This window comes from Methylophilus sp. Q8, assembly GCF_000800115.1.
Taxonomy (GTDB): domain Bacteria; phylum Pseudomonadota; class Gammaproteobacteria; order Burkholderiales; family Methylophilaceae; genus Methylophilus.
Genome location: NZ_JUHE01000001.1, coordinates 1092415 through 1207757, shown reverse-complemented (window position 1 = coordinate 1207757; position 115343 = coordinate 1092415). Strand labels below are relative to the sequence as shown.

Annotated in this window: 99 protein-coding genes, 5 tRNA genes and 6 rRNA genes (2 of these 110 only partly in view); 39 read left to right on the top strand and 71 right to left on the bottom strand. The window is 51.2% G+C overall.

Features of this window, described 5'->3' with window-relative positions:
• From erpA to rplM, 6 genes are all read right to left on the bottom strand, one after another.
• Positions 1-219, bottom strand: the 5' portion of a protein-coding gene (erpA, locus tag GQ52_RS05835; RefSeq protein WP_019883715.1) for an iron-sulfur cluster insertion protein ErpA. It extends 138 nt beyond the left edge of the window; only the first 219 of its 357 coding nucleotides appear in the window; the start codon lies at positions 217-219; the stop codon falls past the left edge of the window.
• A gap of 52 nt (positions 220-271) precedes the next feature.
• Entirely contained in the window at positions 272-664 is a 393-nt protein-coding gene (locus tag GQ52_RS05830) for a polymer-forming cytoskeletal protein (RefSeq protein ID WP_019883716.1), read from the bottom strand.
• A gap of 68 nt (positions 665-732) precedes the next feature.
• Positions 733-1095, bottom strand: a complete 363-nt coding sequence (locus GQ52_RS05825; protein ID WP_019883717.1) for a hypothetical protein — start codon at positions 1093-1095, stop codon at positions 733-735.
• On the bottom strand, positions 1095-2141 hold the full coding sequence (gene argC, locus GQ52_RS05820) for an N-acetyl-gamma-glutamyl-phosphate reductase (protein WP_198289758.1): 1047 nt from the start codon (positions 2139-2141) through the stop codon (positions 1095-1097). The genes GQ52_RS05825 and argC overlap by 1 nt, the downstream gene beginning before the upstream one ends.
• Positions 2142-2259: 118 nt before the next feature.
• A complete protein-coding gene (gene rpsI / locus GQ52_RS05815; protein WP_019883719.1) occupies positions 2260-2652 on the bottom strand; it encodes a 30S ribosomal protein S9 in 393 nt (130 codons plus the stop codon).
• A gap of 22 nt (positions 2653-2674) precedes the next feature.
• Complete coding sequence (rplM, locus tag GQ52_RS05810; RefSeq protein ID WP_019883720.1) at positions 2675-3103, bottom strand: 50S ribosomal protein L13; 429 nt, start codon at positions 3101-3103, stop codon at positions 2675-2677.
• A 339-nt stretch (positions 3104-3442) separates the two neighbouring features.
• On the opposite strand from rplM, the gene GQ52_RS05805 reads away from it, so the two are divergent.
• The gene (locus GQ52_RS05805; protein WP_235272998.1) at positions 3443-5095 is read left to right on the top strand and encodes a FimV family protein; all 1653 of its coding nucleotides are present in this window, start codon (positions 3443-3445) and stop codon (positions 5093-5095) included.
• On the opposite strand, the gene ubiA is transcribed toward GQ52_RS05805, so the two are convergent.
• From ubiA to thiS, 6 genes are all read right to left on the bottom strand, one after another.
• Entirely contained in the window at positions 5078-5950 is an 873-nt protein-coding gene (gene ubiA / locus GQ52_RS05800; RefSeq protein ID WP_047515832.1) for a 4-hydroxybenzoate octaprenyltransferase, read from the bottom strand. The two genes, GQ52_RS05805 and ubiA, sit on opposite strands and share 18 nt — an antisense overlap.
• Before the next feature lie 21 nt (positions 5951-5971).
• The gene (locus GQ52_RS05795; RefSeq protein ID WP_047515830.1) at positions 5972-6517 is read right to left on the bottom strand and encodes a chorismate lyase; all 546 of its coding nucleotides are present in this window, start codon (positions 6515-6517) and stop codon (positions 5972-5974) included.
• A gap of 14 nt (positions 6518-6531) precedes the next feature.
• Positions 6532-7731, bottom strand: coding sequence for a murein transglycosylase A (locus tag GQ52_RS05790; RefSeq protein ID WP_047518549.1), 1200 nt, complete (start codon positions 7729-7731; stop codon positions 6532-6534).
• A 125-nt stretch (positions 7732-7856) separates the two neighbouring features.
• Complete coding sequence (apaG, locus tag GQ52_RS05785) at positions 7857-8240, bottom strand: Co2+/Mg2+ efflux protein ApaG (protein WP_047515828.1); 384 nt, start codon at positions 8238-8240, stop codon at positions 7857-7859.
• Positions 8241-8242: 2 nt separating this feature from the next.
• On the bottom strand, positions 8243-9025 hold the full coding sequence (locus GQ52_RS05780) for a thiazole synthase (RefSeq protein WP_029512462.1): 783 nt from the start codon (positions 9023-9025) through the stop codon (positions 8243-8245).
• A gap of 58 nt (positions 9026-9083) precedes the next feature.
• Positions 9084-9287: a sulfur carrier protein ThiS gene (thiS, locus tag GQ52_RS05775; RefSeq protein WP_019883728.1), complete on the bottom strand. Its 204-nt coding sequence runs from the start codon at positions 9285-9287 to the stop codon at positions 9084-9086.
• Positions 9288-9623: 336 nt separating this feature from the next.
• Between thiS and GQ52_RS05770 the strand changes: the two genes are divergently transcribed.
• The gene (locus GQ52_RS05770; protein WP_019883729.1) at positions 9624-9812 is read left to right on the top strand and encodes a hypothetical protein; all 189 of its coding nucleotides are present in this window, start codon (positions 9624-9626) and stop codon (positions 9810-9812) included.
• 258 nt (positions 9813-10070) lie between these two features.
• On the opposite strand, the gene gndA is transcribed toward GQ52_RS05770, so the two are convergent.
• Both gndA and GQ52_RS05760 read right to left on the bottom strand, forming a co-directional pair.
• Positions 10071-11585: an NADP-dependent phosphogluconate dehydrogenase gene (gndA, locus tag GQ52_RS05765; RefSeq protein ID WP_047515826.1), complete on the bottom strand. Its 1515-nt coding sequence runs from the start codon at positions 11583-11585 to the stop codon at positions 10071-10073.
• Between the two features lie 170 nt (positions 11586-11755).
• Entirely contained in the window at positions 11756-12496 is a 741-nt protein-coding gene (locus GQ52_RS05760) for a dienelactone hydrolase family protein (RefSeq protein WP_047515824.1), read from the bottom strand.
• Positions 12497-12649: 153 nt separating this feature from the next.
• Here GQ52_RS05760 and GQ52_RS05755 point away from each other — a divergent pair, with 153 nt between their 5' ends.
• The 5 genes from GQ52_RS05755 to hemE all read left to right on the top strand — a co-directional run bounded on the left by GQ52_RS05755 (position 12650) and on the right by hemE (position 22864).
• The gene (locus GQ52_RS05755) at positions 12650-13666 is read left to right on the top strand and encodes a serine protease (RefSeq protein ID WP_047515822.1); all 1017 of its coding nucleotides are present in this window, start codon (positions 12650-12652) and stop codon (positions 13664-13666) included.
• A 100-nt stretch (positions 13667-13766) separates the two neighbouring features.
• A complete protein-coding gene (gene hemL, locus GQ52_RS05750; protein ID WP_047515820.1) occupies positions 13767-15047 on the top strand; it encodes a glutamate-1-semialdehyde 2,1-aminomutase in 1281 nt (426 codons plus the stop codon).
• 418 nt (positions 15048-15465) lie between these two features.
• Positions 15466-20115 carry a glutamate synthase large subunit gene (gltB, locus tag GQ52_RS05745; RefSeq protein ID WP_369798337.1) on the top strand — a complete coding sequence of 1550 codons (4650 nt, stop codon included), beginning with the start codon at positions 15466-15468 and terminating at the stop codon, positions 20113-20115.
• 87 nt (positions 20116-20202) lie between these two features.
• Positions 20203-21630 carry a glutamate synthase subunit beta gene (locus tag GQ52_RS05740; RefSeq protein WP_047515815.1) on the top strand — a complete coding sequence of 476 codons (1428 nt, stop codon included), beginning with the start codon at positions 20203-20205 and terminating at the stop codon, positions 21628-21630.
• Positions 21631-21799: 169 nt separating this feature from the next.
• Entirely contained in the window at positions 21800-22864 is a 1065-nt protein-coding gene (gene hemE, locus GQ52_RS05735) for a uroporphyrinogen decarboxylase (protein ID WP_047515813.1), read from the top strand.
• 35 nt (positions 22865-22899) lie between these two features.
• Here hemE and GQ52_RS05730 read toward each other — a convergent pair whose 3' ends face one another.
• A complete protein-coding gene (locus GQ52_RS05730; protein ID WP_052179028.1) occupies positions 22900-24462 on the bottom strand; it encodes a glycosyltransferase family 39 protein in 1563 nt (520 codons plus the stop codon).
• Between the two features lie 303 nt (positions 24463-24765).
• The gene (locus tag GQ52_RS05725) at positions 24766-25362 is read right to left on the bottom strand and encodes a cytochrome b (protein WP_047515811.1); all 597 of its coding nucleotides are present in this window, start codon (positions 25360-25362) and stop codon (positions 24766-24768) included.
• Positions 25363-25428: 66 nt separating this feature from the next.
• Between GQ52_RS05725 and GQ52_RS05720 the strand changes: the two genes are divergently transcribed.
• On the top strand, positions 25429-26382 hold the full coding sequence (locus GQ52_RS05720) for a quinoprotein relay system zinc metallohydrolase 2 (RefSeq protein WP_369798314.1): 954 nt from the start codon (positions 25429-25431) through the stop codon (positions 26380-26382).
• 9 nt (positions 26383-26391) lie between these two features.
• On the opposite strand, the gene GQ52_RS05715 is transcribed toward GQ52_RS05720, so the two are convergent.
• Genes GQ52_RS05715 through GQ52_RS05700 form a run of 4 tightly spaced genes read right to left on the bottom strand, consistent with a single transcriptional unit; the run spans position 26392 to position 29949 of the window.
• Positions 26392-27183 carry an SDR family oxidoreductase gene (locus GQ52_RS05715; protein WP_047515809.1) on the bottom strand — a complete coding sequence of 264 codons (792 nt, stop codon included), beginning with the start codon at positions 27181-27183 and terminating at the stop codon, positions 26392-26394.
• Positions 27184-27192: 9 nt separating this feature from the next.
• Positions 27193-27891: a TenA family transcriptional regulator gene (locus tag GQ52_RS05710; protein WP_047515807.1), complete on the bottom strand. Its 699-nt coding sequence runs from the start codon at positions 27889-27891 to the stop codon at positions 27193-27195.
• Positions 27892-29382, bottom strand: a complete 1491-nt coding sequence (locus tag GQ52_RS05705) for an AMP-binding protein (RefSeq protein ID WP_047515805.1) — start codon at positions 29380-29382, stop codon at positions 27892-27894.
• A gap of 12 nt (positions 29383-29394) precedes the next feature.
• Positions 29395-29949, bottom strand: a complete 555-nt coding sequence (locus GQ52_RS05700) for a thermostable hemolysin (protein ID WP_235272996.1) — start codon at positions 29947-29949, stop codon at positions 29395-29397.
• Between the two features lie 477 nt (positions 29950-30426).
• Here GQ52_RS05700 and GQ52_RS05695 point away from each other — a divergent pair, with 477 nt between their 5' ends.
• Together GQ52_RS05695 and GQ52_RS05690 are read left to right on the top strand one after the other, a co-directional pair.
• Positions 30427-31128, top strand: coding sequence for a phosphatase PAP2 family protein (locus tag GQ52_RS05695; protein ID WP_047515801.1), 702 nt, complete (start codon positions 30427-30429; stop codon positions 31126-31128).
• Positions 31125-32804 (top strand): phosphoethanolamine transferase, encoded by a 1680-nt coding sequence (locus GQ52_RS05690; protein ID WP_047515800.1) that lies wholly within the window; start codon positions 31125-31127, stop codon positions 32802-32804. Before GQ52_RS05695 ends, GQ52_RS05690 begins: the two co-directional genes overlap by 4 nt.
• Here GQ52_RS05690 and GQ52_RS05685 read toward each other — a convergent pair.
• Both GQ52_RS05685 and GQ52_RS05680 read right to left on the bottom strand, forming a co-directional pair.
• Positions 32801-33274, bottom strand: coding sequence for a hypothetical protein (locus GQ52_RS05685; protein ID WP_235272994.1), 474 nt, complete (start codon positions 33272-33274; stop codon positions 32801-32803). The genes GQ52_RS05690 and GQ52_RS05685 overlap by 4 nt on opposite strands.
• A 12-nt stretch (positions 33275-33286) precedes the next feature.
• Positions 33287-34309, bottom strand: a complete 1023-nt coding sequence (locus GQ52_RS05680; RefSeq protein ID WP_047515796.1) for a hypothetical protein — start codon at positions 34307-34309, stop codon at positions 33287-33289.
• 94 nt (positions 34310-34403) lie between these two features.
• Between GQ52_RS05680 and GQ52_RS05675 the strand changes: the two genes are divergently transcribed.
• Both GQ52_RS05675 and GQ52_RS05670 read left to right on the top strand, forming a co-directional pair.
• A complete protein-coding gene (locus tag GQ52_RS05675) occupies positions 34404-36032 on the top strand; it encodes a HAMP domain-containing sensor histidine kinase (protein ID WP_047515795.1) in 1629 nt (542 codons plus the stop codon).
• Between the two features lie 2 nt (positions 36033-36034).
• Positions 36035-37393, top strand: a complete 1359-nt coding sequence (locus tag GQ52_RS05670) for a sigma-54 dependent transcriptional regulator (protein ID WP_047515794.1) — start codon at positions 36035-36037, stop codon at positions 37391-37393.
• Here the strand turns inward: GQ52_RS05670 and GQ52_RS05665 are convergent.
• Positions 37390-38187, bottom strand: coding sequence for a class III extradiol ring-cleavage dioxygenase (locus GQ52_RS05665; RefSeq protein WP_047515792.1), 798 nt, complete (start codon positions 38185-38187; stop codon positions 37390-37392). The two genes, GQ52_RS05670 and GQ52_RS05665, sit on opposite strands and share 4 nt — an antisense overlap.
• A gap of 20 nt (positions 38188-38207) precedes the next feature.
• Positions 38208-38597: a DoxX family protein gene (locus tag GQ52_RS05660; RefSeq protein ID WP_024930945.1), complete on the bottom strand. Its 390-nt coding sequence runs from the start codon at positions 38595-38597 to the stop codon at positions 38208-38210.
• A 172-nt stretch (positions 38598-38769) separates the two neighbouring features.
• Between GQ52_RS05660 and GQ52_RS05655 the strand changes: the two genes are divergently transcribed.
• A complete protein-coding gene (locus GQ52_RS05655) occupies positions 38770-39651 on the top strand; it encodes a LysR family transcriptional regulator (RefSeq protein WP_235272990.1) in 882 nt (293 codons plus the stop codon).
• Between the two features lie 27 nt (positions 39652-39678).
• Here the strand turns inward: GQ52_RS05655 and GQ52_RS05650 are convergent, their stop codons facing one another.
• The gene (locus GQ52_RS05650; RefSeq protein ID WP_024930947.1) at positions 39679-40083 is read right to left on the bottom strand and encodes a DoxX family protein; all 405 of its coding nucleotides are present in this window, start codon (positions 40081-40083) and stop codon (positions 39679-39681) included.
• A 249-nt stretch (positions 40084-40332) separates the two neighbouring features.
• Between GQ52_RS05650 and GQ52_RS05645 the strand changes: the two genes are divergently transcribed.
• The 5 genes from GQ52_RS05645 to GQ52_RS05625 are packed head-to-tail and all read left to right on the top strand — an operon-like array spanning position 40333 to position 47267.
• The gene (locus GQ52_RS05645; protein ID WP_024930948.1) at positions 40333-40971 is read left to right on the top strand and encodes a TetR/AcrR family transcriptional regulator; all 639 of its coding nucleotides are present in this window, start codon (positions 40333-40335) and stop codon (positions 40969-40971) included.
• Entirely contained in the window at positions 40964-42049 is a 1086-nt protein-coding gene (locus GQ52_RS05640; protein WP_047515788.1) for an efflux RND transporter periplasmic adaptor subunit, read from the top strand. Before GQ52_RS05645 ends, GQ52_RS05640 begins: the two co-directional genes overlap by 8 nt.
• Positions 42049-45186 carry an efflux RND transporter permease subunit gene (locus GQ52_RS05635; protein ID WP_047515786.1) on the top strand — a complete coding sequence of 1046 codons (3138 nt, stop codon included), beginning with the start codon at positions 42049-42051 and terminating at the stop codon, positions 45184-45186. Before GQ52_RS05640 ends, GQ52_RS05635 begins: the two co-directional genes overlap by 1 nt.
• A 36-nt stretch (positions 45187-45222) precedes the next feature.
• Entirely contained in the window at positions 45223-45879 is a 657-nt protein-coding gene (locus tag GQ52_RS05630) for a protein-L-isoaspartate O-methyltransferase (RefSeq protein WP_047515785.1), read from the top strand.
• A gap of 29 nt (positions 45880-45908) precedes the next feature.
• On the top strand, positions 45909-47267 hold the full coding sequence (locus tag GQ52_RS05625) for a TolC family outer membrane protein (RefSeq protein WP_047515783.1): 1359 nt from the start codon (positions 45909-45911) through the stop codon (positions 47265-47267).
• A 26-nt stretch (positions 47268-47293) separates the two neighbouring features.
• Here the strand turns inward: GQ52_RS05625 and GQ52_RS05620 are convergent, their stop codons facing one another.
• Positions 47294-47920, bottom strand: a complete 627-nt coding sequence (locus tag GQ52_RS05620) for a hypothetical protein (RefSeq protein WP_047518543.1) — start codon at positions 47918-47920, stop codon at positions 47294-47296.
• Positions 47921-48095: 175 nt separating this feature from the next.
• On the opposite strand from GQ52_RS05620, the gene GQ52_RS05615 reads away from it, so the two are divergent.
• Genes GQ52_RS05615 through GQ52_RS05600 form a run of 4 tightly spaced genes read left to right on the top strand, consistent with a single transcriptional unit; the run spans position 48096 to position 50421 of the window.
• Positions 48096-48650, top strand: a complete 555-nt coding sequence (locus GQ52_RS05615) for an isochorismatase family protein (RefSeq protein WP_047515781.1) — start codon at positions 48096-48098, stop codon at positions 48648-48650.
• Positions 48651-48667: 17 nt separating this feature from the next.
• On the top strand, positions 48668-49006 hold the full coding sequence (locus tag GQ52_RS05610) for a tRNA-binding protein (RefSeq protein ID WP_047515779.1): 339 nt from the start codon (positions 48668-48670) through the stop codon (positions 49004-49006).
• A 26-nt stretch (positions 49007-49032) separates the two neighbouring features.
• Entirely contained in the window at positions 49033-49524 is a 492-nt protein-coding gene (locus GQ52_RS05605; RefSeq protein WP_047518541.1) for a GNAT family N-acetyltransferase, read from the top strand.
• Between the two features lie 60 nt (positions 49525-49584).
• Complete coding sequence (locus GQ52_RS05600) at positions 49585-50421, top strand: hypothetical protein (protein WP_047515777.1); 837 nt, start codon at positions 49585-49587, stop codon at positions 50419-50421.
• A 32-nt stretch (positions 50422-50453) separates the two neighbouring features.
• Here GQ52_RS05600 and nikR read toward each other — a convergent pair whose 3' ends face one another.
• The 5 genes from nikR to GQ52_RS05575 all read right to left on the bottom strand — a co-directional run bounded on the left by nikR (position 50454) and on the right by GQ52_RS05575 (position 56860).
• Positions 50454-50858, bottom strand: a complete 405-nt coding sequence (gene nikR / locus GQ52_RS05595) for a nickel-responsive transcriptional regulator NikR (protein WP_047515775.1) — start codon at positions 50856-50858, stop codon at positions 50454-50456.
• A 14-nt stretch (positions 50859-50872) separates the two neighbouring features.
• Positions 50873-52918 (bottom strand): TonB-dependent receptor, encoded by a 2046-nt coding sequence (locus GQ52_RS05590; protein WP_047515771.1) that lies wholly within the window; start codon positions 52916-52918, stop codon positions 50873-50875.
• 177 nt (positions 52919-53095) lie between these two features.
• A complete protein-coding gene (gene pnp / locus GQ52_RS05585; RefSeq protein WP_024930959.1) occupies positions 53096-55216 on the bottom strand; it encodes a polyribonucleotide nucleotidyltransferase in 2121 nt (706 codons plus the stop codon).
• A 301-nt stretch (positions 55217-55517) separates the two neighbouring features.
• Positions 55518-55787 carry a 30S ribosomal protein S15 gene (gene rpsO, locus GQ52_RS05580; RefSeq protein WP_019883778.1) on the bottom strand — a complete coding sequence of 90 codons (270 nt, stop codon included), beginning with the start codon at positions 55785-55787 and terminating at the stop codon, positions 55518-55520.
• 182 nt (positions 55788-55969) lie between these two features.
• Positions 55970-56860: a PfkB family carbohydrate kinase gene (locus tag GQ52_RS05575; RefSeq protein WP_047515769.1), complete on the bottom strand. Its 891-nt coding sequence runs from the start codon at positions 56858-56860 to the stop codon at positions 55970-55972.
• 249 nt (positions 56861-57109) lie between these two features.
• Between GQ52_RS05575 and GQ52_RS05570 the strand changes: the two genes are divergently transcribed.
• From GQ52_RS05570 to GQ52_RS05560, 3 genes are all read left to right on the top strand, one after another.
• Positions 57110-57185, top strand: a tRNA-Phe gene (locus tag GQ52_RS05570).
• A gap of 45 nt (positions 57186-57230) precedes the next feature.
• A complete protein-coding gene (locus GQ52_RS05565) occupies positions 57231-57548 on the top strand; it encodes a rhodanese-like domain-containing protein (RefSeq protein ID WP_033425686.1) in 318 nt (105 codons plus the stop codon).
• A 19-nt stretch (positions 57549-57567) separates the two neighbouring features.
• Complete coding sequence (locus GQ52_RS05560; RefSeq protein ID WP_047515768.1) at positions 57568-57801, top strand: sulfurtransferase TusA family protein; 234 nt, start codon at positions 57568-57570, stop codon at positions 57799-57801.
• 78 nt (positions 57802-57879) lie between these two features.
• Here the strand turns inward: GQ52_RS05560 and GQ52_RS05555 are convergent, their stop codons facing one another.
• The gene (locus GQ52_RS05555) at positions 57880-58986 is read right to left on the bottom strand and encodes a glutaminyl-peptide cyclotransferase (protein ID WP_047515766.1); all 1107 of its coding nucleotides are present in this window, start codon (positions 58984-58986) and stop codon (positions 57880-57882) included.
• A 161-nt stretch (positions 58987-59147) separates the two neighbouring features.
• The gene (gene ilvA / locus GQ52_RS05550; RefSeq protein ID WP_047515764.1) at positions 59148-60659 is read right to left on the bottom strand and encodes a threonine ammonia-lyase, biosynthetic; all 1512 of its coding nucleotides are present in this window, start codon (positions 60657-60659) and stop codon (positions 59148-59150) included.
• Between the two features lie 95 nt (positions 60660-60754).
• On the opposite strand from ilvA, the gene rpiA reads away from it, so the two are divergent.
• Both rpiA and phoU read left to right on the top strand, forming a co-directional pair.
• Positions 60755-61417, top strand: a complete 663-nt coding sequence (rpiA, locus tag GQ52_RS05545; RefSeq protein ID WP_019883783.1) for a ribose-5-phosphate isomerase RpiA — start codon at positions 60755-60757, stop codon at positions 61415-61417.
• A gap of 72 nt (positions 61418-61489) precedes the next feature.
• The gene (gene phoU / locus GQ52_RS05540; protein WP_019883784.1) at positions 61490-62194 is read left to right on the top strand and encodes a phosphate signaling complex protein PhoU; all 705 of its coding nucleotides are present in this window, start codon (positions 61490-61492) and stop codon (positions 62192-62194) included.
• Between the two features lie 67 nt (positions 62195-62261).
• On the opposite strand, the gene GQ52_RS05535 is transcribed toward phoU, so the two are convergent.
• The gene (locus GQ52_RS05535; protein WP_019883785.1) at positions 62262-62534 is read right to left on the bottom strand and encodes an oxidative damage protection protein; all 273 of its coding nucleotides are present in this window, start codon (positions 62532-62534) and stop codon (positions 62262-62264) included.
• A gap of 77 nt (positions 62535-62611) precedes the next feature.
• On the opposite strand from GQ52_RS05535, the gene GQ52_RS05530 reads away from it, so the two are divergent.
• Entirely contained in the window at positions 62612-63007 is a 396-nt protein-coding gene (locus GQ52_RS05530; protein ID WP_019883786.1) for a diacylglycerol kinase, read from the top strand.
• A 75-nt stretch (positions 63008-63082) separates the two neighbouring features.
• Here GQ52_RS05530 and GQ52_RS05525 read toward each other — a convergent pair whose 3' ends face one another.
• The 19 genes from GQ52_RS05525 to GQ52_RS05435 form a co-directional block, all read right to left on the bottom strand.
• The gene (locus GQ52_RS05525; RefSeq protein WP_047515761.1) at positions 63083-65116 is read right to left on the bottom strand and encodes a TonB-dependent receptor; all 2034 of its coding nucleotides are present in this window, start codon (positions 65114-65116) and stop codon (positions 63083-63085) included.
• Between the two features lie 99 nt (positions 65117-65215).
• Positions 65216-65530 carry a hypothetical protein gene (locus GQ52_RS05520; protein ID WP_047515759.1) on the bottom strand — a complete coding sequence of 105 codons (315 nt, stop codon included), beginning with the start codon at positions 65528-65530 and terminating at the stop codon, positions 65216-65218.
• 48 nt (positions 65531-65578) lie between these two features.
• Positions 65579-66580 carry a histone deacetylase gene (locus GQ52_RS05515; protein WP_235272989.1) on the bottom strand — a complete coding sequence of 334 codons (1002 nt, stop codon included), beginning with the start codon at positions 66578-66580 and terminating at the stop codon, positions 65579-65581.
• A gap of 120 nt (positions 66581-66700) precedes the next feature.
• On the bottom strand, positions 66701-67600 hold the full coding sequence (gene truB, locus GQ52_RS05510) for a tRNA pseudouridine(55) synthase TruB (RefSeq protein WP_047515755.1): 900 nt from the start codon (positions 67598-67600) through the stop codon (positions 66701-66703).
• An 18-nt stretch (positions 67601-67618) separates the two neighbouring features.
• Positions 67619-67975 (bottom strand): 30S ribosome-binding factor RbfA, encoded by a 357-nt coding sequence (gene rbfA / locus GQ52_RS05505; protein ID WP_019883791.1) that lies wholly within the window; start codon positions 67973-67975, stop codon positions 67619-67621.
• A complete protein-coding gene (gene infB, locus GQ52_RS05500; RefSeq protein ID WP_047515753.1) occupies positions 67975-70671 on the bottom strand; it encodes a translation initiation factor IF-2 in 2697 nt (898 codons plus the stop codon). Before infB ends, rbfA begins: the two co-directional genes overlap by 1 nt.
• Before the next feature lie 67 nt (positions 70672-70738).
• Positions 70739-72205, bottom strand: a complete 1467-nt coding sequence (gene nusA / locus GQ52_RS05495) for a transcription termination factor NusA (RefSeq protein ID WP_019883793.1) — start codon at positions 72203-72205, stop codon at positions 70739-70741.
• A 39-nt stretch (positions 72206-72244) separates the two neighbouring features.
• Entirely contained in the window at positions 72245-72733 is a 489-nt protein-coding gene (gene rimP, locus GQ52_RS05490) for a ribosome maturation factor RimP (RefSeq protein WP_047515750.1), read from the bottom strand.
• A gap of 517 nt (positions 72734-73250) precedes the next feature.
• A 5S ribosomal RNA gene (gene rrf / locus GQ52_RS05485) occupies positions 73251-73364 on the bottom strand.
• A gap of 207 nt (positions 73365-73571) precedes the next feature.
• Positions 73572-76456 (bottom strand): 23S ribosomal RNA (locus GQ52_RS05480).
• A 393-nt stretch (positions 76457-76849) separates the two neighbouring features.
• Positions 76850-76925 (bottom strand) — tRNA-Ala (locus GQ52_RS05475).
• Between the two features lie 9 nt (positions 76926-76934).
• Positions 76935-77011: transfer RNA gene (locus GQ52_RS05470), tRNA-Ile, on the bottom strand.
• Between the two features lie 86 nt (positions 77012-77097).
• Positions 77098-78636: ribosomal RNA gene (locus GQ52_RS05465) — 16S ribosomal RNA — on the bottom strand.
• 509 nt (positions 78637-79145) lie between these two features.
• A 5S ribosomal RNA gene (rrf, locus tag GQ52_RS05460) occupies positions 79146-79259 on the bottom strand.
• Positions 79260-79466: 207 nt separating this feature from the next.
• Positions 79467-82351: ribosomal RNA gene (locus GQ52_RS05455) — 23S ribosomal RNA — on the bottom strand.
• 393 nt (positions 82352-82744) lie between these two features.
• Positions 82745-82820 (bottom strand) — tRNA-Ala (locus tag GQ52_RS05450).
• Between the two features lie 9 nt (positions 82821-82829).
• Positions 82830-82906 (bottom strand) — tRNA-Ile (locus GQ52_RS05445).
• An 86-nt stretch (positions 82907-82992) separates the two neighbouring features.
• Positions 82993-84531 (bottom strand): 16S ribosomal RNA (locus tag GQ52_RS05440).
• Together the 16S, 23S and 5S rRNA genes with 4 tRNA genes alongside form the textbook arrangement of a ribosomal RNA operon.
• A gap of 460 nt (positions 84532-84991) precedes the next feature.
• Positions 84992-85315, bottom strand: coding sequence for a cupin domain-containing protein (locus GQ52_RS05435; protein WP_047515749.1), 324 nt, complete (start codon positions 85313-85315; stop codon positions 84992-84994).
• A 100-nt stretch (positions 85316-85415) separates the two neighbouring features.
• Here GQ52_RS05435 and GQ52_RS05430 point away from each other — a divergent pair, with 100 nt between their 5' ends.
• Together GQ52_RS05430 and GQ52_RS05425 are read left to right on the top strand one after the other, a co-directional pair.
• The gene (locus tag GQ52_RS05430; RefSeq protein ID WP_047515747.1) at positions 85416-86372 is read left to right on the top strand and encodes an L-threonylcarbamoyladenylate synthase; all 957 of its coding nucleotides are present in this window, start codon (positions 85416-85418) and stop codon (positions 86370-86372) included.
• Positions 86373-86444: 72 nt separating this feature from the next.
• On the top strand, positions 86445-86807 hold the full coding sequence (locus tag GQ52_RS05425) for a hypothetical protein (protein WP_019880599.1): 363 nt from the start codon (positions 86445-86447) through the stop codon (positions 86805-86807).
• A 68-nt stretch (positions 86808-86875) separates the two neighbouring features.
• Here GQ52_RS05425 and GQ52_RS05420 read toward each other — a convergent pair whose 3' ends face one another.
• The 4 genes from GQ52_RS05420 to GQ52_RS05405 form a co-directional block, all read right to left on the bottom strand.
• Positions 86876-87109, bottom strand: coding sequence for a hypothetical protein (locus tag GQ52_RS05420; RefSeq protein ID WP_024930103.1), 234 nt, complete (start codon positions 87107-87109; stop codon positions 86876-86878).
• A gap of 195 nt (positions 87110-87304) precedes the next feature.
• Positions 87305-88771: a TolC family protein gene (locus GQ52_RS05415; RefSeq protein ID WP_047515745.1), complete on the bottom strand. Its 1467-nt coding sequence runs from the start codon at positions 88769-88771 to the stop codon at positions 87305-87307.
• Positions 88768-90891: a peptidase domain-containing ABC transporter gene (locus tag GQ52_RS05410; protein ID WP_047515743.1), complete on the bottom strand. Its 2124-nt coding sequence runs from the start codon at positions 90889-90891 to the stop codon at positions 88768-88770. Before GQ52_RS05410 ends, GQ52_RS05415 begins: the two co-directional genes overlap by 4 nt.
• A gap of 21 nt (positions 90892-90912) precedes the next feature.
• On the bottom strand, positions 90913-92181 hold the full coding sequence (locus GQ52_RS05405; RefSeq protein WP_047515741.1) for an HlyD family secretion protein: 1269 nt from the start codon (positions 92179-92181) through the stop codon (positions 90913-90915).
• A gap of 350 nt (positions 92182-92531) precedes the next feature.
• Here GQ52_RS05405 and GQ52_RS05400 point away from each other — a divergent pair, with 350 nt between their 5' ends.
• A complete protein-coding gene (locus GQ52_RS05400) occupies positions 92532-93635 on the top strand; it encodes a porin (RefSeq protein ID WP_024930107.1) in 1104 nt (367 codons plus the stop codon).
• 60 nt (positions 93636-93695) lie between these two features.
• Here GQ52_RS05400 and GQ52_RS05395 read toward each other — a convergent pair whose 3' ends face one another.
• From GQ52_RS05395 to msuE, 9 genes are all read right to left on the bottom strand, one after another.
• A complete protein-coding gene (locus GQ52_RS05395) occupies positions 93696-94262 on the bottom strand; it encodes a PEP-CTERM sorting domain-containing protein (protein ID WP_052179025.1) in 567 nt (188 codons plus the stop codon).
• 149 nt (positions 94263-94411) lie between these two features.
• Entirely contained in the window at positions 94412-95185 is a 774-nt protein-coding gene (locus tag GQ52_RS05390) for an ABC transporter ATP-binding protein (protein WP_047515740.1), read from the bottom strand.
• A 116-nt stretch (positions 95186-95301) separates the two neighbouring features.
• On the bottom strand, positions 95302-96648 hold the full coding sequence (locus GQ52_RS05385; protein WP_047515738.1) for an ABC transporter substrate-binding protein: 1347 nt from the start codon (positions 96646-96648) through the stop codon (positions 95302-95304).
• A 112-nt stretch (positions 96649-96760) separates the two neighbouring features.
• Entirely contained in the window at positions 96761-97828 is a 1068-nt protein-coding gene (locus tag GQ52_RS05380; protein ID WP_047515736.1) for a branched-chain amino acid ABC transporter permease, read from the bottom strand.
• Positions 97829-97850: 22 nt separating this feature from the next.
• A complete protein-coding gene (locus GQ52_RS05375) occupies positions 97851-98732 on the bottom strand; it encodes a branched-chain amino acid ABC transporter permease (RefSeq protein ID WP_019880611.1) in 882 nt (293 codons plus the stop codon).
• A gap of 9 nt (positions 98733-98741) precedes the next feature.
• A complete protein-coding gene (locus GQ52_RS05370) occupies positions 98742-99530 on the bottom strand; it encodes an ABC transporter ATP-binding protein (protein WP_047515734.1) in 789 nt (262 codons plus the stop codon).
• A complete protein-coding gene (locus GQ52_RS05365) occupies positions 99527-100681 on the bottom strand; it encodes an AMP-binding protein (protein WP_047515733.1) in 1155 nt (384 codons plus the stop codon). The genes GQ52_RS05370 and GQ52_RS05365 overlap by 4 nt, the downstream gene beginning before the upstream one ends.
• Before the next feature lie 24 nt (positions 100682-100705).
• Positions 100706-101794: a dimethylsulfone monooxygenase SfnG gene (gene sfnG, locus GQ52_RS05360; protein WP_047515731.1), complete on the bottom strand. Its 1089-nt coding sequence runs from the start codon at positions 101792-101794 to the stop codon at positions 100706-100708.
• Positions 101795-101834: 40 nt separating this feature from the next.
• Positions 101835-102410, bottom strand: a complete 576-nt coding sequence (gene msuE, locus GQ52_RS05355) for an FMN reductase (protein ID WP_235272977.1) — start codon at positions 102408-102410, stop codon at positions 101835-101837.
• Positions 102411-102856: 446 nt separating this feature from the next.
• Here msuE and GQ52_RS05350 point away from each other — a divergent pair, with 446 nt between their 5' ends.
• On the top strand, positions 102857-104089 hold the full coding sequence (locus GQ52_RS05350) for an SfnB family sulfur acquisition oxidoreductase (protein ID WP_047515724.1): 1233 nt from the start codon (positions 102857-102859) through the stop codon (positions 104087-104089).
• Positions 104090-104164: 75 nt separating this feature from the next.
• On the opposite strand, the gene ribB is transcribed toward GQ52_RS05350, so the two are convergent.
• From ribB to ssuD, 4 genes are read right to left on the bottom strand one after another with little or no spacing between them, the layout of a single operon-like run.
• Positions 104165-104872: a 3,4-dihydroxy-2-butanone-4-phosphate synthase gene (gene ribB / locus GQ52_RS05345; protein WP_052179023.1), complete on the bottom strand. Its 708-nt coding sequence runs from the start codon at positions 104870-104872 to the stop codon at positions 104165-104167.
• Between the two features lie 20 nt (positions 104873-104892).
• Complete coding sequence (locus GQ52_RS05340) at positions 104893-105747, bottom strand: amidohydrolase family protein (protein WP_047515722.1); 855 nt, start codon at positions 105745-105747, stop codon at positions 104893-104895.
• A 19-nt stretch (positions 105748-105766) separates the two neighbouring features.
• Complete coding sequence (locus GQ52_RS05335; RefSeq protein WP_047515720.1) at positions 105767-106987, bottom strand: acyl-CoA dehydrogenase family protein; 1221 nt, start codon at positions 106985-106987, stop codon at positions 105767-105769.
• Between the two features lie 8 nt (positions 106988-106995).
• Positions 106996-108129: an FMNH2-dependent alkanesulfonate monooxygenase gene (gene ssuD, locus GQ52_RS05330; RefSeq protein WP_047515718.1), complete on the bottom strand. Its 1134-nt coding sequence runs from the start codon at positions 108127-108129 to the stop codon at positions 106996-106998.
• A gap of 381 nt (positions 108130-108510) precedes the next feature.
• On the opposite strand from ssuD, the gene GQ52_RS05325 reads away from it, so the two are divergent.
• The 3 genes from GQ52_RS05325 to ribA are packed head-to-tail and all read left to right on the top strand — an operon-like array spanning position 108511 to position 111492.
• Positions 108511-109719: an acyl-CoA dehydrogenase family protein gene (locus GQ52_RS05325; protein ID WP_019880623.1), complete on the top strand. Its 1209-nt coding sequence runs from the start codon at positions 108511-108513 to the stop codon at positions 109717-109719.
• A 5-nt stretch (positions 109720-109724) separates the two neighbouring features.
• A complete protein-coding gene (locus GQ52_RS05320; protein WP_047518535.1) occupies positions 109725-110840 on the top strand; it encodes a sigma-54-dependent Fis family transcriptional regulator in 1116 nt (371 codons plus the stop codon).
• Positions 110827-111492: a GTP cyclohydrolase II gene (ribA, locus tag GQ52_RS05315; protein WP_047515715.1), complete on the top strand. Its 666-nt coding sequence runs from the start codon at positions 110827-110829 to the stop codon at positions 111490-111492. The genes GQ52_RS05320 and ribA overlap by 14 nt, the downstream gene beginning before the upstream one ends.
• Positions 111493-111508: 16 nt before the next feature.
• Here ribA and GQ52_RS05310 read toward each other — a convergent pair whose 3' ends face one another.
• On the bottom strand, positions 111509-112267 hold the full coding sequence (locus GQ52_RS05310) for a GntR family transcriptional regulator (protein ID WP_200884045.1): 759 nt from the start codon (positions 112265-112267) through the stop codon (positions 111509-111511).
• A gap of 179 nt (positions 112268-112446) precedes the next feature.
• On the opposite strand from GQ52_RS05310, the gene GQ52_RS05305 reads away from it, so the two are divergent.
• The 4 genes in view from GQ52_RS05305 to GQ52_RS05290 are tightly spaced (at most 16 nt apart) and all read left to right on the top strand, a layout consistent with a single transcriptional unit that may run on beyond the window.
• Entirely contained in the window at positions 112447-113289 is an 843-nt protein-coding gene (locus GQ52_RS05305) for an ABC transporter ATP-binding protein (protein ID WP_052179021.1), read from the top strand.
• Between the two features lie 16 nt (positions 113290-113305).
• Positions 113306-114316 carry an ABC transporter substrate-binding protein gene (locus GQ52_RS05300; protein WP_047515711.1) on the top strand — a complete coding sequence of 337 codons (1011 nt, stop codon included), beginning with the start codon at positions 113306-113308 and terminating at the stop codon, positions 114314-114316.
• A gap of 6 nt (positions 114317-114322) precedes the next feature.
• Entirely contained in the window at positions 114323-115075 is a 753-nt protein-coding gene (locus tag GQ52_RS05295) for an ABC transporter permease (RefSeq protein ID WP_047515709.1), read from the top strand.
• A gap of 11 nt (positions 115076-115086) precedes the next feature.
• Positions 115087-115343: the beginning of a hypothetical protein gene (locus GQ52_RS05290; RefSeq protein ID WP_047515707.1), read on the top strand. Its footprint extends 2110 nt past the window's final position; 257 of the gene's 2367 nt are visible here — the first part of the coding sequence; its start codon is at positions 115087-115089; its stop codon lies off the right edge, out of view.

Below are 115343 nucleotides of genomic sequence, written 5' to 3'. Positions count from 1 at the left end.
CAACGTGACGCCATCTTTATCGACTTGCGTATCATCATCGTTTACTTCTTCTTCAAACGTAAAGCCGTATTGGAAACCGGAGCAGCCACCACCGCTGACGAATACACGCAGTTTCAGGTCTGGCGTGCCTTCTTCATCAATCAGTTCTTTCACTTTTTTGGCGGCATTGTCGGTAAACACCAACGGTACGGGCATTTCAAGGGTAGCTTCTGCGGTCATCATAGACTCCTGTCAAATTCTCAATAACAATATGGCGACGAAAGTTTTAATTTCAAGTCGCTTCCGGGACGGCAGCCTCAGATGGCTCCCCCAGGTAAATCAGTTTTCCTTCAATCACCGCGCCGGTGTGCATTTCAAGTGATTTATAGTACAAGTCACCCACGATTCTGGCCTTGCTTTGTAACTCAATAAACACTGAAGAGCGCACCGGGCCGCGTATCATGCCATTCAAAACAATTTTAGAAGCCTCGACGGCGCCTGTCACGGCCCCATTTTCACTGATAATCAGTGTGCTGGGATGCTCACGTTTTTCAATCACATTCCCGGCAATCAAGCCATCGACTCTTAACCCGCCCGCAAATTGCATATTGCCATTAATCTGTGTTTCATGGCCGATCAAGGTATCAATATGACTGTCGATTTGAACGCTTTTTTTGAAAAACATGCTACTTCCTGTTCCGAATTAACTTAAATGGCGATGGCCATTGAGCATCAGCCATATCATGCAGGTGGCTAACGCTTGGTCATATTCTTGTAAAACACCAATTCTTCTTTCAGTTTGATGCTTTCATCCTGCTGCGCCGTCAGGGTTTTGGCCAGGTTGTTACTGGTAGCCAGCTCCACTTGCAACTCCCGCTGCGAAGCAATCAGTTTTTTCTGTAATTCAATATTTTCGGTGGTCACTTGCCGCAAACGCTGACGTATATGCTCACCATCATCATCATGCACCACCCAGTAGGCCAAGGCAAAGCCGATCACGACATAAGTCACCGCCAGCATGCTTTGAAAATACCAGGGCCGATGTGAGCGTACTGCCACCTGCTTGGCGGTCAGGCCAAAATGGTTTCTCAGTCTTCTGCGTATCGGCCTGATCATTATGGCAACAATGGCAGCACTTGCAAACCAGCATCCGGCGCCAGGTTAAACATCAAATTCATATTCTGCACGGCCTGACCAGATGCGCCTTTGACCAGATTGTCCTGCACGACAACGATTGTGACATAATCGCCTGCCTGTGGGTATAGCGCCATCCGCAAAACATTGGCACCACGTACGGAGCGGGTTTCAGGCAGAGAGCCTGCAGGCATCACATCCACAAAAGTGGCGCCCTGGTAACGCTGCTCATAGACTTGCTGCAACACTTGCTGCTTGCCCTGTGCGTTGAGTTTTACATGCAAAGTGGTCAGCATGCCACGAATCATGGGAATCAAATGCGGCACGAATATAAGGTTGACCGCGTCGTTACCTGACAGTTTCTTTAACTGGGCCAGAATCTCAGGATGGTGCCTGTGCCCGGCCACGCCGTAGGCTTTCAGGTTATCACTGGACTCAGAGAACAAGGTGCCCACTTCGGCTTTTCTACCAGCACCGGAGACACCAGACTTGGCATCCGCAATGATAGGTACGGAGAAATCAATCCAGCCCTGCTCCAGTAGCGGCGCCAAACCAAGCAATACCGTGGTCGGGTAGCAACCAGGATTACCGATGACGTCTGCCTGCTGCACGTCAGCGGCATACAACTCAGGCAAGCCATAGACAGCATCTTTCAGTACGTCAGTACAGCTATGCGGCAATTTGTACCACTTTTCGAATTCAGCAGCATCCTGCAGACGAAAGTCAGCAGCCAGATCGATGACCTTCACCCCAGCTGCCACCAGCGCAGGCGTTTGTGCCATGGCAACGCCATGCGGCGTGGCAAAAAAGACGACATTACATTGCGTCAGATCGACCGTGGCCGGATCGCTAAACTTAAGATCAACCACGCCACGCAAGCTGGGAAACATATCGGCGACCGGCAGACCTGCCTCGCCCCTGGAGGTAATCACTTGCAATTGCACATCAGGATGTCTTGCTAACAAACGCAGCAACTCAACACCGGTATAACCCGTTCCACCTACAATGCCAACTTTGATTTTTTCCATATCTTTAAACCAGATGCGCGTTCGATGACGACCCATGCATAAAAAGTAAAACAATATAAATGAAAAAGGCCGCCAATGCGACCTTTTTGCACAACAGGTTTGTAACAAACGTTGGAAATTAACGTTTGGAGAACTGCTTACGACGACGCGCTTTACGCAGGCCGACTTTCTTACGTTCAACTTCACGTGCATCACGTGTTACGAAACCAGCGTGAGACAATGCGCTCTTCAAAGCTGCATCATAGTCAATCAACGCACGGGTAATGCCATGACGTACTGCACCCGCTTGACCGGATTCACCACCACCATGCACATTGACCAGAATGTCAAAGCTTGCTGTGTTGTTAGTCAATTCCAGCGGTTGACGCAAAATCATGCGAGAAGTTTCGCGTGAAAAGTATGTGTCAACGGGCTTATCGTTGACCACGATGTTGCCACTGCCGGACTTCAGGAACACACGTGCCACTGAACTTTTGCGGCGGCCTGTGCCGTAGTTGTATTTACCGATCATGTTTTATCCTAATCGTCTTAAATTAGATGGTTAATGGTTGCGGTTGCTGCGCAATGTGCTCGTGCTTGTCGCCCGCATACACTTTCATTTTTTTGATCATGGCATAGCCCAAAGGACCTTTTGGCAACATGCCTTTCACAGCTTTCTCCAACGCACGACCTGGGAAACGGTCTTGCATTTTTGAGAATGAAGTCGTAGTGATACCGCCTGGGTAACCGGAGTGGCGGTGATACAGCTTGTCACCCGCTTTGTTACCAGTTACTTTAATTTTGTCCGCATTGACTACAATGATGTAGTCGCCTGTATCCACGTGTGGTGTGTAAATAGCTTTATGCTTACCACGCAGGCGATGAGCGATTGCGCTGGCCAAACGACCCAATACCAAGTCTGTGGCGTCAATCACGAACCAGTCACGTTGTACTTCATGCGATTTTGCTGAAAAAGTTTTCATTTTATAACTACCGAGTTATAGCGTATAAATTAAGAGGGCGGATTATATGCCAGCATAAGAAAGCTTGTCAACGAAATATTCTAAAATAATCGTAACCAGCCTGATGGAATCAGGTTGCTGACTGAGGCAAGCTATTTTGTGGCTTTTTTGCCATCAATTAGGCAAATTACTTGATATAAAACGTGCTTTTATCACAAACAAGCCTTGTTTTTTCAAGGATAATTGCAATCGGATGCTATATTAGCTCAAGTTTTGACTTTCTGCATCCGTTTACTTCAGATTGATTTAAACCACAGTCACTTAATTAAACAGCAGCAACACTACTAAAAATAATTTTAGATGCTTTCAGGCATATACCAGGTTAAATCACTCCGTTTTCGCGCTGCCACTGGCTGGCGAGGGCTTTGTGCTTCCGTGCTGTTTGCGTTTACATCGTTGCTACAAGCCGCTGAATTTGGCGCACTCACGATTGAATCTGCGCCAGGCCAGCCATTATTGGCCCAGCTACCGCTGAGTCATGTTCAGGCAGACACAGATATCAGTTGCTTCAGCCTGAGCCAATCTTCCAAACAACCAGCGCCAGAAACCAGCCCTGTTCACCTCGAATACACGACCCTGGGTAGCCAGCAGGGCGTATTGATGCTGTGGTCTGACGCTGCCATTGCCAGCCCGCTGACACTGACCTTGACTGATCGCTGCCAGCACACGCGGCAGACTGTGACCATTCAGCCCGACAATACGGTTTCAATCGCTATTGCAGCTGCGCCACCCATCAGCAACACGACTCCTGAGCCCATTGCAGTGATTTCACCAGAAGTGGTTGAAACACCGCCCGCGCCGCCTGCCATCCCAGTAGAAGCTTATACGGCACTGCAGGCGCAAATTAACGATTTGCAGCAAAACTTCAAACAATTACAGACGAAATCTGATGTCCTGTATGCCAGCAACCTGGCGCAGGCGGACATCCTGGCGACACTAAAAACCCAGCTTACTCACCTGCAAAACGAGAATCATCTATTACGTACACTGGTCATTGCCTTGGGGCTCGCGCTGATTGCCAGCGGTTTTTTCTTTGCTGACTGGCTACGCCGCCACGCCGCCGTGCCAAAGGTGATTAAGTCACGCCGTACAGCTAAACAAAGTGACGCTGCATCTATACCTACCGATGGCACATCGGGACCGGCGACGCGTCCACTGAGTGGCAAACCTTTTTCAGCCACCGTCTTACCGACTCAGCAGGCAAGCGACACACATGGCTTGAATACGCCAACACAGCCGCCTGCAACGACCAAAACAAGCAGCCGCTTAAAATCAGTGCCCATGCATGCCAACGATGATACGGTGATGCCACACGGCGTGCCTCTGAAGGTGAGCTCGCAGCAAAGTACACAGGCGGTGATGCAAGATGCCTCGCGATTATTCACACATGGCCGGGTCAATCAGGCGATTGATCATTTGCAGCAGCATTTGGCCAAGCATCCGAAATCATCTCCCTGGATGTGGCTATATTTGCTGGATCTGCTGTCAAAAGAAGGCAAGCAGCAAGAATTTGATATTGTTGCCGGCGAATGCCGCAAGCATTTCAACCTCAACGTAGAGCACGCGCCGGACTTGAAGCAACAAGGCATTGAGTCCTTCCCGCGCGTCATGAAAGCCTTGCAACAAGCCTGGGGCACACCGCAGGTGATTGCCTTGATTGACGACCTGGTTTACAACACGCGACTGGTGCCACGCATGGGTTTTGAGCGCAGCGTCTTTGAAGACCTGATGTTGTTGAAAGAAATTGCCTGCCAGACACAGAACCTGCCAGCGGTGCCGCCTGCGCCAAAAGCGGCTGACCATGAAGAACCGATCAATGGCAACTTGCGTGAGTTGCAGCAGCTGTCAGAAGATCTTTATATTCTGGCGCCGGTTGAACACACGCCCTTCCAATACTGGACAGACTTCACCTTTGAGTTGGACGAACCTTCAACATTACGCAAGTCCGCCTAAACCGTAACTGACTGCCAGCCCGGCGGTCAATGCCGCACCAATCCAGAAATTCTCCAGAAACGCCTTGAAGCAATCGCTAGGCTGCCGGTGACGAATCAACCTGTATTGCCGCCACAGCTGCGCAGCCGCCACTCCCCAGCCAAGCCAGAATGGCCAGCCTAGCGCCAGCACTTGCGCCACATAGCCCACAATCAGCAGCATGGCAACAAAGCAGCCCATAATCGCCAGCACATCAAAACGCCCGAAAGTGATGGCGGAAGAGCGGATGCCGATTTTGAGGTCATCTTCGCGGTCAACCATGGCATAGGCCGTGTCATAAGCCACCGACCAGAAAACATTCGCCAACAATAGCCACCAGGCGACTGCAGGCACCTGACCCTGCAAGGCAACAAAGGTCATCGGGATGCCAAAACCGAAGGCAATGCCCAGATAGGCTTGTGGAATGGCGAAAAAGCGTTTGGTATAAGGATAACTGACGGCGAGAAACAATGCAGGCACAGACCACAACACGACTTGCCAGCCCAGTGTACAAACCAGCGCAAACGCCAGTAACGACAATCCGATGGCGACCAGGTAAGCCTCTTTGACGGAGATTTCACCGGTCGCCAGCGGCCGCTTGTTTGTGCGTGCGACCGCGCCATCCCAATGCCGGTCGGCAATATCATTTAATGCACAGCCTGCCGACCGCATCAACACTGTCCCCAGCACAAATACACAGGCAACCCACCACTGTGGCTGCCCCTGCCCCGCAAGCAGTAGCCCCCACAGCGTAGGCCACAATAACAGCCAGATACCGATAGGCTTATCCAGCCGCGTCAGCCGGTAATAAGCATGCCATTTGGCGAGAAGTTGCATAAAAAGGATTCCTGATAAGGATTAACGACCAGGCGGCTGGGCGCAGGACGGTAAAAACACTTCAGTCACCAGCAAACGATAATGCCGCAGGCAAAACAACGAGCGCCTGGCCCATAGCACCTGCCGCGTTTGCTCAGGAAAATGACGGTAAAAAGCTTTGTACAGCGGGTGCGCAGACGACAGTTTTCGGTAGTGTAAACGACCACGCTGCACACTGGCATTGGCAAACAGTGCCGCACCCAACGGCACACGCCCGATGTGGCGCAATTGGCACCATGCCCCTCGCAAGTCCTTACGGGCAATAACGCTGTGTGCAAATACCTGCGGCTGCCCCTGCCCCATCAGCATGACTTCGCGCACCCAGGCATGGGTGGCCGCAGGCAATCGTAACACTGCCTGCTCATCGACGTTAGGCTTGCGCCAGCCTTGAGACAATACCTTGACTGAGAAATCCGGATATTGACGCTTTAATCGAGCGGTTAACGAGCCACGTTCCTGCAACCAGGGCCGCAACGGTAGCCGACCAACCACATGTGCTTGCCAGCCATAATCTTGCCTGTCATGCATGCGGTGCATAGCAGCTAGTGTGGTAGCGGAAATGTTTTAGGCAACCACACCCACAACTGCCCTTGCTGGCGCATCGCGCCTGCCAGCTTGCCCGCAGACTCGCCCTCACCCCAATAGACATCTGCACGTACGCCACCTTTGATAGCGCCACCAGTATCTTGCGCCTGCATCAGCTGCTGCAAAGGCGCCTCCGAATTTGGGTAAGTCGTGGCCAGGTAGACTGGCGCCCCCAGTGGAATATAAAACGGGTCAACCGCGATACTACGGGCGGCACTTAACGGGACGCCCAGCGCACCTAGCGGACCAGACAAACCTGCAGGCAATAATTTAAAAAACACATAGCTAGGATTCGCATCCAGCAATGCGCGCAATTGGTCAGGATGTTGTTGCCCCCAGGTTTTAATCCCTTGCATGGAGGCTTCACTTGCCACCATCTCGCCACGCTCGACTAACAGCTTGCCGATGGATTGATATGGATGCCCGTTTTGATCAGCGTAGCCCACCGGCAATCGCTCGCCGTTTTCAAGCTCGACAATGCCTGAACCTTGCACCTGCAGGAAAAACGCTTCAACAGCATCATTGACCCATAACAGTTCATTGCCCGCCAGTGGCGATTGCGTTTGCTCAATATCTGCCCGAGTGTAATAAGGGATGAGTGACGGCCCTTGCAAGCGGCCTCGCACGCGCTTGTATTTGAGCTCAGGAAACAGCCCGGACAAGTTCACTGTAATCAGGTCAGCAGGTGTTTTATAAAGTGGCACCGGGTAGCGAGCGCTGGCAGTGCGGGCACCTTTTAATACCGGCTGGTAATAGCCGGTCATCAAACCTTGCGGCGCACCTTCTGGCTGCTGTGTCTGATACACATTAAAATATTGCTGCCAATAAGCCTGGATAGCGACGGCATCATCGGCCTTAACCAACAAAGCCACGGCACAGACGGCTTGCCAGTCAGCTTTGTTTTTGAGCCCCTGGCAGCCTTGCATCCAGGCTCGCCAGCTGGTGACCCAATCCTCTTTGGCCAGCCCAGGCAAATCAGTCCAACTGGCTGCCTTTAACAAAGCATAAGGTTGCGTCGGCACATTGGTCGCCGCCGGTTTTTCAGGCGCAGGTGCCACAGCGGGCTTGCCTGGCGTAGTTGGCTTAATGACTGGCGGCTTGGTCGCGGGCGGTACACTTTGACAACCCGCCAGAAAAAATAGGGAGGCCAGCAAAATGGCCTGGCAGAATTTAAAAGTATGGTTGGTGGCTATCACTGTTTAGCTTTTTGCAACGTTTATATTTGGCAATTTCGACATTTGACGCATGCATGCGCCGTATTAAGCGAGTGGTATCAATACAGTTAGTGCAAACCGGCCGCCTGATGTAACCAAAAGGTCGGGATGTCCACTTCAAACCAGTGACCATCTACCGCAACCATTTGATACGTGCCAAACATTTCACCGCTAGGCGTGCTGAACATGACACTACTGGTATAGCTATACTCAGCCTCAGGTGCCAGTAGCGGCTGGTCGCCCACCACACCCAGGCCTTTCACTTCGCGCACTTGCTGCATGGCATCAGTAATGACCCAATGGCGGCTAATGAGTTGCACCGGCGTCTTGCCGGTATTGCGGATGGTGATGGTGTAGGCATACACATATTGCCCCGCCTCGGGTGATGATTGCGCAGTCAAATACTCGGTCACCACCGAGACTTCGCATGCATATAAGCCAGTATCCGTCATGATTAACCTATCATGCCCGTGGTTGGTGAGCTCGGGCTGGCAGAGTACAGCTTTTTCGCCATACGACCAGCCAGGAATGACTCGCGACCGGCTTCAACCGCTTTTTTCATGGCGCTGGCCATCAGCACCGGGTCACGCGCCGCAGCAATCGCAGTATTCATCAGCACCCCGGCACAGCCCAGCTCCATGGCAATCGCCGCATCAGAGGCACAACCGACACCGGCATCGACCAGCACCGGGATCTTGGCGCTCTCAATAATGATCTGCAAGTTCCACGGGTTTAAAATCCCCATGCCGGAACCAATCAGCGAGGCCAGCGGCATCACCGCCACACAGCCGATATCTTCCAGTTGCTTGGCAATAATCGGGTCATCCGAGGTATACACCATCACCTCAAAACCTTCTTTCACCAAGGTTTTGGCAGCGGCAATCGTTTCGGTCACGTTGGGATACAAGGTATTCGGGTCACCCAGCACCTCCAGCTTGACCAGTCTATGGTCATCCAGCAACTCGCGCGCCAGGCGCAATGTACGTACTGCATCATCAGCGCTATAGCAGCCAGCCGTATTCGGCAAATAGGTAAACTCACTGGGCGGCAAATAATCCAGCAAAGAGGGTTCGTTAGCATTTTGGCCAATATTGGTCCGGCGGATGGCCACGGTGACAATTTCTGCACCACTGGCATCAATGGCTGCACGCGTCTGCGTGAAATCCTTATATTTGCCGGTGCCCACCAACAGGCGGGACTGATAAGACTTACCGGCGATTACCAAAGCGTCATTCATATTCAAAAACTCTCTATTCAATGCGTTCAACTCAATCATTTATATCAGCAGTCGGCGACTAGCCGCCGCCAACAGCGCCCACGATTTCCAGTTTATCGTCCGCCTGCAATTGCACCTCGGCAAATTGGCTACGCGGCACAATATCGCCATTGCGCTCGATGGCAATGCGCTTGCCAGTAAGCTGCATATGCTCTACCAGCGCCAGCACACTCATGGCTTCTGCAGGCAGTGGCGTAGCCTTACCGTTGACAAAAATTTGCATGCTGCTCTTCATTTTTGATTGATCAAGCCGATATTTTACGAAAAATCAGCACATTTGGCTTTCAGTTTTTCATGTGCGATCTTTTTTTCAGGCGCCATTCAAGCCCTGTCATCCTAACAGGATTGGTATGCGTTAAGGTCATTAAACATGGCACCATGTTTGCTTGTATGTTGTAGCAATACAAATATGTCGTAAGAAATTGACAAGTTTGGTCATCACGGCGGATATCACATTGCTGTACAAGGAACTTTTTGTTAATTTTGGCGCCACATGCACGACGAACACAATTCGTCGTTTTGTGCCCCGAATATTGGAAATCCCAAAAGGAATATTGAAATGCAAATCGCACAGTCACACCAGGCAAGTCCGTCCAAAATTTTTTTAGTGGACGAAATTTATGCACCAAGCTTGAATACCTCCGCCGCCAATCTGGCAGATGCAAAAGCGGCCATTGAAGCACAGCAACACACGAAAGCAATTAACGAGTTACACCGCTTTCTGGAATCCAGCTGCGACTGCGTTTAATCACGCATCTTTAGCTGGCGCAAGACCCGGTAGCGGGTCACGATTTCTGGCTCAATGCAGAAACTGCATTGAGTGTCATACACTGATCTTATTCAGCCTGTAGCGGCCCTTGCTCCCTCCAAACCTCAGACTTCAGGCAAGGCGACAAATATTAAAGATAGAAAACAAAAAAGATGGCGACCAGCGCCATCTTTTTGTTTATGCATCCGACTTATCTATGCATGCTACGGGCACCACGACTGGCGCCCGGCAAAGCACCTACTCAATCGCCAGTTGCGGACGACCAGCTTCTGGCCAATCCAGGTGGAAGAACTGACCACGCGGCTGGTCTTTACGCTCATAAGTATGTGCGCCAAAGTAGTCACGCTGACCTTGCAACAGGTTTGCTGGCAAATCTGCACTTCTGTAACCATCATAATAAGCCAACGCGGCCGCAAAGCCTTGCGCCGGGATACCATTGGTCACCGCCAGCGCAATCACTTTACGCCAGCCAGCCTGGCCTTCATTCATCGCATTGGTGAAGTATGGATCCAGCATCAGGTTTTTCAGGCGTGAGTTCAATGCATAGGCATCAGTGATTTTTTGCAGGAAACGCGCGCGGATGATACAACCGCCACGCCAGATCTGGGCAATTTCACCGAAGTTGAGTTTCCAGTTGTAAGCCACTTGTGCCTTGTCGATGAGCTGGAAGCCTTGTGCATAGGCGCAAATTTTGGAGCAATACAAGGCATTCTTGATCGCCTCAATAATGGCTGCTTTGTCTTTCTCTTGCACAATCGCCGGGCCCTTGAGGATCTTGCTCGCTTCTACGCGCTCTTCTTTCAGGCTGGACAAGGCGCGCGCATATACCGCAGCGGCAATCGCATTCGCAGGCGCACCCAATTCCAGTGCGTTGGCGGCGGTCCATTGACCAGTGCCTTTCTGGCCTGCCGTATCCAGGATCTGGTCAACCAGGAAGCCTTTACCGGCAGGATCTTTTTGTTGCAGGATATCAGCGGTGATTTCAATCAGGAAGCTGGACAATTCCCCTTTGTTCCACTCGGCAAACACTTTACCGATTTCGTCTGCTGGCATGCCCAGCAAGTTCTTCATCAACCAGTAGGCTTCGCAAATCAACTGCATATCGATGTATTCAATGCCGTTGTGCACCATTTTCACATAATGGCCAGCACCGTCCGGGCCGATATACTCGGCACAAGAGAAACCACCCTCTACCGGCTTGCCTGGTGTGCCACCTTCTAAAGGTGCACCGGTCGCAGGGTCGACTTTAGCAGCGATATCGCGCCAGATCGGCTCCAGGCTAGACCAGGCCTTGCGTGTGCCGGATGGCATCAGGGAAGGACCAAAACGGGCGCCGGTTTCACCACCGGAAACACCAGAACCAATAAACTCGATACCCTTGGCAGCCAGCTCTTTTTCACGACGGATAGTATCCGTCCACAAGGCATTACCGCCATCAATAATAATGTCACCCTGCTCCAGGAAAGGCAGCAAAGCGTTAATCGTTACGTCCGTCGCACTACCGGCTTTCACCAGCAGCACAATTTTACGAGGACGCTTGATGCTTAATACAAAAGAAGCCAGATCGGCATGTCCTACCACGCGCTCGTGCGAAGGCTCATTCTTTTTGCATTCCTCGATGAAGTTCAGCATTTTTTTGGGGTCACGGTTATAGACCGCAATGGTATAGCCGTGATCCGCAATGTTAAGTGCCAGGTTTTGGCCCATCACTGCCAAGCCCACCAATCCAATATCCGCATTTTTTATAGTCATAGTTATCTCTAATAAATGGTTAATTTAGTTGAAAAAAAAGCACAGGCTTTTGACCTGTGCTTGGACTAGGGTATGTATTGAATACCGCATGCTCGTTGTTTTGAAATTCGCAACTGGCATGACATATTCAGCACCATAGTTTTCTTTCACTCAAGTTTGCTAGCAATCACTTACTTGAGTACGTTTCCGAACATTTGCAAGGTCAACTGATACCCGAGGTTGACCAGTTGCGCATCGTAACGTTCCCCTTCATCGCGCATAAAGGCATGTTGGCCATTAAACTCATGCCAGGTGTAATGCAAACCAGGCAAGGCCGCAAAGCGGTTATAGAGTTCGGCGCGCTTGTCGCCCGGAATGTGTGGATCCTGCTTGCCCCAGATCATCAGCAGCTCCCCTTTGATCTCGCTGACGCGCTCCATGCTGTGCTGGCCTGGTTTGTTTGGAATAATATTGGTATGCAAGTCGGTGGCATAGAAACAGGCGGTGGCTTTGACTTCTGGCTGCAGAGCGGCACGGAAAGCCAGGTGGCCACCGATACAGAAACCAGCAGCACCCAAATTGCCGTCATACCAGGCTTGTGCATTCAGGTAATCAATCATGGCACGGTTGTCAGTGTCATAGGCTTGTACGTCTTTAGCCATCTTGTCCGCATTGCCTTTATCGCGGCCGGCGTCGTCATAACCCAGCACGGTGCCAATCGGATTTAATTCATGGAACACTTCTGGGACTAGCACGGCATAACCATGGCCAGCTAAAAAGCGTGCAGCACGCTCAATCGGGCCGGTTTGCTGAAAGATTTCGGAGTAAAACAAAACCGCAGGCACCTTGCCATCGTGTTTTGGACGATGCACATAAGTACGCATCACTCCGGTTGGAGTGTTCAAATCGACGATTTCGCTTGTAATCAGCATGGTAAATCCTTAAGACAATCAAAAATATCGGCTATTCTAGCGCTGTTTGCACGGCTTTTCACTGGGTTTATGGGCCGGAATGAGAATTTTTTGCATTTTTGAATCAAAAACAGATTGTAATCACGACCCGTCATCCTAATACCGGGAGTTCATATGCGCTTATTGCCTTACCTCTGTATCTTAACGACCTGCTGGCTGCTGGCACAGACAGCGCATGCCCAGCCTGACCTGGACCTGGTTTACCACCTGAAAGCCTCAGTGGTGAAAGTGCACGCCTTGACCAATAGCGGTGGCCATGGCGTCGGCAGTGGCGTCGTGGTTGATAAAGATACGGTCGCCACCAACTGCCATGTGGTCGCGAATAGCAACGGCATTAGCATTTCGAAGTTTGGCGACAGTATGAGTCCGGTCGAGATGATTGCCGACTGGCGACATGATATTTGCCTGCTGAAATTCAAATATCTTGAATTACCAGCAGTCAAACTCGCTTCAGCCGCCTCGCTGCATTATGGGGATGACGTGTTTTCGATTGGCTTTCCAGGCGGCCCACCAAAACCACAAACCATCGCAGGCAAGGTGCGTGCCTTATACCCTTACGACGGCAGCCTCATTGTACGCACGGATGCTGCTTTTATTATGGGCTCCAGTGGCAGCCCAACCTTCAACCAGGCAGGCGAGCTGGTATCTCTGAGCACGTTCAAAAGCCCGGGTAAGGATGCTTATTTTTACAGTGTGCCTGTAGAGTGGATAAAAAACCTGATGCAACAGCGCGCCGCAACCACCACCGTGCCGGATGCCACCGCCTTTTGGGATTTGCCTGCGGATGCACGCCCTTATTTGATGCAAGTGGTACAGCCTTATCAAACCGGGGATTGGCAAGCATTAGAAGGCATTGCGCGCGCATGGCTGGCCCAGGAGCCGCAATCGGCAGAAGCCAGTTTTTACCTGGGCAGTGCACTGCATGGCCAAGGCCAGGCTGCCGCTGCGCAACAAGCCTATGAACGTGCGGTTAGCTTGCAGCCAGCGCATCTTGATGCCTGGAGCGGTCTGGCTATCCTGGCGCAACAAACGCAACAACCCACACTACTAAGCAATGCCGAGCAGCATATCCAGCAACTGGACAGCCAGGCCTGGCCGGACATTCAACAGCGCCTGCAACAGCTGCACTAATGATTTGCAGCGATTTGCACTAGCGATCTACACCAGCATGATCAAGCCTGCCCGCTCTGATAGAATACGTTTTTTTGATGTTTACCAGATTGCATAATCCATGACCTCTCGCAACCAGCAATTGTTTGAAAAATCCCAGCAACTGATTCCAGGCGGCGTCAACTCGCCAGTACGCGCGTTTCGCAGCGTTGGCGGCACGCCCATCTTTTTTAAAAAAGGCCTGGGCTCCAAACTGTGGGATGTCGATGGCAAGGAATATATCGACTACATCAACTCCTGGGGCCCCATGATCCTGGGGCATGCGCATCCTGAAGTCATCGCCGCCGTGCAGCAAGCGGCTGCCAACAGCCTGAGCTTCGGCGCACCCACCGGCCTTGAACTGGAAATGGCCGAGCTGCTCAACGCGCTGGTGCCTAGCATGGAACAAGTACGCCTGGTCAGCAGCGGCACCGAAGCCACCATGAGTGCCATCCGCGTTGCACGCGGTTTTACCAAACGCAGCAAAATCATCAAATTTGAAGGCTGTTATCACGGCCACGCCGATGCTTTATTAGTAAAAGCAGGCTCTGGCTTGCTGACCTTTGGCGAACCCAGCTCGGCTGGCGTACCCGCAGAAGTGGCTGCCCACACCTTGACGCTGGATTACAACAACACGCAAATGCTGAAAGACACCTTCGCCAGCATCGGCGATGAAATCGCCTGCGTGATTCTGGAGCCCGTTGTTGGCAACATGAACCTGATCGTGCCACATCAGGAATTCTTGCAAACCCTGCGTGAACTGTGCACCCAGCACGGCACCGTGTTGATTTTTGACGAAGTGATGACCGGTTTTCGCGTGGCCCTGGGCGGCGCACAAGCCTTGTATGGCATCACACCCGACATGACAACACTGGGCAAAGTCATCGGCGGCGGCTTGCCAGTCGGCGCTTTTGGTGGCCGCAAAGACATTATGGGTGTATTAGCGCCATTAGGCCCGGTCTATCAGGCGGGCACGCTCTCAGGCAATCCGGTGGCGGTCACTGCCGGCCTGACCACTTTAAAACTGGTTCAAGCCCCTGGTTTTTATGAAAAACTGACCGCACAAACAACCAAGCTCACCGCAGGCCTGACCCAGGCAGCGCAGGCCGCTGGCGTGACATTTAGCGCACAGAGTGTCGGCGGTATGTTTGGCCTGTACTTCAGTGCCAGCCACCCAAGCAGCTATGCAGAGATGATGCAGGCAGACAAAAACGCCTTTAACAAATTCTTTCACAGCATGCTGGACAGCGGCATTTACCTCGGCCCATCGGCCTTTGAAGCTGGTTTTGTTTCAGCAGCGCATACCGATGCAGATATCGCGCAAACAGTACAGGCGGCGGCGATCGCTTTCGCAAGCCTGTAATCCCTCCTGATCATGCGGCACGCTCATCCGCCGGTGTGCCGCGTGATGCAAATAAAACCAGCTGACCACACAAAAGAACAAGCCCCACATTGGGCACTTAAATAAGACACCTCAAATGCGCGCCTTATTTCACGGCGCCAATCCGCAAAAACCCACTTTCCTCAATTAAAACAGCGCACATCTCATACACGGCGTGCGCAACTGCCGCCGTAAAAACCGCCAAACTTCTGTCTCTGCTGCCATTTTTCACAGGTAAATAAAAACCATTCTCAATTAAGATAAAAAAATAGATTTATCCGTTATTTAACGCAGGCTAAACAATTGAAATTGCTAAACTTTAACGGTATCATTGAAGGTTCCTCCAAATGTTTTGTAAGTGAAGAATCTGGCAATGGACATGCAGTCTGACAACAACGTGATGAGTGCTTCTCAAGATACCGCAACCGCTCTGGACGACCAGTTTGGTTTAGCTCCCCAATCTCAGGGTTTATACGACAGACGCCACGAAAAGGATAGCTGTGGCGTGGGCTTTGTTGCCCATATCAAAGGGCAGAAAAGCCACGATATCGTCGCCAAGGGCCTACAACTGCTGGACAACCTGACGCACCGCGGCGCGACCGGTTACGACCCGAAACTGGGTGACGGCGCTGGTTTGCTGATGCAAATGCCTGACACCTTCATGCGTGAAGAAGCCGCCAAATTGGGCATGACCCTGCCAGCCACAGGCCAATACGCCGTGGGCCAGGCTTTCTTGCCACAAAATGCAGATAACCGCGCCAAGTGCGAAGCCATTTTTGCGCAAATCATCGCTGAAGAAAACCAAACACTGCTGGGCTGGCGCGATGTGCCTGTCGACAACAGCAATATCGCTGATGCAGCGCGCGCCGTTGAGCCGGTGATGCGTCAGGTATTTATTGCCAGCACGACCACTGACAGCACCGTCTTTGAACGCAAATGTTTTGTCATCCGCAAGCGTATTGAGCATGCAATTCGCGCACTCAACCTGCAAGACAAAGCACAGTTTTACATGCCGTCTTTCTCTTCCCGCACCATTGTCTATAAAGGCATGTTGCTGGCAAACGAAGTGGGTATCTACTATACCGACCTGAAAGATGCACGCGTGGTCTCGGCTTTGGCCCTGGTACACCAGCGCTTCTCTACCAACACGTTCCCAGCCTGGGATTTGGCCCACCCATTCCGCATGATTGCGCACAACGGTGAAATCAATACCGTACAAGGCAACGTTAACTGGATGGCGGCACGCCACGAAACCATGAAATCCGCCGTATTGGGCGAAGATCTGGAAAAACTGTGGCCACTGATTGCCGAAGGCCAGTCTGACTCCGCCTGTTTTGACAACTGTCTGGAGTTGCTGGTCGCCGGTGGTTACAGCCTGCCGCATGCCATGATGATGCTGATCCCGGAAGCCTGGGCTGGCAATCCATTGATGGATGAAGACCGTCGAGCCTTCTACGAATACCACGCTGCGCTGATGGAGCCATGGGATGGCCCGGCTGCCGTGGCGTTCACCGATGGCAAAATGATTGGTGCGACCCTGGATCGTAACGGTTTGCGTCCGGCACGCTACTTGGTCACTGAAGACGACATCGTGATGATGGCGTCTGAAATGGGCGTGATCACTTTCCCGCAAGAAAAAATCGTTAAAAAATGGCGCTTGCAGCCGGGCAAAATGTTGCTCATCGACATGGAGCAAGGTCGCATCATTGACGACGAAGAAGTGAAAACTGAATTGGCGCAAGCCAAGCCTTACCGTCAATGGATTGAGCAAACGCGCTTCCACCTGACCGAGCTGCCGAATGTAGGTAGCGGAGAAGTCAGCCTGAACTCTGACTTGCTGGATACACAACAGGCGTTTGGTTACTCACAGGAAGACCTGAAGTTTGTGCTGCAACCTATGCTGGACAACGGTGAAGAGGGCTCAGGCTCCATGGGTAACGACGCGGCGCTGCCAGTGTTGTCCAACAAAGCCAAAACCTTGTACAACTACTTCAAGCAGTTGTTTGCACAAGTGACCAACCCGCCAATTGACCCGATTCGTGAAGAATTGGTGATGTCGCTGGTGACATTTATCGGCCCTAAACCGAACCTGTTGGCGGTTGACGAAACCAACCCACCATTGCGCCTGGAAAGTGGCCAACCGGTATTGAGCCTGGACGGCCTGGAAAAACTCAAACAGATCGAGTCCCTGACCAAAGGCCAGTTCAAGTCCATCGTACTGGACCTGACTTATGATGCAGCCCTTAGTAAAGCAGGCATGAAACAGGCCCTGGACATCTTGCATGACCAGGCCGAAAAAGCCGTGCATGACGGCTACAACGTACTGATCCTGTCTGACCGCAGTGTGTCTGCCAGCCGTATCGCCATTCCAGCCTTGCTGGCCTGTTCTGCAACGCATGAATTCCTGGTTAAAGCGGGCTTGCGCACTAGCACTGGCTTAGTGATCGACACTGGTTCTGCACGTGAAGTACACCACTTTGCCCTGTTGGCAGGTTACGGCGCCGAAGCAGTGTGCCCATGGCTGGTATATGAAACCATGAAGACCATGACCAGTGATGTTGAAAAAGCGGGCAAGAACTTCGTGAAGGCAATCGGTAAAGGCTTGTACAAAGTGATGTCCAAAATGGGCATCTCGACCTACCAGTCTTATTGTGGCGCACAGATTTTCGAAGCGATTGGCTTGAACAGCCAGTTCGTTAACGACTACTTCACCGGCACCGTCAGCCAGATTGAAGGTATCGGCCTGGAACAGGTTGCCGAAGAAACCGTACGCTTGCATAGCCAGGCCTTTGGTAGCGACCCGGTATTGTCCAACGCCCTGGAAGCCGGCGGCGAATATGCCTTCCGTGTGCGTGGCGAAGAGCACTTGTGGACACCGCAATCCATCAGCAAGCTGCAAAATGCTACCCGCACCGGCCAATACGACACCTATAAAGAGTATGCTGCACTGATTAACGACCAGACCCGCCGTCACATGACCTTGCGCGGCCTGTTTGAAATCAAATCAGCTGGTAAAGCGATTCCATTAGATCAGGTTGAACCTGCCAAAGACATCGTCAAACGCTTTGCGACTGGCGCCATGTCACTGGGCTCAATCTCTACCGAAGCACATGCCACACTGGCAGTGGCGATGAATCGTATTGGCGGTAAGTCCAACACCGGCGAAGGTGGTGAAGACGTTAAACGCTTTATTCCAGTACAAATAGATTCCAGCATTGCTAAAGTGCTGGGTAGTGACCTGATTGAAGCCGATGTGGCCTTGAAAGCGGGCGACTCCATGCGCTCACGCATCAAGCAAGTGGCTTCTGGCCGTTTTGGCGTGACTGCTGAATACCTGAGCAGCGCCGACCAGATTCAGATCAAGATGGCACAAGGTGCCAAACCAGGTGAAGGTGGTCAACTACCAGGCCATAAAGTATCGCCGTACATTGCGAAACTGCGTTTCTCAGTACCTGGCGTAGGCTTAATTTCCCCACCGCCTCACCACGATATTTATTCGATTGAAGATTTGGCGCAGCTGATTCACGACCTGAAAAACGCCAATCCTAAAGCGTCTATCTCTGTGAAACTGGTGTCTGAAACAGGTATCGGTACCGTGGCGGCCGGTGTAGCCAAAGCCAAGTCCGACCACATTGTGGTCGCAGGCCATGACGGTGGTACCGGTGCTTCCCCTATTTCATCAATCAAACATGCTGGTACACCATGGGAACTCGGCCTGGCCGAAACCCAGCAGACTCTGGTATTGAACCAGTTGCGTGGCCGTGTCGTGCTGCAAGTCGATGGCCAGATGAAAACCGGCCGTGACGTACTGATCGGCGCCTTGCTGGGTGCAGATGAGTTTGGTTTTGCTACCGCACCACTGGTGGTTGAAGGCTGTATCATGATGCGTAAGTGTCACCTGAATACTTGCCCAGTTGGCGTGGCGACACAAGACCCTGAACTGCGTAAGAAATTTACCGGTCAACCAGAACACGTGGTGAACTACTTTTTCTTCGTTGCAGAAGAGTTACGTGAGCTGATGGCCAGCATCGGTATTGCCAAGTTTGAAGACCTGATTGGCCGTGCTGACTTACTGGACATGAAAGCCGGGATTGAGCACTGGAAAATCAACGGTCTGGACTTCAGCAAGGTATTCCACTTGCCAGAAATGCCAGCCAGCGTGTCACGCAAAAACAATGACGTGCAAGATCACGGCCTGGTCAAAGCCCTGGACAATCAACTGATTGAACTGGCAAAACCAGCATTGGAAAAAGGCGAAAAAGTCAACATTGCGTTGCCTATCGTCAACACCAACCGTACCGTGGGCACCATGCTGTCACACGAAGTCGCCAGCCGTTATGGTCATGCAGGCTTGCCTGACGACACCATCAGCGTCAAATTCACCGGCACCTCCGGCCAGAGTTTTGCGGCGTTTCTGGCCCAGGGCATTACGTTTGAATTGACCGGCGAAGGCAACGACTACGTGGGTAAAGGTTTGTGTGGTGGTCGCATCATCATCAAGCCACCAGCGACTTTCCGCGGTTTGTCTTACGAGAACATTATTGTCGGTAATACCGTCATGTACGGTGCAACCACCGGCCAAAGCTTCTTGAGCGGCGTCGCAGGCGAGCGCTTCTGCGTCCGTAACTCCGGCGCAACGGCAGTGGTTGAGGGCGTGGGTAACCACGGCTGTGAATACATGACTGGCGGTACTGTGCTGGTCCTGGGTCCAACCGGCCAGAACTTTGCAGCGGGGATGAGCGGCGGTATTGCCTATGTTTACGACATTGATGGCAAATTTGCCCAACGTTGCAATATGAGCATGGTGTCATTGGACAAAGTGGAAGCCGCTGAAGCCGATGTCGGTAAAGTGCAGCACCTGGGCCAGCCTGATGAAGTGATTCTGAAAGGCTTGATCGAGCAGCACCTGGCGCTGACCGGTAGTCCGCGGGCAAAAGAACTTCTGGCTGACTGGCCAGCCTCACGTGCGAAATTCGTCAAAGTATTCCCTAACGAATACAAACGCGCACTGACCGAGATGGCTGCAGCTTCTGCCAAACAAGCCGCTTAATCGTTTTTGTTAATTGTATGCCCCGCCTCGCGCGGGGCCTTGTTAAGGTTGCGTCTGTACAAAGCAACAGGGAAGAGATGATTTCACATGGGTAAAGTCACAGGTTTCATGGAATTTGACCGCCTGGCAGAAGAGAATCTGCCGGTCAAAGATCGCGTCAAAAACTATAAAGAGTTCGTCCTGCATTTGACAGACGACCAGGCCAAACAGCAGGGTGCGCGCTGCATGGATTGCGGCATTCCTTTCTGTACCACCGGCTGTCCAATCAACAACATCATTCCAGACTGGAATGACCTGGTGTATCACCAGGACTGGCGTAGTGCGATTGATGTATTGCACTCCACCAACAACTTCCCTGATTTTACAGGCCGTATTTGTCCGGCACCTTGTGAAGCAGCCTGTACCTTAAACATCAATAATGACGCCGTAGGCATTAAATCTATCGAGCACGCGATTATTGATAAAGCCTGGGAAAACGGCTGGGTCACACCGCAAATCAACCCCAACAAAACCGGCAAAACAATTGCTGTGGTAGGTTCAGGCCCTGCAGGCCTGGCAGCAGCACAGCAACTGGCTCGTGCGGGCCACAGCGTGACCGTGCTTGAGAAAAACGACCGTATCGGCGGCTTGCTGCGTTACGGCATCCCAGACTTCAAACTGGACAAATCGAATATTGACCGTCGCGTTGCACAAATGGAAGCCGAAGGCGTGACCTTCAAAGTGAACCAGAACGTAGGCGAGAACGTCAGCGCAGCGGACCTCGAACGTGACTTCGACGCCGTGATCCTGGCCGGTGGCGCAGAGTTGCCACGTGACCTGCCAGTACCAGGCCGCGAACTGGATGGCGTGCATTTCGCCATGGACTTTTTGACACCGAACAACAAAATGGTCGCCGGTGATACCGTGCCTAACCAGATCAAAGCCACCGGTAAACATGTCATCGTCATCGGCGGCGGTGATACCGGCTCCGACTGCGTAGGTACCTCCAACCGTCATGGTGCCGCCAGCGTCACACAATTCGAGTTGATGCCACAGCCACCAGAAAAAGAAAACAAATCACTGGTGTGGCCAAACTGGCCACTCAAAATGCGCACCTCCAGTTCACACGAAGAAGGCGCAGACCGCGACTGGTCTATCACCACCAAAGAACTGATTGGTGAAAATGGTAAACTGACCGCGCTCAAAGGCGCACGCGTAGAGTGGAAAGACGGCAAAATGGTCGACGTACCAGGTTCTGAATTCACCATTCCAGCGGACTTGGTATTTTTGGCCATGGGCTTTGTCTCACCAGTACAAAAAGTACTGGACGCCTTTGGTGTCGAAAAAGACAATCGTGGTAATGCCAAAGCCACCACCGATGGCGAAGGCTGTTACAAAACCAGCAAAGCCAAAGTGTTTGCTGCTGGCGATATCCGTCGCGGCCAATCTCTGGTGGTATGGGCGATCCGCGAAGGCCGTCAGTGCGCACGCGAAGTCGATGCTTTCTTGATGGGTAGCTCGACGTTGCCACGTTAATTCAGCAAAATGGCCCCCTCAAAAACGCCGATGAATGTCATCGGCGTTTTTTATTTGTCATATCGCAAAAAAACACCATTCTTTCGGGTGAAATAGCAGCTTGGCCTTTATAATCATGCTTTTACATATTGTTGACCTGCCTCATCACAGATAAGGCAATTGCTATCCAATGACTCAACTCCAAAACGATACTTTTTTACGCGCACTGATGCGCCAACCCACAGAATACACGCCGGTCTGGATGATGCGTCAGGCCGGGCGCTATTTGCCGGAGTACCGTGAGAGCCGGAAAACCGCAGGCAGCTTTATGCAGTTATGCCAAAGCCCGGCATTTGCCACTGAAGTCACACTGCAACCGCTGGATCGCTACCCGCAATTAGATGCGGCCATCCTGTTTAGTGACATCCTGACCGTACCGGATGCCATGGGATTGGGCTTGTATTTTGAAGAGGGTGAAGGCCCGAAATTTGAGCGCACTTTACAAGCGGAGGAAGATATCCTCAAGCTTGAAGTGCCGGATATGGCCAAACTGCAATATGTGTTTGACGCGGTCAGCAGCATCCGCAAAGCACTCAATGGCCGCGTTCCGCTGATCGGCTTTTCCGGCAGCCCTTGGACCCTGGCGACTTATATGGTCGAAGGCAAAGGCGGTACCGACTTCCTCAATACCAAAAAGATGGGTTATGCCAGACCGGAGCTGTTGCATCGCATTCTGGAAATCACGGCACAAACCGTGATCCAGTACCTGAATGCCCAAATTGCCGCAGGCGCTCAAGCCGTGATGATTTTTGACTCCTGGGGCGGCGCACTGTCACATGACGCTTATATCGAATTTTCGCTTAACTATATGCAGAAAATCGTCGCTGGACTGACCAAAACCGCGGAAGGTAAAACCGTGCCCAGTATCGTCTTTACCAAAGGCGGCGGTTTGTGGCTGGAGCAACAAGCGGCCATTGGTGCAGATGTGTTAGGCCTGGACTGGACCGTCGATCTCGCGCAAGCACGCCAACGTGTTGGTAACCAGGTTGCGCTACAAGGCAATATGGATCCAGCCATTCTGCTGAGCTCAACAGCCGCGATTGAAAAAGAAGTCGCCCGCATTCTGGCCAGCTATGGCAATGGTCATGGCCACATTTTCAACCTGGGCCATGGCATTACACAGTGGACGCCACCTGAACATGCCGCATGCATGCTGGAAACCCTGCGCAAGCTCAGCCCGCAATACCATCTTTAATACAACTAAGGGCTGCGTCATGCAGCCCTTAATGCTTACATCTGAGCGCAAGCACTAGCGATCTGTGCCGGGCTGATGCGCCATAAATAATGATCGCGTACTTTGGCTTGCGGCGCGACCTTTGCCAATAAGGCCAGATGTGCCGCGCTCCCCGGATCACCCGCGACCCAAAGTGACTGATTCGCCTGCAAACGGCATATTTGCTGCGCCAACTGCTGCTCGTTCAACAGATTTTCTGCCGCGACCTGAGGATTAAAACGCTTGGCTTCAAGCAATTCTTTTTCCCAGCTGTCATCCAACACCTCCTGCGCAGCCGCCTGCCAATTAGTCACAACCCAGGCCGATTTGGATAAATGCAAATAAAACGGCAAATCGAACTGATATTTACCCAGCATCACTAACTGATCGCCTGCATGGGTGAGTGATTGCACTTGCATTGCCAATTGATAAGAAGCCACCTTTTTTGCGTGCTGAATCACCGTCATAATCGCAATGACACAGGCCACAATGGCCACAGCCAGCGTCAGCCACAAACTACGGCGCTTGAATACAGAGTCCTGACAGGCCTGTACCATCAATAGCGCAGTAAGGGTCGCCAGCGCTGGCAATACCGGCATGATATAACCCAACGGCTTGGAGACCGGAATAGAAAAGAACAACAGAATAAAGCCCAGCCAGCACAGCATCAGCAAGCCCACGTCACGTTGCACAGGTGTCCACATCCGTAAGGCCGGTTTACGGAATCTGAGCAACCATAATGACGAAGGCAATGTGAGCAACAAGAGTGCCGGTAAATAAAACCAGAACGGCTCCTGATTGTTAAAATTTGATCCGGCAAAACGCTGAAAATGATGATGAATGAAAAAGTAATCCAGAAAGCCTTTGAATTGAGATTCCATCAACAAAAACCAGGGGCTGACCAGTAATAAAAACACCGCGACTGCTGGCCACCAGAAGAAATGCTTGATGTAAGCTAAGCGCCTGCTTGCCAGCAACCAGCAAAAAACAACGGCTGCAGGCAATACAACGCCGATCAAGCCTTTGGCGAGAATCCCACCTACCGCAAAAAACATGGTCAGCATTAAATGGTGCTCTGCTGGCCGCTCTCTATCTATGCTCCAAACAAACTCCGCTGCAGACAGGATGGTGAGCGAAATCATACAAGCGACCAGCATATCCAGATTGGCAAACTGCGCACTGGCAAAAAAGAATGGTTGTGTGACCAGCACCACAAAAGCCATCACCGCCGTTCTTTTATTTAAATACAGGAACAAGAACCTGAATAATGCAATGGCCATCACAATGGATGACAGCAGCGGCGCTACACGGCTACAGAGGAGGTGAGGGCCGCAGATGTTGAGGCTAGCAGCAGTGAGCCAGTAAAATAGCGGCGGTTTATGAAAATAAGGTAACCCATCCAGATGCGGCACTAACCAGTCACCGGATGTCAGCATTTCCCAGGCAATGCCTACATAGCGTCCTTCATCCGGCAACGCCAGCGGCCTGAACACGGCGGCGACACCTAACCAAAGAATTGTAACTCCCAACCAGACCAGGTGACTGGAACTGACCCACTGCTTTAACCGACCTTGCGACATGCCCACCCGCTTTTTTTAATAGATTGATCCCTGTATTGCTGACGGATAAAGCGCTCCCTATTCGTTGGAAGTCATTAGCATTTAAGTCAACAATAGCAACCATTTAGCAAACAGCATGCCGACAATATAGTTATTAATAATCAAACAGTTATATCAAACCAAATAAGAATCCCTGCATCTTTTGCAGACCACTAATGCCTTTAATCAGTGGCCAATGCATTTTTTGCAGAACTTGCGAGGTATTCGCAAATAGCAGAGACAAAAAAAGCCTGCAATCGCAGGCTTTTTAATGAACAGGCAGATTTACTTTAAAGACATGCGCGACATGGTCTCATCTTTATCAATAAATTTATGTTTAAGCGCGCCAACTACATGCACGATAAACACAACCAGTAGGATATTGGCGAATAGCTCGTGAGACTCTTTGAACGCATCGCGCAAGTCTGCATTATCCAAACCACCAAATACCTCTAGCCCAAACCACTTCAAGCCAAATTTACTGTAAAGCGTCATTAACACACCACTCAACGGCAGGCCTACCATCAACAGATACAGCAAATGGTGCGCACCTGTTGCCACTTTGCGCTCCAGCGCAGAATAGCTGGCCAGCATTGCTGGAGGCGTGTGGCTGATACGCCAGTAGACCCGGAACAGGATCAGCCACAGCAAGGTAAACCCTAGCGATTTGTGCAAATTGAAATACAAGGTTCTGGCGCTGGCGGGTTCGTCCATCTGCCAGGTGTAAATGCCAAGATCAAACAAGTCAAAAGCGGTTTGCTTGGGGCCATCCTTGGGCAACTCACCCATGTACCAGCCGAGGGCGAACATAGCGATGATCGCCAACCCGATCAGCCAATGCAAAATAACGGCAACTTTGGTATATCGTTGCGTGGAACTCATGTTTTCTCCTTGAAATTACGTGTGACAGCAGTCACTTTGTCATCATGAATGATTTGATTATGATGTATGAAACATTCATGGGCAGTCGTCATGTTATCAAAAATCAAGCTATTGTGTGCCGGTGTTACATTCGGTTTTGTAACGTTTTGTAGTCATGTGCAGGCAGACACATTTGAGTTGCAAAAAGTTGCCGAAGGCGTGTATGTCCATCATGGTCAACATCTGGATATCGACGACGGCTACCAGGGCGACATTTGTAACCTGGGCGTCGTGGTTGGTCGCGATGCCATTGCTGTGATTGATAGCGGTGGCAGCAAACACACTGGCGAGCAATTACTGCAAGCCATCAAAACCATCAGCCCGCTGCCGATACGTTATGTCATCAACACGCACGTGCACCCTGATCACACCTACGGCAATGCCGCTTTTCAAAACGGCGCTACCCACTTTGTCGGCCATGAAAAACTGGCGAATACTATGCTGTTACGTAAGGAACAGTATGAAAAACTCAATGCACGGCTGCTCGGTGAGGCAGGCAAAGCCAGCGCAACCATCACACCAGATACCGCCGTGCATGATCAACTCACGCTGGATTTAGGTGGCCGCAGTTTGCAACTGCAAGCACAAAAAGTTGCCCACACCCACACTGACTTAACCGTACTCGATACGAAAACCAACACCTTGTTTACTGGCGACTTGCTATTCGCGCAACGCACCCCTGTCGTTGAAGGGGATATCAAAGGCCTGATTGCGGCCCTTGAACATGTGAACCAGTCGCATTATGCACTGATTGTCCCCGGGCATGGTCTGGAAAGCGCAGATCAACCAACCATTATTGGCAACGAGCTACGCTACCTCAACTTGCTGCTGGCTGACGTCCGCAACAGCATTAAAAAAGGCATCAGCATGGAACAAACCATGGATTCCGCAGCGGCCGCTGAACACGACAAATGGCAATTGTTCGATATTGCCAACCGGCGCAATGTGAATGTGATCTACCCGCAGCTGGAGTGGGAGTAGGCTAGCTGGTTACAAATACTTCTTCGCCAGCGCGACCTGTTGTTTGAGGCCCAGACTCACCAGCCTGGGGGCCAGTCCATTCAGCCAGGCAAACAAGCTTTGCGGTTGGCCGATAAAGAGCTCCTGCTTATCTTTCTGCAATGCCTGCACAATTTTATCTGCTACGTCTTGCGGGCTATCCACGGCCTGGCCAGAGGCCTGCCACATGGCGTTGGTGCGGTCATCATTCATGGGAGTGGCAATGGCGCGCGGTGCAATGTAAGTGATGCCAATATTGGTATCCACCAACTCACGGCGCAATGCCTGACTAAACCCATGAATGGCAAATTTGCTCGCGCAATAGGTAGCAAAATGCGGGAAGCCCAGCGAGCCAAAAATAGAACCAACAAACGCCAAATGGCCTCGGCCACGTTTTAAAAAATAAGCAACAAACTCACGACTTAAAACCAGGGTCGCCGTGACATTGGTATGCACCATATTATCGATGCTAACCTCGGTTTGCTCGGCAAACTCGGTGAATTCGATAATCCCGGCATTGTTAATCAGCAAATCCACATGCCCCATCTCGCGCAAAGACTGTTTTAATACTTGGCTGGCCATATTGGGTTGAGCCAGATCGGTGACAATAATATGTGACTTGCCACCCTGTGCCGCGACTCTTTTTTGCAGCGCATGCAACTTGACCGGATCCCGCCCGACCAGTCCGACGACAGCACCTTGCGCAGCAAGTGCGAGGGCGAGCTTGGTCCCGAGGCCACCAGTTGCGCCAGTCAACACCACATGCAGATTACGTAACTCCATCGCCGACTCCTAAGCTGCTGCCACCAGCGGTTGACTGGCTGCCGCCTGTGCCGCCACATGCTTGAAAATCTCACCATACAAACGGTAAAAGCGTTTCGCCGCATGAATAATGATTTGCTGATCCTCAGGCTTGGTCACCCGGTTCATCAGCCCCTCATAAAAGGTCACGTGGCTGAGATCTAGCGAGCCATGTGAAAGCAGGTAGCTAAAGGCTTTTTTCGGCAGATTGAGGGCCTGCATGATTTCTTCACCGGCTTGTGTAGCCACGGCGGTGCTGGTGCCTTCCAGCACCAATACCATGCCAAAAAAGCCTAAGGGATTCACGCGATTGATCATGTCATAAGCATAAGCCACCATCATCTCTGTTTCATGACTGGCGGCATCGGCAGCCGTCGCGCTATGGCGCACAGACTCTTTATCACCGCCGCAAGCAGCAATATCATTGAGCACCCACTCCTGATGCCCCATTTCTTCTTCGATATATTCGCCAATCGCTGTACGCAACCACTCGTATTCTCCACTAAGTCGGCCACCACAGGCCATGAGCAATGGGGTCGTATGTTTGACATGGTGATAAGCCTGGGTGAGGAAGGCACGGTAGATGTCCAGAGTGATATTACCTTGCGCACCTTGCACAATCAGCGGCAACGTCATCAAGGTGTTACGCTCCTGCTCGGTCGCGCTTAATAATTGCTGATAAAAAGTCATTTAAATTCCTTCGTAAATCGCATGGATTTCAGCAGCATAAGCAGCGGCAATCGCATCGCGTTTCAAGCGGCCATTGGCCGTGAGCTGTCCGTTATGCGGGCTAAATGGCTGGTGAGCAAACACCACATCTCCCACCTGTGCATAGTCAGGCAGCTGTTGATTCGCCTCTGCAATCGCCTGCGCCACTTGCTCTGTGGTGAACGGCGGCTGCGGCACCACAATCGCCACATTAAACGGCCGCGCTTCTCCAAATACACACACCTGCTGCAATGCTGGCTGGTGTATTAATGTGCTCTCCACCCACTCAGGCGAAACATTGCGCCCAAACGAGGTAATAAACATATTCTTTTTGCGGCCTGACAGATACACATAACCCTCAGCATCCTGATAAGCCAGATCGCCAGTGGCCAGATAACCTTCCTCGTCCAGCATCGGCGCGGCAATACCACCCTCGGGCCGGGTGTAGCCATCATACAAAGCGCCTTTCACCCAAAGCTCGCCTGTCAGATCCACCCGTAGCTGCACATGTGGCAAGGGCTTGCCTATACTGCCTGGCTTGTGTGATTGTGGCGTATTGAGTGCAACAACCGACGCACACTCTGACAAGCCATAGCCTTCAAACACCGGCAATCCTAACGCGTGGGCTTGCAGGATCAACGCCGGCACCACCTTGGCGCCACCGACTGCGACAAATCGCAACGATGCCAGCGGCGCCTGGCCTGATTGCACATACATCACCAGCGCACGCAGCAACTCAGGAATCAGGATCGCAGTCGTCGCCCGGCTATCTTGCAGGCCTTGATACAAGCGGCTGATGTCAAACTGACTACCAGTAAAGCCAACTGCGTGGCACGGATATACCACCACCGTTGCGCCAGAAATCAGGCTGGCATAGACGCCCGCCACGTTTTCCAGCAACGTGGCCAGCGGCAACACGCAGAAATGGCGATCAGCTGCGCCCGGCACGATCAGACTGGCAATAGCACTGGCGACCTGCCCCATCGTCTGTGCAGACAGGCAAACCCCTTTAGGCGCACCGGTTGTACCAGAGGTATAGGTGATTTTATCGGCAGCGGCGGCGCGATCATGGGCATGAATACGCAAGACTGTCACCGCTTTACCTGCCACCTGCCATTCAGCGACCACAACACTGTCAGGGTATAGTTGCTGCCAGGAAGCTGGCATATCAGTCAAGATCAGGCTAACACCAGCATCCTTAATCGCATGCTGTTTTTGTGTCGCAGAAAAGAACGCCGGCAGTGGCACGTTGCTCCAGCTAGCAGCCAACACCGCTAAATCCAATACAATCCAGGCCGGACTATTATCCAGCGCCAGCGCCACAGTGGCACGGTTGGTCAGCGCGCGCAAGGCGCCCGACACGCGCGCCATCTCCGCCGCCAGTTCACTATAAGTCAGCTGCGCAGACGGCCCTTCTAGGGCGATCCGGTTCGGATTTTGTGTTGCCTGGGCATAAATCTGTTGCAATATCATGATGATTTGCGCTTATAAAGGATCAGCCACGCCACGAATCGCCACAATCTGCGGTGTATGCTTGTAATAACTGCCCCATTTTGCGCACTCCTCTGCGCTCAATCGTTCAGGGCTCGCCATAGCCAGCGGAAACAAATCGACACCGCCTTTAATCAGGCCATTTTGCAGGCTATGATGCGCGGTCGCCACGCCCCACGGCAAATTCATGCTCAAACTATGTTGAATCACATGCGCAATCAGCACACCGGCATTGCGCGGATTCGCCACCGCCAGATTGCCTATGCAGGTAATTTCTTCGCGGCGTATATTTCTGCCGAGTTGGCGCGACATCAATTGCTCAATCGGCTCATCCAGATATTGCTCCAGAAACAAACGCTCTTGTGCCGCATTACGCAAACCAAACGCGGCCATTAAAACACCGTTGGCATCACGCAAGGCCACCAGTTGTGGCATAAAGTGACTCACCTGCGCGCCGTACACCTGCTTAAATACCGCCGCAATAAAGGCTTCCACCTCCTGGCGGCACGGCGCACCCCGCTCAACCAAATGACCTGTAATCTCATTCACTTGATACCTTTTCGCTTGGGCAAAGTTCCTCAATTCATAAGCAGATGATGCATGGTAAAACGGTGTATTTGACTCTGAATGCAGCATGCCATTTCTTTCACTGACAACAATCTTGTCAAGCTAATTGCAAACACCATGCCAGAGACAATTATTCATAATAATCATGAAGTTATAAATATGCACTTCTGCCACACTCTGCACTTTTTGCAGATAGATTGCCATACATTTAATTCATACCCTGCATTTTTTGCAGACACCTTAAAATGAAATCATTTTCATTACCGTTGGAAAATAGAAATTTTCCAAACAAAATCAGCAGGTTAACTCATAACACATCAGGCTGATTATAAAGTGGCACATCAATTGCATTTATGGTCGGAGATTTTGAAAAGATGGTGTACCCTCACAATTGTCCGGCTATCAACTATTTTCAAAAAATAACAACCCGTTGCATTTGGCAATCAACACAAAATAGACATGATAAAAAGTCCCTGGTTACCTCAGCCAACTCTGGCGGCACTGTGGTGCGTTTGGATCGCATTAGCGATTGCCATCGTCTGGCTGGCGAATGCAACCGCTCTAGATCTGGCGCTGGCTGACCAGCAATTTGACTTTACACAGCACAGTTTCACTCAAAAGCATGCGTTTTTTTATGAAACAGTGATGCATGTGTATGCAAAACATCTGTTTACCGTGATCTGGTTAGCCCTGTTATTGCTGGCCTGGCTGCCTAAGCGCCTGTTAGGCCATCGCCTTTCGACAGACACCCGTTACAAACTACGCTGGATCGTCTTGCTGGCTTTGCTCAATGCGATTGTCGTCTCCTGCCTCAAACACCAAATGCCGCATGCCTGCCCCTGGGATATCGTACGCTACGGCGGCAGCGCGCCATGGGTGCCTACTTTCACCAGTCATCCGGCGCTAGAAGCTGGTCATTGCTTTCCGGCAGGACACACGACCAGCGGCGTATGGCTGTCTGCACTCGGCCTGCTATGGTTACCGCAAGCCCCTCGCAAAGCCTTATTGGTGACTATTGCCGGGCTTGCGGTCGGCTTCGCCTTGGGCTGGGCGCAACAAATCCGCGGCGCCCACTTTTTATCGCACACCCTGACCTCGCTTTGGCTCATGTGCGGCTGGTTATTAATGGTATTCACTTTTTCCAAGAGTCGTATTGAATGAAAATATTCGCAATGTTTACCCGCACGCTACGCGCGCTGTTCACCCCGCAAATCTGCCTGATCTGGGGCGCGAGCCTGTGGCTGATGCTCACCAGCAACCATGCCTTATTCGAACATCTGCTCAACCTCTATCCATGGAACGCGCATAACGCTGGCTTTATCATCAGCATCAGTCTGTTTTTTACCTTTAGCATTACCTTATGGCTGATGCTGCTTAGTCATGGCAAGTCAGCACGCTGGGTGTTGTCCATCATCCTGCTGTCTGCCGCCTGGGCCGCTTATTACATGGATGAGTTTGGTGTCATTATTGACCACGTCATGCTGGACAATGCAGCGAAAACCGACACCCAGGAAGTCATGGGGCTGTTGTCATGGGGATTTTTAATCAAGATATTGCTGCTAGGCGTGATCCCCGCATTTATCCTGATCAAAAAAGTGCCAGCCCGTTTTTTCCAGCGCGATCCGATCAGCGTCCGCCTCAAGCAGATTGCCCTGCTACTGTTAGGCATGATCCTGGTGGTGATTCCATGCAGCGCCGATTACGCCACGTTTGTACGTGAGCATAAAATGGTGCGCATGTATGCCAACCCAACATTCTTCCACTACTCAGTGGTGAAATGGACCTCGAAAAAACTGTTTACGCGCAGCATCACCGGCCTGCAAAAGACCGCGGCTGATGTGGTCAATGTGGAAGCGGACCAGCACCATGAACTGATCATTATGGTGGTAGGTGAAACTGCCCGCTTCGACCGTTTTTCTCTCAATGGGTATGCCCGTGAAACCAACCCCAGACTCAGCAAAGAAGCCGTGGTGAGTTTTAAACAAGTCTCCTCGTGTGGCACATCTACCGGCGTCTCTGTGCCGTGCATGTTTTCAATGCTGACCAGAAAGCAGTATGACGAAGACAAGGCCTTGCATATGGAGAACGCGTTGGATGTGTTAAACCGTGAAGGCGTCAAGGTGTTATGGCGTGATAATAACTCCGACTCCAAAGGCGTCGCCTTGCGCGTGCCTTACGAGGATTTTCGCTCACCCGCCCATAACCCGGTGTGTGACGACAATGAATGCCGTGATATCGGCATGCTGAGCGGATTGGACAAATTTGTTGAAAAAAACAAAGATCATGACATCCTGATCGTATTACACCAGATGGGCAATCATGGTCCCGAATACTACCGCCGCTATCCGGATGAATTCAAAAAATTCACGCCCATTTGCAAAACTGGCCGTTTGTCAGAGTGCTCGCAACAAGAGATTGATAACTCGTACGACAACGCGATTTTGTATACCGATTACTTCTTGTCAGAAGTTATTCAGTTTCTGAAGAAATATGACAGTAATCGTGAGACCGCCATGCTGTATGTTGCAGATCATGGTGAATCCCTGGGTGAGCATGGCATATACCTGCACGCAGCACCCTATATGATTGCACCCAAAGAACAAACCCACGTACCGGCAATTTTATGGGTGGGCCAGCATTTCGACTATCAACTGCCGCAAATCACGCCCTACGCTGAGTATCCCCTCAGCCATGACGATGTGTTTTGCACCTTGCTCACAGCCTATGAACTGAAGTCCGAAATATGCCACGCCGAGTTTGGCTGGCTGGCACAAAACCGCGAGCTACAAGAGGAACAGCGCAAACACTTGCACCAAATCAAAGCAAGCACTCACTAATTACCACTATCACAGCGCAGGCTTGGTGGCTCACTCTGGATTTTATTGGCAGTGAGCCACACCACAGCGCGTACACGCTCATCCAATTTACAGGCCTCAATATAGCCAACAGCACTCTCGGTATAGGCCACATAGCGAATCATGGCCTCTTGTGACTCCACGGTATAAGGCGGCTGAACACCCTGAAAATACAGCCCGTTCCAGTAACCAAGCTGGGCCTTGGGGCTACTATGTAACACCTGCTGAGAAAAGCGCTGACGTAACGGATGCTCAGTAGACAAATTAGCTGGGTGCAAGGGCTTACCCTGATTGCCATACAGTTTTTTGCGCCAGTAAATAGACGCAAGATCATTGACCGTTATGGGTACGCTATAGTTAGGCTGTGCCGACACAATCACCGCAATGACCGGCTCCTCTGCCATCACCAACGACGGCAGGAAACCAGCCAAGAATATCCAGTACCTCAACATGTAAAACTGCATTTAATACATCATCGCAAATGAAGCCGCGAACCCACGCGGCACATCGTTATATTCACCACTACCGCCAATGACTTCAAATTTTAGCAATTGATTGGGCTTGAGGCGTTTAGTGAGCCCAAGCATCCAACGCTCAGCATTCTGGGCAGTGGGTTGACGTAAACTCTCCAGACGGGTAATCCAGTACCAATCATCCTTAATCAAAAAAGCACTTTGTAAATACGCTCCACTGCCCGCGCTCTGGCCACGCTCTGCTTTGCGAGTGTAGGCTTCACCACTCAGCTCCCAGCGATCAATTTCCAGTAAAAAATCCAGGCCAACGATTCGATATCTTGATCCACCAGATTTCTCATCGCGATACCCTGAATAATTCAAGCCTATGGTATTGAGGCCAGCATTCTCGTCGGTAAAATTAAAAACATTATTGATCGAAACTCTGGCGCCATGCGCATCGCGATACTGTGCTGCACCACGGCTTTCTGGTTGTGCATTCATGAGTGCGGTATACACTTGATAGTCTAGTGAACGCTCTTTAAATGCAATGTTCCCAAAGAACTGTGCACCGCTGGTAAAGCTTGGAAATAACTCAGTGGTTGCAAGCGGCCTGCTGGCTGTCCAGACCAAAGGAGAGGCGTGCAGTTGATTCCAGCGACCTAACGGTGTCAAGAAACGACCAATCCGCACATTGCTGTTTTCGTTCAAATTGACATCGAAATACAGACGTTCCGGATTGATATAGGCATCACGAAAATCCACCCCCTGCGAGTGTGTATAACTTGCGGGATCTTCCAGGTCCAGTTCGCCAAAAAACTTGATCCTGGTATTCTTGTCCCAAGTCACGATCATGCTCAGTTCATTCCAGGTCAGCCGTGTAGATTCTGTACGTGGAATACGCAAGTCAGCACTGGTATAACCACCCACGCGGAACCCTTGCCAGAAAGAGGATTCCTCCTCTGCCAGTAACGGCTTGCACAACATGCAGAGGCTGATTACACTGACTGCACAACGCAGTAAAATAGTGAACATAAACACTTTCCGATCAAGCAAGTACAACGCCGATAATTAAGTCCGTATTTTCTCATACTCCATGCCTAAACATGCGCCTTTAACCATTCGTAAAATGCTGCTTATCGCATTTTTACTGGCAGGATTACTACCTGCATTATTGGTTAGCGTGCTGAGTTTCTATCAAGCGCGCACGGCATTGCGCACTGAAATCAAACACGATCTGCAAACGACCGGGCAAGCTGTGGGTGAACACATCGACAGGGTACTTTTCGAGCGTGTACAAAACGTGCGTAGCTGGAGTCAGCTGGCCATCATGCAAGACATGCAAATCGGTGATATCGACAAGCGTTTGTCCATTTTCCTCGAAGAAACACGCAATAGTTATGCAACACAATACATTTCAATAGACGTCGTCGACCTGCAATCAAGTATCGTCGCTTCCAGCAATCCCCGCCGGATCAGTCAGCGATTATCCAGTCCCCCCATTTGGTTTTCGTTTAAGGACACGACACAACCAATGACGATCTATCGGTTACAGAATGACCAACTGATGATTTCTACCCCAGTCATTTCCAATGTCACGTTGCAGCCAATTGGCCATTTGATTGCTACATTTAACTGGGCAGTGATTCATGACTTGCTTAATCATGCGGCGCAACACTCAACAGAGTTGGCTTTAGCAGATGAAAACAAGCACTTACTGGCGCAATCCAGCAACTGGTCGCAACTACGACACAGCCTGCATGCCCACATTGCGATACAAAGCACACTACCCATCTATGGCTGGGAGGTGCAATTGAATAAAGCGCATGATGTAGCTGTGGCTCCCGTGCATCGACTGGGTGTGACCTTTTTAATCCTCTTGATCCTGGTGCTAGTATTTTCACTGATTCTGGTCACGCCTATTACAAAAAGTTTTACACAACCCTTGGATGAATTGCTACGTTTTATCAAGCAATTACGCCTACCTGATGCCGCACCTCCCAAGCTCAGTGGCCCGGCAGAAGTACAGGCATTAAACCAGGCATTTACAAAAATGGCAGCTGACCTGCAATCTTCTGAACAACAACTGACGCGTGCCGCCAAACTGGCCGTCGTCGGTGAAATGGCCGCGGCCATGAGTCATGAAGTAAGAACACCATTGGGCATCATGCGCTCGTCGGCTGATGTGCTGCTTAGGGAAGCGCAACTGAGTGAAGATGGTCGCGAGGTACTCGGGTTTATTATTTCAGAAACCGAACGCCTGAATAAACTGGTCAGCGCCCTGATTGACGCTGCCCGCCCACGGCTGCCGAATAAAATCCCGCTGGACCTGCAAGTGCATTTACAACATGTCGTTGCCATGCTGCAAAAACCGGCGCAGGCAAAGCAAATTACCCTCACACTACAAGCCGCGCAGCCGGTCATCATTGAGGCAGATCAGGATCAGATGACACAAGTGCTGGTCAACTTGCTCATGAATGCGATTCAGATTTTGCCGGACGGTGGAAACATTCAGCTGCAACTATCAGCAGATGCAAAGTGTGCCCATATTGCGGTGGCAGATGATGGCCCTGGTGTCCCGCCTGCACAGCAAGGGCATTTATTTGAAGCCTTTTTTACCCAACGCGCTGGCGGCGTTGGCCTCGGGCTAGCCGTGGTGAAGCAAATCATCGAAGCGCACGATGGTACAATCAACTACAGCACCAGTCCCTGGCAAGGGGCCCAATTTAACTTATCACTTCCGTTAGCGACTGTATAACCATGTCCACCCCGCAACACACTATTTTGGCTGTCGATGACGAACCGCATATGCGCAGACTGCTGGAAATCAGCCTGCGCCAGGCGGGCTACCGGGCGCTGTCTGCGGGCAATGGCCGCGAAGCGCTGGAACTCATACAGCAACAGCAAATTGACCTGGTGGTGAGCGACCTGCATATGCCTGGCATGAGTGGTTTGCAATTGCTGAGTGCCATCCGCAAACAATATGAACAGTTGCCATTTATCATGGTGACGGCGCAAGGTGAAATCAAAACGGCTGTTGAAGCCATGAAACTGGGCGCCAGCGATTATATTCTGCGGCCGTTTGAACTAGAAACCCTGGAAATCGCTATCCAGAAAGCGCTGGCGGTGAATCGTATCCAGATCGAAAACACGTTTCTAAAGGAAAGCAGCCAACCGCCTGTCACCGGCCTCATCGGCAACAGTCCGCCCATGCAATCGCTCAAGCAAATGATTCAGCAAGTGGCGCCAGAACGGGCGACGGTATTTATTGTCGGTGAAACCGGCACCGGTAAAGAGCTGGTGGCCAAAGCATTGCACGACGCCTCCTCGCGCAAATCAGAATTATTCGTGGCGGTGAACTGTGCGGCGATCCCGGTCGATATTCTGGAATCTGAATTGTTCGGGCACGAGAAAGGCGCATTTACCGGCGCAGTAAAAGAGCGGGTCGGTAAATTCGAACTGGCCAATGGCGGCACCCTGTTCCTGGATGAAATCACAGAAATGCCTATCCAGTTACAGTCGAAACTTTTGCGCGTGCTACAGGAAAACGTCGTCGAAAAACTGGGTGGTAACCGGCAGATTGCGCTGGACGTGCGCGTCGTCGCCGCCACCAACCGTGACCCCTTGCAAGCGGTCAAGGAAGGCAAGCTACGCGAAGATGTCTATTACCGTCTGAATGTGATTCAACTGCAGATTCCGCCGCTGCGTGAGCGTGGCGAAGATGTCAGCCTGCTGGCTGACTATTTTCTAGGCAAACGCCAAAGCCAGCTTAGCGAAAGTGCGCGCTTGAGCTTGCAGCAATATCGATGGCCAGGCAATGTGCGCGAACTGGAAAATATTCTGGAACGTGCCGCGATTCTGGCTGGCAGCCAGACGATACAACAGCAACATTTTCCCGCCGATATTGCACAACAGCTGATACCGGTAAACACAGAGTCCAGTGCATTGGCCGCCGACAATAATAACCTGTCTATTCCACGCGCGACAGAGGCGATTGAACGTCGCCTGATCCTGCAAGCCCTTGATGATTGCCAGGGCAACAAAACCAAGGCAGCCAAGCTATTAGAGATCAGCGAGCGCTCACTCTGGAATAAATTAAACCAATACGGTTTACGCTAGCGGCTTAGCGATAGCGACCCCGTTGTCGTCGCCCAAAGATAAGCATCCATGGCCAAAATACCATAAGTGTTTTCTGGCGTAAAACGTATGGCCTCACCAATGGCGCTGCCCGCCGCGACAAACAATGGCATCAAGTGGTCTTCACTCGGATGCGCCTGACTCCCTTGTGGACACTCAGCACGGTAATTGAACATGTGTTGCCATTGTTGCGTTTGAATACGTTCAGCCATCCAGTCGGTAAAAGGCAACACATAGGGCAAAGGGGCGGCATTTCTGTCAGCCGTAAAAAAGTCTGACAAATTATGCGTGATGGCGCCTGAGGCCAGAATCAGCACATTTTGCTCATGCAGGCCTTGTAACGCACGCCCAAGCGCAAACTGTTCAGCTGGCGTGCTACGACTTTGAATCGACAACTGCGTCACCGGAATATCTGCCGCCGGGTACATCAGCATCAGCGGCACCCATGCCCCATGATCCAGCCCGCGCTGTGGATGTGCTTGCACCGCAATATCCTGTGCTTGCAACAATGCCGCTACCTGTTGTGCCAATGCTGGTGCGCCCGGTGCCGGGTATTGCTTTGCATACAACGCTGGCGGAAAGCCGGCAAAATCATGAATGGTTTCCGGCTGGCTCGCCAGGCTGACTGTCGGTACGCGCGTATCCCAGTGGGCGGAGACGACCAGGATGGCATCCGGCCTAGGCAAGGCGGCGGCCACCTCGGCCAGCATCTCGCCGGTGTTACCCGGTTCGATCGCCAGCGTTGGTGCACCATGTGACACAAACAAGGTCGTCATATGAATACACTCCGCCTATATTAACGGCGACGGTTATCCAGGCTAAACGCACCCGCGCCAAATGCCACCACCATCAGTAAGCCACCAACAATGGTCAGGTTTTTCAGGAACATGATCTGCTGCATTTGATCGGCCAGGTTATTGTGGAACATAAATGCCGTGGCGACAGTAAACACGGCAATGCCGGCCGCGGCCAAACGCGTCTTGTAACCCACCAGCAAAGCAATACCAAGCACCAGCTCTACAAACAAGGCAATCGCATACGCTACCTCAGGCAATGGCGCGCCTACACTTTGAATATAGCCAATAGTGCCAGCCGGATTCGCTGCCTTACTCAAGCCACTGATAATAAAAATCTGTGATAACAAAATACGACCAGCCACACTGGCTGCGGATTGGATTGCGTTCATGTTGTACTCCTTGTTGTGGTTGTGCGATGCGATGATCAGCCGCACATCGCACATTTCCCTGAGAAAATGTGTACTGCCGTTATTTGGCTGATGAATGGCATTGTATTCCTGAAACAAAAAAATGATAATCCCACGCATAATAGTAAAACTGTCTCACATAGGTTGACAATCAATGGCTTCATTAGAGGAAATGCACTTTTTTGTGGAGGTGGTCAAACACGGCAATTTCACCAGTGCGGCGCACGCGCTTGGCATCTCCAAGCAGCTGGTGAGCCGCCGCATCATCGCGCTGGAGGCCAGATTAGGCGTGCGCTTGTTGTTGCGCACGACCCGCAAACTGTCGCCAACAGAAACCGGCAAAGTGTTTTTCCAGCGCGCGCAACAAATCCTGCAAGCTATTCACGATGCTGAACTAGAAATCAGTAATCGCTCAGACGAGTTGCGTGGACTGCTTAAAATTTCTGTGCCGCTGTCTTATGCCAACTTGCGGCTGGCGCCTGCCCTCACTGCGTTTATGCAACAACATCCCCTGGTGGATGTCTGGCTGGATGCAGATAACCGGCATGTGGATATGATTAGCGAAGGCTATGATATGGTGATACGCGTCACCGACCAGCCCGAAGAGGGCATGGTGGCACGTAAACTGGAAGATGCGGCAATGCGCTATTGCTGCAGCCCGGACTACATCGCACGCTATGGCGTACCCACTTCGCCGCAGTCGCTCTCCAAGCATGCCTGCTTAACGCACCGGGCCAGCGAGTGGCTGTTTAGCGAAAACGACCAGATACACCGTATCCCGATTCAGGCGCGCTTAAAATCAAACCACGGAGAAGTATTGCGTGATGCCGCCGTCGCCGGACTTGGCATTACCGGCTTACCGGCCTTTTATGTACTGGAAGATTTACAACAGGGGCGCCTGGTTGAGGTATTAGCAGAATATCGCATGCAGCGCGCGGGCATTTATGCCATGTATCCCTATCACAAGCAGGTGTCAGCTAATGCACTGGCCTTGATCGAGCATTTGCGCCACTGGTTTCAAGCAACGGCTGCCTGAGTCGCTGGCAGCCGCAATGACAAAACCTTATTCCATTAACACCACGTGCTTGCCGCCATCCACACTATAGCCACCAGGGCCAAATGCGATGATCACCAACAAACCGCCAATAATCGTGGTGTTTTTCAGAAACATAATGACCTGCACCGGATCAGCCATATTGCTGTGAAACATCAATGCGGTGATAAAGGTAAAAATGGCAATCCCTGCTGCGGCCAATTGCGCTTTAAAGCCAACCAGTAAAGCAATGCCCAAGCCTAACTCGACTATCAGTGCCACCACATAAGCCACTTGCGGTAAGGGCAGGTGCGCACTTTCTATATAAGCAATAGTGCCTGCCGGATCCATGATCTTGGCAATGCCACTAATAATAAAAATCAGAGACAACAAAACCCGCCCTGCAAAACTGACCCAACGCTGCCGTACATTCATACTGATCGCTCCTTATCATGTTTGAACGCGTTGCCTATCGCCCGATGGACGCTACAGGCATCGGTATGATGCATGCCGGTGACAAACTGCTGCCGCATTGATTTACCCAGCGACTCAGCCCCGCTTCTGACTACCGGTGTATCACATATGTTACTCTGCACCATTCTGCGCAGAAACACCAGCATGATTTGACATTTAAAAATAACAGTGTTAAGTTAACGATGTTATTTTTATAAACAAAACCGCTGAATGCCTCCCAAGGTTAAAACTGACGCTGAAAAACAGACCGTGCGCATCGCCATTATGGATGCGGCGAGAGAGCTGTTTATTCACCAGGGTGTAGAAGCCGTCACCATGCGTGCCGTGGCACAACGCGTGGGCTATTCAGCCACCAGCCTTTACCTTTATTTTAGCGATAAAGAGCAGCTACTAAGAGCGGTGGTGGATGCGGATGTGATCAAACTGGCGCAGGCCTTAAAATCCACGCTCAGCATCAGCGATCCGCTACAGCGCTTTGTGCAATTCGGGCAACATTATGTGCAATTTGCACTGACCAACCCCAACCATTACCGCATGATGATGATGACCCAGCATCCTCCTTGCGACCCGGCATTTTCCAGTATTGAACAAAACAACCCTGAGCAGGATGCGTATTCACAACTGATAGGCGTGGTGACCAGCGCCTGGCATGCAGGTGTGTTCAAGCCCACCCTGACCGACCCGGCACTGATCGCACAAACGGTATGGGCAGCCATGCATGGCTTATGTGCACTACAAATCAACCTGGCAGATGATGCCTGGATCAATTGGCGCCCCCTTGAGTCCCGTATGCAAGCCATGTTGGAGATGTGCCTGCATGGACTAATGAAAGAATCTCCGCATGCATAAATCATTCATTATTGTCAGCAGCACCAGCCTTGCCTTACTGGTAAGCGCCTGCCACCAGGCACCTGAAGAAGCCGCAGCACCGCGCCCGGTCTGGGTCATGTCCGTCGGCAACAGCGACACGCACGCTGCAGCCAGTTATACCGGCGAAGTCAAGTCACGCTACGAGTCCAATATCGGCTTTCGCATTGCAGGCAAGATTACTGCCCGTGCAGTCAACGTCGGAGAGCTGGTAAAAAAAGGCCAGCTGATCGCGCAGCTAGACCCGAATGACTCCCGTTTAAATGCACAGGCGGCCAATGCCGAAGTGCAGACCGCTCAGGCCAACCTGGCATTGGCACAAGCTGAACTGGCACGGCGTCAGCAGTTATATAGCCAAACCTTTATTTCAAAATCTGCACTGGATAGTTACGAAACCCAGGTGAAGACAGCCCAGGCACGCCTGGCACAAACCCAGTCGCAAGCCGCAGTCAGCCAGCACCAGACTGGCTACACGCAACTGCTAGCCGACCGTTCCGGCGTCATCGGCATGATTCAGGCCGAGCCAGGCCAAGTAGTGGCGGCCGGACAAACCATTGCGCAAATTTATGATTTGCAGACGCTGGAAATTCTGATTGCAGTGCCTGAAACACTGATAGATAGCCTGCATGTGGGCGATAGCGCGCGCGTCAGCCTGAATGATGTGCCGCAAACGTACCAAGGGCGCATCCGTGAAATCTCCCCTGCGGCCAATAGCCAAACCCACGCGTTTGACCTGCGTATTCAATTGCTCAATAGCGATCAGCGCATCAAACTGGGCATGACGGCACAAGTGCGCTTTGAGCAAGCCACGACAGCGCAAACCTTAATCGTTCCCAGCACCGCCGTCACTCGCCATGGCGAGCAGGCCAGTGTGTGGGTGATTGACGCCAAGCACCAGGCTCATCTGCGCCAGGTGACTACAGGCACACTCACAGAAAGCGGCATCGAGATTACCAGCGGCCTGCAGGCACAGGAGACCATCGCCACCATCGGCATCCATACGTTGACCGAAGGCATGCTGGTGCAACCTGTCACGCCCGGCCAAGAGGTATTGCGCTAATGAGCACGCCACACCACAGTGACGAAGCACAAGCCACGCAAGACTTTAACCTGTCGACCTGGGCGCTTAAAAACCAGGCACTGGTGCTATATTTTATTGTACTGACCTTGTTAGGCGGTATTTTCGCCTACACACACCTGGGCCAGTCCGAAGACCCACCGTTTACCTTTAAAGTCATGCTGATTCGCAGCAGCTGGCCTGGCGCCTCAGCCCAGGAAGTCGAGCAGCAAGTCACGGACAAAATCGAGAAAAAGCTGCAAGAAATCCCGTCTATCGACTACACCAGCAGCTACTCCCGGCCCGGCGAATCAGTGGTGTTTATCGTCATTCGCGACAATACGTTTTCGGAGAAAATCCCGGACCTGTGGTATCAGGTACGCAAGAAAATCGGTGATATCCGCCACACTTTCCCCAGCGACCTGCAAAGCCTGACCTTTAATGACGAATTCAGCGACGTCTACGGCACCATGTACGCCATCACCGCTGACGGCCTCAATCCACAACAATTAAAACGACAAGCTGAATGGGTACGCGCGCGCCTGCTCAAATTACCCGACGTGGAGAAAGTCGATTTATTTGGCGAACAGCCACAAAAAATCATCATTGAAATTTCCAACCAGAAACTGACCTCCCTGGGCATCAGTCCGGCGCAATTAGCGCAACTACTGCAACAGCAAAACGCAGTCACAGGCGCAGGTACCTTCGACACAGGTCCGGAAAGAATCCGGCTGGATGTAAGTGGCCGCTTACAAACCCTGGAAGACCTGCGAAAATTCCCGATTCGCGCAGGCAACCAGAACCTGACCCTGGGAGATATCGCCACCATCAGACATGGTTATGCCAATCCGCCTGCGCAGCGTATCCACTTTAACGGCACTTCCGCCTTGCTGATTGGCGTCAGCATGCAACAGGGCGGTGATGTGATTGCCCTGGGCAAAGCCATGCAGCAAACCATCACCAGCGTACAAAAGCAGTTACCCATCGGTGTGCAATTACAACTGGTCACCTCGCAACCAGACATCGTGCAACACTCGGTACATGACTTTGTACGCTCGCTCAGCGAAGCGCTGATTATCGTGCTGGCCGTGAGCCTGCTCTCGCTAGGCTGGCGCACCGGCATTGTAGTCGCAGTGGCGATTCCCATTGTGCTGGCAGGCACTTTCCTGCTCATGGATTGGCTGGACATCGGCCTACACAAAATCTCGCTGGGCGCGCTGATTCTGGCACTTGGCCTGCTAGTGGATGACGCGATTATCGCGGTCGAAATGATGGCCGCCAAAATGGAGCAAGGCTGGGACCGCATGCAAGCGGCATCGTTTGCCTACACCTCCACCGCCATGCCCATGCTGACCGGCACACTGGTCACGGTAGCGGGCTTCTTGCCGATTGCCACCGCCGTATCGTCAACGGGCGAATACACACGTTCTATTTTCCAGGTCTCGGCTATTGCACTGACACTGTCCTGGATCGCCGCGGTGATTGTGATTCCCTTTTTGGGCTATCACTTGCTACCCAAGGCCAAGCACGCCGCCAGCGAAGCAAGTGCTCACCATCCGGCATCGCTCTATGAAACAAGGTTTTATCTGCGACTGCAAAGCATCGTCGCCTGGTGCGTGCAGCACAAGGGCAGCGTCATTCTGGTCACCATTGCCCTGTTTGTGGTGGCCATGTTGAGCTTCGGCAAGGTGCAGCAACAGTTCTTCCCGGACTCCACCCGGCTTGAGGTTGTGGTTGATTTACGCCTGGCCGAAAACGCCAGCGACCAGTCTACTGATGCTGCCGTCAGCCAACTGGAACAATGGCTGCAAAACTGGCAGAAACAGCATGGCGCACTGCAAAACGTGGTGTCTTATGTGGGCTCAGGCGCCCCACGCTACTACCTGCCGCTGGATGTACAGTTGCCACATCGCGCCTTTGCCCAGCTAGTGATTCTGACCAATAGCCTGGCGCAGCGCGAAGCCCTGCGCAATGACCTGCTGGCACTGTTTGAACACGATTTTCCGCAATTACGCGGCTCTGTGCTACGCCTGGAAAATGGTCCGCCGGTGGGCTTCCCGGTACAGTTCCGGGTGGATGGGCAAAACCTGCCAGCCATCCGCGACGTTGCACACAAGATTGCCGATGCCATGCGCGCCAACCCGCATTTGCGTAACGTGCAACTGGGCTGGGAAGAGCCGAGCAAAGTGATTCATGTCGATATCGACCAGCACAAAGCCAGGTTGCTGGGCGTGAATTCGACAGACATTGCGCAATTGCTGAATACGCAATACTTCGAGCAAGTGGTCAGCGAGTTCAGGGAAGGCAACGAGCGCATAGACCTGGTCATGCGCAGCAGCAATGAACAGCATGCCCAGCTATCACAACTGGCGCAATTAACGGTGTTAAGCCAGCGTGGCGAGCGCGTACCACTGGCACAGGTGGGCAATATCCACCATGGTTTTGAAGAGGGCGTGATCTGGCGGCGCAACCGTGTGCCTTCGCTCACCGTACGTGCGCATTTACGCGGCAATATGCAGGCGCCGGTGGTGTCTACTCAAATTCAACAAGCGATTGCGCCCATTTTGGAAAAGCTTCCTCCCGGGGTCACGGTTGAAACTGGTGGTGCGATTGAAGAGGCGGCCAAGGGCGCCACATCGGTGGCCAAGGGCGCACCGCTGTTTTTGGCCGTGGTGTTTACCTTGCTCATGTTGCAGTTACGCAGCATTTCCAATGTCATCTTGGTGGTGCTCACTGCGCCGCTGGGCATGATAGGCATCACCTTTGCCCTGCTCATTTTCAATATGCCGTTTGGCTTTGTCGCTATGCTGGGCAGCATTGCGTTGTCAGGCATGATCATGCGCAACTCGGTGATCCTGGTCGACCAGATCAAGCAAGATATTGCCGAAGGCGCCTCGCTGGAACAAGCGGTAGTGCAATCCACCGTGCGTCGCTTCCGGCCGATTGTACTGACGGCAGCCGCGGCTATCCTGGCCATGATTCCGCTCACACGCAGCGTGTTTTTTGGCCCGATGGCGGTAGCGATTATGGGCGGGCTGGCAGCAGCGACCATCCTGACCATTTTGTTTGTGCCCGCACTGTATACATTCTGGGCTGGATTCACGGCAAGAACCATGCAATCACGGCGCAATAAACTATAATACGGCTATCAATTATCGACCATTGGGATTCAAGACATGACAGATCAGGCAACCGCACGTTTTAACATGATTGAGCAACAGATTCGCACCTGGGAGGTGCTGGACCCGCAAGTATTGGCGACGTTAAACAATATGCCACGCGAAGCCTTTGTCCCGGAAGCCTATCGCGGACTGGCGTTTGCCGATATCGAGATCCCATTGGCACATGGTCAGCAAATGCTCAGCCCTAAAGTGGAAGGCCGTTTTTTGCAGGCGCTGCAACTGCAAGCCAAAGATAAAGTGTTGCTGGTAGGCGCAGGCAGTGGCTACCTGGCAGCACTGATGGCACAGCATTGCGCACAAGTGACTGCGCTGGAAATCTTCCCCGAGTTATGCGCACAAGCGACGCAATCGCTGACCAAACAAGGTATTCAAAACGTGCAGGTGATTGAGTTAGACGGCCACAACGGTTACGAATCACAAGCCCCTTACGACGCGATTGTGTTTACTGCGTCCAGCCCGGTTGAGCCAGAAGGTGTGCGCTACCAGCTCAGCATCGGCGGCCGCTTGTTGATCGTATTGGGTCAGGCGCCAGTGATGCAAGCCACCCTGATTCAACGCTTGGCAGAGCATAGTTACAAACAGGATGTACTGTTTGAAACCAGCCTGGCAGAAATGCAAAATGCGCCACAGGCACAGGCATTCAGCTTTTAAACCTCTCAGCCATTACACCCAAGACGCCGATGACCTTCAGCCGCCCTGCTCACTGGATATTGCTCCTAAGCAGCCTTTGGCTGGGGCCATGGGCAGCAGCAGCCCCGCAAAGCCTGTTTGATGTTTATCTGCAAGCCAAGCAAAACGACCCGCAACTGGCTGCGGCTGGTCATGGCAACCTGGCGGCACAAGAGCTGATTGAGCAAGCCAAGGCAGGCTACCGCCCCAACGTGGCGCTCAGTGCCAGCACCACTGCCAATCACACCGACCTAAAGTACAACACTGCCAATGTACCGCTGCCAGCAGGCGTCAACCGTTTTGAAGGCTATGCCGCCAAAGTGGAAGCGCGGCAGCCCATCTACCGCAAAGAAAATCTTGAGCGCATAGACTTAAGCAAGGTGCAGGTCAGCGTCACCGACAAGCAGCTACACCTGACCCAGCAACAACTGATGCTGCGCACCACACAGGCCTATTTTGATGTGCTGCAGGCACAAGACCGCATCGAATTGCTGGCCGCGCAAAAACAGGCCATCCAGCAACAGCTGCAACAGGCCAAAGCCAGCTTTGAGGCCGGGATCACGACTGTCACCGACTTACACGAAGCGCAGGCGCGCTACGACCTGATCGTGGCCCAGGAAATTGCGGCAGAAAATGAGCAAGCTGTGGCGCAGCATAGCCTGCAAGCCATCATAGGCAACCCGCCACAAACGCTGGCAAAAGTGCGTGACGACCTGCAAATCACACCTGCCCTCAAGCCCATGCAAGACTGGCAAACTGTGACTGCCGCCAGCAACCTGAATATTCAGATCCAGCAGGCACAGATTGAAATCAGTGACCGCAATATCAGCATCGCCCAATCCGGACACTATCCGACCCTGGATGCGGTCGCCAGCTACACCGACAGCCACTACAACGGTAGCCAAAACCGCTTTGGGACAGACCTGCAAAATGCGGTGATAGGCGTAGAACTCAACGTGCCGATTTATCTGGGTGGCGCGGTAGACTCTCGCATCAGGCAGGCGGCGTATAACAAGCAGAAGGCACAGGATGACCTCGAAAACGTCCACCGCCAGACCATGTTGGAAACACAACGTGCTTACCTGGGATTGAGTAGCAGCATTGCACAAATCAAGGCACTGGAACAGGCCTTGCAAAGCAGCCAAAGCCAGTTAGACGCCACCAAGCTCGGCTATGAAGTCGGCATCCGCACCAGCGTAGACCTGCTTAATGCCAGACAACAACACTTTAGCGCTAAACGTGATTTATTACAGGCCCGCTACAACTACCTGGTCAGCATCATCCGCCTAAAAACAGCGAGTGGCATCGTTTCTGAAGCCGACTTACAAGATATTGACCAGCAACTGATAAAAAATAACTTAGATAATTAATCTCTAAAAATCACATTTTCTCGAAATTAAAAGCTATTTTTTGCCGGGACATGTGCCATTAAATATTTAAATCGTTGACCATCTACATCAGAGAAATCACACCAATTAGCTGTGTATGATCCCTGGATATTAATTGCATCCTTCCTACCTTTAGTTGTACCCTCTTTTGCACTTTCATGCCATGAAAGCTCGCCAGTGATTAACCGCCCTTCATTAACCCTATAATCCGCATCTACAGTATGGTTTCTTTTAGTTGCGTTCCAGTAAGTGGGGTCATTCGTAAGCAAGATCGCGTACCCTTCTGCTCCTGGATTAGATGCTACGTAACTCTCAATGCGTGAAATATCCTTAAGAAAATCATATCGCCCAAGATCCTGAGCACAATGGTTTCTTAAGCTAAAAACCTCCTCACCAACTTTAATACCAGCACCTCTTGTTTTGTACTTGAGCTCGATAGCAATGTGCTTTTCTGCATCCAGCACAAGAAGATCCAAATGGACCCTACGATCATTCGCCACTTGCTTTTCAAGGCGAATAGATGCCTTATGATTTTGGAGCTTGATCTCCCAAGCTAGCGCGTGCTGGAAGTCTGCCTCGGAGTGAAAGATTGGACGACCTTTAGACAAAGACTCAAGAACTTCTTTAACATCCATAATCTCACCTATATATTTGAAGTTGGATATTAAATTACTTGATATCATAAATCGAGTAGTGCGCTGCTGAGCTGCTCTTCAATTTTGACAATCAATCAGCGATAAACATCAAGTTCCAGTCCTTTTTGTTGCTGGGCTTAAATTTCTTTAATTGGATAGATCAAGGGCTAAGCGAATGCAAACACCTACCGCCAACAACAATGCCATTTGGATGCTCATTGATGTGCAAACGCGGCTGTGTTCCGTGATGCCAGAAGCCGCCATGGCAACGGTGATCAAGAATATTCAACGCTTGCTGCAAGGGGCACAATTACTGAATATCCCGTTCTGGGTCACCGAGCAATACCCGGAAAAGCTTGGCGAGACCTTGCCAGATCTGCAATCATTACTGCCTGAATACACACCTCGCACAGCCAAACTCGCCTTCTCCGCCTGGCATGAACCCGCCTTGCAGGAATCCTCCATCAGCGTTGCGCCACAAGTCGTGCTCTTCGGGCTAGAAACCCATATCTGCGTGTTGCAGACAGCACTCGATGCACTCGCCGCAGGCAAGCAAGTATTTATTGTAGAAGACGCCGTGATTTCGCGCGATGAAGCCAATCGCAACAATGCCATCGAACGCCTGCGCGCGGCAGGTTGCATCATCACCAATACCGAATCCATGCTGTTTGAACCCATGCAGAGCGCCACACATGCACAATTCAAAGCGATCTCTGCGCTGATTCGTTAATACTGCCGGTACTTCATATGACTCAAATCGAATGGAATGACTTTACCAAAGTGGAGTTAAGAGTGGGGCGCGTGATTGCCGCCGAAGTGTTTGCCGAAGCACACAAACCTGCTTATAAACTGCAGATAGACTTTGGCCCAGAGATTGGCGTACGCAAATCCAGTGCTCAAATCACAGCGCTTTACAGTCCGGAAAGTTTAATCGGCAAACAAGTGGTCGCCGTGGTGAATTTCCCGCCCAAACAAATCGGGCCCTTGATGTCAGAGTGCCTGGTGACAGGTTTTCATGATACCGAAGGGCGCGTCACGTTATGCGTACCCGAGCATGATGTACCCCTAGGTACAAAACTATTGTGACCGCTGCCATCAAGGAAAAAGTTACCATGCATATCCGTGAAGCCACCCTTGCTGACTTTGACCATATCTGGCCGATCTTTCAGGAAATTGTCGCGGCAGGCGACACCTACGCCTACCCGCGCGAGACCACGCGCGAGCAAGCCATTAATCTGTGGCTGGAAACGCCCAGAAAAACCTTTGTTGCTGAGGAGAATAATGAGATTCTCGGCACCTACTACATCAAAACCAACCAGCAAGGCCCTGGTGATCATGTGTGTAATTGTGGCTATATGGTTTCGTCCAAAGCGCGTGGCCGCGGCCTGGCCACCACCATGTGTGAACATTCGCAACAGGTTGCGAAATCACTGGGCTATTTCGCCATGCAATTTAATTTTGTCGCCTCAACCAATGAAGGTGCCGTAAGGTTATGGAGCAAATTAGGATTTGAAACAGTAGGCAGATTGCCTAAAGCGTTTAATCATCCAAGCAAGGGATTAGTAGATGCCTTGGTAATGTATAAGTGGTTAGCGAACACCTAGACAACCAATTACTCAACCTACAAGACTGTAAATATATCCGCTCATACAAGGTACTAGACCATGCTCTTTGAAAAACCAAACTTTAAAAGACCAATATCTCTAGATCTAATTGGAGCATTATTTTTACTTGTAATATTCACTGCATTTCTAACTTACGGCGCATGTGTAATTTCCGACATCCTCCGTCGAGACAACACAAATACAGAAATAACACTTTTCGATTTGTTTAGTCTTTTGGCACAAATAGCGACAGCATGTGCTTTTGGTTTAGCATGTTTCCAATATCGAAATAGTATTATCCAACAAAGGCAAATGAGTATTGCTGCAGAAGCCAAATCACAGCTAGACAAAATGATTGCTGTTATTGACAGTATTCAAGTTGGGGAAGAAACATCTTTAAACAATCTGAACAAGTCCATCACCTTGCTTTCGAATTTGGCAATAAATTTTAACGAGCTATTTAAAGCAATGCATGAAGATATCCAGCGAGCGATTGTCAGAATGCAATGGCAGGATATGTACTTTAACCATTTATGTCATTCATTAAGGGAAATTAATCCGATAGCACTCTTAAAAAATATAACATCGATTGACTCACTGACATTGAGTCGTGCGATATTAAACGCCCAGAATGCAGCCGAAGATCCAAACGTTATTGCCGTCTTTAAGGATTATGTTTTTATCGATAAGCTTTTCAACAGCCCCGAAATAAAAGAGAAATTCTCTCTTAAAGGGAAAATAGAGTCGCTTGATTCTTTTGTATTTCACTACTTGAATGATAAAAATCTAAATGATTTACTATATGGGCTAATGTCAAGAGTTGATATCCGAGCATACGCCCCATTACTTGCAATAGCGGAACCAAACAAATGGTCATTAGATCCACCAGTGAGATAGAGACTCGAGCCCCTAAGGCTGCACTAAGATTCTCACATCGGAATAATATGCACCTTCGCATGCGTCACACCTGTTTGTGACGAAATAGCATTCACGCACTCCTCCACTTCGGCAATCTTGCCTTTCAATATCACCGTCTCCATGCAGTGATCATGATCCAAATGTACATGCTGTGCAGTAATAATCACGTGATGGTGTGCATGCTGTAACTGGTTCACGCGACTGGCGAGTTGGCGCTCATGGTGGTTATAGACGTAACTGAGCGATGCAACGCAATCAGCCTGGGCGTGGTTATTGTTTTGCATCACGTCCTCATCAAGGGCTTTGCGCACCAGGTCACGAAAGGCTTCTGAGCGATTAACATAAGCTTTGACGGCGACCAGTTGGTCAAAGGCGTCGGCCAGGTCGTCCTCAACAGAAATCGTGATGCGTCGCATGGGCTAAGTCCTCGCTAAAACTGATAGGTCAATGTGAGTCGTGCAGCTCTGGGTTCTACCGGGTGAAAGTGAATGTCATTGACCGGTGCAGCCTCGCCTTTGAGTTGCGACTCATAGTAATAGTCGATATCGCTGGCCTTGCGGTCAAACAGGTTAAACACATCCAGTGTCAGGCTGGTGCGTTGATTATACCGGTAGCCGATGCGGGCATAGGTAAGGAACGTGGCGTTTGAGCGCACAGAATTATCTTCTATCAGTGCCCTGGGGCCAAAGTAGCGTAATTGCATGCTGCCAAACCAGTTGCCCCAGTTTGTCACTGTCGCCCCCAGGGAGGCCACTTTGTTGATTGCGCCGGGGATGTATTGCCCTGCTGGGTCGTGGTCTCTGAAGCGGGCTTTGGAGAGTGCAATATCCATATCGAGCAATAGCCAGTCGTTGACGACATAATGGTTATTCCACTCAACACCATAGCGGCGGCTGGCGCGGCTGGGTTCGGTTTCACCGGCATCGCCAACAAATAACAATTCGGAGTCCATATCCAATTGCCAGATGGCCAAAGAGCTTTGCAAGCCAGGCACCCACTCGCTTCTGACACCGATCTCGCTACCACGAGTGCTCACCAAAGGGGTAACAGGCAAGGCAGCAGAACCATCTAGCAGGCGGGTTTGCGTGGCAGCGCGCGCATCGTTGCTATGAAAACCTTTGCCAATATTGTAGAAAAATTCTGTATTCGCCCACGGCCCGAAAATGACCGAAAACTTGGGTGAAGCAATGCCATCGCCGACATGACCCGCGTTACCTGCCAGGCTGCTTTTGACATCGAACTGGTAGCGATCATAACGTAAGCCTGCCACCGTGCGTAACTTCTCATGCCACCATAGCGTGTTTTCAGCATAAACACCGGCACTGCTTTCCTCTACTTTATCTGACCGTATTTGGGACAAACGCTGCGTTTGCGCCGTCTTGTAGAGCGCCACTGGTGACAACTTGTCATACCGTGTTTGCAAGCCCAGTTTATTGTCCATCGCCATCCCGGCAATTTCACCTAGCCAAGACTTGCTGAGGTTGAGGCCCAGCATGGTGCGCTGTTCACTTTGGTCAGTCTGGTCACCATTGACGGGATCACTTAGAAAATAGGTAAAGTTGCCGAATAAATCAAGCTTGGAGCGGACGGCATAGGCATTGATTTGCCAGCCACCATGCTGATCACGGTGGTGCTTGGCAAACGACAGGCTGTAACGTGACGAGTCGCCGCCATCACTCGGATCAATCGCATCAAAACGCCCAATTTGACCGCTGCGTACAGCACGCAATGGAATCTGGTCGGTCGAATTCCAGCGGTTTTTATACGCCATTGCAGTCAGCGTCATGCCATCACGTGCATCACCTTCGCTGTAACGCAGCAAGCCATTGTATTTCCTGACGCCTTCTGCCACCTGCCAGGGGCCATCATAGTGATTGACATCCAGCGCATAGAGTAAATGGCCTTGTTGCACAGCCACCGAGTTTGCCAGCAGCATGCGCTGGTAATCGTAGCTCCCCACCGTTAGGCTGGCGATGCCCTGTGGCAACTGATTCAGCAAATGCAAATGCGCCGCGCCCGCCGATGAAAAATCGCCTTCCTCTGCCGAGTAAGGGCCTTTTTTGTAGTGCAAATGGCTGACCAGCTCGGGAATCAGGAAATTCAAATCGGTATAGCCGTGGCCGTGCGCATGGGTGCGCATATTGACCGGCATCTCGTCCATATAGGTGGCAAAGTCTGTGCCGTGGTCGAGGTTAAAACCACGCAGGTAAAACTGATTGGCTTTGCCGCTGCCGCTATGCTGGGTCACGATCATGCCGGGCACGAATTCAAGTATCTCGCCAATGCGCGCAATTGGCCGGTTCTTAATCAGGCTAGCGTTGACTTTACCTTCACTGGCAGCATCTGATGAACCAACAGCGTTGTCGTAATGCGCGCGCACCTGGATTTCCTCCAAGTCTATAGACTCATTAGCCAGCGTGGGTACGCTGGCAAACAGCCCTGCCATTGCCATGGCAATCTTTGAATATTTTGTCATCGGTGTACTTACCCTCTATCGTATGATCTTTTTTTTATTATTCATACGATGGCATTATGAAGCAGTGGACCACAATGACCTATACGTATATTGACGCAAACATATTTTTACCCGCTATTTCATGACAGGAAGGCACAAAAAAGCCCGCTGACGCGGGCTTTTTTAACAACAGACGACTTATTCAGCCGCTGGTGCTTCTTCTCTTGCAGGTGGATCGATCAACGCTTTCATGCTCAAACGCACTTTACCTTTGTCATCCAGCTCAACCACTTTCACTTTCACGATGTCACCTTCTTTGAGGTAATCGCTCACCGCTTTGACGCGCTCGTGGGCAATTTGTGAAATGTGTACCAGGCCATCTTTACCTGGCAACAAAGTCACGACAGCACCGAAGTCCAGAATCTTGACCACTGGGCCTTCGTAGATCTGGCCGACTTCAACTTCAGCCGTGATTTGTGCAATACGGCGTTGGGCTTCAGCACCTTCATCCGCATTGGTACATGCAATTTTCACGGTACCGTCATCTTCGATGTCGATGCTGGTGTTGGTTTCTTTGGTCAGTGCTTGAATCACTGCGCCACCTTTACCGATCACGTCACGGATTTTGTCCGGATTGATCTTCATGCTGATGATGCGTGGTGCAAACTGTGACATTTCGGTGTTAACACCTGACACAGCCTCTTTCATCAGGCCCAGGATGTGCGCGCGGCCTTCTTTGGCTTGTGCCAGTGCCACTTGCATGATTTGTGCCGTGATACCGGTGATTTTGATGTCCATTTGCAGGGCGGTCACGCCTTTGTCGGTACCAGCCACTTTAAAGTCCATATCACCCAGGTGGTCTTCGTCACCCAGAATGTCGGTCAGTACAGCAACACGGTTGCCTTCTTTGATCAGGCCCATTGCCACGCCAGCGACGTGTGCAGTCAATGGCACACCAGCATCCAGCAGGGACAAGCAACCACCACAGACAGACGCCATGGAGCTGGAACCGTTAGACTCAGTGATCTCTGACACCACACGCATGGTGTAGTCAAAGTCTTCTTTTTTAGGCAATACTGCTTTCAAAGCACGTTTAGCCAGGTTACCGTGGCCGATTTCGCGGCGCTTAGGTGTACCCACACGGCCTGTTTCACCAGTTGCGTAAGGAGGCATGTTGTAGTGCAACATAAAGCGGTCAGTGTACTCACCAGACAGTGCGTCAATGATTTGCTCATCACGGCCAGTACCCAATGTAGCGACTACCAGCGCTTGTGTTTCACCGCGTGTAAACAGGGCGGAACCGTGTGTACGTGGCAATACGCCTGAGCGGATGGTGATCGGGCGCACAGTGCGTGTGTCGCGGCCGTCAATGCGTGGCTCGCCATTCAGGATCTGGCTACGTACGGTTTTAGCTTCCAGTTTAAAGAACTCGTCTTTAATCTTGTTGGCTTCCAGCGTAGAAGTTTCTTCCGTAATCAAAGTACCCATGACACGTGACTTGATTTCATCCAGTGTGGAAGAACGCTCACCTTTAGATTTGATCTTGAACGCAGCATTGATGTCGTCAGCAGCAATCGCAGCCACTTTTTCGATCAACGCAGTGTCTGGCTCTGGCGGTGTCCAGTCCCAGGCATCTTTACCAGCTTCGGCAGCCATTTCGTTGATGGCCTTGATCACTGGCTGCATTTGCTCGTGACCAAACACTACGGCACCCAGCATCACTTCTTCAGACAGCTCTTTGGCTTCAGATTCAACCATCATCACCGCAGATTCAGTTGCACCAACCACCAGGTCCAATGCGGAGTCTTTCAGCAATGAAACATCAGGGTTTAATACGTATTCACCATTGATATAACCTACTCGTGCCGCACCTAATGGGCCGTAGAAAGGAATACCAGACAACGCCAGCGCAGCAGATGCTCCGATCACAGCCGGGATATCGGAATCAATTTCCGGATCCAGTGACAGCACCGTCGCCACTACCTGCACTTCGTTATAGAAGGCATCAGGGAACAGCGGGCGCAATGGACGGTCGATCAAACGTGCAGTCAGTGTTTCTTTTTCAGAAGGACGGCCTTCGCGCTTGAAGAAACCACCAGGAATACGGCCAGCCGCATAAGTCTTCTCTTGGTAATCCACGGTCAATGGGAAGAAATCCTGACCCTCTTTCACTTCTCGCTTGGCAGTCACAGCCACCAGCACAACGGTATCCCCGTAGCTGACGATCACTGCAGCATCAGATTGGCGTGCAATTTCACCTGTTTCCAATGTCAGGGTATGCGCACCAAACGGGATGCTTCTTTTAGTAATTTCAAACATATTTTTCCTTTTCTCTACCATGGCTATTCACTACCTAATAGCCAATCTCAATAATGAAAATACAGCATTCGCTTACTGCGTTTGGGCGCTCTTCATTGGGTTGCCCGACACGCGACGGCTGTATTTCCCGATTTGTGGTGACTTCCATCAACACGCTGCACCTGCTTATCCAGTTGCAACGCACTCACAGAAGCCACCGCGTTTTGGTGATTTTTAAAGCAAAAAAGCCGAGGCAATCACCATGCCATCGGCTTTTATTTCGTTAAAAGTGAACAGTGTTAAGTGTCACACTTCAACCAAATTATTTACGCAGGTTCAAGCGCTCGATCAGCGTTTGATAGCGGCTAACGTCTTTACCTTTGAGGTAGTCCAGCAAACGACGACGCTGGCTAACCATGGCCAACAGACCACGACGTGAGTGGTTGTCTTTTTTGTTGGATTTGAAGTGCTCAGTCAGATAAGTGATACGGTTAGTCAACAAAGCCACTTGTACTTCCGGGCTTGCGGTATCACCTTCACTGCGTTGGTATTCTTTAATGATTTTTGCGGATTGTTCTGCGGTAACAGCCATCTTTTTTCCTTTGAGTTAGCGTCAATGTCGCGGCAGCCAAGCAACCTATTTGCCTTACCACGCCGACATTCAAATTACACGAACCGCGCATTATATCGGCAAGTCTCTGCCTTGCATAGTCTTTTATAGGATTAAGCTGCTGTTTTTATGAATTAATTTCTGACTCATGGCCTAGATACAAGCTATAAGAAATCATCATAAAAACCTGCCTGGGCTGGCACCGCGCCACGAATGCCGCAAATCGAGGCGGCAAACCAGGCCGCACGTGTCAGCATGGTTTGCCGCGACCAACCGGCCAGCAATCCACGGATAACCACTGCCGTATACGCATCCCCCGCCCCCACGCTATCAACAAAAGGCGATTGCAATTTCATCGGCGGCGCCCTAAAACCATTACCATAAGCATCCAGCCAGAAACTGCCCTGCTCGCCACAGGTGACAAACACCTCACTCAAACCGAACACCATTAGTAACTGCCGCGCCAGGTCGTTAATATCTGACGACACAGGCAAGCCCACCAGCGCGCACACCTCCGGCAACTCTTCATGATTAATCTTCAGGATATCTGCAGCCTGCAATACCTGGCGCAGGCTGTGCGCGTCATACCATGGCGCACGCAAGTTAATGTCACAAAAAACCGTGGCTGTACACATCTTTAGCCATTGGTCGGCCAGCGCTTGCATAGGCGCATGCCGCAATGCCAGCGAGCCGATATACACCAGGCGTGGCGGATGCTGCTTGGTTAAGGCTTGCACCGGCGGCCACTGCAAGTCATCGTAGGCTTGCTGATCCAGAATTTCAAAGCGGTGACCGTGTGCGCCCAAATGCACCATGACCTGCCCGCTGGGCAAACTATCAGACTGTTGCACGCCAGCAATCGACAAGCCGCAATCCTGCATCTCGGCGACAATACGCTCGCCCAGCGCATCTTTGCCCACCGAAGTCAGCAAATGCACCTCCAGCCCAAAGGCATGGCAATGCCTGGCGACGTTATAAGGCGCGCCGCCTATAATGGTTTGCTCGGGAAACACATCCCCCAGCACTTCACCCAAAATCATGATGGCATTCGACATACGCTTCATCCTACTTTCTACACTCACCCAATACCATTAACCAGCCCTCACTTTTGTGACTCACCCTGGCGCAGATTGTTTCAATAAACTGCCAAACCGGCCACACTGAGCATGATTCAACCAGCTCGCAAGCGGCATAAAATAACCCATGTGCAGCATATCAGGATTTTTTTTATCTTTTGTGTGCATTCTCGGCGATCTTTGCTATAATGCGCGTCTTGCGATTCGGGACATGCCCAAATTGCTGTTGGCCAGATAGCTCAGTCGGTAGAGCAGAGGATTGAAAATCCTCGTGTCGGCAGTTCGATTCTGCCTCTGGCCACCACTTCCTTACCTGCCTCTCGGCGCACTTCTTTTTCTGGGTTTGTTGATGTCATTAAAACACTTAACACCGGATGAGTTACACCCATTACTAAATGATCCATCATTGCTGCTTGTTGATATCCGCAATGATCACGAGCTGGTTTCCGGCATTTTGCCCGGCGCACTGCATGTGCCTTTAGGCAACCTGACCGCCGTATTCGACCAGTTTCCCCAAGACAAAAAAATTGTGTTTTATTGCCGTAGCGGCGTGCGCTCGGTGTCTGCAGGCGAATTTGCGCTGGCGCAAGGCCGCACCGATGTTTCACACCTGGCAGGCGGCATCCTGGCTTGGGCGCGTGCAGGCCTTCCCATACAAGCGGCTTAATTTATTTTCAGGAAAGCTCATGCAATTTGATAAAGATCTTGATGCCCGCAACTTGAACTGCCCATTGCCCATCCTGCGCTGCAAAAAGGCCCTGAATGAGTTGACCGCCGAACAAGTACTCAAAATCACCGCCACAGATCCTGGCTCCAAAAAAGACTTTGACGCTTTTTGCCGCCAAACTGGCCATACCTTGCTGGACATGCAGGAAGCCGAAGGCGTGTTCACCTTCTGGATCCGCAAACGCAGCGCTTAAGCCCGCGCCTCGTTTCAAATCAAAACGTTTAAATAAAAAGCCCGCAATTGCGGGCTTTTTCACGACAAAGCGATTGGCTTATTTCGCCTGTTCAAGGCTACCCATGGCTTTCGGGAAAGTGACCACGCCCCACGGCATGTTTTTCACTTCCACTTGCTTAGTCACTTCCAGCTTCTCCGCATCAATCACAAATACGGCGTCAGACTTGCCACACGCTAACAGGATATTTTTGTTGTCTGGCGTAAAGCTGAAATGCCAGCAGCGGTTACCGGTCGGCACTTCTTTTACCTTCTCAAAGGTTTTGGCATCAAACACTTGCAGCAATTTGGCTTTATTGGTGGCCACAAAAATGCGCTCGCCTTTGCTGTCGTAAGCAATGCCATAAGGTGTGTCAGCCGTATCCACAGTGCGCACCACATTAAAGTCTTTATCCATCACCATAAATTTGTTACCAAACTCCAGCGTCGCCAGATAGGTATTGCCATCAGGCGACACTTTAATACCACGTGGGCGATCACCATATTCATGGGTACTCACGGTTTTAACCAATTCGCCGCTCTCAATGTTATGCACAGTCACGGTGTTATCTGCTTCATTGGTAATCACCAACTGCTTGCCATCTACTGAAAACTCCAGGCCTTCCGTTTCCGGGCCGCCGGTAATTTCACGGATTTTTTCGCCTTTGCTCAAATCCACCACTGCAATTTTGGCCGGAATTTTTTCATCATCGTCGTCATCGTCTTCTTCATGCTTTTCACCTGGTTTAGGTGGCGGACCTGCTTTGGCGCTTGGCTCAGACGACACATAAGCAAAGTTACCGCTAATACGCACGAACTCAGGGTTTTTACCCACCTCAATTTGCTTCACAACCTCGCCGGTGGCCGTATCAATAACAGAAACACTGCCATTCTCACGCGTGGCAACGACTAACTGCTTGCCATCGTCCGTCACCGCCAGGCCGCGTGGTCCTTGTGCCTTGACGTCAATTTGCCTGGTGACCTGCATGGTTGCCAGATCAATCACGCTAACGCCAGCATCCTGGGTAGACACGTAAGCCACGGCGCCAGATGCAGCGCTTTCAGCCGCCAGGGCTGCCGCCTCAGTGGACGCTTCCTGCTTGTTACAGGCCGCCACGCTGGCGACCAAAGCCAGCAACAGCAAGCTCATGCGCGTGCGACGCGCCATTGATGAATTCAACATTGCATTTATCTCCTGATTTTTTTATTAAAGCTTATGGTTGCAGCAAGAATCATACTTGCCGACAAACCGTGGCCCACGACTATTTTTCACATCATCACCGCCAACAAAGGCTGCAAACAGCCACCATGTTGGCTATTTATAACCAACTACCCTAAAAACAAGCGATACGCAGGGTTCTGACTTTCATCCCAGTAAGGGTAACCCAGTTGCTGCAAAAACTGCTCAAAAGCCGTTTTATCTTCTGGTGGCACCTGCATCCCCACCAGCACGCGGCCAAAATCGGCGCCATGATTGCGGTAGTGAAACAAACTGATGTTCCAGTTGTGACCCATAGATTCGAGAAAGTTCATTAATGCGCCCGGCTTCTCCGGAAACTCAAAGCGGTAAACCACTTCGTTTTGCGCTTGCGGCGCATGCCCACCGACCAGGTGGCGCAAATGCAGCTTGGCCATTTCGTTATCGCTCAAATTCAGCGTTGGCAAGCCCGCAGCCTCCAATGTGCTGGCGATCTCAGTCGCCTCCGCCGGGTTATGCACGGCCAGGCCAACAAAAATATGCGCCTGCTTGTTATCAGAAAAACGGTAATTGAATTCAGTGATATTCCGGCTACCCAATTGGCGACAAAAAGCTTTAAACGCCCCCGGCGTTTCAGGAATCGTCACGGCAAACACGGCTTCGCGATGCTCACCCAGCTCGGCGCGCTCAGCGATAAAGCGCAGACGGTCAAAATTCATATTGGCGCCAGAAGCGACGGCAATCATGGTTTTGCCTTGCAACTGGTGTTTTTCACTGTAGGCTTTCAAGCCAGCTAAGGCCAAGGCACCGGCAGGTTCAAGAATGCTGCGCGTGTCTTCAAACACATCTTTAATCGCGGCACACACCTCATCATTATCGACCACAATCATCTCGTCAACATACTGCTGCACCAGGGCAAAGGTATGCTCGCCCACCTGCTTCACCGCGGCGCCATCAGCAAACAAACCGACTTGCTCCAGCATCACGCGCTGTCCAAGTTTAACTGACTCCGTCATCGCTTCGGCATCTTGCGCCTCGACGCCAATGACTTTGATTTCTGGGCGCACGGCTTTGATATACGCCGCGATACCCGCCAGTAAACCGCCGCCACCAACGCAGCAGAAAATCGCTTCTATCGGCTCCGGGTGATCCTGCACAATTTCCAGCGCAATCGTGCCCTGACCGGCAATCACGTCCGGGTCATCATAAGGGTGCACAAAGGTCAGGCCTTCGCTTTGCTCTACTTTGAGGGCATGCGCATAGGCATCAGAATAACTATCGCCAAACAGCACCACCTCGGCCCCGCGCGAACGCACCGCATTGACCTTGATCGCCGGGGTTGTCGTCGGCATCACAATCACGGCACGGCAGCCCATTTTTTGCGCACTCAGCGCCACACCTTGCGCATGGTTGCCGGCACTGGCACAAATCACACCACGTGCCAGTGCATCGGGCGATAAATTGGCCATTTTGTTATAAGCACCTCGCAGCTTGAATGAAAACACCGGCTGCATATCTTCACGCTTCAATAACACCCGATTTTTAAAGCGCGCAGACAGGTTAGGCATCTCATCCAAAGGCGTGTGTCTGGCCACAGCATAGACTTGGGAGTGTTCGATTTTTTCGCGGTAATTGATGGTCATGAAAGGCGTTAAGATTTTAAAACCGCAGGGTTGCAGTGTATGATAGAGAATTGTTTGTATTATAAAGAATTAATCAAGGATTGAAGCAAATGGCAATGGATAAAGCACAACAAGACGCACTGAAACTGGAAGTAGCGAAAGCCGCTGTGACTTATGTAAAAGATGGCATTATCGGCGTGGGCACAGGCTCAACCGCCAATTTCTTTATTGATGAACTAGCCAAAGTAAAACATAAAATTACCGGCGCGGTGGCCAGCTCAGAAGCGACGGCACAACGCTTGCGTGCCCACGGCATCGAAGTATTTGACTTGAACAGCGTCGACAGCCTGGATATTTATGTAGACGGTGCCGATGAAATCACCGAACACATGCATATGCTCAAAGGTGGTGGTGGTGCGTTGACCCGTGAAAAAATCGTGGCTGCCGTAGCGAAATCCTTTATCTGTATCTGCGACGAAAGCAAATTCGTACCAGTATTAGGCAAGTTCCCGCTGCCGGTAGAAGTGTTGCCAATGGCTCGCAGCCATGTCGCTCGCGAACTGGTCAAACTGGGCGGCCAACCACAGTTGCGTGACTTCACCACAGATAACGGCAACCTGATCCTGGACGTACACGGCCTGACCATTAGCGACCCGATCGCACTGGAAGCCAAAATCAACGCCATCGTTGGCGTCGTCACCAACGGCCTGTTTGCAGCCCGCCCAGCTAACGTCTTGTTGCTGGCCACACCAAACGGTGTCAAGACACTGACAAAGTAATTGCAAAATTATCATGAAGTTGTCATATTGTGCTGGTAATCTGCACCGGCACAATAATTAGGAAAATTTGTCATGCAATTTGAACATACCTCTAAGCAATACGATGTTGAACTGGAATCAGTACGTGCCAAGGTTCTGGAAATGGGGGGACTGGTTGAGCAGCAGATTGTGAATGCGCTGGAGGCACTCACCAGTGCCGATGTGAATCTGGCTAAGGATGTAATGGAGCGTGACACGCGCGTCAATGCACTCGAAGTACAAGTCGACGAAGATTGCAGCCATATCATTGCCCGCAGACAACCTGCTGCACGTGATTTGCGCATGATCATGATGATGGTCAAAACCATCACCGACCTCGAGCGTATTGGCGACGAGGCCACCAAAATTGCCCGTACGGCACAGCGCATCTACGAACAAGACCGCATGTACAAACCACGTTTTAACGAGATTAAAACCATGGTCGGAATTGTGCGTGAAATGCTGCGCACCTCATTAGACTCTTTCGCCCGCCTGGACGTGAGCCAGACGGTTGAAGTGGCCAAGCAGGATGAGCAAGTGGACGAGCAATTCCGCGCCGCCATGCGTCAGCTGATCACGTTTATGCTGGAAGATCCACGCACCATTTCCATGTCACTGGAAGTGCTGTTTGTAGCGAAAGCGATTGAGCGTATTGGCGACCATGCCAAAAACATTTCTGAATACGTCGTCTATATGGTGAAAGGCAAAGATGTACGCCACACCAGCCTGGAAGACATTCAGCGCGAAACGCAATCCTAAAATGGATTTAAAACAAAAAAGCACTCCCAGGAGTGCTTTTTTTAATCGCGGCTATCAAGCTGATGCATTAAGCGCTGGGCGGCACGTAACCACTCGCGACATCGGCACCATCGCCAAAGAAGTACTTTTCAGTCTGTTCAGCCAAATACTTTCTGGCGCTGGCATCAGCCAGGCTCAAACGGTTTTCGTTAACCAGCATGGTTTGCTGCTTCAACCAGCCTGCCCAGGCCTCTTTGGAGACGTGCATATAAATCCTTTTGCCCAACTCACCGGGATAAGGCGGGAAATCCATGCCCTCAAGCTCTTTGCCCAGTTTCACACATTGCACCAATCTTGCCATGTTCGTTCCTCACTACACTGCTAAAAGCGCTATCATAGCGCATGTTAAAATCTGATGTCGCATTTTAGAGATAATCCATGCAAAACAATCAATCATCTAGCCACCAGGAAAGCCCGTTTAAAGGCAAAACTGGTTTTCGTCGCTTAATCAATGCTTTTGGCTACTCCATGGATGGCTTTAAAGCCGCCTACCAACATGAAGATGCCTTCCGCCAGGAGGTCTGGCTGTCACTGGTATTGATTCCACTGGCATTTTATCTCGAAGCAGAAGCCTTGCACCGTATCCTGATGGTCGGCAGTGTACTGTTGGTGATGATTGTCGAGTTACTGAACTCAGCCGTGGAGGCCGTGGTTGATCGTGTGTCCATTGAACGCCACGCATTGGCCAAGCGCGCCAAGGATATTGGCAGCGCGGCCGTATTACTGGCACTGATTAACCTGGGCGTAGTATGGGGCTTGATCCTGCTAGCTTAGCTTAATGTCACTCAATAATAGGTGCACCAATAAAAAAGGTTGGCATTGCCAACCTTTTTTATTCATCAATTTACCTTAGAAATCAGCCCTGGCACCAACCAGGATAGACCGTGCGCCTGCTGGCGAAATATCCTTGAGGAAAGATGCGTGTTCGCGAATCTCATCATTGAGCAGGTTATTGGCTTTGGCAAATAACTCGACGTGATATTTCACAGGCAACTTGTACGCAACCAGAGCACTCAGGTTGGTGTAACCGTTGGTTTTCAACTCGTTCTCAGCCACATCGTTTTGCTTAAAGGCATGCAACACATCTACACGCGCATTCCAGCCTCCCAGATGGTAATCCAGGCCGCCACCCAGGCGCAAAGGTGAGATACGCGGCAGATAGTCATTATTGCGCGTGTCTTTGGCATGCACATAGTCACCACGCAACTTCAGCGCCCACTCATCATTCAAGGCAAACTTGCCTTCCAGCTCCACGCCTTTAAATAGGGCTGGGACAGCTCTAAATTCAGCTTCAGGCAACAATTCGCCATCAACCAGCACCGAGTTGCCTGTATTAAACACGCCAATGAAATTTTGGAACTTGGTCGCATAAGCGCCCAAAGTGACGCTGTTGCCTCCCGACTTCCATTTCAGTTGCGCATCTATGCCATTCGAACGCTCTTTTTTAAGCTGCGTGCTACCCACCTCAAATTGGCCAGTGGCAATATGCGCTCCGTTGGCATACAACTCAAAATAACTTGGCGCACGTTCGTTATGTGACAGGTTGAACGTGGCGTTCCAACTGTCATTAATGGCATACAGCCCTCCCAAGGCAAAGCTGCTAGGATTAAAACTTTTATTTTGCCCTGTGCCAAAATTAGCACTATCCGCCGAATTAACGGTTGTTTCACCCGTACGGCCACCAAACGTCAGCTTGTGCTGATTAATCGCATACTCTTCATACACATACACAGACTGATCTTGCGTGGTCACACTCGGCACAAAGGCCTCTTCGCCCAGGGCCTGGAAACGCGTATTCTGGAACTGGTAACCCAACACGCCATTAATCCCGGCAAAAGAAGCATGCGTCGCTTCCAGGCTACCCTGGACACCGCGGTTCTTAAACGTAGTGCCGACCACGCCATCTTCCAGTTCAACGTGCTGATAGTCTGTATGCGCCATACGCAGCTTGAGTTTTTGTAAGGGCCCTTTTAAATCACGCACCTCACCCGCTAACTCCAGGCGTTTGTTTTGCATGTCAATGCGCACATTGTCTTCTGCCACCGTGCCATAGTTATTATTGGAGTCTGCATAAGACACGCCGAGGTAACCGGTATCAAAGGTCCAGGCCGCGCCTAATGCACCGCCATTAGCGAGCGCATCGCTATTATTCAGTTTGCCATTGCCTTTGCTATCCCGCGCCGTGCCGTCTGCACGACTTTTACGTTTTGAAACCGCATAACCAGGAATCTCCAGGTCACTGGTTTCGCGGCTGTAAACATCTGCATGCAGCGCAAATACGCCGTTACCGACATCCATCACTGCCGCCCCGTTACGGGTATTATCCGGCCCGCCAAACCGCGCCTCCGCACGACCGGTATAGCCATCGAGTGACTCTTTGGGAATACGGTGGTCAATCGCATTCACCACACCACCCATGGCGCTACCGCCGTAAAGCAAAGCCGCAGGGCCGCGCACCACGTCAATTTGTTCAATAATCAGCGGATCAATACCAACGGCATGGTCAAAACTCAGGGAGGACGCATCCAGCACGCCCACACCGTTTTGCATGATACGTACACGCTCGCCATCCATGCCGCGGATAATCGGGCGTGAAGCATTGGGGCCAAACTGTGTTGAAGTAACGCCTGGAATGCCATTAAGCGTTTCACCCAATGTACCCTGTCGGCGCAAACTTAATTCGCGACCACCAATCACCGACACCGGGACGACCATATCATCCGAGGCTACACCTAAAGGATTACCCGTGACCGGGACTTGATCAAGATCGATGTTTGAAGTGTTATCTGCAGCGAAGACAGGGGTGGTTAATGCGGCCATCATCGCTAGCCATAGCGGTTTTTGACGCCAGGAATGTGGCGCCATGCTGTTGATCATATTCATTGTTATTTCCAGACACGATAGAGACAGTGCGCGTTGCACTGTACTCAGAATAAATAAGCGCCAGAGATGGCTAATGCCAATCCAGGAGCGCGATTAATATCAGGCGGGAATAATGAAAGGTGGGGCGCGCGCAGAATAAACGGCGACGCAACTGGTCACGACCGCGAACACCGCGGCGATTGGAGGCGTAAACCCGTTGAGCGGAGGCAAACTCCACTGCGGCGTTTGTGTCAGCGCAGCTGCAGCATGTGCCAGGCTGATACACAAGGTACAAGGTTCATTGCCTTGTTTTTTGTCAGGCTGAGACTGTTGCGTCAGCTCTTTGATATGGCTGATTTCGTGCGTGGCAATGCCGGTTTGCGCAATGGCAAACAGCACCGACAACAGGAAATAGACATAAAAACGCTTTAACATATTGAATATATTAACATATATTTATGACAATTGAGTGAACGGTCACGCCTAATGCAGCCATGCCGCGAGGATAGACTCCACGGCATTGGCGTTTTGCGCGGGCACATAACCGCCTTCCAGCATCCACAGCATACGTCCTTGCGCATAGGTATCCGCCAGCTGTTTAATACGGGTAGCGATTCTGCCATAGCCTTCATCAGAATATTGCAACGCGCCCAAACGATCACCAGCATGCGCATCCAGTCCGGCTGACACCAGAATGAGTTGCGGGCGGAACTGCCGCATGGCAGGTGCCAACTGCTGCTCTAATGCATGCAACAGAATGTGTTCGTTACTCCCCGGTGGCACGTCCACATTCATCGTATAACCAACCCCGGCCCCAATACCTTGCTCAGAGGGACGGCCACTGCCAGGATACAAGGGATGCTGATGGGTGCTGAAATAAAAAACGCTGTTATCTGCCTCAAAAATCGCCTGGGTGCCATTGCCATGATGCACGTCGATATCGACAATTAAAATGCGTTGAATGCCATAACGTTGTTGCGCATAACGCGCGGCGACGGCGATATGATTGGTCAGGCAAAATCCCATGCCACGCTCGCGGGTGGCATGATGCCCGGGCGGCCGTACCAGGGCAAATGCCGCCGCTGACTGCTGTGTCATCAGCGCATCGATACCGGCTATCCCGGCACCGGAAGCCAATGCTGCCACGGCTACCGAATGCTGTGAGATCACGGTGTCACCGGTGCTAAGCAATTGATGCGCTCCGGCATGGACGCGAGCCTGTTCGGCATCCAGTAAATCCAGATAGGCGGCACTGTGCACACGCAATAAGTCTGCGCGCGTAGCCGCAGCAAACGCAGGCCAGCGTAAAAACGGCCGCAATGACGCACTATGCTGCAATCGCTCCACAATCGCACTGACGCGGCGCGCTTGCTCCGGGTGATCGGGCCCAGGATCATGCGCTTCAAAACGTGTGTCGTACAGTATGCTAATAGTCGTCTTGGCCGGGACGGCGGATACGTCACCTTGCGCGACGGCTGCAGGCAAACAAGGCAGCAAGAGACTCAACACAAGCGGAGTAAGGCATCGCTTCATGGATACTGGCCCAATAGACTAAGCCTATGATTGTAGAAACTTGCCGCGGCAGTGGCAAGTCAGCTGGTCAGCTTATAGATTGACGACGCGCTTCGGCGCGACGCGACCATCACGCTGCTGAAAACCAACCCCAAGAAACAGGCCAGCTTCACTGTAAATGCGCAGCTCACCTGCCGGAATACTGCCTGACACCCACACCGGATTGCCCTGTTTAAAATAATAAGCCGCATCTTCTTGCAGCAGGATTTTGGGTAAAGCCGTGATCGCCGTATCTACCGGCAGCAGCAAGGCATCGCGCTGTTCAGCGGTCATCTGCTCCAGTGCTTCAATGCTCACTGTATGCGCAATTTGATAAGTGGCGGTCGCCGTGCGGCGTAAAGCCGTTAAATGCGCCCCTGCCTGCAAGAATTTACCAATATCCTCACCCAGGGTGCGAATATAAGTGCCCTTGCTACAGCACACTTCAATCTCTGCACTGTTATCCGCACAACCCAGCACGCGTAGCGCATGAATAGTCACTTGGCGTGGCGCACGCTCCAGCTCGACACCATCGCGCGCGTATTCATATAAAGGCTTACCGTTCACTTTAAGTGCCGAATACATGGGCGGCACCTGGGTAATTTCACCCATAAATTGCGGCAACACACGCTCAACATCTTCGCGCGTGATATGACAGTCCACCTGGCTGATCACGTCACCTTCTTTATCGCCAGTCGTTGTGGTGACACCAAACTTGACTGTGGCGACATAGGTTTTATTTTCATCGGTTAAATGCTGTGCAAACTTGGTTGCCTCGCCCAGGCAAATCGGCAAGACACCGGTTGCCAGAGGATCCAGCGTGCCGGTATGCCCGGCTTTTTGCGCCTGATATAACCATTTGACCTTTTGCAAGGCCTGGTTGGAGGAAAAGCCATATGGCTTGTCGAGCAATAACACGCCACTGATGGCGCGTTTAATGCGTTTGATTTGCATAGCTGAAGAGGATAAAAATTAGTCTTGCGGAGGCGTATCGGACAAAGCTTGATTGATCAGCTTATCCATATGCATGCCGCGGTCTATGGATTCGTCATAGACAAAATGCAATTGTGGCACAGTGCGTATCATCATGCGCTTACCCAATTGCGAACGCAGGAAACCAGCCGCTTTTTCCAGACCAGCCTGCAAGCCTTTACTATTTTTTTGCGCCGTATAAAAAACTTTGGCGTGCGCCATGTCACCAGTCACCTCGACGCCAGTCAAGGTGACCATCTGCACGCGCGGATCTTTGACCTCGAACATGAGCAAATCCGCCAGTTCACGGCGCATTTGCTCAGAGATTCTGTCATTGCGGGAAAATGCCTTGGCCATTACAGCGTTCTAGCCACTTCAACGACTTCGTAGACTTCCAGGATATCGCCCACTTCGATCTCGTTGTAGTTCTTGAGAGAGAGACCGCACTCGAAGTTGTTTTTGACTTCTTTAACGTCATCTTTAAAGCGTTTCAGCGAATCCAGCTCACCCGTGTGAATAATCACATTGTTGCGCAACACGCGTACTTTGGAGTTACGTTTAACCATACCATCCTGTACGTAACAACCAGCCACAGCACCCACTTTAGAAATACGGTAAACCTCACGGATTTCTACCGTACCAATCATTTGCTCTTTCTGCTCAGGCGCCAACATGCCACCCAGGGCCGCCTTGATTTCATCGACCGCTTCGTAAATGATGTTGTAGTAACGCAAGTCTACATCCAGGTTCTCGACCAGCTTACGGGCACCGGCATCAGCACGCACGTTAAAGCCAATCAACACCGCTTTGGACGCCGCAGCCAGGTTCACATCAGACTCGCTGATCGCACCCACCGCAGTATGAATAATATTGACGCGCACTTCGCTGGTAGACAGTTTCTGCAAGCTGGTGGTCAAGGCTTCGAAAGAACCCTGAACATCTGACTTGATAATCAGGTTCAGTGTTTGCACTGCGCCTTCACCCATATTTTCAAAAATATTTTCCAGCTTGGCTGCATGCTGTTTAGCCAGTTTCACATCACGGAACTTGCCTTGACGGAACAATGCAATTTCACGTGCCTTACGTTCGTCATTCAACACAATCGTCTCTTCACCGGCACTCGGTACATCAGACAAACCAAGCACTTCTACCGGAATAGAAGGACCTGCTTCTTTAATGTCATTGCCGTTCTCATCCAACATGGCACGTACGCGACCATAAGCAGTACCCGCCAGCAACATATCGCCGCGGCGTAATATGCCGGACTGTACCAATACGGTAGTCACAGGGCCACGGCCTTTATCCAGGCGACCTTCAATCACCAGGCCGGTGGCCGGGGTGTTTTGTGGTGCCATCAATTCAAGTACTTCAGCCTGTAACAACACAGCTTCTAATAACTCATCAATCCCTTTACCGGTTTTGGCGGACACTTCACGGAACATGGCTTCACCACCATATTCTTCCGGCACCACTTCATGTGTAATCAGTTCACTTTTGACGCGCTCTGGCTGCGCTTCTGGTTTATCGACCTTGTTGATCGCGACCACGATAGGCACGTTACCTGCCTTGGCATGGTGAATCGCTTCAATGGTTTGCGGCATTACGCCATCATCGGCAGACACCACCAGAATCACAATATCAGTCGCTTTGGCGCCGCGTGCACGCATGGCGGTAAAGGCCTCGTGACCCGGGGTATCGAGGAAAGTGACCATGCCACGCGGGGTTTCTACGTGATAAGCGCCGATATGCTGTGTAATGCCACCGGCCTCGCCAGATGCAACACGGCTGCGACGAATATAGTCCAGCAACGAGGTTTTACCATGGTCAACGTGACCCATGACGGTAACGACAGGTGGACGCGCTTGCATCACGGCTTCAACCGTTTCGGTTTCTTCCAGGAAGCTTTCCGGATCGTTAGCGGCGGCAGCTTGTGCCTTATGGCCCATTTCTTCAACCAGAATGATCGCGGTGTCTTGATCCAAGACCTGGTTGATGGTCACCATCATGCCCATTTTCATCAAGGCCTTAATCACTTCGGCAGCCTTCACTGACATCTTATGTGCTAAATCAGCCACTGAAATCGTTTCAGGCACCATGACTTCTTTGATCAAGGGCTCAGTTGGCGCATTGAATGCGTGCTGATCATCTTTGCTTGATTTGTGGTGCTTGCCTTTAGGGGTACGCCAACCTTGGGCGCCACCAGCAGGGGCATCACCACGGGTTTTAATGCCACGTTTTTTATTTTCGTTGTCAGTCCAATCGCGGTTATCGGTCTTGGCTTTCTTGTCTTTGCTTTCAGGCTTGTCAGCGACTTTATTGGCTGGCTTGTGCAATGTACCTTCAGACAATTTGGTCGCGGCCGGTTTGTTTTTAGCCGCTTCTGCTTCAGCCTGACGTTTGGCCTCTTCTTCAGCACGACGCAGGGTCAATGCCTGCTTACGCTTCACATCCTCAGCTTGCAGGGCAGCCAATTTGGCAGCGCGCACAGCTTCATTCTCGCGCAAGGCAATTTCTTGTGCAGAAAGCACAGCCGCTTTTTTCACGACCACTGGGGCTTCAGCCACAGGCGCAGCCTCAGCAACAGGCGCTTCAACTGGCTCAGGTTCCGGCTCTGGTAACACTTCAGGCACTTCTTCCACCACAGGCGCTTCGACAACCACTTCTTCAATTTCTGGTGGCAGCTCTTCCAACACCTCAGGCAAAACACTTTCAGCTTCATCGTACGCAGCATCTACCGGCTGGTCATAGCCAAGCTCCGGGCGCTCCAGCACGCGTTTTTTGCGTACTTCTACCTGAATGGTGCGTGCTTTACCTGAACTATCGAGTTTTTTGATCTCGGTGTTTTGTTTGCGGGTTAAAGTGATTTTATTTTTGGGGGCATTCGCCGCACCATGCTCTTTACGCAAGTAATCCAGCAAGGCAGCCTTGTCACCTTCTTCCAAAAAATCATCCACAGACGTTTTATTAACGCCTGCGCTTTTCAGTTGCTCGATGAGCAGAGTCGTTGGAAGACCCAGCTCTGCGGCAAATTGTGCGACGGTTGAAAGTGCCATGTACTGCTCCAGTTCAATTACTTTATTTTTTAATTAAGATGTATGCATGATGTCTTAACCGCATAGGTTACTTAAACCAAGGTGCACGTGCGGTCATAATCAATGACTTGGCACGCTCTTCATCTATTCCTGTCAACTCGACCAACTCATCGACGGCCAGCTCAGCCAGATCTTCACTGGTATGGATTTCGCTCGCAGCCAGTTTGTGGGCTGTATCTGCATCCATGCCGTCCAGTGTCATCAAGTCGTTGGTGTCTTCTTCGACCTTCTCTTCTTTGGCAATGGCCTCTGTCAGCAAAGCCGCACGTGCACGCGAGCGCAACTCGTTGATGGTATCTTCATCAAATGCTTCGATTTCAGACATTTCAGCCAATGGCACATAAGCGATTTCTTCCAGCGTGCTAAAGCCCTCTTGTACCAGGATATCAGCCACTTCTTCATCCACGTCCAGCTTTTCAATAAACAGCTGGCTGATCTTGGCGTATTCATCCTGGCTCTTCTGTGCAGCTGCTTCTTCAGTCAGAATATTCAAATTCCAACCGGTTAACTCTGAAGCCAGGCGTACGTTTTGACCGTTACGGCCAATGGCGACGGCCAACTGCTCTTCATTCACAACCACATCCATGCTGTGCGCATCTTCATCAACCACGATGGAGGTCACTTCAGCCGGGGCCAGTGCATTGATCACAAACTGCGCCGGGTCCATACTCCACAACACGATATCTACACGCTCACCACCGAGCTCAGACGTGACTGCCTGTACGCGTGAACCACGCATACCAACGCAAGTACCAACTGGATCCAGGCGTTGATCATTGGTTTTAACCGCAATTTTAGAGCGCAAGCCCGGGTCACGTGCCGCAGAGCGAATCTCTAATAAACCTTCTTCAATTTCCGGCACTTCCAGCTCAAACAAGCGCTTGAGGAAATCTGGCGCCACGCGTGACAGTATCAGTTGCGGGCCACGGCCACCGCGATCGACGCGAGACAGATAAGCACGCACACGGTCACCGACACGCAGGTTTTCTTTCTGGATCATGGCTTCGCGAGGCAACAGGCACTCAATACGACCAACTTCGATGATCGCATTGCCTTTTTCCATACGCTTGATCACGCCAGTCACCAGGCTCTCACCGCGGGCCAGGAAATCCTGAATCATTTGCTCGCGCTCAGCTTCGCGCACTTTCTGCAAAATCACTTGCTTGGCAGCTTGTGCCCCGATACGGCCAAAGGAGATCGACTCTAATGGCTCTTCGTAGTAATCACCAATCTGTCTGCTGGCTGCACGCTCATCCTCTTCATCGAATTGGTAAGCAGAGCTTTCCAGCAGGTCGTATTCCACATATTGCCAACGTCTAAAGGTTGCGTACTCACCGGTTTCGCGGTCAATTTCAACGCGGATATCAGCACCTTCTTCATGGTTCTTTTTCGTTGCCGAAGCCAATGCCAGTTCCAAGGCAGTAAAAATCACCTCTTTATCCACATTTTTTTCATGTGCAAGGGCATCAACCAACAACAATAATTCACGACTCATCGTAATCTCCAACTCACCGTACGGATTAGCTATAACAAATTAATCAAAGACAGGGCTCAAACGAGCCTTATCAATATTATCCAGCGACAATCTATAGATCCAGCCATCGCACTCAACTACTACCTTACCTTCTTCGACCCCTTGCAACAGCCCCAGAAATGTTTTTCTTGGCAGGCTGGTTTTTGTCGCTTTAGGGCCATCGTCCTGAATACCAATGCGCAATTTGATTTGCGCACGCTCACCGGCAAAGCGCAAAAAATCCGCCTCTTTGCTCAGCACACGATCCAAACCGGCAGAGGACACTTCAAGACGGTCATAATCAATATCCAGCTCGACAGTCAATACATTACCGAGCTGATTGCTGACCAACACGCAATCATCAATCGTCACACTGTCTTTATTGTCTTTTGGCGTGAGTTTGTCGATAAACACGCGCAGCAACTTGCCACGATTGGCTGTTTCAAAGTCAACCAACTCATACCCCAACTGGGTAACCGTCTTTTCAACCACCGAATGCAGGTTTTGCATACGCGCCCTTAATTCAAAACGTTACGTCCGAAAACAAAAAATGGGCGTAACGCCCATCTATCATTTCGATTATACCAAATTTCCTTTTAAATTCAAAGCTGGACATGCGATGCCTAGCAAGCAACGTAACGCAGCAAATCACCAGGAATTCACCCTCATTTTTTAATAGCCCACTTGGGTCAATGACAGCGGCCCGCGAGTCTTTTACTATGCTTAAAACGAGGGAGAAGACTCTAATTAACAACCGCCCAAGCGGTGCAAACAATAAGCAGTACAGATTTCATGGCAGTCTATTTTGAGCATATCTAAATAGACTTTAACCCGGTGCTTGCACCGGGTTTTTTTCTGCCCGCAAAATGCAAAGTATTGATTTCCAGAATGAGCAGTTTTTTACAAGCGGAGCATCTCTGCCTGCGTTGTATCTACCGATGTGACTATGCGATGCATCGCCTTCAGATATTTTGAGGCAATAAAAAAGGCCTCAACACGCGAGTGCTGAGGCCTTTTTAGAATAGGAGCTTGGGGATGACCTACTTTCGCATACGAAGAGTACACTATCATTGGCGCAAGTTCGTTTCACGGCCCTGTTCGAGATGGGAAGGGGTGGTTCCAAACCGCTATTGTCCCCAAACATAACTGGTAATGTTATGCATGGTGCTGAGTTTTTGCTCAGCCTGCTTTAACAAATTGGAAGAAGTAAAGGATGCAAGCGTTTTACGCTTGTTTTCAATGGGATTAGGGTATGAAACAACTTGTGTTTCTTATTTCTAGATGATTGCCAAATCATATTGCTTTGAACTACACCTTGCTTAGATTTTAGTCTAAGTTTTAAGGTTATAGGATCAAGCCTCACGAGCAATTAGTATCAGTTAGCTTAATGCATTACTGCACTTCCACACCTGACCTATCAACGTCCTGGTCTTGAACGACTCTTTAGCTGGCTTAAAGCCAGAGGCAAGTCTCATCTCGAGGCGAGTTTCACGCTTAGATGCTTTCAGCGTTTATCTCTTCCGCACTTAGCTACCCAGCTATACCATTGGCATGATAACTGGTCCACCAGAGGTGCGTCCACTCCGGTCCTCTCGTACTAGGAGCAGGTCCCCTCAAACTTGCAGCGCCCACGGCAGATAGGGACCAAACTGTCTCACGACGTTTTAAACCCAGCTCACGTACCACTTTAAATGGCGAACAGCCATACCCTTGGGACCGGCTACAGCCCCAGGATGTGATGAGCCGACATCGAGGTGCCAAACTCCCCCGTCGATATGAACTCTTGGGAGGAATCAGCCTGTTATCCCCAGAGTACCTTTTATCCGTTGAGCGATGGCCCTTCCATACAGAACCACCGGATCACTATGACCTGCTTTCGCACCTGCTCGACCTGTCCGTCTCGCAGTCAAGCAACCTTATGCCATTGCACTATCAGTACGATTTCCGACCGTACCTAGGTTACCTTCGCACTCCTCCGTTACTCTTTGGGAGGAGACCGCCCCAGTCAAACTGCCTACCATACACGGTCCCCAGTCCGGATTACGGACCTAGGTTAGAACCTCAACAACATCAGGGTGGTATTTCAAGGTTGACTCCACGAAATCTAGCGACTCCGCTTCAACGTCTCCCACCTATCCTACACAAATCTTGTCAAAGTCCAATGTAAAGCTGCAGTAAAGGTTCATGGGGTCTTTCCGTCTAGCCGCGGGGAGATTGCATCTTCACAAACATTTCAACTTCGCTGAGTCCCGAGAGGAGACAGTGTGGCCATCGTTACGCCATTCGTGCGGGTCGGAACTTACCCGACAAGGAATTTCGCTACCTTAGGACCGTTATAGTTACGGCCGCCGTTTACTGGGACTTCAATCAAGAGCTTGCACCCCATCATTTAATCTTCCAGCACCGGGCAGGCGTCACACCCTATACGTCCACTTTCGTGTTTGCAGAGTGCTGTGTTTTTATTAAACAGTCGCAGCCACCTTTTCACTGCAACCCCATCGTGCTTCGAGAGTAAATCTCTACACACTACCGGGGCGCACCTTCTCCCGAAGTTACGGTGCTAATTTGCCGAGTTCCTTCTCCCGGGTTCTCTCAAGCGCCTTAGAATTCTCATCCTGCCCACCTGTGTCGGTTTGCGGTACGGTCTTATACAACTGAAGCTTAGTGGCTTTTCTTGGAAGCATGGTATCAATCACTTCGTCTGCAAGCAGACTCGTTATCACGTCTCAGTCTTAGCTCTCCGGATTTGCCTAAAGAACCAACCTACACGCTTGAACCGGGACATCCAACACCCGGCTGACCTAACCTTCTCCGTCCCCACATCGCATTGTATAGAGGTACAGGAATATTAACCTGTTTCCCATCAGCTACGCATCTCTGCCTCACCTTAGGGGCCGACTCACCCTGCGCCGATGAACGTTGCGCAGGAAACCTTGGGCTTTCGGCGAGGGAGCTTTTCACTCCCTTTATCGCTACTCATGTCAGCATTCGCACTTCTGATACCTCCAGCATGCCTCACAGCACACCTTCGCAGGCCTACAGAACGCTCTCCTACCATGCCATATAAATATGGCATCCGAAGCTTCGGTTACGTGCTTAGCCCCGTTACATCTTCCGCGCAGGACGACTCGACCAGTGAGCTATTACGCTTTCTTTAAATGATGGCTGCTTCTAAGCCAACATCCTGGCTGTCTATGCCTTCCCACTTCGTTTTCCACTTAGCACGTCATTTGGGACCTTAGCTGTCGGTCTGGGTTGTTTCCCTCTTGACCACGGACGTTAGCACCCATGGTCTGTCTCCCGTAATTGCATTTCTCAGTATTCGGAGTTTGCAATGGTTTGGTAAGTTCTTATGAACCCCCTAGCCATAACAGTGCTCTACCCCCGAGAATGATATACGAGGCACTACCTAAATAGTTTTCGGAGAGAACCAGCTATCTCCAAGTTTGTTTAGCCTTTCACCCCTATCCACAGCTCATCCCCAAATTTTTCAACATTTGTGGGTTCGGACCTCCAGTACCTGTTACGGCACCTTCATCCTGGCCATGGATAGATCACTTGGTTTCGGGTCTACACCCAGCGACTGATTCGCCCTATTCGGACTCGATTTCTCTACGCCTCCCCTATCGGTTAAGCTTGCCACTGAATGTAAGTCGCTGACCCATTATACAAAAGGTACGCAGTCACCCCTTACGAGGCTCCCACTGTTTGTATGCATACGGTTTCAGGATCTATTTCACTCCCCTCCCGGGGTTCTTTTCGCCTTTCCCTCACGGTACTTGTTCACTATCGGTCGATATCGAGTATTTAGCCTTGGAGGATGGTCCCCCCATGTTCAGACAAGGTTTCTCGTGCCCCGCCCTACTTTTCGTTACCCTAGTTCCACAAACGGGATTTCGTATACGGGACTATCACCCACTACGGTCGGACTTTCCATTCCGTTCTACTATCGCGTCTGCTAAAAATAACAGGCTGTTCCATGTTCGCTCGCCACTACTTACGGAATCTCGGTTGATTTCTTTTCCTCGAGTTACTTAGATGTTTCAGTTCACTCGGTTCGCTTTACTCTTCCTATATATTCAGAAGAGAATGACCTTACGGCCGGGTTTCCCCATTCGGACATCTCCGGATCAAAGCTTATTTGCCAGCTCCCCGAAGCTTTTCGCAGGCTATCACGTCCTTCATCGCCTGATATCGCCAAGGCATCCACCATATGCACTTATTCACTTGACCCTATAACGTTAAAACCTAAACCCTTTTTAAATCTAGATTTCGTCGTGCATGAGACACGCGTTACAGGTAATTCTAAAGCACTATCAAACCTCGTTAGATTCGCTTAAATTATCAATCACTCAATAACCTAAACTTCTCAACTTGCGTTTAATATTTATGATTTTGCAATCAATCGATATTATTTCCGGTTAAAAAATAATATCGCCCATTGAATATAAGTTGTCATCACACAACCTATATTCCTTTACTTCTTCCATTTTGTTAAAGAGCAGTCTTAGTAGTTAAACTAATGTTTAAAAACCAGAAGCAAACATTTAATCAAACTTCAATTAATAACGCTTGCTTCTAATCTCTAATTCACAACAAAGCTTTATATATCCAAACCACAATCGGTGGTGGAGGATAACGGGATCGAACCGTTGACCCCCTGCTTGCAAAGCAGGTGCTCTCCCAGCTGAGCTAATCCCCCAATATTCGGTGGTGGGTCTGGTTGGGCTCGAACCAACGACCCCCGCCTTATCAAGACGGTGCTCTAACCAGCTGAGCTACAGACCCTAAGGCGGTTTGCCTAAATCTTTGTTGCTGCTTAATTTTAGATGACTGATAAGAGTGAATGCTTGAAGCCGAGTGATCTTCTCTAGAAAGGAGGTGATCCAGCCGCACCTTCCGATACGGCTACCTTGTTACGACTTCACCCCAGTCATGAATACTACCGTGGTAATCGTCCCCCTTGCGGTTAGACTAACTACTTCTGGTAAAACCCACTCCCATGGTGTGACGGGCGGTGTGTACAAGGCCCGGGAACGTATTCACCGCGACATGCTGATCCGCGATTACTAGCGATTCCGACTTCATGCTCTCGAGTTGCAGAGAACAATCCGGACTACGATCGGCTTTCTGAGATTAGCTCCCCCTCGCGGGTTGGCAACTCTCTGTACCGACCATTGTATTACGTGTGAAGCCCTGGCCATAAGGGCCATGAGGACTTGACGTCATCCCCACCTTCCTCCGGTTTGTCACCGGCAGTCCCATTAAAGTGCCCAACTAAATGATGGCAATTAATGGCAAGGGTTGCGCTCGTTGCGGGACTTAACCCAACATCTCACGACACGAGCTGACGACAGCCATGCAGCACCTGTGTCCACTTTCCCTTTCGGGCACCTAATGCATCTCTGCTTCGTTAGTGGCATGTCAAGGCCAGGTAAGGTTTTTCGCGTTGCATCGAATTAATCCACATAATCCACCGCTTGTGCGGGCCCCCGTCAATTCCTTTGAGTTTTAATCTTGCGACCGTACTCCCCAGGCGGTCTACTTCACGCGTTAGCTGCGTTACTCATGGATTTTACTCCACCAACAACTAGTAGACATCGTTTAGGGCGTGGACTACCAGGGTATCTAATCCTGTTTGCTCCCCACGCTTTCGTGCATGAGCGTCAATATTATCCCAGGGGGCTGCCTTCGCCATTGGTATTCCTCCACATCTCTACGCATTTCACTGCTACACGTGGAATTCTACCCCCCTCTGACATATTCTAGTCTTGTAGTTTCAAACGCAGTTCCCAAGTTGAGCTCGGGGATTTCACATCTGACTTACAAAACCGCCTGCGCACGCTTTACGCCCAGTAATTCCGATTAACGCTCGCACCCTACGTATTACCGCGGCTGCTGGCACGTAGTTAGCCGGTGCTTCTTATCAAGGTACCGTCAGCCTCACACTTTATTAGAATGTAAGTTTTCTTCCCTTGCGAAAGAGCTTTACAACCCGAAGGCCTTCTTCACTCACGCGGAATGGCTGGATCAGGCTTTCGCCCATTGTCCAAAATTCCCCACTGCTGCCTCCCGTAGGAGTCTGGACCGTGTCTCAGTTCCAGTGTGGCTGGTCGTCCTCTCAGACCAGCTACTGATCGTCGCCTTGGTAGGCCATTACCCCACCAACTAGCTAATCAGATATCGGCCGCTCTTATAACGTAAGGTCCGAAGATCCCCTACTTTCCCCCTCAGGGCGTATGCGGTATTAGCTAATCTTTCGACTAGTTATCCCCCATTACAAGGTACGTTCCGATATATTACTCACCCGTTCGCCACTAATCCCCCTAGCAAGCTAAGGTTCATCGTTCGACTTGCATGTGTAAAGCATTCCGCCAGCGTTCAATCTGAGCCAGGATCAAACTCTTCAGTTTAATTCCTAACTATTACTTTTTACCTCAATTAAGAGGCGGTATTCGATTCGCTTATATCTCAAATTCATTTCAAGGTATGTGTGTAAAAAACACTGTACATACTTGTCATAAATCTAAGTGTAAAGCATTTGTATTTTCTGAGTTTCTACGCATTAAATGCGCTTCACTCAACTACAAACACCCACACTTATCAGTCATCCTAATTTTTAAAGAACAGTCAGCTTCTAAGCCGTTTTCGTTACCGTTATTTCGTAACGAGGTGCGCATTATACAGAGGTTTTTTACTTCGTCAACAACTTTTATTTCGTTATTAACAGGCCTCTTTAAGATGTCACTTTTTACTTCTTTGCTTCAATTTAACTTATCGTTTTCTTGAAGCGAGCCGCGCATTTTACAGCGCTGGAGATTTTCGTCAAGCAAAAAATTAAACAATTTCTACTGAGAAAATCACTGGCTTACACTAATAAGCAAAAGCCCTCGACCAAATTGGCCGAGGGCTTGTATAGGGAGCTTGGGGATGACCTACTTTCGCATACGAAGAGTACACTATCATTGGCGCAAGTTCGTTTCACGGCCCTGTTCGAGATGGGAAGGGGTGGTTCCAAACCGCTATTGTCCCCAAACATAACTGGTAATGTTATGCATGGTGCTGAGTTTTTGCTCAGCCTGCTTTAACAAATTGGAAGAAGTAAAGGATGCAAGCGTTTTACGCTTGTTTTCAATGGGATTAGGGTATGAAACAACTTGTGTTTCTTATTTCTAGATGATTGCCAAATCATATTGCTTTGAACTACACCTTGCTTAGATTTTAGTCTAAGTTTTAAGGTTATAGGATCAAGCCTCACGAGCAATTAGTATCAGTTAGCTTAATGCATTACTGCACTTCCACACCTGACCTATCAACGTCCTGGTCTTGAACGACTCTTTAGCTGGCTTAAAGCCAGAGGCAAGTCTCATCTCGAGGCGAGTTTCACGCTTAGATGCTTTCAGCGTTTATCTCTTCCGCACTTAGCTACCCAGCTATACCATTGGCATGATAACTGGTCCACCAGAGGTGCGTCCACTCCGGTCCTCTCGTACTAGGAGCAGGTCCCCTCAAACTTGCAGCGCCCACGGCAGATAGGGACCAAACTGTCTCACGACGTTTTAAACCCAGCTCACGTACCACTTTAAATGGCGAACAGCCATACCCTTGGGACCGGCTACAGCCCCAGGATGTGATGAGCCGACATCGAGGTGCCAAACTCCCCCGTCGATATGAACTCTTGGGAGGAATCAGCCTGTTATCCCCAGAGTACCTTTTATCCGTTGAGCGATGGCCCTTCCATACAGAACCACCGGATCACTATGACCTGCTTTCGCACCTGCTCGACCTGTCCGTCTCGCAGTCAAGCAACCTTATGCCATTGCACTATCAGTACGATTTCCGACCGTACCTAGGTTACCTTCGCACTCCTCCGTTACTCTTTGGGAGGAGACCGCCCCAGTCAAACTGCCTACCATACACGGTCCCCAGTCCGGATTACGGACCTAGGTTAGAACCTCAACAACATCAGGGTGGTATTTCAAGGTTGACTCCACGAAATCTAGCGACTCCGCTTCAACGTCTCCCACCTATCCTACACAAATCTTGTCAAAGTCCAATGTAAAGCTGCAGTAAAGGTTCATGGGGTCTTTCCGTCTAGCCGCGGGGAGATTGCATCTTCACAAACATTTCAACTTCGCTGAGTCCCGAGAGGAGACAGTGTGGCCATCGTTACGCCATTCGTGCGGGTCGGAACTTACCCGACAAGGAATTTCGCTACCTTAGGACCGTTATAGTTACGGCCGCCGTTTACTGGGACTTCAATCAAGAGCTTGCACCCCATCATTTAATCTTCCAGCACCGGGCAGGCGTCACACCCTATACGTCCACTTTCGTGTTTGCAGAGTGCTGTGTTTTTATTAAACAGTCGCAGCCACCTTTTCACTGCAACCCCATCGTGCTTCGAGAGTAAATCTCTACACACTACCGGGGCGCACCTTCTCCCGAAGTTACGGTGCTAATTTGCCGAGTTCCTTCTCCCGGGTTCTCTCAAGCGCCTTAGAATTCTCATCCTGCCCACCTGTGTCGGTTTGCGGTACGGTCTTATACAACTGAAGCTTAGTGGCTTTTCTTGGAAGCATGGTATCAATCACTTCGTCTGCAAGCAGACTCGTTATCACGTCTCAGTCTTAGCTCTCCGGATTTGCCTAAAGAACCAACCTACACGCTTGAACCGGGACATCCAACACCCGGCTGACCTAACCTTCTCCGTCCCCACATCGCATTGTATAGAGGTACAGGAATATTAACCTGTTTCCCATCAGCTACGCATCTCTGCCTCACCTTAGGGGCCGACTCACCCTGCGCCGATGAACGTTGCGCAGGAAACCTTGGGCTTTCGGCGAGGGAGCTTTTCACTCCCTTTATCGCTACTCATGTCAGCATTCGCACTTCTGATACCTCCAGCATGCCTCACAGCACACCTTCGCAGGCCTACAGAACGCTCTCCTACCATGCCATATAAATATGGCATCCGAAGCTTCGGTTACGTGCTTAGCCCCGTTACATCTTCCGCGCAGGACGACTCGACCAGTGAGCTATTACGCTTTCTTTAAATGATGGCTGCTTCTAAGCCAACATCCTGGCTGTCTATGCCTTCCCACTTCGTTTTCCACTTAGCACGTCATTTGGGACCTTAGCTGTCGGTCTGGGTTGTTTCCCTCTTGACCACGGACGTTAGCACCCATGGTCTGTCTCCCGTAATTGCATTTCTCAGTATTCGGAGTTTGCAATGGTTTGGTAAGTTCTTATGAACCCCCTAGCCATAACAGTGCTCTACCCCCGAGAATGATATACGAGGCACTACCTAAATAGTTTTCGGAGAGAACCAGCTATCTCCAAGTTTGTTTAGCCTTTCACCCCTATCCACAGCTCATCCCCAAATTTTTCAACATTTGTGGGTTCGGACCTCCAGTACCTGTTACGGCACCTTCATCCTGGCCATGGATAGATCACTTGGTTTCGGGTCTACACCCAGCGACTGATTCGCCCTATTCGGACTCGATTTCTCTACGCCTCCCCTATCGGTTAAGCTTGCCACTGAATGTAAGTCGCTGACCCATTATACAAAAGGTACGCAGTCACCCCTTACGAGGCTCCCACTGTTTGTATGCATACGGTTTCAGGATCTATTTCACTCCCCTCCCGGGGTTCTTTTCGCCTTTCCCTCACGGTACTTGTTCACTATCGGTCGATATCGAGTATTTAGCCTTGGAGGATGGTCCCCCCATGTTCAGACAAGGTTTCTCGTGCCCCGCCCTACTTTTCGTTACCCTAGTTCCACAAACGGGATTTCGTATACGGGACTATCACCCACTACGGTCGGACTTTCCATTCCGTTCTACTATCGCGTCTGCTAAAAATAACAGGCTGTTCCATGTTCGCTCGCCACTACTTACGGAATCTCGGTTGATTTCTTTTCCTCGAGTTACTTAGATGTTTCAGTTCACTCGGTTCGCTTTACTCTTCCTATATATTCAGAAGAGAATGACCTTACGGCCGGGTTTCCCCATTCGGACATCTCCGGATCAAAGCTTATTTGCCAGCTCCCCGAAGCTTTTCGCAGGCTATCACGTCCTTCATCGCCTGATATCGCCAAGGCATCCACCATATGCACTTATTCACTTGACCCTATAACGTTAAAACCTAAACCCTTTTTAAATCTAGATTTCGTCGTGCATGAGACACGCGTTACAGGTAATTCTAAAGCACTATCAAACCTCGTTAGATTCGCTTAAATTATCAATCACTCAATAACCTAAACTTCTCAACTTGCGTTTAATATTTATGATTTTGCAATCAATCGATATTATTTCCGGTTAAAAAATAATATCGCCCATTGAATATAAGTTGTCATCACACAACCTATATTCCTTTACTTCTTCCATTTTGTTAAAGAGCAGTCTTAGTAGTTAAACTAATGTTTAAAAACCAGAAGCAAACATTTAATCAAACTTCAATTAATAACGCTTGCTTCTAATCTCTAATTCACAACAAAGCTTTATATATCCAAACCACAATCGGTGGTGGAGGATAACGGGATCGAACCGTTGACCCCCTGCTTGCAAAGCAGGTGCTCTCCCAGCTGAGCTAATCCCCCAATATTCGGTGGTGGGTCTGGTTGGGCTCGAACCAACGACCCCCGCCTTATCAAGACGGTGCTCTAACCAGCTGAGCTACAGACCCTAAGGCGGTTTGCCTAAATCTTTGTTGCTGCTTAATTTTAGATGACTGATAAGAGTGAATGCTTGAAGCCGAGTGATCTTCTCTAGAAAGGAGGTGATCCAGCCGCACCTTCCGATACGGCTACCTTGTTACGACTTCACCCCAGTCATGAATACTACCGTGGTAATCGTCCCCCTTGCGGTTAGACTAACTACTTCTGGTAAAACCCACTCCCATGGTGTGACGGGCGGTGTGTACAAGGCCCGGGAACGTATTCACCGCGACATGCTGATCCGCGATTACTAGCGATTCCGACTTCATGCTCTCGAGTTGCAGAGAACAATCCGGACTACGATCGGCTTTCTGAGATTAGCTCCCCCTCGCGGGTTGGCAACTCTCTGTACCGACCATTGTATTACGTGTGAAGCCCTGGCCATAAGGGCCATGAGGACTTGACGTCATCCCCACCTTCCTCCGGTTTGTCACCGGCAGTCCCATTAAAGTGCCCAACTAAATGATGGCAATTAATGGCAAGGGTTGCGCTCGTTGCGGGACTTAACCCAACATCTCACGACACGAGCTGACGACAGCCATGCAGCACCTGTGTCCACTTTCCCTTTCGGGCACCTAATGCATCTCTGCTTCGTTAGTGGCATGTCAAGGCCAGGTAAGGTTTTTCGCGTTGCATCGAATTAATCCACATAATCCACCGCTTGTGCGGGCCCCCGTCAATTCCTTTGAGTTTTAATCTTGCGACCGTACTCCCCAGGCGGTCTACTTCACGCGTTAGCTGCGTTACTCATGGATTTTACTCCACCAACAACTAGTAGACATCGTTTAGGGCGTGGACTACCAGGGTATCTAATCCTGTTTGCTCCCCACGCTTTCGTGCATGAGCGTCAATATTATCCCAGGGGGCTGCCTTCGCCATTGGTATTCCTCCACATCTCTACGCATTTCACTGCTACACGTGGAATTCTACCCCCCTCTGACATATTCTAGTCTTGTAGTTTCAAACGCAGTTCCCAAGTTGAGCTCGGGGATTTCACATCTGACTTACAAAACCGCCTGCGCACGCTTTACGCCCAGTAATTCCGATTAACGCTCGCACCCTACGTATTACCGCGGCTGCTGGCACGTAGTTAGCCGGTGCTTCTTATCAAGGTACCGTCAGCCTCACACTTTATTAGAATGTAAGTTTTCTTCCCTTGCGAAAGAGCTTTACAACCCGAAGGCCTTCTTCACTCACGCGGAATGGCTGGATCAGGCTTTCGCCCATTGTCCAAAATTCCCCACTGCTGCCTCCCGTAGGAGTCTGGACCGTGTCTCAGTTCCAGTGTGGCTGGTCGTCCTCTCAGACCAGCTACTGATCGTCGCCTTGGTAGGCCATTACCCCACCAACTAGCTAATCAGATATCGGCCGCTCTTATAACGTAAGGTCCGAAGATCCCCTACTTTCCCCCTCAGGGCGTATGCGGTATTAGCTAATCTTTCGACTAGTTATCCCCCATTACAAGGTACGTTCCGATATATTACTCACCCGTTCGCCACTAATCCCCCTAGCAAGCTAAGGTTCATCGTTCGACTTGCATGTGTAAAGCATTCCGCCAGCGTTCAATCTGAGCCAGGATCAAACTCTTCAGTTTAATTCCTAACTATTACTTTTTACCTCAATTAAGAGGCGGTATTCGATTCGCTTATATCTCAAATTCATTTCAAGGTATGTGTGTAAAAAACACTGTACATACTTGTCATAAATCTAAGTGTAAAGCATTTGTATTTTCTGAGTTTCTACGCATTAAATGCGCTTCACTCAACTACAAACACCCACACTTATCAGTCATCCTAATTTTTAAAGAACAGTCAGCTTCTAAGCCGTTTTCGTTACCGTTATTTCGTAACGAGGTGCGCATTATACAGAGGTTTTTTACTTCGTCAACAGCAATTTAAACACTCGTTTCAAATTACTATCAACTCACCCCGCTAAAGGCACTTCCTGATAACTAAACATGTCGTTTCGTTTAAGGAAGCCGCGCATTCTACAGCGATGGGGATTGCGGTCAACCCCCCATTCGCCACTATTACAATTCTGTTACAAATTGATGATTATTTCTTGAAAGCTGCTTTGAGTCGCAACCAGGTTTGCGTCAAGACATTGCCATCCAGATGATAATGCTTATGCAAAGGCTGCTTCACTTCCCAACTGACTTTAAGCCCCGCCGGGAAGGTGACGAAGTCACCCTTGCCAAAACTCGCAGGTGCGCCACCTATCGGGGTGACCACACATTCGCCTTCTAATATATATGCCTGCTCTTGCTCATGGAATGTCCAGTCAAAAACAGACACCTCTTTTTGCCAGGTGGGCCACTTGGCAACACCAAGCTCCTTTAATTGTGTTTCGGCAGGATTATGTTGAACTTGAATTTGCATCTTGCTGCTCCTTAGACTGAAGCGCGCATTTTATAGGAAGCGATGCTGTAGTACGCATGGTTTTCGATAGTAAAATAGAATTTTTACAAAATCAGAGTGCATGATGCGTATCAGCCCGGCGAAGGCGATTGAACTGTTAAAGCGTGGTGAGGTGGTCGCCATCCCTACAGAAACGGTATATGGATTGGCGGCTGATGCACGCAACGAATTGGCGATTGCCAAAATATATGCGACGAAACAGCGCCCGGCCAATAACCCGCTGATTGTCCATATTGCCAGCGCGGCGCAAGTAACTGACTGGGCAAGTGAGTTTCCGCCATTGGCGCAACAACTGGCACAAGCATTCTGGCCAGGACCGTTGACATTAGTATTACCAGCGCGCGCTGAGGTATCGCAAACCGTACGTGCTGGCGAACCAACCGTGGCCTTGCGCGTGCCGGCACACCCTGTGGCGCTTGCCCTGCTACACGACAGCGGCCTGGGGCTGGCTGCCCCGTCTGCCAATAAATATACACAGTTAAGCCCCACTACGGCCGAGCATGTGGAGTCAGGCCTGGGCCATGATATTCCGGTATTAGATGGCGGTGCCTGCCAGGTGGGAATCGAGTCAACCATTGTCAGCGTGCACGGAGACGAATGGCAATTATTGCGCCCAGGCATGATAGAAACTGCGGCGATCGCCGCGATTGCAGGCAAACCGGCCACCCAGCAAGCGGCGCAAACGCCGAAGGTCCCCGGACAGCATTTGCTGCATTATTCGCCACGCACGCCGTGCCTGCTATTTGCATCAATCCCAGCCATGTTGCGCTATGCCCAAACCAGACCAGCCGCCGCTGCTTTATTATTTGGCAATGCTGAACAAGTGACAGATAAAGATGTTTATCTGCCGAAAGACCCTGCGCAGGCGGCAGAACAACTCTACGCCGCACTACATACACTGGACGCCGCACAAGCGGAGGTTATCCTGATTGAATCGCCACCCGCCACTCCAGAATGGGACGCCTTGCGTGACCGCTTGCAGCGTGCGGCCTACCATCCACACGACCAAAACGATTGAGTCTGTGAGGCATGACTGGCACAATATGGTGCATATTTATTTATAGCCTCTTATTAGAACAAGATACACACAATGAAAAACACCTATCAACATTTGATGATCGCTGCCGTCTCTGCCTTGTTATTTGGCTGCGCCAGCTTTGAGTTTCCCAGCATGTTTGACAAAGGCACCAAGGAAGTGCCGCGTTACGGCAAAGAAGCTATTCATTACCAATGCGAGAATTATCAGTCTTTTGGCCTGAAACTATCCGCAAACGGTGACGAAGCCTGGGTCATGCTGCCTGACCATGAAATTGGCCTGGCGAGAGATGCGAGTGATAAGCAGCTTTATCACTACGGCACCATGGATTTGCGCCTGAACGGCGAGCAAACCACGCTGGATGACAGCGATCATTTGCATCTCAAAAACTGTAAACCTGCTGAGACCAAAAAGTAAGTAGCTTTTGGCACAAAAAAAGCCCTGCAAAAGCAGGGCAAATACATCGGAGGGGAAAACCGAGTCTGTTAAATGCTGACCAAGCCGCCAAACAGGCCAAGCACGGTACCTAAAATTGGACCGACCAATGGAATCGCTGACAGCGTACTGACCAAGCCGTTGACAGTACCGCCGGTAGAACCGGTCGCACCGCCCAGCAAACCACCCAACAACGGAATGCCACCCAGCAAACCGGACAGGTCGAAGCCCGCACCGCCAGAAACCGCTTCAACTTCAACCTTTTTCAAGCTTTGAATTGCCATTTACTTCTCCTCATTTGCGTTATTAATGTACCCCGTCTAACCCATGCAGCCCTTGACGACTGCACCGTTAACCAGCGCCCACCATCACCTTGATTCAAGGTAATCCAGGCGGTGACATCCCTGCATAACAGCAACATCACAGCGACACCATATTAACTAATATTAACAATTACGTAAACAAGTTAATAATATTGATCAAGGTTCAACAATGGCCCACAAACCAACATTGCCCATATTGGCAGCAAGCTTCAATCTGGCTGCACGCAAAGCCGCCAGCGACTTGATATGCTGCTGCCTGGCACCGGAGACCGCATTTTGCGCATTCAACAACTCAATCATATTGCCCACCCCGGCCTGATAACGCCCTTGCGCGACCTTGAATGCCTCTTGTGCGTGACGTATAAGCTCCTCCGTCGCACGCAGATTTTCACGCTCTGACATCAAGGCGTGATAGCTTTTCCAGACCTCCAGCGAGACCTGCTGCATGATGCGATTCAGCTCAGCCACGCGGGTTTGACGCTCAGCCTCGGCGGACTGTACCTGATAACTGCGCGAAAACCCTTCAAATAAAGGCATATTCAGCTGCAAGCCGATGGTGGCCGTCGTTGAATAGACATTACTGGCCGGAAAGTTTGCCAGTTGCTGATAACCCATCTGATCCGAACGACTCAATTCAGTATTGAAGTTTAGTGTTGGCAAGCCTTCTGCCCGCACGCCTTTAATATTTTCTTCGGCAGCCAGCACTTTTGCTTTCGCGGCAAGAATAGCCGGATGCGATTCTGTGGCCTGCTGGATCAGCACATCCACCCGGTTAAGAAAATCCGCCTGTTCCAGCGGTTGGCTGCGTTTTAACAACTGAAAGGGGGTGTTGGCCATTAAACCCATGGCGGCAGACAAAGTGCCGTGGGCATTTTTCAGGTCGCCTTCGGCTTTAATTCTGTCCAGCCTGGCTTGGGCGTAAGCCGTTTGCGCCTGTAACTGGTCGGTGAGCAAACCCACACCTGCCTTGAATTTGGCTGTCGCAGCTGCCAGACTCTCCTTGGCCAATGACTCCGCATCCTCAAAAGCGGTCAAGGTAGCCTGCGTGGTCAAATTGTCAAAATAGGCCTGGGCCGCAGTGATAAATACCTCTTGTAAAGCAGCATCATGCGCAGCATTGGCGGCGTTTAATAGGGCCTGCGCCTGCCCCAGCTTGGCAGCGCGCTGCCCCAGGTCCGCTAGCAACCAGCTCAAGCGCAAACTGGCCGTGCGATTGGTGATGTTATTGTCCTGGTCAAGCGAAGAAAATAATGAGTTTTCAACGTGATTTCTCACTTTGGCCGCACCTGCCGTGACATTGACGCGCGGTAAATAATTGGACTTTTGTACCGCCACTTGCGCGGCCTGCGCTTTAGCAATGGACCAGGCCTCCGCGCTACGTGGACTATTACACAAAGCCTGCTCAACCACATCAAGCAGTGTCAGCGGCCGTTGCGGCAAGGCCGCGGCACAGGGGGCCAATTCAGATTCAGCCGCCGTCGTGAGCATTTCTTTGGCCGGGCTACCGGCGACACGCCCCTGAAACTCGGTAAAGTCGGTCAGCTGCAACGCCATGGCGCTGGCTGGCAGCAAGACTCCCAACGCCCAACATAATGACAACGCCAGGCGCAGAGATACATTCATGCGCCTGCCACCGCCGTCATATGGACTTTGCCCGCCGCCATCACAATCACGCGCTTGGCTGAAGCGATGGTCTCCGGCCGGTGCGCGATAATCACGCGTGTCATATCGAGCGCCTGTATGGCCTGGTTGACCATCGATTCACGCGCCACATCCAGGTGACTGGTCGCTTCGTCGAGGAACAGGATTTTGGGCCTTTTATATAGTGCGCGCGCCAGCAGGATACGTTGTTTTTGTCCGCCAGACAGCGCTGCGCCCATATCGCCGATCAGGGTATTAAAGCCCATGGGCATGGCGGCAATTTCTTCATAGACTGCCGCCTTGCGCGCGCACTCTTCCACCCACGCCAGATCAACCTGCTGATCGAAAAACGCAATATTGTCAGCAATCGAGCCTGCAAACAGCGCATCGTCCTGCATCACCGTACCGACCATATTGCGCAGATGCGACAAGCCCAATTTGGACAACGGTTGCCCGCCCACCAATATCTGCCCCTCTTTAAAAGGGCGCAGCCCGAGCATAATGCTCATCAAAGTTGACTTACCGCAACCGGAAGGGCCGACAATGGCCACCGACTCCCCTTCTGCAATCTCCAGGTCAACACCATCCAGCACCCAGGGCTCGCCATCGGCATAACGGTAACGCAGGCCCTGAATCACAATATTGGCAGGCAATTTCCCAATCTCCTGCTTGCTCATGGTATCCACAACTTCAGGCTCTTGCTCGGCCAGGGCAATATCCGCCAGGCGCTCACCTTGCAAATGCAACATACGCATCTCAACCATGCGGTCAATCAGGCCGCTCACACGCGTCACAAACTGGTCTTTATAGGCAATAAAAGCCAGCAAAACCCCAATCGTGAACGCACCATCCATCACCAGTTTGGCCCCCAGCCAGATAATGAGGATACGTTCCACACCGAACAACAAACCATTCAGCAAACGATACATCACCTGCAACTTTTGCGTACGTAAGTCAGCATTCACTTGCTCGACAAACAAGCCTAACCAGCTATTCCTGCGCTCATCTAATCGCTGAAATAATTTAAGCGCACGCACACCGCGCACGGTTTCAATAAAATGGGTTTGCTGTTTGGCGGCATGCACAATTTGCTCTTCGGTCGCATTGCGCAAGGGCCGGAACCAGGCCCAGCGCCCGAGGCCATACAACAGCATGGCACCGATGGCGATCCAGGCCATGGTCGGGCTATACAAAAACATCATGGCCAAGGTCGCCACCGTCAAGACACCATCCAGGATGGCTTCGACAAAGGTGCTGGTCAGCGTATGCTGGATTTGATCAATAGCGCCAAAGCGCGACACCACATCCCCCAGATGCCGCTTTTCAAAAAAGTCGACCGGCAAGCGGATCAAGTGCGCAAATAAATTGGCCCGCCATTGCACATTGAGCGTGGTAGACATATGCATGATGACCCAGGCGCGCACCGTGCTAATGGCCTGCTGCATAAAAACCAGTAGGCCAAAGCCAAGTGCCAGCGTGGTGAGCAAATCCCGGTCTGCCGACACCAGCGCATGGTCAACGACCCATTGCATATAAAACGGCGACACCAGCGCAAACACCTCCAACGCCAGCGCTAACAGCAACACCTGCCCAAGCGAACGGTAAAGACCGGTGACATGCCCCATCATGTCGCGCAATTTCACGCTTTGCTTAAAGGTCACCTGCTTGAAACCAGGATTCGGCCACAACTCCAATGCCACGCCAGTGAATGCGGCAGAGACTTCATCAAAGCTCAATTTGCGTATGCCCATGGCCGGGTCATGAATCACCACATGGCGCGCACCCACCTCTTTCAACACCACAAAGTGGTTGAAATTCCAGTGCAAAATGCACGGCCGACGCAAATCTTTAAGATCTTCGAGCTCCAGCTTGACCGGGCGCGTAGTAAAACCCACGGCTTGCGCCATGCCCATCAAGTGGCTGAGAGTCGTGCCTTTGATTGAGATAAGGAACAATCGGCGCATGGTCGCCAGATCGGTACGAAAACCATGGTAATTCGACACCATAACCAGGCAGGCCAAGCCGCACTCGCTGGCCTCGGTTTGTAGCGTGATGGGCAGTGTACGCCCCAAGCCAAACGACAGCTGACTAAGAAAAGACATGACTCACTTTCATTTCCATGGCTACAGCTTGCCAGTCAAACTGATTAATGGCTCCAGCACCCACTCATACAAGCGCCGACGCTCGAGCATGACGTCAGCATCCAGCAACATGCCTGGCTGCAAAGGCTGCTTGACGCCATAAGCGACGATGGCTTGCTGGTCTAGCACGACTGAAATACGGTAATAAGGCTCGTTGTTTTGATTATTGCCAGACGGATTGCCCATGGTAAAAATCTCACTGGCTGGCAACGCCGTCCTGGAGACTGACACCACTCGACCGATGGCCTGGCCAAATTTCTGGTAGGGGTACGCCTGGTAACGCAAACGCACCGGCACACCAGGCCGCACAAACCCCACGGCACGGCTGGGCGCAAACAACTGTGCTTCCAGCCTGGCACCGCGCGGCACAATACTCAGCAGCGGCCGGCTACCTTCGACCGCCATCCCGACACTGGCAACCACTGCCGTTGCCGTGCCGGACTCGGGCGCGCGAATCACCAGGCGGCGCTTGGCTTCGCTTTCTGTCAGCTGTTGATTGACACTGGACACACTGCGCTCCAGCTGCGCAATCTGGTTTTGATGCTTGGCGCGTACGCTGGACAACTCATCCTGACGGGCAAGCACATCGCGTTGCATGCGTACCTGCTCGCGTGCCATGGACTCTAACCGCGAAGACTGCTCTATCCAGTCTTCTTGTTTTTGCTGCGTTTGCTCACGTGAAATATAGTTTTTTTCCAGCAACCCCTGGTAGCGTTGGTAGGCCTCTTCGCTCAATGTCACGCGCGTCTGCTGCGCTTTATATTGTGCTGCCAGCCGGGTCAGCTCTTCCTGGATACCTAGCAGGCGTGACTGCAATGCCTGTTGTTCGTCATGCTGTTGCAGCCGGGTTTTGACGATCTCATCCCGTAAAGATTGCCGTTGTTGCGTGTGTTGCGCACTGATGGATGCCTGCACAGAGCCCTGCCCATCAGAGTAACGCTCACTGGACAATACAAACAGAATATCGCCTTGTTTGACCAACTGCCCTTCCTGCACTTTTCTTTCAACCACTAGCCCTAATTGCGGCGCATAGACTTTCAGCAAGCCAGTTTCTGGCACCAACTGCCCCATGACCGTACTGCGCTTGGTATACGTCGCACACGCCATAAACAGCACCACAATCACCGCAAAAACGATGGCCAGACCGGTAAGCAACAGGTAACTGACAGGACGCACCAGTAGGATAGTGCCCAGCCAATGGTTTTTTTGTGCGTTGAGCGCAGCGTGACGGAATAAAGGCTGATTGGCCATGACGGTAGATGCCAGCAATGGCGATTACACTCGGTAAATTTGGATAATATTTATTAACAAACCATCGGATTATAGGGGTCAGGCAAATTTAATGTCAATCTATGTTAAGAAAAACATCGACCAGAAACCAGGAAGCGCACATGCTGATTGCAAGGCAGGCGAACAGCACCCTGCGGATAAACCAGCATTATAAATATGCACAAAATAAATCAAGCCATTGATTTATATCATTTAATTTTGTGGCACACATTCTGCAATAAGACACTCTGTAACGTGACCTCATCCCGCCTGTGCGCGACGAAGATTACTTATATCCATTGATAAATACATGACTAACACAGAGTGAATACATGAAAAACAAACCAACATCTCACCGCCTGCGCCAGATCTCGCTATTGACCAGCCTGGCACTCCTCAGCAACCAGGCATTTGCCGAAGCCACCATACAGCGCAATGACAACCAGTTTATTAATATTGGTATTGCCTCGCGTGTCAGCTTTAGTTCGATTAAAGACGCCGCCCCCAGTGGTAAAGACCGTTCTAATGACTTTGAAGTAGAAGAAGCGCGTTTATACACCAACGGCAAACTGCACGAAAACGTCTCGTTTGAATTTAACTTTGCCCGCAATACGGCAGACGACAAAATAGAGTTACTGGATGGTCACCTGGGCCTGGAATTCAACAATTACGCCAACTTCTGGATTGGCCGCTTTTTGCCAGCCGCCAGCCGCGCTTCTGCCGTTGCGCCCATGTATTCGACCACCTTTGACTTCCCGATTGCCGAGCAAGGCTCTTACCAGTTTGGCGGCCGTGACAATGGCGCCGTGTTCTTTGGTTCAGACAGCAGCAATGCCTTTAAATACTATGTCTCGGCGACCAATGGCCGCCAAGGCGGTTCTAACCAGGCTGACAACCTGTCTTACGCGACGCGTTTACAATATAACTTCTGGGATACTGAGCCTGGCTTTTACAATTTATCCAGCTACGACGGCAAAAAGTCCATCCTGTCGGTTGGCGGTTCGTATCGCTACCAGAAAGATGGCACCGGCACCATTTTGAATAAAGGCGATTCCAAGTATTGGAACCTGGATGCGCGTCTGGAAAAACCGTTGAGTAATGGCGCCGTGCTTGGCGCGGAGGCCTCATATTACAACTACGATAACGACAATACCGGTGACACCGTATTGCCAGAAGCCAAAGGCTTTTTCATCAACGGCAGCTATACGTTTGCTGACAAAGTGGGCATAGGCAAATTCCAGCCTAAAGTGATTTACCAGGAATTTAACAATGACACCACTGGCCTGGACCGCAAACGTATTGATGTGGGTGTGGGCTATTTAATCGACGGCGACAGCAACAAGCGTATTGATGTGTTCTACTTCAGGGAGAATCGCAACAACTTGCCGGATATTGACGGCATTAAAGCCATTTTCCATGTGGCACATTTCTTTTAAGCCTTTGTTCAGGCAATAAAAAACGGCCTGCAAGGCCGTTTTTTTATACCGCTGCAATACTTATTTGCCAGCTTTTCTTCTGGCGGCAAAGCCTACCAGGCCTAAACCAGCCATCAACAAACCATAAGACTCTGGCTCAGGCACAGTGGTCACGGACAGGTTTTTAACACCCCAGCCCTCATCTCCCAACCCTTGTGGAATGGCGCTGGCATAGCTGAAAGTCAGGTTGTTGCTACCTAACACCAAAGTCACTGGCAGTGTAATGGTCAACGAGCCGCCGTTATTAAAACCGTTGTAGACATAATTTGACACGTAGCTTGCGTCACCTTGAGTAATCGTGATCGGGCCGCCATCACCACCCAGGTTAAAGCTCGCAGAAAACACAGCGCTACCGTTCACTGACAGGGTGAAATAGTCTTCGTAATTGTTATCAGGAAACCCATCCAGCGTTGCGTAACCAATCAGGTCAAATGAAACGGTCGCAGCCGTCGCAGCCGCATTAAATGAATAGTCTACAGCGTCCGGACTACTCAATGCGGTACCATCAAAGTCATAAGCCATGGCCACCGGCGTCATGAAGGACGTGATTGCAATAAATGAAAAAGCACCAGCAAGTTGTTTTAGCATCGAAAGCTCCCAAAATATTTACAGTTAGTTTTATATAATTGCAACAAATATGTTACACAACTTATTGCTAAATTGTAACTACCTGAATGGGTCATGCCTTAAGACAGCATTACTTGTACAAAAATCAGTCACGTCGAATGGGTGATGCATTAATGGCCACCCAAATAAGAGTCGCTGAGCGCCTGGCTACTGGCAATCGTCTGTGCATCGCCATGATGGGTGATATGACCACTTTCAAGCACATAAGCATAGTTGGCATAACGCAATGCCACGGCGGCATTCTGCTCGGCCAGTAGAAAACTCAGGCCTTGCGTCTGCTGTAGCTGATGCACAATCTCAAAAATTTCTTCGACAATCTGTGGTGCCAGGCCCATAGACGGCTCATCGAGCAAAATCAGCTTCGGGTTAGCCATCAAAGCACGGCCGATGGCGACCATCTGCTGTTCGCCGCCGGAGGTATATCCCGCATAGTTTTTGCGTAGCAATTTGAGGCGCGGGAAAAAGGCATAGAGCCTTTCCAGATCCTGTGCCAATGCCTTACTTGATGGCCGGCGGATAAATGCGCCAGTGAGCAGGTTTTCTTCCACGGTTAAATGCCCGAAGCAATGCCTGCCCTCCAGCACCTGTACCAGTCCCTGTGCCACCAACTGACGTGGTGTGGCTTGGGTGATCTCCTTGCCGCCATAGACAATCTTGCCTTGCACGATTTCTCCGCGTTGCGCCGGTGCCAGGCCTGAAATCGCTTTCAGGATGGTGCTTTTACCGGCGCCATTGGCACCCAGCAACGCAACAATAGACTGCGGCCCGACTTGCAGTGAGATATGTTTGATGGCAAAAATGACCTTTTCATAGATCACTTCAATATCATCCAGTTGCAACAGCGGCTCACTCGCCAGATTTAATTTTTCATGTGCTTGTGACATCACAATCTCCTCAATTCGATCGCGTCGGCAATCTATGCACAGCGCCCACGACATCAAACTGCACATGCACACCGCCTAAGCGATGTGCATGTCTGTTTTAAACGTTGCCAAGCAATTTATTTGGCAGCGACCTCTTCTTTGCTGCAATCACGCGGGGTGATGCCTTTTTCCTTGGCATACTCGTGTGAAGACTTTTCAATAATCGGGCGCAACAACTGGCGGTCAGCCTGTACCCACTCTGAAATCACTTTCCACTTGCTGCCATCCCATTGCTGGAAGCGCACCGCGCCGCCGCCTTCATGGTCAGCGCAACTGAGTTTCAGCGGCTGCACCAGGCCCAAGGCACCCAGCTCTTTCAAACGTGCATCATCCAGCTTGATATTCTCGAAGCCCCAGCGCACCTCTTCACCGGTCAGTGGACGCTTGCCGAACTTGGCTTGCGCTACACGTACGGCTTCGACGTTGAGAATGCCATTAACCACACCCAGGTTGTAATACACATTGCCGAAACGTTTAGGATCTTGCAGATTGCCTTTACCGGCCTTGATTACATACTGATTGATCCCTTGCAATACCGGGAAGCTGGTACCGGAAGGATGCGTAGTAATTGAGATAAAACCTTTGGCAGCATTGCCTGCAGGCGCCGCGTCGTCTTCCGAGTTACTCCAGATGTTGCCGATAATATGGTCAGCCGGGAAACCGGTTTTCTGCGCGGTTTTCAACGCCACCGGGTTCATCACGCCCCAGCCACGCAAAATCACCCAGTCCGGTTTGATACGGCGGATACTCAGCCATTGTGATTGCTGCTCATTGCCCGGATGCGGCACTTCAAGCAGGGTCAGCTCGAAGCCGTATTTCTTGGCCAATAATTCCAGGATCGGGCTGGTTTCCTTGCCGTAAGGCGAGCCATGGTACAGCGTGACGATCTTCTTGCCCTTGAGTTTGTCCAGGCCGCCGGATTGCTGGGCGATGTAGTTCACAATCGCCGACACTTCACTGTAAGGGTTGAGTTGCAGCGGGAAAGCATAAGGGAATACGCTGCCATCGGTGGAGTCGGTACGGCCATGGTTAATGGTGATCAAAGGCAATTTGTCAGCGGTGGAGCGCTCCAGCGTCGCATAGGCAATCCCCACTGACAGCGGATTGGTCGCTGCAGCTGGCGCGCCGTTCAGGCCTTTTTTCAGGCGCTCGTAGCACTCCACGCCTTTTTCCACCACATATTCGGTTTCGCATTCACTCCAGGTGAATTTCACACCATTGACGCCACCGTCTTTGGCATTGACGTATTGCAGGTAGTCAATAAAGCCGCCAAAGAAACCGGATCCCCCTGCCGCATAGGGGCCGATACGGTAACTTTGTAAGGGAAAATATTGCTCATTGGCCGCTTGCACTTGCGTAGTCACACTGCTGACCGCCAATCCTAATGCCAGCCACAGCCAGCGATGTTTACCGAGAAATTTCACTCTAAAACTCCTTATTAAAAATATGAAAACAGTTACTAATCGTTTTTAGTTATATAAAAATGTCTAATAGGCACGTTCAACACATAAAAATCTCCTTAATGAAATGAACGACCTAGAAACGCAGTGGCCACACGCGCAAGCGTTGCTTGATGGTTTGCCAGACCTTGGCCAAACCATTGGGCTCTTTGATCAGGAAAAAGATAATCAGCGCGCCGAAAATCATTTTCTGAAAATTTTCCAGTTGACCAGGGTCTATCGCCCCCGCCAGCAGGCCGGATGACAGGTTGGAAAGCAGGATAGGGAATAACACGATAAACGCTGCGCCGAGGAAATTGCCGAGGATACTGCCCATGCCACCGATGATAATAATGAACAGGATCTGGAATGAGCGCGACAAGTCAAATCCATGTGGTTCAACGGTGCCCAGGTAAGTGAATGCCCACAGCGCACCGGCAATACCGAGGTAAAACGAGCTGATGGCAAATGCTAGCAGCTTTGTTTTTGGCACCGAAATCCCGATGACGGCGGCGGCGGTATCCATATCGCGTACTGCCATCCACTTTCTGCCCAGCTCACCGCTGACGATGGTTTTGGCCAGCAAGCCCAACGCCAGCACCACGGTCAATGTCAGCAAGTAACGGCCGACAGGGGAGCTCAAATCAACGCCGAATATTTGTAATGGAGGTGCAGTGATCACGCCGGAAGAGGAGTGATTGGAAAACCAGGGGAAATTGGTAAACACCCACAGCACAAAAAACTGCGCGGCCAGGGTAGAGACAATCAGGTAAAAACCCTTGATGCGCAAACTGGGGAAACCAAACAACAGGCCAACACTGCCTGCGGCCAAACCGCCCACGATCAGGCTGGCCAGCAATGGCAAGCCCTCAATGCGCAAATGCGCGTTGTAGGTGGCAAAAGCGCCCACTGCCATAAACGCGGCAGAGCCCAATGACAACTGCCCGGCATAGCCGGTGAGCAGGTTCAGGCCCAGGCCTGCCAGCGATAGCACCAGAAATGGAATGAGGATGGCGCTAAACCAATAATCGTTGCCGATAAAAGGCACCACAAAGAAGGCGAATGCCAGCAACGCCGCAAATGCCCAGCGCTCCTGCTTGAGCCGGAAAAAACGCTTATCCAGCCGGTAATCGATGATGAACTGTCCAGATTCTTGATACAACATATGGCTTACACCCGTGCCCTATTTACACTCGTTCAATGGCTTTGTCGCCAAACAGCCCATACGGCCTGACCAGCAGAAACAGCATGGCCAGCATATAAGGGAACCAGTTTTCAATACCGCCGCCGATTAGCGGGCCGATAAAGACTTCGGCCAATTTTTCAGAAGCGCCGACAATCAGGCCGCCAACGATGGCGCCTTCAATCGAGGTAAAGCCACCAATAATCAGCACTGGCAGCGCCTTCAATACAATCAGCGACAGCGAAAATTGCACACCCACACGCGCACCCCACAACATGCCAGCCACCAGGCCGACAAATCCAGCCACCGCCCATACAATGAGCCATAGGCGCTGCAGGTGTATGCCCACCGCCAATGCGGCCAACTGGTCGTCAGCCACGGCACGCAAGGCAATGCCCACCCGGGTTTTATTAAACAAAAGGCCCAGCAACACCACCAAGCCACCAGCAATCGCCGCGGCAAACAAATCAAACTGCGACAGCAAGATGCCAAAAACCTCATACGGCTCATCGTCAATGCCGATATCCAGCGCATGCACTTGCGCGCCCCATACGGCTTGCGCCAGGCCTTCGACGATATAGCTCAGCCCCAGTGTTGCCATAAACAAGGTGATGGGCGAGCGATTAACCAGTTTGCGCAAGACCAGCAGCTCTATGAGCCAGGCCAGCACACCCATGGTGATCAGCGTGATCACAAACGCGCCCCAGAATGGCACACCACGTTCCAGCAAGCTGACAAAGGTCAATGCGGCGAACAGCACCATGGAACCCTGGGCAAAGTTGAATACGCCGGAAGCTTTGTAAATCAGCACAAAGCCGATCGCCACCAGCGAATACATGACACCGGCCAGCAAGCCACCCGTCAACACCTCAAAAAAGAAACTCATGTTTTATCCTTAAGCGGCCTGGCCGTGTTTGGTACCCAGATAGGCGGCGATGACCTCGGGGTTGACGCGCACTTCGTCCGGCGTGCCGTCACCGATCTTCTTGCCGTAATCGAGCACCACCACATGATCCGACAGCGACATCACCACGCCGATATCATGCTCAATAAGGACAATCGTGGTGCCAAACTCGCGTCGGGTCTCGACAATAAAGCGGCTCATCTCGGCCTTTTCGTCCGTATTCATGCCGGCCATCGGCTCGTCCAGCAGTAATAATTCAGGCTCGGCAGCCAGTGCGCGCGCCAGCTCTACCCGCTTTTGCAAACCATAGGGCAAGGCGCCGACAATGCTATTGCGCCAGGGCTGCAATTTGAGGAAGGCAATCACCCGTTCTGCTTTTTGACGCTGGCGCAGCGTGTCTGCCGGGGCACGACCCACATTGAACACTTGCTCCAGCCAACTGCTTTTCACTTTGAGGTTGGTGCCGGTTAATACGTTATCCAGCACCGACATGCCCTTGAACAAGGCAATGTTCTGAAATGTGCGCGCGACGCCACGCTTGGCCGCCCATTGCGGATGCATGGTGGTGCGCGATTCGCCCTGGTAAGTAATGCGCCCCTCATCGGCTTTGTAAACGCCGTTAATCACATTCAGCAATGAGCTTTTACCGGCACCATTGGGCCCGATCAGCGCGCATATCTCGCCTTTCTTTACAGCGAAGCTGATGTTGGTGATGGCTTTCACGCCCTTGAACGACAGTGAAATACGGTCCAGGGCAAGTAATGGTGATGCAGCTGTCATAGCGCGGCTCTCAGTGCTTTTAAACCAAAATAATCTTCAAGCGCATGCTGCTGACGCGGAATCACTTGAATCTGGCTAATCTGCCATGGCAACTCTTCCGGCCAATCACGCACCTGGATGCCAATGACCTGGAAAAACTGCGCAGCCTCTGCCGATAACGGCTCCCCCACCAATAAGGGCACCCGTGTACGCCGCAAGCCAAGCACATCCTGCAAAGGCAAGATCACCAGCCACTGTGCCAGCGTGGCGAGCACTGGCACGCGTTGTTGCGATAGCCGCAATGCCCACGCCACGAAGGAAAATTGCCAGCTGTTTGGCAGCGGCCAGCGTGACTGTGTCAGTGTATATAGCCGCTGATAGGTCGCCGCAGTCCCCGCCACCAGCGTCGGCCCCAATTCGCGCCTGTCGGTATCCCTGGTCGCCAGGTTTTCCGGAAAATTCAACGTAAACCCGGCCAGCAACCAGGGGGACAGTAAATACCTGGCATGGCCGCTGGCCGCAAACGCACGGGCTGCCAGCGCTTGCTCCTGGTCAGTCAACGCCTCATGTGCCACCAGTTGACGGCCATTGTTCAATAGCTCGGCATGGCTTAATTCGCGATACTCCAATTGATACTGCGCACTTAAGCGATAAAAGCGAAAGGCAATATCATTAGCCGCTGCGGTGATAGGTAAATCGGGGATATCTCCTGCCACAACCTGGTCGTAAGCGCACAACGCCGGATGCTGGTAAGCCGCCAGGCCACGGGCATCGGCATAAATCACCAGTTGCACATCCGGTTTGGCCTCAAACACCTGGTCCACTTGCGCTTGCCCTTCGGCAAACACAAACTTCGGCCGCAGCGTATGCAACAAATCCAGCAACTGTGGTTGCGGATAAGCAGCATCTAGCGGCGCAGAGACACCGCCCAGATAATGCGCAGCTAAAGATAACAACAAGGCCTCTGGCCGCGGCTCACTGAGCAACACCAGCGTATCGCCCTTGCCGAATCCCTTGTGCTGCAAAAAGCGGGCGGCGAGCAATACCGCGCGGTGCACAGACTGCCAGCTACTTTCCTGCCAGATCCCTAGTTGTTTGTGACGAATCGCCACGCCAGCAGGCCGCTGCACTGCCTGCGATGCTAGCCAGTTCGGTAATGTATCAGCGGCCATAAGACGATTTCTTTTCGAGATTGATCAAGCAGCTTTGGCCAGTTTTTTGGCTTCGAGCGCATGTACCAGCGGCAACACTTTCTCGCCAAAGTAAGCCACTTCTTCCTGAAAATGCAAAAAGCCGGACAGGATCAGATCCACGCCCACTGCTTTCAAGGCGACAATGCGCTCAGCAATTTGCTGCGGCGTGCCGATCAGGTTGGTTTTAAAGCCATCGTTGTATTGCACCAAGTCTTCAAAGGTCGACTTTGCCCAATTACCCTCTTTCTCCGGGCTGGAGGCACCGGCATTCTTGACCTCATGGCCAAACGCATTGACCGCGTCAGGGTTGGCCTTGGCGATGATTTCTGCCAGCACCGCTTTGGCTTCTTCTTCGGTATCTCGCGCAATCACAAAGGCATTGACGCCGATTTTGACCTGATGATTGTTGGCCGCAGCCTTGGCACGGATATCATCCACCTGCGCCTTGATGCCTTCGACCGTATTACCATTAGTGAAATACCAGTCAGAGACACTGGCCGCCATATCGCGCGCCGCACGTGAGCTGCCGCCCTGGAAGATTTCAGGATGGGGTTGTTGCAATGGTTTTGGTTTCAGGCTGTAGTTGCTGAAACGGTAAAAGTCGCCACGGTAAGTGAAGTTATCCTTTGTCCAGATACCTTTGAGCGCCTCGATAAACTCTTTGGAACGGCGATAGCGCTCGTCATGATCCAGCCAATGCTCGCCAATGGCCGTGAATTCGCCACGGAACCAGCCAGAGACGATATTGACCGCTACACGGCCTTCGGTCAGGATATCAATCGTCGCCAGTTGCTTGGCTGCCAGCACCGGATTCCACGGACCAGGCAAAATAGCCGCAATCACTTTCAATTTGGTGGTCGCTGCCAGCAAGGCATGCGAAAAAGACACCGACTCATGCTGGAACTCGGCGCCATAACCGGCGGTAAAACGGATCTGGCTCAAGGCATATTCAAACCCGGCATTCTCGGCAATTTGTGCCAGCTTGCGGTTGTAGTCGATATCCCAGCTGGTGCGCTGTTCGATATTGCTAACCACCAGGCCACCGCTAACGTTAGGCACCCAGTAGGCAAATTTAATATTTTCTGTACTCATCATCGCTCTCCAAATAATGTTCGGCAAATCATTGCGTGGCTTATACCGCCAGCAAACGGTCTTTATTCACAAGCTCTCTATGCTTGAGCAATGGCAAGGCACGCTCCACCGCCAATGCAATACGGGCAGTGACCGCCTCGTTTTTCACCTGGTAGTTTTCAAAATCTGCTTCGGTGGCATAGACACCAATCGGCAAGGTCAGCGCCTGAAAGAAGCTGAACAATGGGCGCAACTCATGATCAATGATCAAGGCATGGCGCTCGCTGCCACCGGTCGCCGCCAGCAATACCGGCACATCGACCAAGGCCTCATAATCGACCAGGTCAAACAAGTGTTTGAATAAGCCGGTATAAGACGCGCGGTAGACCGGCGTCGCCACGACCAGCAGGTCAGCCGTTTCAATGGCCTGGATATCTTTTTGCACTTTCACTGGCAGCGCTTTGGGGTCGTAAGAAGCGACCAGGCTGCTGCCTATTTCACTTAACTCGATCACATGCAGATCAATAGGCAATTGCTGCCCCAGTTTTTGGGTGATTGCTTCCACCAGCGCAGCGGTTCTGGAAGGCAACTTATAGCTGCCGGAAACGGCAGTGACTTTTAACGGACGGCTCATCATGACTCCTAATTAAGGTTGCTGCTGCCGCTTTGTGTGTTCAATCGCAGGCAGGCCAGCTCACCAATACTATTAGCAGCATCCATGCCAGATTAAATTAATTATAAATATCAAATACTTATGATGTTTTTTATGATTTTCAACGTGTTGAATTCAGGCTAGTTTTGCTGATGCACTGCTGATATATCAGCAACTTTTCTCAAAATGCAGCAGGCAGGTCGAGCTCAAATAACCTTGTGGCAACGTGCGATTGCTGATTAATCAGCAGGCATTCAGCAGAAAACTGTTTCTGTAGAGGCGTGCAACAACCCATAATCCAACCTTATCGTTTAAATTCAATCACTTAACAATTGGCATATTAAATGCAATGCAGTAAGGCAACGCGCAGCCGCTTTTTAATGGAAACACTGCGCCTTTATTCCCAACCTTTACTTTGACAAGGATTCAATATGACTGCACATGCAAGCAAGATTGCGCATTTGCCCGAGCACCCGCCGCGCCAACCGGCGCACGTGATCACCAGTGACGCCGAAGCGATTGCCGTGGCCAAACAAGTCGCGAGTGAAATCGCCAAAGAAGCCGCTACGCGTGACAAAGAAAGACGCCTGCCGCGCAAGGAACTGGATTTATTCTCCAGCAGCGGCTTGTGGGGCATTACTGTGCCGAAAGAATATGGCGGCGCGTTTGTGTCGAACAAAACCCTGGCCGAAGTCATTGCTACGGTGGCAGAAGCCGATCCCAGCATCGGGCAGATTCCGCAAAACCACTTGTATATGGTGGAAGGCCTGCGCCTGGACGGCACGGACTTCCAGAAAAAGTTTTTTTATGAGCTGGTGCTGCAAGGCGTACGCTTTGGCAATGCGTTTTCTGAAATCGGCACCCGCAGTGTCAATGATGTCAAAACCAAACTGACACCTACCAACAGCGGCTACTTCTTAAACGGCAAAAAATTCTATTCTTCTGGCGCTTTGCTGGCTGACTGGGTACCGGTAGTGGCCAAGGATGAGCACGACAATACCGTGGTGGCTTTTGTACCGGCCGGGGCAGAAGGCCTGACCATCATTGATGACTGGTCCAGTTTTGGTCAACGCACGACGGCCAGCGGTACCACCCTGCTGGAAAATATCTTTGTGCCCAGCGAGTATGTGTTGCCACACCATTTGGCGTTCGACCGCCCGACGGCCATGGGTCCGGTAGCACAAATTATCCAGGCCGCGGTAGATACCGGCATTGCGCGCGCCGCGTTCAAGGATACGCTGCATTTTGTCCGCAACCATACCCGCCCGTGGATTGATACTGACCTGGAGCATGGTTACGAAGATCCACATACCATTAAAGACATTGGCGATTTGCAGATTCGTTTACACGCGACTGAAGCTTTGTTGGCGCGCGCCGGGGAATACATAGACGAAGCGCAACGCAACCCGAACGAAGACACCGTGGCAGAAGCCTCCATTGCCGTGGCCGAAGCCAAGGTATTGAGTACCGAAACCGCGCTGCTGGCAGGTAGCAAACTGTTTGAACTGGCCGGTACACGTTCTACGCTGGGTGAGTACAACCTGGACCGCCACTGGCGCAATGCCCGTACCCATACCCTGCATGACCCGGTACGCTGGAAGTATCATGCCGTGGGCAATTACAGCCTGAATAACGTGAAACCGCCGCGTCATCCGTGGATTTAAGCATAGACTTAAACTAGCTGCAGTAAAAACAAAGCCCTCACATGGAGGGCTTTGTTGTATTGATCAATCGTTGATTTAACCAGTATATACCATGGCTGCATCGAGCAATGTGCTTTGTTGCCGAACAGGGCGCACAGGCTGACGTGGATAGGTCACCTGCAATTGCCGCTCACGGTAAACAATCATATCGGCAATCGTAATCATCTTTAAGCCGTGCTGTTTGGCAAAGCGCAGCAAGTCTGGTCGCCTGGCCATGCTACCGTCATCATTGACGATTTCGCACAACACCCCCACCGGTTGCAAACCGGCCATCGCGGCCAGGTCATGCGCAGCTTCGGTATGACCTGGCCGCTCCAGCACGCCGCCTAAGCGTGCACGCAAGGGGAAAATATGCCCGGGCCGATGAAAGTCGCTGGCCTGGCTGGACGGGTCTGCCAATGCCCGCAAAGTCAGTGCACGGTCAGCGGCTGAAATACCACTGGTCGTGCCATATTTGTAATCGACACTGACGGTAAACGCTGTCCTGAACGGGTCGGCGTTATGCGTCACCATCTGCGGTAAATCCAGCGCCTGCAAACGCTGTTCTTGCATGGCCACACACACCAGGCCACTGCTATATTTCACTAAAAAAGCCATTTGCTCGGTAGTGATTTTTTCAGCGGCAATAATCAGATCACCTTCATTTTCACGATCGGTATCATCAACAACGATAACAAATTCACCATTGGCAATGGCTTCTACCGCATCGGCGACGGCATCAAATGGTGGTAACGGAGGTTGCATAGTTATTCCTGCCTGCATTCTTATACGCTGAGCTTTAACAAGCGCGCAGCATTCTGATAAAACACTTTTTCCAGCACCGCATCTTTAAAACCCAAGGCGGCAAAGTCGTCTATGGTTTGCTTCATCGGCCTGAAAGGATAAGAGGTGCCGAACAGTAACTGATCCCCCAGAAACTGGTTCGCCGCCTGTACATATAATTCGGCGCCAGGCTGGAAAATATACATATCGGGCACCAGGTACAGGTTTGGATAACGGAACGCCGCACCGACAATGTCATTCACATACGGGTAATAACCGTGGAAACAAATAATGTTGAGGTTGGGATATTTTCTGGCCAGCCTGGCCACCGCATTCGGGTGCGCGTAGTCCAGGTCTGGCGTGGTGGGGCCGGACATCACGCACACGGGTACGCCATGCTGCTGGCAAGCCGCGTAGACCGGGTCAAAAATGGGGTCGTCGACCTGGCGTGCCGGTTTGCCAAAACCGGGTTCGATATTAATGGCCTTGAAGCCGTAATGGTTGATGGCTTTTTCAATCGCGGCCAAGGCACTGTCTACGCCACGGCTTTCAATATCCACCGAACCCAGGCCCACCAGTTTGGGACTGTGTTTGACCAGGTCGGCAATCTGCTGGTCGTCTATGGTCAGGTCTGGCGTCTCACGCCCCACCACCACGGCAATATCAATCCCGGCCTGGTCGATCTCCTGCAAATAGCCTTCTACCGTATATGAGCGGCGAAAATGCTCGGGTTCAAGCGAACCCACACGCTGGTTGAGCCATTTGGCAGTGTCATAAGCAGGGGTGTTGGGCGTAGCGCCAAAAAAGTCATGCAGAAACGCAGGACGGTTGCGTAGATCGATAATTTTTTGTTTCATAAACTTTCTTTAGTATGCGTTAGGCGTAGAAACTCGGTGTGGGGTACTGACCATTAAGTGCCCAATCACCTAAATCCTTGAGTTTGTAGTCCACCGGGTCATGCAGGGTATACACGCGCAAATTGCGCCAGAAGCGGTCCATGCGCAGCTTGGCGGTGGTGGCGCGGGCGCCAGCCACTTCAAACACGCGGGTAGTGACATCCAACCCGGCACGCGTTGCGTTGACCTTGGCCGAGAACACTGCCAGCGCCAGTTCGCCACGGGTCAGCTCATCGAGACCCAAGGTTTGCTGCCAGGCGTGATCGAGTAAGCCTGCCGCATGATCTGCCAGCACGGCCGACGCATGCAAGCTGGCCCAGAACTCGCCGTAATGCAGCAAGGTAAACGGGTCTTCGTGTATGGTCTGCGCCAGAGAGCCTGACCAGACCCGGCTGCTGCTACGCGTATATTTCGCACCTTCTGCCAGCGCGCCTTCGGCAATGCCGAGATAAATATTGGTAAAAATCAGTTGCGCTACCAATGAACGCAGGCTGGCAAATGGCGAGCTCAACGGGCCAGGGTTCATCAGCAATTCGCTGTCTTCCACCCGCAGCTGGTTAAATTCAGCGCTGCCACTGTCTGTCTGCCGTTGGCCGATATTGTCCCAATCGCCATTGAGCTGGATACCGCTACGATCAGTTGGCACCGCGGCCACCAGAAACTTGCCTGTGCCTTCTTCAATCGCAGACACAATCAGGTAGTCAGAATCCATGGAGCCGGAGCAAAAGCTCTTTTGCCCGGTAAACACATAGCCAGCTGCTCCTTTGCGTGCCACGGTGCGGTTATCCAAAGGGTTCAAGGCATTGCCCCACCACAGGTTTTGCGCGGCAGTCAGCTTGAAATAGTGCTGCCATTGCACCTCACTGCCATATAGGCGGATCGAAGTCAGCATCAAAAACTGGAAAGCGAATACCTGTGCGATCGAGCTGTCCACACGCGCGATCTGGCGAATAATGCTGTAGATTTCCTGCCAGCTGCCGCCTAGGCCGCCATAGGTTTTCGGTATCAGCAACTTCAACAGCCCGCTATCTCGTACCGCCTGACGCTGTTCATACGGTGTACCGCCCGCGGCATCGCGCTCAATCGCGGTTTCTGCCAGATAGTCGCAAAGCTGTTTGGCCCGCTCGCGTGGCGTGCCACCAAACACAATGCCATGTGATGCCTCAACGTCGTCCAGGCGTGAATTCAGTGCCAGAGTCATCATCCCTCCTATGCCGCATGCTTGACCGGTTTGGCCGCACCAAACGGCCCCGTCATATTGGTATTGATACTGACTTCGGCGCTGGCCTGCTGGTTAACAGGCAATAAGGGAAACAGCAATTCAGCCACGCGATAAGACTCCTCCAGATGTGGATAGCCAGAGAAAATAAAATAATCAATGCCAAGCGCCTGATACTCTTTAATCCTGTCAGCCACCTCTTGTGGATTACCCACCAGCGCCGTGCCCGCCCCGCCGCGCACCAGCCCCACCCCGGCCCACAAGTTGGGTGAGACCTCGAGTTTGTCACGCCGGCCATGATGTAACTCGGTCATCCGTTTTTGCGCCACCGAATCAAAATTGGCGACAGCGGCCTGTGCCGCAGCAATAGTGTCATCGGTCACGTGCGAAATCAGTTCTTCAGCCGCTTGCCAGGCTTGTTCACTGGTCTCACGCACAATCACATGCAAGCGGATACCGAAACGGATGCTACGGCCTTGTGCTGCAGCCGCCGCACGAATGACCCTGATTTTTTCGGCCACAGCTGCTGGCGGCTCGCCCCAGGTCAAATGCACATCAATATGCTTGCTACTGAGCTGAATCGCCGCCTCAGAGGCCCCGCCAATAAACAGCGGCGGATAAGGCTTTTGCAGGCTGCCGGTCGGTAAACTCGCACCTTTGACGCGTAAATACTCGCCTTCATAATCGACGGCGTCTTCAGTCAATACCGACCGCCAGATAGACAGGAATTCTTCTGCCTCGGCATAGCGGGCATCATGATCCAGGAAGCTGCCTTCCGCCTGCTGTTCTACCGGGTCACCGCCCGCCACCACATTAATCAGTAAACGCCCGCCGGAAATACGATCCAGCGTCGATGCCATGCGCGCAGATACCACCGGTGAAATAAAGCCGGGCCGCGTCGCGACCAAAAATTTGAGCTGTTTGGTTTCATTGATCAAGGCCGAGGAAATCACCCAGGCATCCTCGCAAGAGCGCCCGGAGGGCACCAGCACCCCGCCGTAACCCAGGCGGTCTGCCGCCTGTGCAATCTGCTTTAAATAAGAGAGTGTTGCCGGTCTGGCACCTGTGCTGGTGCCAAGATAACGCTGGTCACCGTGCGTGGGTAAAAACCAGAATATTTCCATGTTGTGTGTTTCCTTCTATTCATGCTGCATACATGGAAAGCCTAGTGCAAAGAGCATGCCACAAATAAAAATCATTAAATTCAGTTACTTACAAAGACACCGAACGCTGTTGCTGAATAATCAGCATATTTTCTGCGGGTGCTGCTGTATCAGCAGCATGTGTGCTGATTATTCAGCAACAGGGTGACGGAGATCGCTGTCCGGCAAAAAACGATGCGGCCGGAAAACCATTCAAAATTTTCTCAACCATATGATTTATAAGAATTATTTTTTCATTTACCCGACAATTTCTGCCATAGCAGTAGTGATTCACGGCCCCTGCCGGAGTTGGCACAAATCATGCTGAACTATTAAGCATATGCAACCAGATGGATATTACTTTTGAATATAAATACTTTTGCAATCCCGCCAACGGCACGCCTCAATGAAGGCCAGCATGCATTGGCGGTAGCCAAACAACTGGCAGAATCGTTTTCGCTGACCGCCGTGGAACGTGATCATCAGGGCGGTACGCCAAAACTGGAACGGGATGCGATCCGCAACAGCGGCCTGCTGTCATTGATCATCCCACGCCAGTACGGCGGCTACGGTGCCAACTGGCAAGAGACGCTGCAAGTGGTCAGAGAGTTTGCCAAAGTAGACAGCTCGATTGCGCATGTCTATGGCTTTCAACATCTGATGCTGGCAACGGTACGACTCTTCTCCCGGCCCGACCAATGGGAACGCTGGTACGAGCAAACCGCGCAATCCAACTGGTTTTGGGGCAATGCGCTCAATCCGCTGGATGAACGTACGCTGTGCAAAAGTTATGACCATTGGCATGAATTCTCAGGCAAAAAAAGCTTTTGCTCGGGCGCCATGGACTCCGAGATGCTGATTGCTTCCGCCATTAAAAAGACGGATGGTCAGTTGGTGATTGCCGCCATCCCAACCCTGCGTACCGGCGTGACCATCCTCGATGACTGGGACAATATCGGCCAACGCCAAACCGACAGTGGCAGCGTGAACTTTGAAAAAGTCAGGGTGGAGGAAAACGAGCTACTCACCGAGCCCGGGCCACTCAGCAACCCGTTTGCCTGCTTGCGGCCGCTGATCGCGCAACTCATATTAACCAATATCTACCTCGGTATTGCCGAAGGCGCTTTTAACGACGCGCAACACTACACCTTGCGCGAAGCCCGGCCGTGGAAGAATGCCAATGTTGATATCACCAGCCAGGACCCGTACATCCTCGCCCATTACGGTGAATTTTGGGTCGGCCTGGAAGCAACGCGTGCACTGACTAACCAGGCGGCAGAAAAACTGGATATCGCCTGGGCCAAGGGCCTGGCACTCACCGAGGAAGATCGCGGCTTGCTGGCGACCAGCATCAGTGCCGCCAAGGTCCTGGCAACCCGCACCGGGCTGGATATCACCAGCCGGATGTTTGAAGTGGCAGGGTCACGCGCGACGCATGCCGGACTGCGGCTGGACCGGCACTGGCGCAATTTGAGAACGCATACGCTGCACGATCCACTAGATTACAAAATTAAGGAGCTGGGTGAATGGGCGCTGACTGGTAGCTTCCCTAACCCTACATTTTACTCATGAATATTATGGACAAATTTATCGAGAATCTGGATCAGGCGGGTGAATTGGACTACGGCGAGAATGAGAAGAAGCTACTCACGCTGCCCAACTCCCGCGCGCTCACCACGTCTATTCGTGCCACCGCACAAGTGTTTGAGGATCCTAAATCCATTGCCTTGCTCAGTCGTATCCAGCAAATTGCGCCCAGCGACGCGAATGTACTCATCATCGGCGAGACCGGTACCGGCAAAGAACTGATTGCACGCCATGTGCATGCCTTAAGCAAGCGCAAAGGCAAACCCTTTGTCGCCGTCAACTGCGGCGCCTTTTCTGACACCCTGGTCGAAAGCGAATTGTTTGGGCATGAAAAAGGCGCTTTTACCGGTGCATTTGTCGCCAAGGCCGGCTGGTTTGAAGCCGCCAACGGCGGTACGCTGTTTTTAGATGAAATCGGCGACTTGCCGCTGAGCATCCAGGTCAAACTGCTGCGCGTGTTACAAGAGCGCGAAGTGGTGCGCCTGGGCGCCAGAAAATCAACGCCAATTGACGTCCGCCTGGTCGCCGCCACCAATGTCCGCCTGGAAGAAGCCGTACAGGCCGGTAATTTCCGCGAAGACCTGTTTTACCGCCTGCGTGTCGCCCACCTGGAATTGCCTACCTTAAGAAACCGGCCAGGCGATATCTTGCCGCTGGCCGAGTATTTTGTCAGCGAATATACACGCCGCCTGGGTTACGCAGAGATCCGCCTGGATGACTCGGCCAAACAGAAACTGGTGCAACACAGCTGGCCTGGTAATATCCGCGAACTGGAGAACGTGATTCACCACTCGCTGCTGATTTGCCGCAACAACCTGGTGCGTAGTGAAGACTTACATTTATCCTCCATCTCGCTGCATAGACCCAAGCAAGAGCACTCGCCGCAGGCCGGCAGTCATGCACCCGACTTACTGGAAGAAGCCTTGCAGCAACTGTTTGAATCTGGCAAACCCCAGCTTTACGATTATTTTGAAGATGCCCTGGTGCGCGCCGCCTACCACCACTGCCATCATAACCAGGTGCAAACCGCCAAACTGCTGGGCTTAAGCCGCAATGTGTTGCGCGCCAAGTTGATTAAAATGGGAGCTATCAATGCCCTCAAGTAACCTTGCGCTCAAACCTGCTGTCACTTCTTTGCAGGCGTTGATCACGCCCAAAGCCAGCGCCAACCTGCCCACTGAATACGGCACATACCGCTTGCATGCCTTTGAGGATAACAGAACTGGCATTGAGCATATTGCGCTGGTGCTCGGTGATGTGGCAGGCCACACCAGCGTACTCACACGCTTGCACTCCGAGTGCCTGACCGGCGACGTATTCGGCTCACAACGTTGTGATTGTGGCGAGCAATTCAAGCAGGCACAGCGCCTGATACAGCAGCAAGGACGAGGGGTGATTTTGTATTTACGCGGGCATGAAGGGCGCGGCATCGGGCTCGCCAATAAAATCCGCGCGTATGCACTGCAAGAACAAGGGTTGGACACCGTGGAAGCCAATCTTGCCTTGAATTTACCAGTAGACCAGCGCGAATACGATATAGCAGCGGCCATGTTACAGCATTTGCAGGTGGCATCCATACGCTTACTGAGCAATAACCCGGACAAATCACAGTCGCTCGCTGCCGATGGCATCATTGTGGAAACAATCGTCCCACTGGAAATCCCTAGCCATCCCCATAATGCAGAGTACCTAGCGACCAAGAAGCATAAGCTCGGCCACCAACTCGCCTTGGTTTCCGGGACGGGCGCCAGCACTTAAACAAGCATGCAGAATATTACTGCCCGGACCCGATCTGTTTGAAATAACTACTCAACACAAACTCATAATGTTCCGGGCGTATATGAAACAGTGAATGATCACAGCAGATGCCATTAGATAAATAAGACACTCTTTTCATCACTAACAATGGCATGCCTATGCTTATCTCTAAGAGCCGGGCATATTTTTCGTCCGCCAATTGCGCTGTAATCGCTAAATCAGCTCTGGCAACTTGCAGACCGGTAATCGCCTCAATGGCCTTATAGCTCGGTTGCTGCTCAATCGACTCCCAACTGATAGCACTCACCTCTGCAAGCAAATAGCTGGTTCCCAAAGCGATCGGCTGACCATCGACAAGATGCAAGCGTTCAATCCGCAGGCCTTTATTCATGCCTGCGCCAAACACATTGCTGATGGCTTCTGGGATATCGGCAAGCTGACGTGAAAGCAGCCGCATTTCAGGTTTAAGGCCCTGAATCACCAGCGACTCATAAAAGCTACGCAGTGTATCCAACCCATGACGTAATTGCTTGTTAGAAACGTAAGTGCCTTTGCCTTGCTTGCGTTCAACGATTTTCTCTTCAACCAGTTGATCCAAAGCAAGCCTGACCGTAATTCGACTGACCTCAAATCGCCTGACTAACTCCGCTTCAGAGGGTAACTTTCCAGAAGGTTCATACAAACCACTGCTGATTTCTTCGCGTAGCAATGATGAAATCTGCAAATACAAAGAGGTTGGATTTTCACGAACAAGAGTGAAGGGTGTCTGTTTCAAGGTTAAGTCCATCTCAGTGTGCATGAATGACGCTTATCAAACGCATGCCTGCTATTGGGTGATCGCAACGGTAGATAAAAGCGATAGATAAATAAGTTATAAGAATATATTTTTTTATTCTTTGTGCCAACTTGTATTAACTTGTATTATTCGTGCAAATTTTACATAGTTGATCGCTCATGGCAACTCAAAATAATTTATCGGCTGTGCAACCAGCACCACCGCAAAGGCGCGCCGCATCATTATCAATTGATAATATCAGTTTTTCCTATCCAAACGGGCATGCGGTATTTAATGCATTTTCGCTACATGCTCAACCCGGTGAGTTTGTCTCATTGCTTGGCCCCTCCGGTTGTGGCAAAACCACGCTTCTAAACCTGCTTTCAGGCTTCCAGCAACCGACATCAGGCACCATCAGCATCAACCATCAACCTGTTCGCCCAGAAATGCCAGAACTCGGCTATGTTTTTCAATCTCCACAGCTGTTCCCCTGGTTGACGGCACTTGAGAACGTACGCTTCGGGCTCAGAATGCAAAATCAACTTGGCCAGAAAGAGCAGACCGAGAAGGCGATGCACTACCTCTCACTGGTTGGATTAGACAAGTCAGCAGGCAAACTGCCTTACCAGCTTTCAGGCGGGATGCAGCAACGGGTTTCTCTGGCACGTGCACTGGCTCTGGAACCAGCGTTGCTATTGATGGATGAGCCTTTCGCCGCACTGGATGCCATCACACGCAGCCACCTCAATGAAGAGACCTTGCGCTTGTGGTCTGAACTAGGGCAAACCGTACTATTCATTACCCATGATATTGATGAAGCCATCTTTCTGGCGGATCGCGTGGTGGTACTCGGCATTGCGCCGCAAGGAATCCATAGCGAACAGGCGATTGATATTCCCCGCCCAAGAACCAGCATCCACACACGCAAACTGCCAAGCTTTATAGAGCACCGGACGACATTGATGGGCACGATAGCGGATGTCATCCATACAAACTTAAGTGTTTCCAATATCAACGCATAACCAGAAAGTATCAAAAATGATCCAAAAACTCATCACTACATCTTTCATCATGCTCGCCGTTCTGGGCGTATCGACTGTTGCTGCGTTCGCAGAAGATAAACCACTGCGTATCGGCTGGGTGTATGCCATGGCAAACGCACCAGCCGTCATTGCCGATAAGAAAGGATTTTATGCTGCCGAAGGGCTCAATGTAGATATCAAATCTTTTAATGATGGCCCCTTGCTGCAACAGGCCGTGGCTGCTGGCGACTTGGATATCGCTTATGTGGGCTCACCCCCTGTCTACCACTGGTTTTCACGCGGGCTGGAAAGCAAGATTCTGGCACAAGTTAATTATGGGCAAGCGGCAATCATTGCCAACGCGAAAAGCCCCATCAATACGGTGAGTGACCTACGTGGAAAAAAACTGGCTGGTGTTGCCAAGGGCAGCGGCATGGATGTACTTCTGCGTGGCTACGTCTTGAAAGAAAAAGCCAAGCTGGATCCTGAACAGGATGTGTCCATTATCAACATGCCAGCCGCCAATATGAACGCTGCACTTGAGCATAATGAAGTAGACGCAGCCTTCTCATGGGAACCGTTTGTGAGCCAGTCATTATTGCGCGGCTCAAGCAAGCTGGTGTTGGATGTGAATAAAGAATTGCCGCAATATCCCTGGTATGTGGTGATTTCTTTACCCAGCACGCTGAAAAACCGCCCCGAAGACGTGACTAAGTTACTGCGGGCACACTTAAAAGCAATCGCATTTTTGCAGTCGCATCCAGAAGAGTCGAATCAAATCATTGCTCAGGAATTCAAACTTGAAAACACACCAGGTGTAAACGGCAAGACCGTCAAGCCAGAAGATATTGTGCAAGAGGCCCGTAAACGCATGGGTTGGTCAGCCCGCCTGGATACAAAAGACTTGCTGTTTATTCAACGCTTAATGGATTACTCATTATCACTGGGCTTCATTAATAAACCGCTGAAAGTGGAGCAGGTCGTAGACACCACGTTTCTGCAAAAAGCTGAGCAGTCTTTGAAGTAATTCACAATGTCACTTAAATCAGATTTTAATTGGGGCTGGCTGTCATTACCTTTCCTGCTCATCGCCTGGAGCATCATCGCCAGCTTTTATCCTTCGTACATCTTGCCGCAACCATGGGATGTGGCCAGAGAAGCTCTACGCTGGATCAATGATGGCAGTCTTTGGCGGCATTTAGAAGCCAGTGTGTATGAAGAGCTCGGCGGCTTTGCCCTGGCAACCGTCATAGCAATCCTGCTTGGCGCGTTAGCCGGGCTATCCAACCGGTTCCGTGATTTTATATCGCCGCTGAATAGCCTGTTTATGGCCATTCCGCCTGTGGCCTGGGCGCCATTAACCATGATCATTTTTGGTTTGGGGTACTGGTCCATCGTGATGGTGATTTTCATCGCTGCAGTCTTCCCCATGGCCATCACCATACAGGAAGGCATACAAAGCATACGTGGTGGCGAAGTACGCGCTGCGCGCACGTTGGGGGCCAGCACCACACAAATCATTTTGCATGTATATGTGCCCGCCTCTTTGCCTTTCGTCACGGCAGCACTCCGCATCGGCTTCAGCCAGGCATGGCGTGCCTTGGTTGCGGCTGAAATGATAGGGGCATCCAAAGGCATAGGCTGGATGGTTTCCATGGGCGGCCAGATTGGCAATAGCAGCCAGGTTTTACTAGGCATTGTCATCATTGGGCTGATTGCGTGGCTGATGGAAACGTTTGTATTCAAACGCTTGGAAAAACACTACCAAACCTGGCGTGTTAACTAAAGAGACAGGGTATGAAAACTTTTGATCCTAAAAATGAAGCAGGGCATTATATTGCGCCACAAGGACTCTATGAGCGCAATAAAAGTAAACCATTCCTTGGTAGCATCACGGCTAACCGCCGTGAAATTATTGCAGGTGAATGGACCGAATTGATACTGACTTATGAAGTCGGTGCCTCTGGCTTGGCAGATGGCGCCTGGCTTAAACTCGCTTTCAAGTTTTACTCTGATTGGGCATTGTTTCAAACCAGTGACCCAGCGGGTGCAAA

Coding starts and splice junctions, on each gene's coding strand:
- GQ52_RS05830 (WP_019883716.1), bottom strand. CDS start 664: ATGTTTTTCAAAAAAAGCGTTCAAATCGACAGTCATATTGATACCTTG.
- GQ52_RS05825 (WP_019883717.1), bottom strand. CDS start 1,095: ATGATCAGGCCGATACGCAGAAGACTGAGAAACCATTTTGGCCTGACC.
- argC (WP_198289758.1), bottom strand. CDS start 2,141: ATGGAAAAAATCAAAGTTGGCATTGTAGGTGGAACGGGTTATACCGGT.
- rpsI (WP_019883719.1), bottom strand. CDS start 2,652: ATGATCGGTAAATACAACTACGGCACAGGCCGCCGCAAAAGTTCAGTG.
- rplM (WP_019883720.1), bottom strand. CDS start 3,103: ATGAAAACTTTTTCAGCAAAATCGCATGAAGTACAACGTGACTGGTTC.
- GQ52_RS05805 (WP_235272998.1), top strand. CDS start 3,443: ATGCTTTCAGGCATATACCAGGTTAAATCACTCCGTTTTCGCGCTGCC.
- ubiA (WP_047515832.1), bottom strand. CDS start 5,950: ATGCAACTTCTCGCCAAATGGCATGCTTATTACCGGCTGACGCGGCTG.
- GQ52_RS05795 (WP_047515830.1), bottom strand. CDS start 6,517: ATGCATGACAGGCAAGATTATGGCTGGCAAGCACATGTGGTTGGTCGG.
- apaG (WP_047515828.1), bottom strand. CDS start 8,240: ATGACGGATACTGGCTTATATGCATGCGAAGTCTCGGTGGTGACCGAG.
- GQ52_RS05780 (WP_029512462.1), bottom strand. CDS start 9,025: ATGAATGACGCTTTGGTAATCGCCGGTAAGTCTTATCAGTCCCGCCTG.
- thiS (WP_019883728.1), bottom strand. CDS start 9,287: ATGCAAATTTTTGTCAACGGTAAGGCTACGCCACTGCCTGCAGAAGCC.
- GQ52_RS05770 (WP_019883729.1), top strand. CDS start 9,624: ATGCAAATCGCACAGTCACACCAGGCAAGTCCGTCCAAAATTTTTTTA.
- gndA (WP_047515826.1), bottom strand. CDS start 11,585: ATGACTATAAAAAATGCGGATATTGGATTGGTGGGCTTGGCAGTGATG.
- GQ52_RS05760 (WP_047515824.1), bottom strand. CDS start 12,496: ATGCTGATTACAAGCGAAATCGTCGATTTGAACACTCCAACCGGAGTG.
- GQ52_RS05755 (WP_047515822.1), top strand. CDS start 12,650: ATGCGCTTATTGCCTTACCTCTGTATCTTAACGACCTGCTGGCTGCTG.
- hemL (WP_047515820.1), top strand. CDS start 13,767: ATGACCTCTCGCAACCAGCAATTGTTTGAAAAATCCCAGCAACTGATT.
- gltB (WP_369798337.1), top strand. CDS start 15,466: ATGAGTGCTTCTCAAGATACCGCAACCGCTCTGGACGACCAGTTTGGT.
- GQ52_RS05740 (WP_047515815.1), top strand. CDS start 20,203: ATGGGTAAAGTCACAGGTTTCATGGAATTTGACCGCCTGGCAGAAGAG.
- hemE (WP_047515813.1), top strand. CDS start 21,800: ATGACTCAACTCCAAAACGATACTTTTTTACGCGCACTGATGCGCCAA.
- GQ52_RS05730 (WP_052179028.1), bottom strand. CDS start 24,462: ATGTCGCAAGGTCGGTTAAAGCAGTGGGTCAGTTCCAGTCACCTGGTC.
- GQ52_RS05725 (WP_047515811.1), bottom strand. CDS start 25,362: ATGAGTTCCACGCAACGATATACCAAAGTTGCCGTTATTTTGCATTGG.
- GQ52_RS05720 (WP_369798314.1), top strand. CDS start 25,429: ATGAAACATTCATGGGCAGTCGTCATGTTATCAAAAATCAAGCTATTG.
- GQ52_RS05715 (WP_047515809.1), bottom strand. CDS start 27,183: ATGGAGTTACGTAATCTGCATGTGGTGTTGACTGGCGCAACTGGTGGC.
- GQ52_RS05710 (WP_047515807.1), bottom strand. CDS start 27,891: ATGACTTTTTATCAGCAATTATTAAGCGCGACCGAGCAGGAGCGTAAC.
- GQ52_RS05705 (WP_047515805.1), bottom strand. CDS start 29,382: ATGATATTGCAACAGATTTATGCCCAGGCAACACAAAATCCGAACCGG.
- GQ52_RS05695 (WP_047515801.1), top strand. CDS start 30,427: ATGATAAAAAGTCCCTGGTTACCTCAGCCAACTCTGGCGGCACTGTGG.
- GQ52_RS05690 (WP_047515800.1), top strand. CDS start 31,125: ATGAAAATATTCGCAATGTTTACCCGCACGCTACGCGCGCTGTTCACC.
- GQ52_RS05685 (WP_235272994.1), bottom strand. CDS start 33,274: ATGTTGAGGTACTGGATATTCTTGGCTGGTTTCCTGCCGTCGTTGGTG.
- GQ52_RS05680 (WP_047515796.1), bottom strand. CDS start 34,309: ATGTTCACTATTTTACTGCGTTGTGCAGTCAGTGTAATCAGCCTCTGC.
- GQ52_RS05675 (WP_047515795.1), top strand. CDS start 34,404: ATGCTGCTTATCGCATTTTTACTGGCAGGATTACTACCTGCATTATTG.
- GQ52_RS05670 (WP_047515794.1), top strand. CDS start 36,035: ATGTCCACCCCGCAACACACTATTTTGGCTGTCGATGACGAACCGCAT.
- GQ52_RS05665 (WP_047515792.1), bottom strand. CDS start 38,187: ATGACGACCTTGTTTGTGTCACATGGTGCACCAACGCTGGCGATCGAA.
- GQ52_RS05660 (WP_024930945.1), bottom strand. CDS start 38,597: ATGAACGCAATCCAATCCGCAGCCAGTGTGGCTGGTCGTATTTTGTTA.
- GQ52_RS05655 (WP_235272990.1), top strand. CDS start 38,770: ATGGCTTCATTAGAGGAAATGCACTTTTTTGTGGAGGTGGTCAAACAC.
- GQ52_RS05650 (WP_024930947.1), bottom strand. CDS start 40,083: ATGAATGTACGGCAGCGTTGGGTCAGTTTTGCAGGGCGGGTTTTGTTG.
- GQ52_RS05645 (WP_024930948.1), top strand. CDS start 40,333: ATGCCTCCCAAGGTTAAAACTGACGCTGAAAAACAGACCGTGCGCATC.
- GQ52_RS05640 (WP_047515788.1), top strand. CDS start 40,964: ATGCATAAATCATTCATTATTGTCAGCAGCACCAGCCTTGCCTTACTG.
- GQ52_RS05635 (WP_047515786.1), top strand. CDS start 42,049: ATGAGCACGCCACACCACAGTGACGAAGCACAAGCCACGCAAGACTTT.
- GQ52_RS05630 (WP_047515785.1), top strand. CDS start 45,223: ATGACAGATCAGGCAACCGCACGTTTTAACATGATTGAGCAACAGATT.
- GQ52_RS05625 (WP_047515783.1), top strand. CDS start 45,909: ATGACCTTCAGCCGCCCTGCTCACTGGATATTGCTCCTAAGCAGCCTT.
- GQ52_RS05620 (WP_047518543.1), bottom strand. CDS start 47,920: ATGGATGTTAAAGAAGTTCTTGAGTCTTTGTCTAAAGGTCGTCCAATC.
- GQ52_RS05615 (WP_047515781.1), top strand. CDS start 48,096: ATGCAAACACCTACCGCCAACAACAATGCCATTTGGATGCTCATTGAT.
- GQ52_RS05610 (WP_047515779.1), top strand. CDS start 48,668: ATGACTCAAATCGAATGGAATGACTTTACCAAAGTGGAGTTAAGAGTG.
- GQ52_RS05605 (WP_047518541.1), top strand. CDS start 49,033: ATGCATATCCGTGAAGCCACCCTTGCTGACTTTGACCATATCTGGCCG.
- GQ52_RS05600 (WP_047515777.1), top strand. CDS start 49,585: ATGCTCTTTGAAAAACCAAACTTTAAAAGACCAATATCTCTAGATCTA.
- nikR (WP_047515775.1), bottom strand. CDS start 50,858: ATGCGACGCATCACGATTTCTGTTGAGGACGACCTGGCCGACGCCTTT.
- GQ52_RS05590 (WP_047515771.1), bottom strand. CDS start 52,918: ATGACAAAATATTCAAAGATTGCCATGGCAATGGCAGGGCTGTTTGCC.
- pnp (WP_024930959.1), bottom strand. CDS start 55,216: ATGTTTGAAATTACTAAAAGAAGCATCCCGTTTGGTGCGCATACCCTG.
- rpsO (WP_019883778.1), bottom strand. CDS start 55,787: ATGGCTGTTACCGCAGAACAATCCGCAAAAATCATTAAAGAATACCAA.
- GQ52_RS05575 (WP_047515769.1), bottom strand. CDS start 56,860: ATGTCGAATGCCATCATGATTTTGGGTGAAGTGCTGGGGGATGTGTTT.
- GQ52_RS05565 (WP_033425686.1), top strand. CDS start 57,231: ATGTCATTAAAACACTTAACACCGGATGAGTTACACCCATTACTAAAT.
- GQ52_RS05560 (WP_047515768.1), top strand. CDS start 57,568: ATGCAATTTGATAAAGATCTTGATGCCCGCAACTTGAACTGCCCATTG.
- GQ52_RS05555 (WP_047515766.1), bottom strand. CDS start 58,986: ATGGCGCGTCGCACGCGCATGAGCTTGCTGTTGCTGGCTTTGGTCGCC.
- ilvA (WP_047515764.1), bottom strand. CDS start 60,659: ATGACCATCAATTACCGCGAAAAAATCGAACACTCCCAAGTCTATGCT.
- rpiA (WP_019883783.1), top strand. CDS start 60,755: ATGGATAAAGCACAACAAGACGCACTGAAACTGGAAGTAGCGAAAGCC.
- phoU (WP_019883784.1), top strand. CDS start 61,490: ATGCAATTTGAACATACCTCTAAGCAATACGATGTTGAACTGGAATCA.
- GQ52_RS05535 (WP_019883785.1), bottom strand. CDS start 62,534: ATGGCAAGATTGGTGCAATGTGTGAAACTGGGCAAAGAGCTTGAGGGC.
- GQ52_RS05530 (WP_019883786.1), top strand. CDS start 62,612: ATGCAAAACAATCAATCATCTAGCCACCAGGAAAGCCCGTTTAAAGGC.
- GQ52_RS05525 (WP_047515761.1), bottom strand. CDS start 65,116: ATGAATATGATCAACAGCATGGCGCCACATTCCTGGCGTCAAAAACCG.
- GQ52_RS05520 (WP_047515759.1), bottom strand. CDS start 65,530: ATGTTAAAGCGTTTTTATGTCTATTTCCTGTTGTCGGTGCTGTTTGCC.
- truB (WP_047515755.1), bottom strand. CDS start 67,600: ATGCAAATCAAACGCATTAAACGCGCCATCAGTGGCGTGTTATTGCTC.
- rbfA (WP_019883791.1), bottom strand. CDS start 67,975: ATGGCCAAGGCATTTTCCCGCAATGACAGAATCTCTGAGCAAATGCGC.
- infB (WP_047515753.1), bottom strand. CDS start 70,671: ATGGCACTTTCAACCGTCGCACAATTTGCCGCAGAGCTGGGTCTTCCA.
- nusA (WP_019883793.1), bottom strand. CDS start 72,205: ATGAGTCGTGAATTATTGTTGTTGGTTGATGCCCTTGCACATGAAAAA.
- rimP (WP_047515750.1), bottom strand. CDS start 72,733: ATGCAAAACCTGCATTCGGTGGTTGAAAAGACGGTTACCCAGTTGGGG.
- GQ52_RS05435 (WP_047515749.1), bottom strand. CDS start 85,315: ATGCAAATTCAAGTTCAACATAATCCTGCCGAAACACAATTAAAGGAG.
- GQ52_RS05430 (WP_047515747.1), top strand. CDS start 85,416: ATGATGCGTATCAGCCCGGCGAAGGCGATTGAACTGTTAAAGCGTGGT.
- GQ52_RS05425 (WP_019880599.1), top strand. CDS start 86,445: ATGAAAAACACCTATCAACATTTGATGATCGCTGCCGTCTCTGCCTTG.
- GQ52_RS05420 (WP_024930103.1), bottom strand. CDS start 87,109: ATGGCAATTCAAAGCTTGAAAAAGGTTGAAGTTGAAGCGGTTTCTGGC.
- GQ52_RS05415 (WP_047515745.1), bottom strand. CDS start 88,771: ATGAATGTATCTCTGCGCCTGGCGTTGTCATTATGTTGGGCGTTGGGA.
- GQ52_RS05410 (WP_047515743.1), bottom strand. CDS start 90,891: ATGTCTTTTCTTAGTCAGCTGTCGTTTGGCTTGGGGCGTACACTGCCC.
- GQ52_RS05405 (WP_047515741.1), bottom strand. CDS start 92,181: ATGGCCAATCAGCCTTTATTCCGTCACGCTGCGCTCAACGCACAAAAA.
- GQ52_RS05400 (WP_024930107.1), top strand. CDS start 92,532: ATGAAAAACAAACCAACATCTCACCGCCTGCGCCAGATCTCGCTATTG.
- GQ52_RS05395 (WP_052179025.1), bottom strand. CDS start 94,262: ATGCTAAAACAACTTGCTGGTGCTTTTTCATTTATTGCAATCACGTCC.
- GQ52_RS05390 (WP_047515740.1), bottom strand. CDS start 95,185: ATGTCACAAGCACATGAAAAATTAAATCTGGCGAGTGAGCCGCTGTTG.
- GQ52_RS05380 (WP_047515736.1), bottom strand. CDS start 97,828: ATGTTGTATCAAGAATCTGGACAGTTCATCATCGATTACCGGCTGGAT.
- GQ52_RS05375 (WP_019880611.1), bottom strand. CDS start 98,732: ATGAGTTTCTTTTTTGAGGTGTTGACGGGTGGCTTGCTGGCCGGTGTC.
- GQ52_RS05370 (WP_047515734.1), bottom strand. CDS start 99,530: ATGACAGCTGCATCACCATTACTTGCCCTGGACCGTATTTCACTGTCG.
- GQ52_RS05365 (WP_047515733.1), bottom strand. CDS start 100,681: ATGGCCGCTGATACATTACCGAACTGGCTAGCATCGCAGGCAGTGCAG.
- sfnG (WP_047515731.1), bottom strand. CDS start 101,794: ATGAGTACAGAAAATATTAAATTTGCCTACTGGGTGCCTAACGTTAGC.
- msuE (WP_235272977.1), bottom strand. CDS start 102,410: ATGATGAGCCGTCCGTTAAAAGTCACTGCCGTTTCCGGCAGCTATAAG.
- GQ52_RS05350 (WP_047515724.1), top strand. CDS start 102,857: ATGACTGCACATGCAAGCAAGATTGCGCATTTGCCCGAGCACCCGCCG.
- ribB (WP_052179023.1), bottom strand. CDS start 104,872: ATGCAACCTCCGTTACCACCATTTGATGCCGTCGCCGATGCGGTAGAA.
- GQ52_RS05340 (WP_047515722.1), bottom strand. CDS start 105,747: ATGAAACAAAAAATTATCGATCTACGCAACCGTCCTGCGTTTCTGCAT.
- GQ52_RS05335 (WP_047515720.1), bottom strand. CDS start 106,987: ATGACTCTGGCACTGAATTCACGCCTGGACGACGTTGAGGCATCACAT.
- ssuD (WP_047515718.1), bottom strand. CDS start 108,129: ATGGAAATATTCTGGTTTTTACCCACGCACGGTGACCAGCGTTATCTT.
- GQ52_RS05320 (WP_047518535.1), top strand. CDS start 109,725: ATGGACAAATTTATCGAGAATCTGGATCAGGCGGGTGAATTGGACTAC.
- ribA (WP_047515715.1), top strand. CDS start 110,827: ATGCCCTCAAGTAACCTTGCGCTCAAACCTGCTGTCACTTCTTTGCAG.
- GQ52_RS05305 (WP_052179021.1), top strand. CDS start 112,447: ATGGCAACTCAAAATAATTTATCGGCTGTGCAACCAGCACCACCGCAA.
- GQ52_RS05300 (WP_047515711.1), top strand. CDS start 113,306: ATGATCCAAAAACTCATCACTACATCTTTCATCATGCTCGCCGTTCTG.
- GQ52_RS05295 (WP_047515709.1), top strand. CDS start 114,323: ATGTCACTTAAATCAGATTTTAATTGGGGCTGGCTGTCATTACCTTTC.